The following is a 112,694-nucleotide window of genomic DNA, read 5'->3' as shown; positions in this document are numbered from 1 at the left end:
GAACGTCGAACCGTTGGCCAGATCGCCTTTACTCAATACGGCAATGCGCAAATGACCCGGCAGGGTCAGCGCGAGACTCAAACCGGCAGCACCGCTGCCTATGACCAGAACATCATGTTGGAATTGTTGGCTCATTACAGGATTCCGCTCAAAGCGACCCGGGTCGGGGGTGGCGTAAGACCGCTGGATCGGCGAGTCAAGACAGCCACACAGCCCACTAGTATATAGAGGGGTGGGGCGGCACAATAGCCGGGTCGATATGGCATTGTGAAACTACTGTGACGGAAAAAACCGGGTGCTTCGTCGGAAGTTTTTTCCCGCCGTTTGGGGAAAAGGCGACTGTATCGGCGCTGAAACAGACTTTTTCTGCACAGGGTTGCCCAATGTCGGGTGGCGACGGCTATAAATAATTGGAACTTTTGCCAAAGGCCCAAGATCAATAGTCGGTGCCAGAGATAAGGGACAGTGTCGGCTTCAGTGCGGAATCTGCGGTTGGATTCCTGCCGGCGAAACCGATGACAAGATTATTCGCGCAGCCGGTTTATCCCGAGCTGCGTTTTTCGTGCGTGCCAAATCAGAGCCCGCAGGAAACTTGCCTTGAGGGGGAGAACTTTTGCGAAAAGCCCGAGTCTATGTTTGCAAGTCTGGTCGTTTAGTTATGCAAGTCTCCTCCGGGCTTATCGAGGAGTGTTCATGCTAACCCAGGAAGAGGATCAGCAGCTGGTCGAGCGCGTTCAACGCGGCGACAAGCGAGCTTTCGATCTGTTGGTGCTGAAGTATCAGCACAAGATTCTCGGGTTGATCGTGCGTTTTGTGCACGACACCCATGAAGCCCAGGACGTGGCTCAGGAAGCCTTTATCAAGGCGTATCGAGCACTTGGAAACTTTCGCGGCGACAGTGCGTTTTATACGTGGCTGTACCGTATTGCCATTAACACGGCGAAGAATTACCTGGTTTCACGCGGCCGCCGGCCGCCGGATAGCGATGTAAGTTCCGAGGATGCAGAGTTCTACGATGGCGATCATGGCCTCAAGGATCTCGAGTCACCAGAACGTGCACTGCTGCGGGATGAGATCGAAGGCACCGTCCATCGAACCATTCAGCAACTGCCAGAGGATTTACGTACGGCTTTAACTTTACGTGAATTCGATGGTCTGAGTTACGAGGACATTGCGAGCGTCATGCAATGTCCGGTGGGTACCGTGCGCTCCCGGATTTTCCGCGCCCGGGAGGCCATCGATAAAGCCCTGCAGCCGTTGTTGCAGGAAAACTGAGACAGCGGCGACAGCCAAGAGAGGAACGCCATGAGTCGTGAAGCCCTGCAGGAATCGCTGTCCGCAGTGATGGATAACGAAGCGGACGAACTGGAATTGCGTCGAGTGCTCAATGCACTGGATGATGTTGATACCCGTGAGACCTGGGCTCGTTACCAGATCGCTCGGGCAGCCATGCACAAGGATCTGCTGCTTCCACGTCTGGATATCGCTGCGGCAGTGTCTGCTGCACTGGAAGACGAAACGGCCCCGGCCAAAGTATCGCGTAGCCCATGGCGCAACCTCGGCCGTCTGGCTGTTGCCGCCTCGGTGACTGTTGCCGTTCTGGCCGGTGTTCGCCTGTACAATCAGGACGAAATCGCTGGCGTAGAACTCGCTCAGCAATCCAATCAGCCAACCCTGGCCACTCCACAGGTCAAAGGTCCGGCTGTTCTGGCGGGTTATAGTGAGAGTTCGGAAGCCACTGGTCCTATGGCCAACGGCGTATTGCAAGGTCAGCCAGGCTGGCACGATCAGCGTCTGCCGGGTTATCTGCGCCAGCACGCTCAACAGGCTGCACTGAAAGGCACTGAAAGCGCGTTGCCATACGCACGTGCAGCAAGTCTGGAAAACCGTTAAGGAGGATCATGCGCGCCATACCTCTACTTTCGCTTCTGCTCAGTGGCTGGTTCATTGTTCCAGCCCACGCTGATGAGGCCCAGGACTGGTTGACCCGTCTGGGCCAGGCCGAGCAGCAGCAAAGCTTTTACGGCACATTCGTTTACGAGCGTAACGGTAGCTTTTCTACCCATAACATCTGGCATCGCGTCCAGAATGGCCAGGTCCGCGAGCGTTTACTCCAGCTCGACGGTTCGGCGCAGGAAGTCGTGCGCATTGATGGACACACTCAATGCGTCAGCGGCACCCTGATTGCCGGGCTGGGGGATTCTCCCAACTCAGCCGCTCGTCCTCTCGATCCGCAAAAGCTGAAAAACTGGTATGACCTTGCCGTCATCGGTAAGTCGCGTGTGGCTGGGCGGGACGCAGTGATCGTATCGCTGACGCCTCGCGATCAGCATCGTTACGGCTTTGAATTGCATCTGGACAAGAAAACCGGCTTGCCACTGAAATCGTTGCTGCTGAACGACAAAGGGCAGTTGCTCGAGCGCTTCCAGTTCACCAGTCTTGATACTGATGAAGTCCCTTCGGACAAAGACTTGCAGGCCGACGCTGACTGCAAGGCAATTACGCTGGACAGTGACAAGGCTTCGGCGGTCAAAGCTGCTCAAGTCTGGCACTCGGACTGGCTGCCGCCGGGTTTCGAACTGACCAGCAGTACTTCGCACAAAGATCCGGAAACCAAGACTCAGGTTAACAGTTTGCTATATGACGACGGTCTGGCACGTTTTTCGGTTTTTCTTGAGCCGTTGAATGGCGCGACTGTGACTGACACGCGGACTCAACTGGGGCCGACCGTTGCCGTTTCCCGTCGCCTGACCACGCCTGAAGGCGAAATGATGGTGACGGTCGTGGGCGAGATCCCGATTGGCACCGCCGAACGAATTGCTCTGTCGATGCGGAATACCGATGGCACTGCAACCAGTAAGCAATGAGCTGATTTCAGTCGTTAGCACTTCTTCGTCGAGAAGTAGATGAAATGTTTGCTGAGCATTTTCATTTGCAAATACCCCGAAAATTTTTTATAGGTCAGAGCCTCACGGCTCTGGCCTTGTTTGTTGTTGCCGGAACAAAAATGCCGGTCGGTGGTTTCCGGTGTTCCTTGCTCCATATCGCTTAACCCTGCTCGTCGTAACGGGAGCTGTATGTCGATACCAAGTTTGAAATCTTATCTCTCCATTTTCGCCACCGTGCTGTTGCTCGGTCAGGCTGTACCTGCTGCGCAAGCAGCCGATCTGCCTGACTTCACCCAATTGGTCGAACAGGCGTCGCCAGCCGTGGTGAACATCAGTACCACGCAGAAACTGCCGGATCGCAAAGTGAACCAGCAGATGCCTGATCTGGAAGGTCTGCCGCCGATGCTGCGCGAGTTCTTCGAGCGTGGCATGCCGCCTCAACAGCGTTCGCCGGGCGGTGGTGGTCGTCAGCGTGAAGCGCAGTCGCTGGGCTCGGGCTTCATCATCTCTCCGGATGGCTACATCCTGACCAACAACCATGTGATCGCTGATGCTGACGAGATCCTCGTGCGTCTGGCTGATCGCAGCGAAATGAAAGCCAAGCTGATCGGCACCGACCCGCGTTCCGACGTGGCGCTGCTGAAAATCGAAGGCAAGGATCTGCCGGTGTTGAAACTCGGTAAATCCCAGGATTTGAAAGCTGGCCAGTGGGTTGTCGCGATCGGCTCGCCGTTCGGCTTTGATCACACCGTGACCCAAGGTATCGTCAGCGCCGTTGGCCGCAGCCTGCCGAACGAAAACTATGTTCCGTTCATTCAGACTGACGTGCCGATCAACCCGGGCAACTCCGGTGGTCCGCTGTTCAATCTGAACGGTGAAGTGGTCGGGATCAACTCGCAGATCTACACCCGCTCCGGCGGCTTCATGGGGGTGTCGTTCGCGATCCCGATCGACGTGGCGATGGATGTGTCCAATCAGCTGAAGAGCGGCGGCAAGGTCAGCCGTGGCTGGCTGGGCGTGGTCATCCAGGAAGTGAACAAGGATCTGGCCGAGTCGTTCGGTCTGGAAAAACCGGCCGGCGCGCTGGTTGCACAGATTCAGGATGACGGTCCGGCGGCGAAGGGTGGCCTGCAAGTCGGCGACGTGATCCTGAGCATGAACGGCCAGCCGATCGTCATGTCTGCTGACCTGCCGCATCTGGTCGGTGCACTGAAAGCTGGCGCCAAGGCCAATCTGGAAGTGATTCGTGAAGGCAAGCGTAAGAACGTCGAACTGACAGTTGGCGCGATTCCGGACGAAGACAAAGAGCTGGATGCGCTGCCGAAGTCCGGCGTTGAAACCACCAGCAACCGTCTCGGTGTTGCCGTGGGTGAATTGACTGCCGAGCAGAAGAAAACCTACGACCTCAAAGGTGGTGTGGTGATCAAGGAAGTGCAGGACGGTCCTGCGGCCCTGATCGGTCTGCAGCCAGGTGACGTGATTACTCACCTGAACAACCAGGCCATCGGCTCCACCAAGGAGTTCGGCGAGATCGCCAAAGCTCTGCCGAAGAATCGTTCGGTGTCGATGCGCGTTCTGCGTCAAGGTCGCGCCAGCTTCATCACCTTCAAACTGGCTGAATAATCCAGCGGTAGGGTAAAAAAGAAACCGCCTCGAAAGAGGCGGTTTTTTTATGCGTGAAGCTTTTGTCCCAGCGGGTAACGATCAGCCCATCATGTCCTTGATCATGCGCTCCTGCTCCATCAACTCACGCTGACGGGCATCGATGCGTGAAGAAAGCGGGAAGTTGCTGCCAGCCTTGCGCTTGGCAAAATCCAACTGCTGGATCGCCTGACGGTAATCGCCGACCAGGGCGAAGTATTCTGCGCGCGCCTGATGCAGGCCAATGATGTTCCCCGACAAGCCACGGGTTTCTGCGACCTGATACCACACGTCCGGATCATCCGGGCGGGATTTGAGCAACGCTTCCAGCGCTTTCTCGGCATCAGATGCGCGATTCTGCTTGAGCAGCAAATCAACGCGAACCTGATTCAGCGGATAGTTGCCCGGATATTGCGTGAGCATCCGGTCAACCCGCGATTGCGCATCCGGCAAACGATTGTTGGTAATGTCCAGATCCACCTGCGCGAGGTTGTAGATGATTTCGTTCGGCGACGTCGCCAGCAATTGCTTGAGGTTCTCGCGAGCCTCATTCAACTGGCCACCCTTGATCTGCGCAATCGCCAGACCGTAGCGCGCCACATCGTTGTTCGGGTTTTCATCCAGCTGCGCGCGGAAGCGCTTGGCGCCCAGACCTGGGGTTTCTTCGTAGATCAACTGCACGCGCGCGCGGATCAACTGATAGCGTTTGGAGTCTTCAATACCGCCCGGTTTGGCCTGTTCGGCACGGTTGCGGGTGTCGGCGATACGCGATTCGGTGACCGGGTGAGTGAGCAGGAATTCCGGTGGCTTGGCGTCGAAACGATATTGACGCATCAGCCGTTCGAACATGGTCGGCATCGATCGCGGGTCGTACCCGGCCTTTTCCAGATTGAGGATGCCGATGCGGTCGGCTTCCTGTTCGTTCTGCCGGGAGAAGGTCCGTTGCGACTGGATCGCCGCCGCTTGAGTGCCGGCGATGGTCGCGATCCCGGCATCACCGCCGCCGGCCGCGGCAATGACGATTCCGGCCAGCAGCGCGGCCATCATCGGCACCTGCATCCGCTGCGAAGCCTCTACGCCACGAGCAAAGTGGCGCTGCGACAAGTGAGCCAATTCGTGCGCCAGTACCGAAGCGTATTCGCCCTCGGTCTGTGCATTGAGGAACAAGCCGCCGTTGACCCCGACCACGCCGCCCGGCGCTGCGAAGGCGTTGAGCTGCGGGCTGTTGATCAGAATGAATTCAAGGCGCCGGTCAGTGACCTGGCTGGTTTCCACCAGCTTGTACACGCTGGACTCGACGTAGTCCTTGAGCTGCGGATCATTGAGCTGTGAAACCTGGCTGCGCAACATGGCCAGCCAAGCGCGGCCGAGCTGGTATTCCTGTTGCGGCGAGACAATGGCAGAACTGGCGTCGCCGAGTGACGGCAGATCGTCGGCAAAGCCTGGTGAGGCGAGCAGGCAAGCGAGCGTCAGCAGGGTAGGGCGCAGAAAAGTCATGCACAAAGCCTTAGAAGACAAAGACCTTACTGTAGCCGGACACCGGAGCTGCGACCAGATATTCTAGGCTGCTCGACGACCCGAACCGGAGTGACGCAATGACTGACGCTGTAGCCCATGACGTGGAACTGGACGCCAGTGGCCTGAATTGTCCATTGCCGTTGCTCAAGGCAAAAATGGAACTCAACAAACTGCAAAGTGGCTCCGTCCTCAAGGTGATCGCCACGGATGCCGGCTCGCAGCGTGACTTTCGCACCTTTGCCAGATTGGCCGGTCATACGCTGCTGCGCGAAGAAGACGAAGCGGGCGTCTATCGTTACTGGTTGAAAAAAGCCTGAAATCGACAGCGTAAAAAACCTAAGGATTATTGATGTTCAAAGTGTTACGCGACTGGATTCAGCGCTATTTCTCCGATGAGGAAGCGGTGGTGCTGGCGGTGCTGCTGTTTCTCGCCTTTACCGCGGTGCTCACCCTCGGCGGTATGCTCGCGCCGGTATTGGCGGGGATGGTGCTGGCGTATCTGATGCAGGGCTTGGTGGTCACGCTGGAACGTCTGCGTGTGCCGGGTGGCGTGGCGGTGGGGCTGGTGTTCGCTCTGTTCATGGGCGTATTGATGCTGTTTATCGTCGTGGTGCTGCCGTTGCTTTGGCATCAATTGATCACATTGTTCAATGAGTTGCCGGGCATGCTCGCCAAGTGGCAATCGCTGCTGCTGTTGCTGCCGGAGCGTTATCCGCATCTGGTTTCCGATGAACAAGTCTTGCAAGCCATCGAAGCGGCGCGCGGCGAGATCGGCAAATTTGGCCAGTGGGCACTGACATTCTCGCTGTCGAGTCTGCCATTGCTGGTGAACATCATGATCTATCTGGTGCTGGTGCCGATTCTGGTGTTCTTCTTCCTGAAAGACCGGGCCATGATCGGTGAGTGGGTGCGTGGTTATCTGCCGCGTGAGCGCGCGCTGATCACCCGGGTTGCGCAGGAAATGAACCGGCAGATCGCCAATTACATTCGCGGCAAGGTCATCGAGATCGTGATTTGCGGTGGTGTGACCTACATCGCTTTCGTCGCGCTCGGACTCAATTATGCGGCACTGCTGGCGTTGCTGGTCGGTGTGTCGGTGGTGGTGCCGTACGTTGGTGCGGTGGTGGTGACCGTGCCGGTGTTGTTGATTGCGCTGTTCCAGTGGGGCTGGAGCGATCAGTTCATCTATCTGATGGCGGTGTACGGAATCATCCAGACACTGGATGGCAACGTGCTGGTGCCGTTGCTGTTCTCGGAGGCGGTCAATTTGCACCCGGTGGCAATTATCTGCGCGGTGCTGTTGTTTGGCGGGTTGTGGGGATTCTGGGGGGTGTTCTTTGCGATTCCGCTGGCGACGCTGTTCAAAGCTGTGCTGGATGCGTGGCCGCGCCAAGAGCCGGCGGTGGCGCCGTTGCTGTAGTAGTTGATCCAGATTGTTCGGTGCGGCTTAAGGCCTCATCGCTGGCAAGCCAGCTCCCACAGGGTTTTCGGTGCACACAAAACCTGTGGGAGCTGGCTTGCCAGCGATGGCGTCAGAGAAAGACGCCAGAGAAACATCAGGCCTTGTTCAAATTCTGCGCAGCAGCCAGAACAGCATCCACATGCCCCGGCACCTTCACACCGCGCCATTCCTGACGCAGCACACCGTCCTTATCAATCAGGAACGTGCTGCGATCAACGCCCAGGTATTCCTTGCCATAGAGCTTCTTCAACTTGATCACGTCGAACAATTGGCAGACGGCTTCGTCCTTGTCGCTGATCAGTTCGAACGGAAACTCCTGCTTGCACTTGAAGTTCTCGTGGGACTTCAGGCTGTCGCGGGAAATACCGAAAATCTCGGTATTGGCTGCCTTGAACTCGGCGTACTGGTCACGAAAGCCCTGGCCTTCGGTGGTGCACCCCGGGGTGCTGTCCTTCGGGTAAAAGTAGATCACCACTTGCTTGCCCTTCAGCGCTGACAGGCTGACGGTCTGCCCGCTGGTGGCAGGTGCTTCGAATTCGGCAACCGGTTGGTCGATGACAACGGCCATGAAAGCTTCCTTACATTGGGTTCTGTGGGCGCCAAGGCTCGATCAGTGCATCCAGGTTCATCGCATCGGAGAAGTCGAGGAACTGGTCGCGCAGCCAACTGATCTGGGTGCCGGCCGGCAGGGTCACGGTGAACGTGGCGTTGAGCATGGTGCCGCCGGTCTGTGGCGCCTGATAGGTGTCGCAGGTCAGGTTTTCCAGCTCGACATTGTGATCCATGAAGAACTGGCACAACTCATTGATGATGTCCGGGCGATATGCCGAACTGACGTAAGCCACGTATGGCAGGGCTTGCGGACGGTTTTCCAGCGGCGCGCTGCGCACCACATTGGCGGTAAAGGCGTGTTTCTTGGCCAGGCCCGGCAGGCTGCCTTCCAGGCGGGCGAGGGCGTCCCAGCTGCCGGAGATCTCGAGGATCAGCGCACTGCACTCGCCGTGGCGGGTCAGGCGCGAAGTAACCACGGCGCAGCGATTTTCATGGCTGGCGCGGCACAGGACGTTAGTCAGCTCCATGGGGTTGGCGCCGAGGGCACTGATGACAAGGAATTGTTCGCGAACTGTGGGGGTGGACATGCAGCATTCCTAAAGCGATGAGCGGTCGGTAGGTTACGGACGTTTGCCGCCGGGAGTGCCTGTTCTGGCTGTCCGTACAAAGAGACCCGGCAAGCGCTCGCGGCTCGCTCCACTATAGCGGGAGCGCGTCGATGCGACGCAGGAACGGGGTCTGGGAGGCCGTAAAGGGAGGCAGGAACCCGGCGTACAAGCTGATCAGTACCGATCAAAGTCTGAAGGGTAGCGAAAAGCGACGCCAAGGGGAATGGCGGCAGCGCAGTACTTCGCTTGTGCAAGCATCTTGGCGCCAGTACCATTACCGCTCTCTTTTTCCGGCAGGAGCGGTTTCATGATTGCGGGCAGTATGGTGGCACTGGTCACTCCCATGGATGCACAAGGGCGTCTTGACTGGGACAGCCTCAGCAAACTCGTGGACTTCCATCTCAAGAACGGCACCCATGCCATTGTCGCGGTCGGTACTACCGGCGAGTCGGCAACCCTTGATGTAGAAGAACACATCGCCGTCATCAAAGCCGTGGTCAAACAGGTTGCCGGGCGCATTCCGGTCATCGCCGGCACTGGCGCCAACTCGACCCGCGAAGCCGTCGAGCTGACCCGCAACGCCAAGGAAGCCGGCGCCGATGCCTGCCTGCTGGTGGTTCCGTATTACAACAAGCCGACTCAGGAAGGTCTGTACCAGCACTTCAAGCACATCGCTGAAGCGGTCGACATTCCGCAGATTCTCTATAACGTTCCTGGCCGCACCTCTTGCGATATGCAGGCCGAGACCGTGATTCGCCTGTCCACCGTGCCGAACATCATCGGTATCAAGGAAGCCACTGGCGATCTGAAACGCGCCAAAGCGATCATCGATGGTGTGAGCAAGGATTTCATCGTGCTGTCCGGCGATGATCCGACCGCCGTTGAACTGATCCTGCTGGGCGGCAAAGGCAACATCTCTGTAACGGCCAACGTCGCGCCACGCGAAATGGCTGATCTGTGCGAGGCCGCGCTCAAGGGCGACGCCGACACTGCACGGGCGATCAACGAAAAACTGATGCCGCTGCACAAAGACCTGTTCATCGAAGCCAACCCGATTCCGGTGAAATGGGCTTTGGTTGAAATGGGCCTGATGCACGAAGGCATCCGCCTGCCACTGACCTGGCTGAGCACACCTTGTCATGAAACGCTGCGCTCGGCCCTGCGCCAGTGCAGCGTCCTGGTTTAATTGAGGAAGTACAACGCATGAAGCGAATGGCCGGACTTTCCGCACTTGCCTTGATTATCTCCAGCACCAGTGGCTGCGGATGGGTCTGGGGCCCGGAAGGTTATTTCCGTGACCGTGGTAGCGATTACCTGGAAGCGCAACAGACCGCACCGATGCAACTGCCACCGGAGGTCAGCACCTCCAAGCGTCTGGATCCGCTGTTGCCGATCCCGCGCAACGTCGCTGATGACACCGCCAAGGGCGAATACATTGTTCCGCGTCCTCAGCCGCTGTCGGCCGTTGCCGATGCCAGCGATTATTCGCTGCAGAAGAGCGGTGATTCGCGTTGGGTCGTGGCCCAGCACCCACCGGCCGAAGTCTGGCCAGTGGCGGTGCAATTCTTCCAGGACAACGGTTTCCGTCTGGATGAACAGCGTCCGCAAACCGGCGAATTCACCACCACCTGGCAGCATTCCGACGAACTGTCCGCGTCCATGGCCAAGCGCCTGAGCGCGGCCGGCATTGCCAGCGACAGCGAAACCCGCGTGCGTGTGCGTATCGAGCCGGGCGTGCAGCGCAACACCAGTGAAATCTACGTGGTCAGCGCCGAGCGCCCTGCCGGCAGCACTGCCGATGTGGCCTTCACCAACCGTTCGGTCAACACTGGCCTGGACGCCGCGCTGGTTGACGACATGCTCGCAAGCATGAGCCGGATCTCTGAGAAGGGCGGTTCGGTGTCGATGCTGGCCTCGCGTGATTTCGATACGCCGAGCCGCGTCAGCCTCAGCGAAGACGGCAGTGGTAACCCGGTGTTGAACGTCGGTACCGATCTGGACCGTGCCTGGTCGAGCGTTGGCCGTGCACTGGAACAAGGCGAATGGCGCGTTGAAGACATCAACCGCAGCCTCGGCCTGTACTACATCAACCTGGCCGAAAAAGCCGAGAAGAAAGACGACAAGCCTGGTTTCTTCAGCAGCCTGTTCGGCAGTGCGCCGAGCAAGGAAGAAGTTGAAGCCCGTGCCGAGCGTTATCAGGTTCGCCTGAGCAAGGTTGGCGAGAACATTCAGGTGACCGTCGAGAAAAACATCAACACCGTCGCGCCGGCTGAAGTGGCACGCAAAGTGTTGAGCGTGATTCAGGACAACCTGGGCTGATCAATCATGCGTTTTGCCGTTCTCGGCAGCGGTAGCCAAGGGAACGGCACGCTGATCGCCAGTGCTGATACGTATGTGCTGGTGGATTGTGGTTTTTCCCTGCGGGAAACCGAAAAACGCCTGTTGCGCCTGGGTGTGAACCCGGCGCAACTGAGCGCGATACTCGTAACCCACGAACATGCCGACCACGTGCATGGCGTGGGTTTGCTGTCTCGGCGCTACAATCTACCGGTCTACCTCAGTCGCGGCACACTGCGCGGGATGCGCAAACCGATCGAACCCGCAGGCTTTCTGGCCGGTGGCGAGCAACTGCAGATCGGTGCTCTGAACATCGGGGTCATTGCCGTGGCCCATGATGCGCAGGAACCGACCCAGTATGTGTTCAGTGATCATGAACAGCGGCGCTTCGGCCTGCTGACCGACCTGGGTTCCTACTGCGAGCGGGTGCTGGACGGTTATCGGGACCTCGATGCGTTGATGATCGAGTCCAACCATTGTCGTGACATGCTGGCCCGTGGGCACTACCCGTACTTTCTCAAGCAGCGGGTGGGCGGCGAGCTGGGACATTTGAACAATCATCAGGCGGCATTCCTGGTGTCCGAGTTGGGCTGGCAGGGTTTGCAACACCTGGTTCTGGCCCATCTGAGCAGCAAGAACAACATGCCGCAGCTGGCCCGGCAATGTTTTGTCGACACCCTCGGGTGCGACCCGGACTGGCTGCAACTGGCCGATCAAGATTCAGGGCTCGACTGGCGCCACATCGCCTAGCCCACCTACTTAGCAAGCGGAGCCCATCATGGAAAAACGTGAAGAACTCTACCGCGGCAAAGCCAAATCGGTTTACAAGACCGACGACGCTGACCGCTTGATCCTGCTGTTTCGCAACGACACCTCGGCGTTCGACGGCAAGCGCATCGAGCAGCTCGACCGCAAAGGCATGGTCAACAACAAGTTCAACGCCTTCATCATGCAGAAACTCGAAGCGGCCGGCGTACCGACCCAATTCGACAAGCTGCTGGCCGACAACGAAGTGCTGGTCAAGAAGCTCGACATGATCCCGGTCGAGTGCGTCGTGCGTAACTACGCCGCCGGCAGCCTGGTCAAGCGTCTGGGCGTCGAAGAAGGCCTGAAGCTCAACCCTTACACCTTCGAACTGTTCCTCAAGGACGACGCCAAGGGCGACCCGTTCATCAACGAATCCCACGTCGTGGCGTTCGGTTGGGGCACCGCCGAGCAACTGGTTCGCATGAAAGAACTGTCGCTCAAGGTCAACGAAGTCCTGACCAAACTGTTCGACGACGCCGGCCTGCTGCTGGTCGACTTCAAGCTTGAATTTGGCGTGTTCAGCGACGGCTCCATCGTCCTCGGCGACGAGTTCAGCCCGGACGGCTGCCGTCTGTGGGACAAGGACACCAAGAAGAAGATGGACAAAGACCGCTTCCGTCAGGGCCTCGGTGACGTCATCGAAGCCTACGAAGAAGTCGCCAATCGTCTGGGCGTACCGCTTTAATCGACGCAAGCATCTGATAGCACGAAGAAATTTTCGAAAGAGGGTTTGCTTTCGGTAAAAGTGTTGTTATGATGCGCGCCGTTGGAGAGATGCCAGAGTGGCCGAATGGGACGGATTCGAAATCCGTTGTACCTTCACCGGTACCTAGGGTTCGAATCCCTATCTCTCCGCCATTATTGAACAAGACGAAGCCCCCGTAATCATTGATGATTACGGGGGCTTTTTCGTTTCCGTCGTTCTGATTAGGGCATTTTTAGGGCAAGGTGCATGCCTCTGAGGCTCTAAACAATCGCTCTGAGCCGTTCAATACCCGCACAGTCCTTTGGTGCCTCTTATCAGTAATTGCCACCTAGAGGCGCGCCACCTTCCCTTCAGGCACGACGGTGAGCATTCCAACAGATGATTGAGTATCCAATCTGAGCATTGTCAAAGACGTCCGTGCTGAATAGCAGGTGTTTACTGGACAGAATGATGGCGAATCAGTAGCTTTCAGTAATCTGGGTGCTATGGTCTTAAAGCCATTTCTTAATCGGGTCCTGGCATGCTCGAAGGTGTCGTCATAGCGGCACGCTTGCTAGCGGTCGACCGTTTCAATATTGATGGAGCTCCAAACTTGTCAGATCAGCTTAGGAGAGCAAATGTTACTGACACGGTTAAGATGAGCTTGCTTTGCGAAGTCCAAGGACTTTGCCCGCTCTGCAGGCGAGCGCTCATGGTTAAGAAAGGCTCAAAACGTGTGCGGGTTTTCGACATCGCACATATCTATCCGCTAAATGCGACCGAACATGAAAAACTTATACTGATTGCTGAAGAATTGCTTTCAGATGATATTGATTGTGAAGAGAACTTTATCGCACTGTGTAAAGAGTGTCATAAAATTTATGATACTAGGAAGACAGTGCAGGAATACAGGCAACTGGTTGAGATAAAAAAGACAATCAACAAAATCAAAGCGCTTTCGCAAACATGGGATAGGCAAACTCTTCACAAGGATATAGCGGTTGTAGCTAGGGATTTGGAAACCCTTAGTGAGTTGGATATTAAAAATACAACTCTGTCATTTGCTGCCTTAAAGCTTTCGCAGAAGAAAGATGAAACCTTAGGTATCATGAATGAAATGAAGATTGGGCAGTATATTCTGAGTTTTTTTGCTCCGATTAGAGAGTCCTTAAGAAAGCTAGAGTTAGAGGAAAAGGCCAAGTCTCTATTTATCTGTTCTCAGGTTAAGAGCTATTATACGCTGTTGTTAATGCAGGGTTTTGACCAAAGTCAAATATTTGAAGAGATGTGCGTATGGTTTATGACTAACACTGGGATCAAGGAGCGATCGAAATCTGAAGTGTTGGTTTCTTATTTTATTCAGAATTGTGAGATTTTTTCTGATGATACTGCCTAATAAAATAATATCATTAGAAGATAGTTGTCTCCCTAAGGCAGCTAAGTTGTTGGGGGTTTTAAGAGGTAGTGATACTGTTCAGGTAGTGTATCTGAATCATAAGGATATATTTTCCGATGTGTCGGAGTTTATAGATGCTCTCGACTTGCTCTTTGTTTTAAAAAAAATAAACGTAAATTTTACTACTGGGGTCATTCAGCGTGCTTAAATCTATTACATGCGAGAAATTGATCCAGTCGTCTATTTATTTCAAGTTTGGGCTGAATGCAGTCGTGGGCGCGGATGATGCGCATAACTCAATCGGTAAGTCATCGGTTTTGATGTTGATTGACTTTGCTTTTGGTGGGAGCGACTTTCCGACAAAGTGCGATGATGTAATTAAAAATGTAGGCCATTTAGAAGTGGTGATGGAATTTCAATTCGATAAAAACTATCTCTTTATTCGAAGTACCGAAACACCTGAGTCAGTTTATTGCGTTGATCAAGGGCGAATGCTCACGCTTCGAGAGTTTACTAGCTTTCTCAAAGATAACTATCTTACCAGTGCAAGCGAAATTTCGTTTCGTGATTGTGTTAGCGGTTTCTTTAGAATTTATCAAAGAAATAACTACAACCACAAGCGTCCCTTGGACCTAACCGTGCGGGAGAAATGGGAGGTTGTCAGAAAGCGTATTCTCAAAATGTTCAATATGTACTGGCTAATTTCTCAGCTGGAGCAGGAACGTGCCGGAGCTCAGAAAGCGCTAAAGGACATTAATGGTACATTTAACTCTGGTGCAGTAAAGAAAATCACAAAAGCGCAGGTATCTAAAAACGATTCAGTAATCAGTCAGCTTTTTTCTGAGGTTGAGAAGATTAAGCAGACATTGAAGAGAAATGTTACGGATATACGCTCTATAATCAATCAGCAAAGTCTTGAGTTGAAGCTTCAAAAAGATGCCTTGGTTGAATATAAGCTTGATCTCCAGACGCAGTTAAGCAGAGTGGAGTCAAACTTAGGTAATGCGAAGATTGTAAGTAGTAAGGATTTTCAATCGGTACTCACTTTTTTTCCTGAAGTCGATTCGAAGAAACTGTTAGAGGTAGAATCCTTTCATTCAGGTATTACAAATATTTTGAAGGATCAGCTGAAAGCAGAACAAATTGTTCTGATAGAGGCTTTAAGTGCTGCCCAAGCCGATATAGCCAAGGTTGATAGCTCGCTATTAAATCTCGTGGATTCCCGTGAGGATTCGGTTCATTTGTTAGAACGCTTAATAGATCTCGATCGTCAGCAAAATGCTCTGATTCAGCAGAATCGATACTGGATGATGAGCGCGGAGGCAAAAAATGAAATCAAGAGATTGAAGGCTGATATTGACTCGGCGCTGGAGAGTTCGATAGCGGTGATGGAACTCGAACTTAATGCAGGAATCGAAGAAGAAATAACAAAAATTTACAGCAACAAAGCTATTTCACCGGTGCTTACGCTAGGTGAGAAAGATTATAAATTCGATCATGGCGATGATCGGGGAACCGGGAAAGGTTTTGCAAACATGATCGCCCTTGATCTGACGTTCCTCCGGTTAACTGTTCTTCCGGTAATTATTCATGATAGTCTGTTATTCAAAAATATGGATACACCTGCAATAGAGCATTTGGTGGAGATCTACAGCACTTTTAGTAAGCAGGTTTTTATTTCGATTGATGAAGTTAGCAAGTATCATGCTGGTGTGCGGAAAATAATCACTGAAGCAATGTTTCTTAAGCTGGATAAAGATCGTATGGCATTCAATGTTAAATGGAAGAACGCGAAGTGACAGCCGTTCCTCATAATATTTATCTGTTGATTTCTTGAGCTTAATCTTGGCGAAAACCCAACATTTTTGAGACTAAACCTGCCATGCTTTTAGTGTCCTTCGGTATCCATCTGCCGTAGTGTTTTCTCACCATTGTTGTGTCGGCGTGCCCAAGCTGCCTGGCTACCCATTCGACTGGCACATAGCTCGACAGCATCTGGCTGGCAAACGTGTGGCGACACTGATTGGCACCTCTGTGGCGGACTTCGGCCTTTTTCAGGTGGGCGGTAAACCAGTTGCTCAATGTTTTACCACTCCAGAGTAAGCCGCTGGTGGAGCTGCGAAAAAGGAATGTCACTTTCATTTTTTTGGAAGTGATGTTGTCGCGTTGGATAACGGTGATCTCTTCGGCTTGTGCTTCCTTGGCGGCGGCGACAATCTCCCTCATGAGTTCGAGGGCAGGGTCTATCAACTCAACGACTCGTACCCTTGAGCGTTCCTTGGGGACTTTAAATTCTCCTACGACCAACGCCCGCCGGACGTGTACCAGGCCGGCTTGAAGGTCGACGTCTTCAGCAGCCAGTCCGATAAGCTCGGACAGAGACAGCCCGGTCCAGCAATTGAACTCGATCATTCGGGCATCAGCTCGCCGGCTAGGGTCCGCTTTACCAATCAACTCGATCTCGGTGCGGCTGAAGGGGTCAGCATGCTCGAGGTCGACGTCCGACCCGACGTTGCTTATCCGGTCGAGCGGATTCGCTTTCAGTATTCCGTCACCGAATGCGTCGGCCCAGACTCCGCGAACGACAGTGAAAATGTCGTTCACTGTCTTCGGGGCCAGGCCTTGCTTCAGCAACTGAGCTTGAAACAGCTCGATGTCGCTCTTGCTGATGTCGACGATTCGACGCTTACCGAATTTCTTCTCAACATGTACTGCTTTGCTCACGTAGTTGACGACGGTGCTTGACGCTTTGAGCGCGCGCTGGACTTCTAGCCAGCGATCAATACCTTCTTTCACTGTACGCTTCAGCGAAGGGCCGCCAGTGCCTGTGAACATTGCAGCCCTGGGTGATTTCGGAAAGTGTGCCGCGTAGTCGAAGCGGCCCTCTTTGATTTCGGTGAGGATGGTCCGACGCTTGTTATCCGCATACGCAATAGCGGCCTTGTTTACTTTCGAGATCCCTTCCAGTGGTTCCCGGCACCGTTGGCCATTGAAGATGAACCAGATACGCAACTGCTTGCCGTTCATCTCAACGCCGGTCGGCATCTTATCGATCATGGTTTCCCTTCCATCCAGCGCTCAATGGCTGCGCGGTTGTAGACGATTACATTGGCAGGGTCATACCGCCAGTGTTTGCCTTCAAGCCACAGACCTCGGGTGCGGTACTTGCGGACTGCTTCGGTGCTCAGGCCGAAAACCGGGTACAGCAAGTCTTGGCGGAACCAGGCGCCCGGTGTGATGTGAAAGTCGATTTTCTCTGCTGCACTCATTGTGATTTCTCCGCTGCTCGCCTGGCGATACCTTCAGCTTGGCGCTGCTTGCTGCATTGTTGATGGTTGCCATGTGCTCGCGAGGTGTCACACCTGTCGCATATGGTTTGTAAGTCCAGAGGTGGCATTTGCCCTCGGCGAATTCGAACCGTTCGGCGTAGCGCTGTCATGTGGTCACCGGAGCAAGAAGAGCTGCCATGGCAAGCGCTTGATCACGTAGCTCAATCGTGTCTCTTTCGAGTTTTTTGCCTGTGCGGAAGGCGGCGAACGTCTCGGCGGCAATTCGAAGCTTCTCGGCGATGTTGAGTAGCGTCTGGCGTTCGGTTTCGCCGAGTGACAGTTTTTCTTGAAGACGCTTGCTGAATCGCGCCAGTCGGGCGTGGTCGGCCTTAATAAAGTCGAGGGAAGCCTTCAATTCGCGAATGGTCTTTGCGCTTTCGGCGCGTTGGATCGCATCGCTTTCTTTCATGCCTGCGGACATACCGTCGTTATGCCCCATGAAATAACCGGCCCAGACAAGCAGTCCGGCCAAGACGATCAGGGCGATGAGTGCGCAGATTTGAATTGCAGTCATGTGCTGTGTACCTCAGTAGATCCCTCCGCAGGGATACTTGGTGAGAGGCCGGCGGAGGGGTGTTGGATGGGTGGGTTAGCCCAAGTTGAAATTGCCGATAGTCAATTGCGCACCGCCCCCGACTTCGTGCTGCACGACTTCCTTGAATTCTTGTGCCAAGTCTTCGCGAAGCTGTTCTTCTCCAATCCAGCGTAGGCGCAGCAGGGGTTTGTCCCCGCCAGTGAGAACGGCTACACGCAGGCGGATGATCTGGACTTTCAGCCCTTCATATGGCTCGACCGTGAACAGAAATTCAGCAGGCAATCCTTCTGAGGACTTGGCCTCAATCTGGTCCATCGCTGAACGAGAGGCGCTTAGGTCGCCGACGATGTGTTCGCTCTTGCGTGCTTGCTCGATGCTGATGGAGCGGATGGCGCTCGCGGCTTTACGCAAATCGATGGGACTGTCATCGGTCGCGAGGGCTTGGAGATTTGATGCCCAATCCTCGATCCAGTCGCTGAGTTCTTTCTGCGCGAACTGAATGCTCGCTGCACGCTCCAGCGACCGGAACGCAGCAGTTTTTCTCAAGTTCAGGGTGGCGGTGAAGTCGCCGTGCCCTGGTGACTTGGTGTCGCCCAGGTTGAAAATGACTGTGCACGACATTGCTTCGGCGTCCACAAAACCAGACGCTACAACCTCGGCACTTTGCGTCATTACGTAATTGCCGAAGTCCAGCAGCGAGTGAGTAGTGAGCGCGCCGCGGAATCGGCTACGAGCGGCTTGAAATTTCTCGATGCTGTGGATCTTCTGGTCAGACGGCAATACCAGCGCTGGGGTGAAAGTATCCAGCGGCTTGGCATAGGCCAGAACGGCGGTGTCCTGAATCAACTGAATTGCTTTGGCTTCCATTGAATCGACTTCCTTTGGTGAGGGGTTTGGAATCGAACGGTTTAGGACTTCGCGTGAATTGGCGCGTCATCGCGGTTGAATAGCTGACCGGCGCGGGGGGCTTCGGCGAACAAAGTCAGGCGCCCGCCCTCATTGACGTGCATCGGAGTATCGAGGGTGGTGTCCTCGGTACGACTGCCGCGTTTGGTCGGCACCTTGTAGGCGAGCTTGTGATTGACGGTGACTTGATGACTGTTGGCGATCTGCTTCAAGGTGAAGGTCAGCGTGACCGAGCCGACCTTGCCGTTATCAACAACTCCTGATGCCACTTCAGAAAGGGCGTGACCGATCTGATTGGCGAAGACGCCTGTGTTGAGTTCGCCGATGAATTCGGCCGTATCCGTAGGTTTCATGTGCTGTGCCTATTGATGTGCGATTTGTTTGCCTCTGGACGGCAGAGGCGACCGTTGAAATCAAGCCGCTTGCTTCGCCGCTTGGGCGTCGAGGAACTCGGCCAGGTCGTGCAGGTACACCACTCGTTGAGCGCGAGCCGACCCGTGCAGACGCTTCACGACCAGCGCGATACGACCTGCCTTGATCTCGGCCAGTAGGTAGCGGTCGGTGCGAATGTGTGCGAAGTACTGTTCCCGAACTGCCGCCAGGGTCGGGCATGGAGTAGCGAACTGACGTCGCAATTGTTCAAGTGTGTTGCTCACGCTGCGTTCTCCCCGAACCCCTCCGATGGGGGCAGCAGCTTGAGGCGAATCAGTTCGGCGAGGCCTTCTTTACTTTTGCCCATGGCAGCCGCGCAGATGTTGCCCTTGGCGTCAGCCACCACGGCGCCAAATGGGAACTCAGGCGAGTTGGTCGGCGTAACGTAGGCGACTTGCCCGTCAAGGATCACGTTGTTGACGCAGCGAAATACTTCGGCCAGCTCGGTGCTTAGTACGGGCATGCTTTCCAGTAATTGGATGGCTTCCGTCGAGGCGCCAACGAGTGTTGCGCGGCTGACTACTCCCGGGCAGTTCAAGTAGATAGGGATCAGCTTCAGGGCGCCGAGGGCTTGCGTGTAGGCATTGAGGTAGTTGGTTTTCATGCCGCGGCGTCCTTTTTGGTAATGATGATTCCTAGCTTCTTGGCCAGCCATTCGATCCCTTCTTCCTTCACCATCACCACGGAGTAATGACGGCACTTGTTGAGGGACGGAATCACGGTGCTGCGCGGATCCGAATACAGATAGCCACGATCACGGTGCTGGCTGGCTAGATCGCCACTGCTGTTGAGAATGCCCAGCTCGCGCAAACTGGTGCGGAAGGCGCGGGGCTTGAGTCCGAGCAATGCGGCGGATTCGTCCAGGGTGCGGTTTGTCATTACGCTGCCTCAGGCCGCCGCAGCACGGGTGTGCAGGGTGTCCACAATATGGTTTAGGTTGGTGAACAACTCTTCGAACGGCCCATCATTCGGTAGCCAGATATCTCCCGGCGCGCGCACGACACCGTTTTCACTGCTGTGCTGGTTGACGGTGAGAGCAACTATCCGCTCCATGTGAATCACCACGCCGCCACGTTTACGGATGAAGTCCGCTTCGTTTTCGAACCGCACGTCGCTGACGACAAAGCCGCGTGTTTCGTCGTGGGTGCGAGCGAGTAGGTCGAGATTCTGTTCCGCAAGCAGCAGCCAGAGTTCGGGATGCACGTTGTTGCGGCCCCACTCGGTGCCAAGTGATTGCATTAACTGGCGAGGGGATCGGCCGAGCCATGGCAGCGGCAGTTCCTTCTGGGCACCGTCGAAGTCGCAAGGGCTCAAGTTGAGGATGTGCATCAGACCGTCACGCAGTGGGTCAGCGAACGCGTAAGCCTGGAATCCATGGTGGCTTACCAGATGCTGCGCGGCGGTGTCTTTACCAGAGCGGGCGACGCCAGCGATGCCAATTAATAGAGGCTTCATGCTGCATCACCCCCGAACGGTCCGCATCCGTGAGTGATGACATTTACTTTTGCCGGTGCTAAGCGAGTGCCAGGCGCGACGATTACCAGTAGGCCGGTGCGTTTTTGAATCTCTTTTACGGCTTCTGGGTTAGTGCAAGCTGATGGGTGTAGGTACACCGGGCAACGAGCGTTGTTGTGCTGTGTTGTTTGCATGTCCGTACTCTTTGGTGAGAGATTTACGATGCAAACGATACAAATACGTATTGATTCAGTCAATACGTATTTGAATTGATTTTTTCACGATGCAAAAAAAGCCCACATCGCTGCGGGCCTTTTTTGGGTTATGTATTAGAAAATTTCAAGCTTCGAAAATACTACGCCACAAATGATTGCGTCGGCCCCTAACTCAATGATCGGCTCTGGCCATGCTGGATTCAGCGGTTTCAGAAACCGGCGGCTGCCCTCCATCACCAATTGCTTGAAAGTTGCTTCTTGGCTATCCATGAGCTTGGCAATTACAAGAGAACCATTCTCCGCATCTTTCGCGGGATCAACAAAGATGATGTCTCCGTCTCGAAAGGATCTACGTTCATGTTGATTGAACATGGATAGTCCACGTACTCGCAAGGCATAGCTTTGACTGCTATGGGATGCGGCGCATGGGAGCCATATCTCCGCATCATCAAGGGTCCTAACGTCTTCAATCTCACACCATGCGCCGGCCTGAACCCAAGAGATGAGAGGGACATAGCCTTTAATAGCTGGCCCAGGTTCAACGTTGGTCTCATTCGCAGATGGCGCGCCCTGATCAATCATCGGGTCTTTGTGTTCGCCTCCCTTCCAAAGCCAGTTGCTGCTGACCTTCAAGGCTTTGCTGATCTTTTCGATATTTTCATGGCGTGGGCTGGTTACCGCGTTCGTCACAATTCTATGAATCGTCGGTTGCGGAACGCCGGAGCGTCGGCCGAGTTCGCCTTCTGACAGCCCCAATTCCTGCATGCGTTGGGCGATGCGGTCTCCGATCACTTTTTCTCTGCCTTGATTCAAAAACGTATCGCCGAGTGTATTGAATCATTCAATACGTTTGTGTATTGTGGCGACCAATGCGAAAGCGCATCGGTGAACGATATGACTATCCAAGAAATGCTTGCGGAGCTGCTTCGGTCTGGTTTGTCCCAGAGAGTTATTGCAGATCGCGTAGGAACAACACAGCCGACTATCAATCGCGCCGCGAAAGGTGCAGATGTTCGGTACGTAACGGGTAAGGCAATCGAATGCCTATACACCCAAGAGAAAGAAGCGGCCGATCTTAAGTCGGCAGCTTAAAAGGTGCTGAGCTGGGGCCTCTCACCAAAGAATCCCCCAGCCCAGCTACGACGATACACAGCACATGCACATCGGTCGTGGTCGTAGGATAGGGTTTACCCTGGGCTATGGCTACACCGTAAATAGGGGATTTACGGTTATGAGTCGCACAGATCTTTTGCCGGACGCTGGTCCGGTCCTGCCTCTACGCCAAGCGATCTATCGCGCTGGTCGTGACTATAAGGGCGGAATTACCGCCCTTGCCTTTGAAATGGTGTTGGACAACGACACCCTCCAGAAAAAACTCAAGCTCGATGAAGAACGCCGGTGGCTGAATCCAGATGAGCTTGAGGAAGTGATCAGGCTAACCGCTGATCCACGCTTGCTGGACGCATTGATGCGTCCAGCAGGTGCGGTTTGGTACCGGCCCGTGGCCGTACCGGCAACCCGTGATGCCTTGAAAGCGGTTGGGAAGCTACTCGGGGAAACCGGTGAATTCGTGGCGAAGATGCACGACGGCGCGGCGGACAACGTCTGGGAGCTTCATGAAGTCGTGGATCTCGAAAAGCACGGAATGGATGTGATCCGCGAAGTCCTTGGAATCATGGCGGGCGCTCGTCAGGCGATGGAGGATCGCATCAATGGCTGATGATATCGACCGCGCAAACGAGCAGGCGCAATACCTGCTTGATGTTGCTATTCATCGCAGTCGCCGCGTGCCATCGAGCCGCGTTAGCGCGCAGTTCTGTGACGACTGCGACGAACCAATCCCGTTGCTTCGACAGCAGAAGGTTGAAGGTTGCGAGACCTGCGTCTCTTGTCAGGAGTTGCGGGAGGCCCGGCGATGAGTGAATCGGGCAAAGGAACAGCCATTGCTACATGGGCAAAGCGTTACATCAGTACTTTTGACTTGGCACTCGTATCGATTGATCCAGGTGAAAAGGCTCCGAAAGGCCTAGGGTGGAATAAGCCCGGAGGCTATATCACCGACGCCGACACGGCCGAGGCGTTCTGGCAACGAAACCCAAATCACAACCTTGGCGTCGTTCTGGGGCCGAGCCGCGTTTGTTCATTGGATGTTGATGACGTTCAATGGACGCGTCATGTTCTGTATGAACTGTTGGGCCTTGACCTTGATGCGATGTCAGTGGTGTTCCCGACTATCGTCGGGAATCCGCTGCGATTCCGGGTGGTGTTCAAGGTGCCGGAAGGCATCGAACTCACGCGTCATTCACTTTCATGGCCGAATGAAAAAGACCCGGACGGTTCGATTTTCAAAGGGTTTATGGACAAGGCCAAGGCTGCGAAAGAGCAGGGTGATCTTGCCGCAGAAGCTGCTGCACGAACCGAAGCCGAGCCGTTCAAACGCTTCACGGTCTTTGAACTACGTGCGGGATTGGTGCAAGACGTATTTCCACCATCAATTCATCCCGGTACCGGCAAACCTTACATCTGGAAAACCGCTCCAAGTGCTACTGACGGGCTGCCGACGCTGACCAACGAGCTGCTTACCATTTGGCAGAATTGGGAGTTTTTTAAGCGAGATGCTGAAGCTGCGTGTCCATGGGCGGTTGCGCCACCGGAGGCACCGGTCAAAGCCAAAAAGCGTCCTGCACTCGGTGGCGGCAAACGGCCCTCAGTAATTGATGAATTCAACCGTTGTCACGATGTTGCGGAGCTTCTTCGTGCCCATGGATACATCAAGCGAGGCAATAAGTGGCTGTACCCTCAAAGCAGCACCGGTCTGCCAGGGGTGACGATCAGTGAGGACAAGGTTTATTCGCACCACGGTGCTGACCCTCTCGCGAACGGGCATCAGAACGACGCCTTTGAAGTGTTCTGCATACTCGAGCACGGTGGCGACCAGTCGAAGGCTGTGAAGGATGCTGCGCGAATGTTGGGCATGCAACACGCCGCCCGTCCAGATCCGAATGATCTTCCCCCCACCCCATCCGGTGAATTGAGCGGGCCGATCTCCGACGAAACATGCCCGTCCAGCGAGGCCGCTCCTGCTCCTGACGGGGGGGCGGGGGAGGTCATAACGTTGGACCACATTCTGCGTCGTTTCGCGTTGGTCGAGGGCACCACGCACGTGTGGGATTGCGACCAATCGAAGGTAATGAAGAAGTCCGCCTTCGAAGCTCGTGTGGGCAAGCCACTGGCCAAAGCCTGGTTGGACGACACCGGAAAGAGGCTGATTTCTGACGATCATGTTCGGGAGATCGAGCAGGCGCGCCGTATGGCTGGGAAGAAAGGCGGCGCATTCGGGATGTCTCCAACCGATCGCTATGTTTACATCGATGGCACCAAAGACGTTTGGGATCGCGAAAAGAAGCGGCGCATAGCCGAGGGCGCGGTGAAGATGGCGCTGGGTGACACTTACCCTTTGTGGCTGAACAGCAGCGAGCGCCGCACCGTCGATGTTGAACACATCGTGTTTGATCCGACCATGACGAAGGATCCTGCGGTGTACATCAACACCTTTGACGGGTTGCCGCTTGAGCCAGTCAGGGATGATGCAGCGTGTGCCAACCTGCGTTGGCTGATCTCATTTCTTTGTAACCATGATGAAGCTGCAACCGATTGGCTAACTCGCTGGCTGGCGTATCCGCTGCAGCACTTGGGCGCCAAGATGGACACCGCTGTGTTGATGCATTCGATTATGGAAGGTTCGGGCAAGAGCCTGTTGTTCGCTGACGCGCTCGGCATGCTTTATGGCCAATACGCGGCGACTGTTGGTCAGACGCAGTTGGAAAGCAGCTTCAACGCGTGGCAAAGCCGCAAATTGTGGTCGGTCTTTGAAGAGGTCGTCAGTCGAGATCAACGTTACAACCAGGTGGGCAAGATCAAGCACTTGATCACTGGTAAAACGGTGCGGATGGAGTCGAAATTCATTAATGGCTGGGAAGAAGCCAACCATATGAATGCGGTGTTTCTCAGCAACGAGATTCTTCCCTGGCCAATCAGCGACAGTGATCGTCGAATGCTAGTCATGTGGCCTATGGAGACCCTGCCAGTCGCAAGGCAAAAGGCGATTGGTCGTGAACTGGAGCAGGGTGGGGTGACGGCGCTCTACGGTTGGTTGCTGTCGGTCGATCTAGGGGACTTCAACCAGCGCACGCGGCCGCCATCGACAGAGGCGCGTGAGCGTTTGGTCGCCTTGAGTCGGGCCGGCTGGCAAACATTCTTGCATCTGTGGAAGTACAGCGAGCTGGGGCATGGGCTTTGGGGACCGTGTCTATCGACCGACCTCTATTCGTTGTTTCTCGAATGGTGCCAGCGCAACAAAGAGCACGTGATGAGTCAAACCAAGTTCTCTCTATTTATCAGTTCCGAGGTGGATAAAACGCGGGCGATACCCTGGACTGACGGCAATAACCGTCGCTTCGGCGCGTTTTTCTTTCCCGTGGATCTGGATGCTTCCCCGCCCCCATCACTCAAGGCGGCAGAGCTGGGCAAGCAGGTGGAGAACTGGCGGGCGAAGGCCAAGCTGGCGGGCTGGCACGTGGACAGCTGGGATCACATCAAGGCGCTTGCAGCATGACTATTTTCAAAAGTGTGTTGGGTGTGTTGAGTGTGTGTCGGGTTGATTTTGAATACCCCACACAATTTGAGTGCCCTAATTACATGCCTTCGCGGGTGTTGTGTGGGGTGTGTTGGGTTTTGTGTCGCGCACGCGCATGCATGACGTTCTTTGCAACGAATTCAACGGAAGGAATTTTTTCTTATGCGAAGACTGATAAACCCAACAAACCCAACACACTCAACTCAAGTTTGATTGAAGCATTGAATTTAAAGGGATTTATGTGTGTTGGGTTTGTGTCGGGTTGGGGTATTTCTGTGTCGGGTTGGGTTTTACGGGGGCAGGGCAATGATTGAAGCGATGGAGTTGTTGCTGAAACATTGGGGCGAGCAATGCCGACACGGCGGTGAAACCGGAGGCATGGGTAGCCCGATGGCGACGATCATGGAGTGGGGCGGTTGCGCGCCCCGAGGAACACCCGGTTCTCGGATCCTTCTCGACGGTGGTGCAGGACCAGATGCAATTGCGCAGGAAGTTGGTGCCGCCCTTTCCGAGATAGCCCGGCAAGATGGTCGGGGTGAAAGGCTGCAACAGTTGGCGGTTATGCGTTATGGCTTTGACCCTGCACCAACATGGGCAGCGCAGATGCACGAACTTGGCTACGTCTCAAAGGCGAAGCAAACCTACTACGATCTGGTGCACCGTCTTCATGTCCGACTCTTTGAGGTGCTGGCCGAGCGCAAGGACGCACGTAAGTGGCTTACCGTTGGTCGGGGCGCTTTACCTCAAAGTCTCCTCAAAGTTGCGTCAAAGTTGCGTCAAGTTGGATAACCGAAAATGCCCTCTTTTCGGTTCCGTACTCAGGGGGTAAAAAGTCCCCACGATATGGATTCTGCGCCTTGGCGCTTCCCCGAGCACGTGCTGTGCACTTCGTCCTGGCGTATGCCGCGACATTGAAAACCCTGCCCTCCGGCGGGGTTTTCTTTTTTGTGTTCGGCATGCTCCTTCACTTGAGGCACAACATGACAAATGAGCAGCAAGCGCTGGCAGAAATGCCGATCTGGTTGGTGATCGTCCTGGCTCTGGTCGGCGGCGTATCCGGTGAGATGTGGCGAGCAGACAAGGATGGTGCCCGGGGCTGGGCGTTAATGCGTCGGCTTGCGCTTCGATCCGGTGCCTGCATTGTCTGCGGAGTCTCGGCAATGATGCTGATGATCGCGGCGGGCATGTCGCTCTGGACTGCGGGCGCCTTGGGTTGTCTCACGGCAATGGCCGGTGCAGATGTTGCCATCGGCTTGTACGAACGCTGGGCTGCCAAGCGGCTTGGCGTGTGCGATGTCCCGCCGAATGGTGGCGGGGCAGCCTGAAACCGCCGGGGACCCTGGGGTTATTCGGAGGGTACGGGGTCGGAAACCCGCGCAACTCGGTTTCTGCGAGCACTGAAAAGTTACTGAAATTTCAATCACTGAAATCTCATTGAAAAAGGACTGAAAAATCTACTATGACTGAGCCTCTCTACCTCTCGAAAAGCGCCTTCGCTGCTCGAATTGGAAAGGCGCCCAGCACCATCACCTGGCTGAAAGACAACGGGCGTTTGGTGATGGCGCCGGATGGGAAACGCGTCGATGTATATGCGACAGAATCCCTCATCAAAGAAACATCGGACCCCAGCAAGGCCGGCGTTGTCGCCCGTCACGAACGTGAGCGGCAGGTCAAAGACGGTTTCAGCACTGCGGTCCCCGAACCTTCGCCGCCGTTTTTGCAGGCTGCGCAGCCCTCGAGTCTTTCTGCTGCCGCCGCACTGCCTGACTTCCAAAAGGCGCGTGCTCGAAAGGAACACTTTGCATCCCTGAGCGTCGAGGCTGATTTTTACAAGGATCAAGGTGTACTGGTTGAGTCGGCTGTGGTCGACAGAGCTGCCTTCGATACAGGCCGGCTGCTGCGTGATTTGCTGATGACCATGCCGACTCAGATCGCTCCGGAATTGGCAGCGATGACCGATCCATGGATGGTGGAAAAACAATTGTTAGCTGCGCTACGTCGAACACTGGAAGACGCCGAACGGATGTCCTCCGCTGATTTGCAGCGTGCGCTTTCAAACGTGGGGAGTTAATCATGGCCAACTACGCCGATGGCACTGAGGTGTACCGCAGCGGCTACTTTCGCGGACTGCGGCCGGAGCCTGAGCTTTGGGTTGACGAATGGGCCGACCGTTACATGCGGATCCCCCAAAGCCAAGGCGGCGCTGAACCCGGTCCCTATCGGACGGCACGTACGCCTTATGCTCGTGAACCGATGCAATGTCTATCACCGGCGCATCCATGCAAGCGGGTGGTGACAATGGTCGCCTCGCAGTTGATGAAGACGCAGATTGCTTTGAATTGGATCGGCGGCTGTATTCATATGGCGCCGGCGAACATCCTGTTATTGGAACCTACGCAGCGTTTGGCACATGACATTGCCGCACGTTTTGATCAGGCCGCAGAGGTGGTTCCTGAACTACGCGAACGCATCGTCAAACCCCGATCAAGGGAGGGCACTAACACCTCCGGAGTCAAACAGTTTGAGGGTGGCCGGTTGTTCATTGCGACCGCCGGCTCTTCTTCAAACCTCGCAGAAAAGTCGGTGCGCTACGTCTACGGCGACGAGATCGATCGTTGGGAGATGGATCTGAACAGTGAGGGCGATCCGGTCAAGCTGGCGGAAGCTCGAGCTTCAACGTTCGGGCGCAATGCCAAGTTCTATTTTTCAAGTACGCCAACCCTGAAGGGGGCGTCGCGCATTGATGATCTTTTCCGCATCAGCGATCAGCGTCACTTTTATGTGCCGTGCCCGCACTGCCAACATATGCAGGTGCTCGACTGGTCTCATCTGAAGTGGGACGAGGCGTATGCCCAGGTTCAGTACCTTTGCAATGGGCCTGAATGCGGCGCGCTAATCGATGAACATGAAAAGGCCACGATGTTGGCAAAGGGTGAGTGGCGCGCTCATTCTCACGGTGACGGCGAAACCATCGGCTTTCAGCTCAATGCCCTTTATGCGCCCCTTGGATGGACTAGCTGGGTCCTGCTAGCTCGCGAGTTCGACTCAGCGATGAGCGAGCAGAAAAAAGGCAATCAGTCGCTCATGCAGGTGTTTTACAACACTAGGCTTGGGCTGCCCTGGGACAGCGCGCTTGAACAGACCAAAGCAGATGAACTTCAAGCCCGAGCGCTGCAAGAAACGTACGTGCTCGGCACCGTACCCACGGGCGCGCTGATGCTGACTGCCGCAGTGGACGTTCAAGGCAATCGTCTTGAGTTCATGGTAATGGGCTGGGGTGTCGGACTGGAGCGTTGGGTCATTGACCATCAAGTCATCATGGGTGACCCATCCGACGACAGAACATGGGAGGCGCTAGATACCAAGCTCAAGGCTCGCTACCGTCATCCTAGTGGCGTCGGATTGGGCATCCTCGCTACCGCCGTTGACTCGGGTGGACACCATACGCATGAGGTTTATCAGTTCTGCCGCATTCGCCGTTGGCGAAATGTCTTTGCAGTAAAAGGCGAGAGTCGTAAAGGTAAGCTGGTTATCGCTCAGCGTCCGTCCCGCGTTGATGTTAATTGGCGCGGGAACGTCGAAAAGAATGGTGCCGAACTCTGGATGATCGGCACCGATACTGCGAAGGACTGGATCTATAACCGCTACGCGTTGGAATCTGGACCCGGGGCCTTGCACTTCGCCAAGGATCTACCTGATGACTTCTTTGCCCAATGTGTGGCCGAGCGCAAGGTGGCTCGTTTCGTTAAAGGTCAGTGGCGCGTTGAATGGACGAAGGGGAAGGCCGATCGTAACGAAGCGCTCGACCTGATGGTGTACGCCTTGGCAATGGCCGAATACCTGGGCCTTGGGCGTTATCACGCTAGTGATTGGGATCGAGTACGGCAATCGCTCATGCAGCATCACTTGTTTGAAGACAAGTCGGTCCAAGCTGATCCGGAAGTACCTATTTCGTCAAATGAGACACCTGAGGCGTTGCCGGTCTCGAAAACATACTCCGCCCCGCCTGCTGACTCTGTTCAATCAGTTACTCCACGCCACCAGCCTATGGCTGTTCCTCCACGCCGCGTCAGTACAAGCGGCTACCTCAAGAGACGCTGATATGTCCTTTACGAAAAAGCACCTCGACGCGGTTGAGGCGGCCATTGCTCGCGGTGAGAAAACTGTGCGCTACACCGACCGTACCGTGGAATACCGCACGGTCGATGAACTGCTCAAGGCGCGCGAAGAAATACGCTTGTCGCTGGCAAGTGCAGCTGGGCCACGTTCGCGCGTGGTCCGGCTGTACCACGCAGGGAAGGGGGTCTGATGGCCCGACAGTTTCCAACGCTGACCCGTAACGGATTTGTCCTGCCGTCCAACATCAAGGCCAGTTACGAAGGTGCTGGAGAGGGACGCCGCTCTGCTGGCTGGGACGCGCCCGACAACGGGATCAACAGCATCAACACCCCGGCACTGCGCAACCTGCGGTCGCGTTCCCGGGCAGCGGTTCGCAACGACCCGTATGCCTTCAACGTCATCGACAAGCGTGTAAGCAACCTGATCGGCACCGGTATCACGCCTCGGCCGACGACTGACGACGATGTCTTGCGCAAACTGCTGCAGGAGCTGTGGGGAGATTGGGTCGATGAGTCAGATGCGGATGACCGTACCGACTTCTACGGCCAGCAGGCGCTGGTGGCACGCACGGTTGAAACCTCGGGCGAATGCTTTGTTCGGTTGCGTCCTCGCAGTCTAGATGAAGGTTTGGCGGTTCCGCTGCAGTTGCAGATCCTGGCACCGGAGTTCGTGCCGCACGACAAGTTCGAGTCCACCAAGAACGGTAACGTGATCCGCGCCGGTATTGAGTTCACCCCCGGCGGCAAGCGCGTAGCGTATTGGATGTACCTGTCGCATCCGCGTGATGCCTCCTCGCTGAATGCTGGTTACAACCAGCTGGTGCGCGTACCCGCCGCTCAAGTGCTGCACATCTTCGAGCCGGTCGAGCCTGGCCAGCTACGCGGTGTGCCACGATTGTCGCCGGTGCTCAAACGGCTGCGCAGTCTGGACAACTACGACGACGCGGTGCTGTTCCGTCAGGAAGTGGCCAACCTGTTTGCCGGTTTCATCAAGCGTCCGGCGCCGGACTCGGGACCACTTCCCAGAGATCCGGTGACCGGTCAGCCGCTCGATCTGGATCGCGATGGCTTCACCCCGATGGTCGCTCTCGAACCCGGCACCATGCAGGAACTGGGCGCAGGTGAGGAGGTTGAGTTCTCCAAACCACCAGACGCCGGCAACAACTACCCAGACTTCATGCGGCAACAACTGATGGCTGCTGCAGCGGGGTCGGGCACGCCTTACGAGATCCTCACCGGCGACATGCGCGGCATCAACGACCGAGCACTGCGGGTGGTGCTCAACGAGTTTCGGCGCCGCCTGGAACAACTGCAATTCAGCGTGTATGTGCATCAACTTTGCCGCCCGGTACGGGCCGCGTGGATGGACATGGCGGTGCTGTCGGGTGTTCTGGTGCTGGACGATTACGCGCAGAAGCGCCGCCAGTACCTGCGCACTCGCTGGGTGCCACAAGGCTGGGCCTACATCCAGCCGGTGCAGGACGTGCAGGCGCGGCGTATGGAAGTGCAGGCCGGGTTTTCGTCGCGCAGCGAGATGGTCTTGCGTACCGGCTACGACGCCGAAACGGTCGATCTGGAAAACGCTGCCGATCTGGCGCGCGCCACCGCATTGGGCCTCAACTACAACACCCTTGATGCCGTCGAAGACACCGACGACAAGGAGCAACCATGAGCAAAACTGCGAAACCGCGTATTTACAACCGCGCCGGCAAACGCGTCGAGGTAAAGGACAAGACCTGGTATGCCGTTAATGCCAGCGGCGAAGCGACCGATCGAGTGATCGAAGTTTTCGTCTATGGCGAGATCGGCGCGTGGGGCATCACTGCGAATCAGTTCGTGCAGGATCTGCGGGCCATGGATGATGGCGTTTCACCAGTGGTGGCCGCGTTCAACAGTATCGGCGGTGACCTGTTCGATGGTCTGGCCATGCACAACGCGCTGTCGCGGCTGGGCGAGCGCTGCACCGGTCGCATTGATGCACTCGCAGCGAGTGCGGCCAGCGTGGCTGTGTGCGGTGCACACCGCGTAGTCATCGCGGCGAACGCCATGTTGATGATTCATAACCCCTACACCTATGCAGGCGGGGACGCTGAGGACTTCCGCCGGGTCGCTGATGTATTGGATCAAACCTTGGAGGCGATCCTCGCGGCGTATAAGGCCAAGGCGCCGGACATCGATGACGCCGAGCTGCGGCGAATGGTTGATGCTGAAACCTGGCTGACTGCTAACGAAGCGGTGGCGCTTGGTCTTGCAGACGAAGTCGGCGACGGCATCAAGGTCAAAGCATGCCTCGGACAGGGAGCGGTGCTGCAACGATACCAGCACGCTCCGGCTGAGTTGGTGGCACAGCTCGACGAACCACCTGAACTGGATCCTGAACTGGAACCTGTGGAGCCGCCTCTGGTGCCTCCCGTAGTCGACTCTGCCAAGTTGGCATTGATGATCTCTCAGCGCTGCACGGCGGCGGGCATCAGCAACCTGATCGAGCCGCTGCTCAAGTCCACCCAGCTTGAAAGCGAGGAAATCGTTCTCGCCGGCCTGGCACGTGCCAAGGCGGTGAACGACCTCTGCGTGGCCGCACGTCTGCCGGAATTCAGCGCCGAATATGTCGCGGCCGGTCTGGATGCGGCGGCGGTTCGCGCGCGTCTGTTCGACAAGATTGTCACCAGTGGCAAAGGCTTTGAAATCGACAACAGTCTGCCGCTGGCGGACGACCCGGCACCCAAGGTGCTGGCCAAACAACCTGACCCCAACTCGATTTGGGCTGCTCGCCAAGCGGCCCAAACAGGAACCGCGCGCGGCGCGAAAGGAGCACGAGCATGACCATCAAACAGGAACCGATGCACGCAGGTGAATTCCTGCTGTCCGAAGGCGCTGGCACCATTTCGCGTGAAGCGATCAACGTCGCGGCCGGTCCAGCGTTGTGGCCGGGACAAATCCTCGGGCTGGTGACAGCCTCCGGTGAATTCGCACCCTACGAACCGACTGCTGAGGACGGCAGCGAAAACGCTGTCGCCATTCTTTACGGCCCGCTTGGCGAATCCGATGTGGTGCGTCGCGGTCGCGCCGTGGTGAGGTTGGCCGAGGTCAGCGAAGCACACCTGACCGGCTTGGATCTGGCCGCCGAGAAAGCACTCGCCACTCATTTCGTGATCGTTCGCTAAGTCGATTCTTTTTTATATGCATCCCGCCGCGCGCGGGATTTTTCGTTTCTGGAGAGTACCCATGGCCGATATCGCCATTTTTGACGACGAAGCGTTTACCGTTACTTCGCTCACCGCTGCACTTAATGATCAACCCTACCTGCCAGGGCGCATCAGCGCCTTGGGCCTGTTCCGCGAGGAAGGCATCACCACCCTGACCGTGCAGATCGAGAAGGACGGCGACACCTTGGCACTGGTGCCCGCTGGCGAGCGTGGTGGTTCTGGCCTGGTGGTCGCAGCCAGCAAGCGCAACCTTATCCCGTTCAACACTGTGCATCTGCCGGAACGCTTCACCATCAAAGCCGATGAGATTCAGGGCATCCGCGCCTTCGGTACTCGCACTGAGTTGCAGGCGGTGCAAGACGTGGTCAATGCCCGACTGGCCAAGGCTCGGCGCCAGTTGGACGCCACGCACGAGTTCCAGCGCATGGGCGCATTGAATGGGCAGATCCTCGACGCCGACGGCAAAACCGTACTGCTGGATCTCTATGATCGCTTCGGTGTGAAGCGTCAAAGGATGTCCATGGGACTGGCGGATCCAGAGACAGAGCTGAGGGTTCAATGCGGCGAGGCGCTGGATATGCAGGAGGATGCGTTGGGTAGCGTGACCAGTACTGGCTCGCGCGCCTTCTGCGGTAAAAACTTCTGGAACAAGTTCATCGTCCACCCTTCGGTAAAAGAAACCTATCTCAACAGTCAGCAAGCGGCCGCGCTGCGCGGTGATGCCCGGGAAAGCTTCGAGTTCGGCGGCATTATTTGGGAGCGCTACCGTGGCAAGGTGGCCGGCGTTTCCTTCGTGCATGACGATAAGGCACTTCTGATCCCTGAAGGTGTGCCGGATCTGTACATCTCGGTGTTCGCGCCGGCTGATTACATGGAAACGGTCAACACCCAGGGCATTCCGTACTACAGCATGATCGAACCGCTGCCCTTCAACAAAGGCATGGCCGGTGAAGCACAGTCCAACCCGTTGCACCTGTGCACGAGACCACGTGCGCAGGTCCTGCTGGAACTCTGACCGTGGGCTTTCGCGATCTGATCGCCGAGGTTGACGCGGTGGTGTTCGAAACGCTGGGCGACACTGCACGGATCGAGGGTCGCGAAGAGCCAGTGTTCGGCATGTTTGCCGCGCCTTGGCTGCAACCCAAGTTCGGCAAGCTCAACACCGGTTTGCGCGAGCCGCGTTTCGAGATTCGCGTCAGCGATTCGCACGGTCTGGAGCAGGGCATCCTGGTCAGCGTTGACTTGCCTGCCTTGGACGGCGGTGGTGACTACGACCTGATTCAGCTTGAACCCAGCGGTGACGGCCTGGTCGCACTGATTCTGAGGTTGCGCCCATGAGTGTCGGCAGCTATTTCAAACCCTCGGCCGGGGGCGGGATGATCTCCATCCAATCCTCGGCCGCAGACTTTCAGGCGTTCCAGGACTTTGCCAAGGTGGTGCCGAAAGCGGCCGCTGCGGCGCATCGACGTGCAATCAACAAGACGTTGGGCTGGTTGCGCACGCACATTGCCCGAGCCGTCAGCCGGTCAGAGCGCATTGCTGTTGCAGCGGTGCGTCAGCGGTTGCGCAGCTATCCGGTTTCCGGCGGTGCCGCGAGCGGCAAACTGTGGTTCGGGTTGAACGCCATCGAATCCAGCCGGATCGGCCGGGCGCGGCAGACCGGGAGCGGTGTGTCGGTGGCGGGGCGGCGTTACGAAGGTGCCTTTCTCAAGAAGGTCTACGGCAACAAGCCCGACATCTGGATTCGCACAGCCAGCAAGCATTTCAATGGAGACGACTACCCGGACAGCACGGTGTCCCCCGGTCGCGGGCCGAGTTCGGGTTGGGTCGCAGAAAACGGTAGTCGTTTCCCGCTGGCCAAGGCCAAGGTGTCGCTGGAGCAAGCCCGGCCGCATTTCGACAGCTGGGTCAAAAAGGCAGATGAGCGTCTGCTGGAGATTCTCAAGCAGGAACTCAACTTTGAGCTGCAGAAATACCTTAAGAGGATCGGCAATGTCTGAAGAACCGTTCAGCCTGGACCAGCTTTGTCGGGCGGTAGAACAGCATCTGCGTACCCACTTGCCTGGCGTACAGGCCGTCACAGCCTGGCCAGACATTAAGGATCGCGTGTCGCTGCCAGCGGTGTTTCTGGAGGTGGCCGAGATCGAGCCGGGTACCGATATCGGCACCGGCGAAACCTCGCTGGTCTGCAAGTTCGAGGCTCGGATCATTGTTGACCCGATCAAGGCGCACCATCATCAACAGGCCGTGCAATTGGCGACGCAGTTGGCGGTGTTGCTTCGTTCGCAGACGTGGGGGTTGGCAGTTGAACCCGCCGAGTTTGTGCAATCGCTGCAGGACTGGACCCAGCCGCACCTGGATGGATACACGGTGTGGCTGGTGGAGTGGACTCAGCAGGTTTATCTCGGCGTTGAGGAATGGCCGTGGCCGGACGAACCGCCGGGGTCGTTGGTGTTTGAAGTCGATCCGGGTGACGGGCAATTCAGGCCGGAGGATCTGCCGTGAGTTACGCAAGCGCCCAGCATGACCGCATGATCGCGGGTGCGGTAAAGGCTTGCTACGTGGTCGCGGTGGATCTGTCCGCTTCGCCGCCGGTATGTCGCGTCTCGGATGGCAGTGAATGGGTCAGCGCCTGGGTGCGGTGGCACAGCATCGCCGCCGGCAAGGCCAGGCACTGGCGGGCACCGTCTTTGGGCGAGCAGGGCAGTTTGATCAGTCCCAGCGGTGACGTGTCACAAGGCACGTTTGTCCCGGGCCTGTATGGCAATGCCGGACCGCCGCCAGATAATCGCGACCATGTCGAAGTCTGGCGTTTCGATGATGGCGGCTCGCTGATCTACGACTGGCAGGCCAAGAACTACAGCATCACGTTGCCGAGCGGCACAGTCACCATCAAGGTGGCCAGCACGGAAGCGGTCGTGACCGATAGCGCGGTGAACGTGACCACCGGCAACATCAATCTGAAAGCGGCGGTGATGATCGACGGCGCGTTACACGTTACCAAGGGCATCACCAGCGCCGGCGCAATCATTGATGCCACCGGCAACAGCAACCACCACACGCATTAATTTCAACTCACGATAGCCCGCCCAGTGCGGGCTTTTTCATGCCTGGAGAACCACATGGCCAAGATCGATACGACCTCAACCGATGCGCAAGCGTCCTCGGAACCGGCATTGTCATCCTCAACTTACTCATCGCCTGAGTCCTTGAAGTTCCACGACAAGCTCTACACGTCGCGACTGGTGATCGTGCCCGGTACCGACCGTTCCTATCCGGTGGAGAAGGCGACGGTCGTGGTGCCGGCCTCCGACATCGAGGCGGTCAAGTTCCTGAAAGCCAGCGAAGAATACGAGCCGTTCAAGGAGTGACATCGATGATCGGAATGGATCGCCAGACCGGCCTACCCATATCCGGCATCGAGCACCTGCGGCAATCCATTGCCGACATCTTGAGCACGCCGCTGGGCAGTCGCCGGCACCGCATGGAGTACGGCAGCAAGCTGCGGCGGTTTGTCGATTTGCCCGTTAACGAGGGCTGGAAAAGCGCCGTACAGGCTGAGGTCGCCCGCGCTTTGGGGCGCTGGGAGCCACGTTTGAAGCTCGGCCAGGTGCGTGTCCTTTCCGTCATTGGTGGGCAAATCAATCTGCAAATCGTCGGGAAATACCTGGGCGACGGCGTCACGTTGGAGGTGGCTGCATGAGTACCGTTGATTTGTCGTCGCTGCCGGCGCCGACCGTGCTGGAGCCTCTGGACTTCGAAGAGGTTTATCAGGATGGTTTAGGCGTCTTTCGCGGGTACATGGGTGGCAATTGGACGGCCGTGCTGGAAAGCGATCCAGTTGTCAAAGTGCTTGAGGTCGGGGCCTACAACAAGGTCGGCAACCGCGCTCGGGTCAATGACGCCGGCAAGGCGCTATTGCTGGCGCACGCCATTCGCGGCGACCTCGATCACTTGGGGGCCAACGTCAATCTGCAGCGTCTGGTCATTCAGGCCGAGGATCTGCTGGCGGTTCCGCCGGTGCCCAAGGTCATGGAAGACGACGACCCGTTTCGCGAACGCATCCAGTTGGCCTATGAGGGTTTGACCACAGCCGGCCCACGTAACAGCTACATCCTGCATGCGCGTAACGCTTCTGGGCTGGTGGCAGACGCCACGGCCGAAAGCCCGGCACCTTGCTACGTTACGGTAACGGTGCTGGGGTTTGATGGGGAAGGTGAAGCGCCGCCGGAGCTGCTGGCGACGGTGGACGCTGCGCTGAATGACGATGACGTGCGCCCGGTCGGTGATCGGGTGACCGTGCAGAGCGCGCAGGTGATCCGCTACGAGATTGACGCCATCTTGCACATGGCTGGCGCCGGCCCCGAAGCGGATGCCAGTTTGGCCGAGGCGAAAAGTCGATTGGCAGCCTGGATCAATCCACGCAAGCGGCTGGGCGTCGAGGTCGCGCGGTCGGCTGTTGACGCCCAGTTGCACGTTGCCGGCGTTGCCCGGGTTGAGTTGGTCGGTTGGCAGGACTTGGCCCCGACCAAGGCGCAAGCGGCGTTCTGTACGCGCTACAGCGTGAGGCTGGCGGGCTGATATGAAAAGTCTACTGCCGCTCAACAGCACGCAACTGGAACGGGCCATGGAGGCCGCGTTTTTCGAAAAGACGATTGTCCCACTGCGCGACCTCTACAACCCCGACACCTGCCCGGTGCATCTGCTGCCGCATCTGGCGTGGGCGTGGTCGGTCGATCGCTGGGACTACCGATGGTCTGAGGCGACCAAGCGCGCGGCCATCAAGGCGTCGTACTACATCCATAAACACAAGGGCACCATCGGCGCGCTGCGCCGCGTGGTCGAGCCGCTGGGCTACCTGATTGAGATCGTCGAGTGGTTCCAGACGGTGCCCGAGGGTGTGCCGGGCACCTTCGCTCTGAAGGTGGGCGTTCTCGATACCGGTATCACCGAGGAAATGTATCAGGAGCTTGAGCGCCTGATTGACGACGCCAAGCCTGTTACCCGGCAACTGACCGGGCTGGCGATCAGCCTGGAAACCCAAGGCAACTTAGATATCGCCGTATCCCTCTACGACGGCGACGAGATCGACGTTTACCCACCCGTCATGCGTGACATCGAGGTCACCGGCAGCTTTGGCGTGGTCGGCCGCGAACACACCATAGACACCCTGGACGTTTATTATGATTGATGCGAACTCGCAGTTTTTCGCGATCCTCACGAACGTGGGGATGGCCAAGCAGGCGAACGCCGACGCGCTTGGAATTCCCTGGAAACTTACCGAAATGGGCGTGGGGGATGCCAACCCAAGCGGGCTGGCAGATCCGCCCAATCCGGTGCCGTCGGCCATACAAACCAAGCTGCTCAATGAGTGGCGCCGAAAGCCGCTCAACCAACTGAAGATTGATCCGGTCAATCCGGCAGTGATCATCGCCGAGCAAATCATTCCCGCCGATGAGGGCGGTAAGTGGATCCGCGAAATCGGCCTCTACGATGCGGACGGCGATCTGGTGGCGGTGGCCAACTGCGCGCCAAGCTTCAAGCCGCTGCTGTCGCAAGGCTCTGGCCGCACGCAAGTCGTGCGCATGAACTTTGTGGTCAGCAATACCGGGAATATCACGCTCAAGATTGATCCGTCGGTGGTGCTGGCTACCCGCGAATATGTTGATTCGCGTCTTCTGGACGAGTTGAGCCGGCTCGACATGAAGCAATCTGTGCGCGCTGCAACGACGGCCAACATTGCTCTGCTCGGTTTGCAGGTAGTGGACGGTGTTTCGCTGAACGCCGGCGATCGGGTGTTGGTGAAGAATCAGACGGTAGCGAAGGATAACGGTCCATATGTAGTGGCGGCCGGTGCCTGGGCGCGGGCAAGTGATGCCGACAGCAATGCCAAGGTCACGCCGAATATGACGCTGGCGGTTGAGGTGGGGGCTACTCAGGCCGACACGATTTGGCAGTTGGTGACAGATGGCGCGATTGTTGTAGGCGTCACGGCCTTGATGTTCAAGGACATTACCGACGGTCTCGCCCGTTTGCTTTCTCCGATCTTTGTCGGAAGCCCCAAGGCGCCGACGCCGGCGCAATTTGACAGCAGCAAGTTGCTGGCTACGGCTGAGTTCGTGAAGCGCAGCGGGGTCGAGTTTTCGGGGTTCACCACAAACAGCGCGAACTTGGCGCTTGCGGCTGAGCATGTCGGCGGCCTTCACAGCTTTTCCGGTTCGGGGCAGCTCACCGCAACGTTGCCGCCTACGGCAGGTATCGCGCAGGGCGCTACTGTCGCGCTTGTCTGTGCGGGTGCTGGCGGCCTGAGAATCGTCGGGGCCGGGGCTGATGTGGTGTACACCTCTACCGGTGTTGCTGGCCCGTTGGTATTGGCCTTGGGCGACACCGCCGAATTCATTCGGCTGCAAGATCAATGGCGGTTGATCGGTGGCACTGTTGCGCTGCGCTATGCCGGCGTCATGGCGGGGGAGAGTTTCACAACCCGGCCTCAGTTCGATAGCTCCAAAGCACTTGCAACAACTGAGTTTGTGCAGCGGTCTTCGGGCAGTCTGGCCGGGTACGTTAATTACTCGGCAAACACTACGTTGACGGCTGAGGATGTTGGTAAGTACGTCTACGCAAGCGCGTCAGTCATGACCCTTACATTGCCTGATGCGGCTTTGCTGCCTGCTGGGAGCAGGCTCTACATACAGGCCGGTGCGAACACTGCCTGTACCGTAAAGTCCATAAACGGCAATGTGTCTGGGCCTAACGGCAATCCGAATGGTTCGCCTAATGTGGTGCTTGGCAGCGGTGTCGCAGCAGAGTTCATCGCATGGGGGGCGGGCTGGCTATCTGTTGGGGGCACCGGGCTGGCTTCGCTTGGCGGCAGCGGCTTTCAAAAGATGCCTAGCGGTCTGATTGTTCAATGGGGGTTTGGGACTGCTGGCATCTCGGGTACTACGGTCGTAAATACATACCCGATCGCTTTCACTAAAGCGGTTTATAGCGTTGTCTCGCAGCATGTTGGGGCTGAAGCCTCTGTAAATATTATCACTGACTATTCTCTTATGTACTCACTTACACAGTTTGGATTGCGCGGGACTTACTCAACTAACGTTTCCGTTTACTGGATAGCGATCGGGCAATAATGGCTTAGGGAGATGCTCGTGTTCTATTCAAAAGCTACCAAAGGGTTCTATGACGAATCTATTCATTCGTCTATGCCGGATGATGTTGTTGAAATCTCTGATGAGAAGCACGCCGAGCTGATGGGAGGGCAGGCAGCAGGCAAGGTTATTTCTTGTGGTGATGATGGCTATCCATTTCTGACTGAACCGCCGCCGGTCAGTGACGAGGTGCTGAAACTAAATGAGCGCGTTTGGCGGGACGCTCAGTTATCGGCTACGGATGGTGTTGTTTCGCGCCACCGTGACGAGCTGGAAGAAGCGCAAGTAACCACACTAACGCCTGCGCAATACAGCGAGCTACAGGTGTATCGCCGAACACTTCGCAACTGGCCGGAGGCGGGCGAATTCCCGCTGATTGATCATCGTCCGCTGCCTCCTTTGTGGCTGACCGGCCAGCTTCAATAAACGCCCCGCACTGACGGGGCGTTTTTCATTCCGTTACGCGTAACACCAACACCCTCACAGCCTCGCTTATGCGGGGCTTTTTCGTTTCTGGAGAATGAGCCTTATGAGTTTTTTTCACGGCGTCACGACCACGTCGGTCGACACCGGCGCGCGCACCATCTCGCTGCCGTCGTCGTCGATCATCGGCCTATGCGACACCTTCACCCCCGGCGTTCTCGGCGGCGGCACGGCCAAGGCCGGCGAATTGAAATTGATCACTACCGAGCGCGAAGCCATTGCCGCCTTCGGCGCTGACTCGGCGATCACCAAGGCGTGTAAGGCGATCTACGTCAAAGCCAAGGCGGTGATCGTCGCCATCGGCGTGCCCAAGCTGGAAGACGCGGCGCTGCAAACCTCGGCGATCATCGGCGGCGAACTGGTCTCGGGTCAGCGTACGGGCCTGCAGGCGCTGCTCGACGGTAAAAGCCTGTTCAACGCCCAGCCGCGGTTGTTGATCGCGCCGGGCCACACGGCCACTCAGGCGGTGGCCACGGCGCTTGATAGCTTGGCGCAGAAGCTGCGCGCCATCGGCATCATCGACGGCCCCGGTACGACCGATGAGGCCGCTATGGCCTACGCCGATAACTTCGGCAGTCGCAACCTGTTCATGGTCGACCCGGGCGTCAAGTATTGGGACACCGTCACCAGCAAGACCGTCGACGCGCCTGGCTCGGCTTGGGCGGCGGGGCTGTTCGCCTGGACGGATGCTGAGTACGGCTTTTGGGCCTCGCCATCGAACAAGGAATTGACCGGTATCACCGGAACCGGTCGCGCGGTCGAGTACCTGGACGGCGATGAAACTTGCCGGGCCAACCTGCTCAACAACGCCAATATCACCACGATCATTCGCGACGACGGTTATCGACTGTGGGGTAACCGCACGCTGTCGAGTGATCCGAAGTGGGCATTCGTAACCCGCGTTCGCACGTTGTTCATCCTTATGGACGCGGTGCAGGCCGGGCACAAATGGGCGGTCGACCGCTCGATCACCAAGACCTACGTGACCGATGTCACCAACGGTCTGGATGCGTTCATGCGCGACCTGAAAGCTCAGGGCGCAATCATCAACTTTGAAGTTTTCCCCGACACCGAATTGAACACGGCCAGCCAGATCGCCCAGGGCAAGGTGTATTGGCGCATCCGTTTCACCGACGTGCCGCCGGCAGAGAACCCGAATTTCCTTTTCGAAGTCACCGATCAGTGGATGACCGAAGTGCTTGAAGCAGCCTAAGGGGGCGTAACCAATGATTCCTCAGACTTTGTATAACACCAACCTGTTCGTCGACGGCGTGAACTTCTCCGGCGACGTGCCCAGCCTGACGCTGCCCAAACTGACCACCAAGACCGACGAATATCGTGGGGGCGGCATGGCCGGCCCCATCGAGATGGATCAGGGGCTGGAAAAAATGGAAGCCTCGTTTGTCACCAAGGGCGTACGTCGCGAGTCGCTGAAGTACTTCGGCCTGGCCGACGGCACAGCGTTCAACGCCACGTTCCGAGGTGCCTTCAAGGGCCAAAAGGGCGCGGTTACAGCGGTCGTTGCCACCCTGCGCGGCCGGCTCAAAGAGGTCGATCTGGGTGACTGGAAAGCCGGTGATGCGGCCGAGATTAAACACGCCGTTTCGGTCACGTACTACAAGCTCGAAATCGACGGGCGCCTGATGTACGAGATCGACATGGTCGCCGGCATTCAGGTGATCGACGGCAAAGACCAACTCCTCGAAGTGCGCAACGCGCTCGGCCTGTAAGGAATAGATTCAGATGACTCAAGCTATCGCTAAAAACCTTCCGGCCTGGCTGTCGCTCAGTGCGCTCGGCGCTGTTGTAACGCTGACCCGTCCAAGCAAGGCCAACAGTGTCGACGTCGAGACGTTGAACCTGCGTAACCCGACAGTGCGTGAAGTGCGTGCGGCTGATCGTGCTGCCAACGGCGATGGTGAACAGCGCGAACTGATGCTGTTCGCAGGTCTCGCCGAAGTCGGACTGAAGGATCTGGAAGGCCTCAAGCTGACGGATTATCGCCGCGTGCAAACGGCGTATTCGCACTTGGTACCGAAAACCGATTATTCGGACTCGATGCCGGCGTGGTTGTCGCTAAACACCGATCAGGTGCTGGTGACGCTGTCGTGTCCGAGTGAAATCAATGGCGTGACCGTCGACAAGCTGGCCTTGCGTTCGCCGACTGTGGGCGACGTGCGAGCGGCCAACCGTGAGGTGGGTGGCGACGATGAGCAGCGCGAGCTGGTGTTGTTTGCTGCGTTGTCCGGCGCTTCGGTGGCGGATCTGGAGGGGCTGAAGCTGGTGGATTTTAACCGCTTGCAGGCCGGCTATTTTCGCATGGACAACTACGACGGGCTTTAACCCCAGCGTGATCAAGTCGGCGGCGAAACGTCTGGCGGCGGAAACCGGATTTTCCGCCGCCGAGATCCAGTCGATGCCGTTCGCGGATATGGTGTGGTGGCTCACGGATTGAGCCGCCACCGGTAGTGCTGGGCACATGAGGGCCATGATATGGCAAACAAACTCGCCCTCGGGCTGGTGATCGGCGGCGCCGTCAGTTCCACGGTCGGCGCCGCGTTCAAGGACGTGACCGGGCGCATCAAGCGCCTTGAGGCTGAAGGCAACAAAGCGCGCGTGCTGCAGCGCACGATTGGCGACACCATCCGCCTGCGCGAAGAATGGAAAAAGGCTCACGACACCGGCGCAGCCGGCGCCTCCAAATTACTCAACCGTTTGAACTCGAACCTCGACAGCTTGAAAAAGCAGGGGGTCGAGGTCGGCCGGCTGGAAAAAGCCTATCGCTCGATGGGGCAGATGGCCAACAAAGCCGAGCTGAAAGCCAAAGGGCATCAGCAGATTGATTCTGGCGTAAAGGGTATGAAGGGCGCTGTCGGTGCGGCGGTTGTAGGTGTCGGTGCCATGGCGGTACCGGCCAAGGTCAGCGCTGATTTTGGCGCCATTGTGCGAGACATCGCGATCAAGGCCGGCATTGCCAACAAGCCCCAAGAGCAGGAGATGTCGCGCAAGATCATCGACACTTCACGCGATACCGGCATGGCGCGCAACGATGTGGCTGACGTGGTCAATCAGTTGGTCGGCGCCGGTATGGACTTGAGCAAGGCGCTGGATTACGCGCCTGTCGCGGCAAAGTTTGTCGTGGGGCAGGGATCCAGCGGCGTCGACACGGCGAAGATGATCAACGCCCTGGGGCAGAACGCCAAGATCACCGACCCCAAGCAGATGCAGCAGGCGCTGGAGGCGATCGCCTACCAAGGGCAGGCAGGCAGCTTTGAAGCGGCCGACATGGCCAAGTGGTTTCCCGAGCTGTTGGCCAACATGGCCAGCAACGGCATCACCGGCTTGGATGCGGTGACGCAACTGGGTGCCATGTTGCAGGTCCAGATGAAGCAGGCCGGCAGTTCGGACGAAGCGGCCAACAACCTGAAAAACTGGATGGGCAAAATCGGCTCGACCGACACGGTCAAGGCCTACGAAAAAGCCGGTATTGATTACAAGGGATCGATGCAGACCGGTTTGCAAAACGGTATGTCGACGCTTGAGACCAGCATGGCGCTGGCTCAGAAATACATTCAGGCGACCGATCCGAAGCGTGCGGCGGCCATGGCCGAAGCGACGTCAAAAATCAGCAAGGAAGCCAATCCCGATAAGGCCAAGGCCATGATGGCCTCGCTGGAAGAATCCCTGCGCACCGGCGACCTGTTCGCCGACATGCAGGTCAAGGCCGCACTGTCGGCTTACATGCAGAACAAGGCGCTGTACAGCCAGCTCAAAAACGATTCGCGTGACGCCACCGGGATCCTCGACAAGAACCTCGCCGAGCGGCGTGAGTCGTCATCTCAGAAATGGGCGGAAATGGCCCAGGCGATGGATGACGCCATGCGCAGCATCGGGGATGCGCTGCGCCCGGTGACGGACACCGTGGCCGAGTCGTTGACCAAGGTTACTAAAGGCATTACGTCGCTGACTGATAGCGCGCCCGGGGTGGTTGCCGGTATCGCTACGGTCGGAGCGGGGCTGATTGCCTTAAAAGGTATCTTCAGCACGATCAAGATCAGCAAGGGGCTGCTAAACCTTGCGCGTGGGTCGCGCGGTGGCAGGAATGGGAGCGAAGCCCCAAATAAAAAACCCGGAGAACTTGATCTCGTAGCGACTGGCCTGGATGTTGTTTCACGGGTGAAGGAAGCGGCAACAGGCGGTGGCCTTGGTACTGAAAGTGGTGCAGGTAACGACGGCGTCAAGAAGGTTTTCGTCGTCAATGCCGGCGCTATGGGAGACGGTGTGGATGCGTCGGGCGAATCGCGCCGCCGTGGACGTGGGTCAAGGCGCAGCGCTCGGCGCCGGTCATTGCCGAGTTCGAGAGGTCCTCGCCCGTCTGTGCCTCGTCCACCTGTTCCGGCTCCGCGTCCCCCTGTTTCGATCCCATCGCCATCAGTCCCTTCAGTTCCAAGTGGAGCATTGTCCAAGCTCGGCGTCGTCGCAGGAACCGTCGGTAAGGTCGGCAAGGCGGCCAAGGTCATTCCTGGCGGCACGCTGCTGGAGTCTGGCGCGATGGCTTTTGAAACCTTTCAAAACGCCAAGACCAAGGACGAAAAAGCCGAAGGTTACGGTTCGGCCGCTGGCAACCTGGCCGGCACCATGGCCGGTGCAGCAGCAGGCGCCGCCATCGGTTCGGTTGTGCCGATCATCGGCACCGCGATCGGCGGCATGATCGGTGCCTATCTTGGCAGTCAGGGCGGTGCGGCGCTGGGCGGGTCGTTGGGCAAGTCGCTGTTCGGCGGAGAGGATGAAAAGCCCGAGCAAACGGCAAAGGCGCCGGTGCCATCCACGCCGCTCATGATGGCGTCAGCGGCGCAGCAAGGCCAGGTGTTGGGGGATGTCGCGCGCTCGATGGCGGTGACGGCGCCGCTCAAGTCGGCGGCGCTGGCTATCCAGCCCAAGGAGCCGGCGAAGCCGGAGCCGGCCAAGGTGGATCAGCAGTTTCAGTATTCACTGAGCATGCCGGTGACCGTGCAGGGCGATGTCAAAGACCCGCAAACCTTGGCGCAGGATCTGATGCCGCACATGCAACGAATGATGGCGGACGCGGCGAGGAGTAACGCCGCCAAGCTGTACGACGAACCCCATGTATAAGGAGGTTTCATGGCTTACATGGAGCAAATGCAATCGAGCCTGAAGTATTTAATCGAGGCATCGGAAACCGGGCGGCGCAGTGCTGACGGCATGCTGACCCCGGTCAACGGCGCGATCCGCGAACTGACCGGCGCCGCGTCCGAGCTGGAGAACATCCCGTTTGTTGGTCCGGCCATCGGCGCCAAACTTCAGCGAGTGATGCGCGGCGTCGACGCGGCTCAGGCCAAGGTCGGTCAGGTGGTAGCGGTGTACGGCCGCGCCACCCGCGCGGCGGCTGAAGTGCAGGATCGGCTGGGTACGTTGAAGGAACAGGCGGGCAAGGCGGCCACGGCGATCAACAACGTCGCCGGCAAGGTCAGTCCGTCGCTCGCCAACATCGTGCCTACCAGTTCCTTTGCCGGTGAGGCGACGCCGGCGCCGGAGGCGGTAAAGCCGTTCCCGCACCTGATGATCATTCAGCCGCGCGATCCAAAAATTGAGCCGTACTACTTCAACCTGGACACGGCAGCCTTTGATGAGCTGAGCCGTTCGACCGAATTCCGCTGGGCTTCGCAGGAGCGGCTGACGCGCCGGCCGGCGAAGCAGGCCATCGGTATGGGCGATGAAAAGTTGACGCTCAAGGGCACAATCTATCCGGGCTTCAAAGGCGGTTTAAAGCAGCTCGACACCCTGCGTTCCATCGGGGCCAGGCTACAACCGCTGACCCTGACCACGGGGTACGGCGAGGTGATCGGGACGTGGTGCCTGAAAAACATCAACGAGGAACAGTCCGCACTGCTGCACGGCGGGATTGCTCGCAAACAGGGGTTCACTTTGGAGTTTGAGCGTTATGGCGACGACATGCAGGACGTCTGACGGCGACATGCTCGATGTCATTTGCAACAACGTTTACGGCCATCTGAATGGCAGCGTCGAGGCCGTGCTCGATGCCAATCAGGGGCTGGCTGATGAACCTCAGCCGTTCCGGTCGGGCGTGATTATCGTCCTGCCGGATCTGCCCAGCCCAACCAGTGAGGGCGTCAGCTTGTGGGATTGACCTAGACTGTCCGCGCCGCCGCACAGCCGCGCTAGGCATAACGACACGCTGTTTTTCTGACCTGCCTTGTGCGGGTTTTTTATTGGGAAAAATCCATGACTCCGATGTTTCGCATTGTCGCCGATGGCGCCGATGTTACGGCCAAGATCAATGATCGGCTGTTGTTGCTGCGTACCTCTGACAAGCCGGGCATGGAGTCCGACGAATTTGAGTTGCGTATCGACGACCGTGATGGGCAAGTGCAATTGCCACGGCGTGGCAGCTCAATCGAGATCTACCTGGGTTACGCCGAAACGTCCTTGGCGCGCATGGGCAGTTACACCGTGGACACGGTCGAGGTATCAGGCCCGCCCGATACCATCGTGATCAAGGGCAAGGCCAGCGACATGCGTGGCAGCGGCAAGACCATCCGTAGCGGAAGCTGGGAAGGCGTGCCGTTGTCGAAGATCGTGGCTGACGTGGCCGCGCGTAATGGCTGGACGCCGGTGTGTCCGGTGTCGACCAAGGTCGCCCGTGTCGACCAGCTCAACGAGTCTGATTTTAATTTCATCACCCGTCTGGCCAAGCAATACGACTGCACGGCCAAGGTCGCCGACGGCAAACTGTTGGTGATGCCGCGCCAAGGTGGCCAGACGGCCAGCGGTAAGGCGTTTGGCGCTGTAACCCTGAGCCGTCGCGACCTCAGCCGCTGGCAATTCAGTCTCGGCGATCGCAATTCGCACAAGGCGGTGGCCACCAAGCATCAGGACAAAAAGAACGGCAAGCTCGCGGTGGTTACCATCGACAACGATGACGCTCCGGACGGCCTGCCGGCAGTGCATACCGACCGCCATATCTACCCAGACAAGGGCGCTGCTGAAGCGGCGGCAAAGGCACGTCTGTCGGCGTTCAACCGCTCGACCGCCGATGTGCGGCTTGAAATGCCCGGCCGGACGGACATCTTTGCCGAGCGTCCCATCATCGCTCAGGGTTTCAAGGTTGGGCTTGATGGCGAATACCTGGCGGATTCGGTCGAGCAGGTGTTCACCCAGTCCGGTTGGTCCACTACGGTCGAATGCAATGCCGGCAAAGCCGGTAAATCCAAGGGCAAGAAAAAGAAAGGGCCGAAACCACCCCTCAAGGTGGTGAACATCGAGAAGCAGTAAACACCTCCCATTGCCGCTTGAGTGTGGTTTTTTTATTTCTGGAGTTTGTATGTCCATCACTGAACAGCAGCTGCAAAGCATCATGCCCAACGCCCGCCGCCAAGCGGGCGTTTTTGTATCCGCCCTCAACGCAGCCATGGTCCATCGGCAGATCAACACGCCGAAACGCCAAGCCGCGTTCCTGGCGCAAGTCGGTCACGAGTCGGGTCAGCTGCAGTACGTCCGGGAACTGGGCGGCGACCAATACCTGAGCAAATACGACACCGGCAGCCTGGCTGCGAAACTGGGCAACACGCCGGCAGCGGATGGTGATGGCCAGCGCTATCGCGGTCGCGGCCTGATCCAGGTCACCGGCCACGACAATTACCTGCGCTGCAGCTTGGCGCTGTTCGGTGACGAGCGATTGCTGCGCACCCCTGAACTGCTGGAGCTGCCGCAGTGGGCCGCCGAGTCGGCCGCATGGTTCTGGTCCGTGAATGGACTGAACGCGCTGGCCGATCAAAATGAATTCAACACGATCACCCGCAGGATCAACGGTGGCCTCAACGGCCTACAGGATCGGCTGGAGTTGTGGGGGCGGGCGAGGGCGGTGCTATGCGTTTCGGCGAACTGATCCCGGCGCCGTATCGGCTACTGGCAAAAGGCGTGCTGCTGGTCGTCTTGGTCGGTGGTTCTGCGTCCATTACCTGGCAAGTGCAGGATTGGCGCTACGGCAAACAGCTCGCTGAGCAGGCCCGACTCCACACCGAAACCTTTAACCAGTTGGCCGTGGCCACGGTTGCGCAGCAGCGTGCCGAACAGGACAAACGCCTCGCGCTCGAGCAGCGCCTGGCAACCAGTGAACAAACCCATTACCGAGCCTTGAGTGATGCCCAACGTGATCAAGGTCGCCTGCGCGACCGCCTTGCCACTGCTGATCTGCGCCTGTCAGTCCTACTCGATGCCTCCACCGGCGCCGGCAACGGATCGTTGTCAGCCACCACCGCCACCGGCGGCGTGGTTTATGGCCCCACAAGAGCCGAACTTGACCCAGCGCATGCTCAACGAATTATCGGCGTCACCGATGACGGCGACCGGGGGCTGATAGCCCTCGCGGCCTGTCAGGCATACGCCAAAGAAGTCTCGACACCGAAGTGAAAAGAGCGGCCGGGCCAGATGCGTCAACATCCGGACCGGCCGCCGTCCCTGCAGATGGTCCCTGCAAGTCCAGCCAAGGCTCTTGCTCCGTGCACAAAGCGCGGCGAGCCTAGCACCTGTTTATCCATACAGCAAAGGTCTTGCTTTTTATGTCTACACCCATCATTCCTTGGATGGGCGGCAAACGCCGCCTGGCCGACCGCCTCATTCCGCTTTTTCCGCCACACGAATGCTACGTTGAAGTCTTTGCCGGCGGTGCCGCGCTCTACTTCATGAAGCCCCAGCCATCGCCGGTTGAAGTCCTCAACGACATCAACGGCGACCTGGTCACGCTTTACCGCGTCGTGCAGAACCACCTCGAAGAGTTTGTGCGCCAATTCAAATGGGCGCTCAGCTCGCGGCAGGTGTTCGAATGGCAGAAAATGACCCGCCCCGAAACCCTCACCGACATCCAGCGCGCCGCCCGATTCTTCTACCTGCAGCACCACGCCTTCGCCGGCAAGGTCTCCGGTCAGACGTTCGGCACGGCGACCACCGCACCGGCCATCAACCTGCTACGCATCGAGGAAAACCTCTCGGCCGCGTGGCAGCGCCTGTCCGGCACCTATGTCGAGAATCTCCCCTGGCTTGAATGCGCCGAACGTTACGACCGCGCCCATACCTTCCATTACATGGACCCGCCTTACTGGCAGACCGCAGGTTACGGGGTGGACTTTCCGTTCGAGAACTACGAGCGGATGGCCGACTTCATGCGCCGTTGCAAAGGCAAGGTGATGGTCAGCATCAACGATCACCCGGACATCCGCCGTGTGTTCGAGGGCTTTCACTTCGAAACCTTAGATATTCGCTACACCACTACTAACCAGCGTCAAGGAAAAGCTGACGTTAGCGGCGAACTCGTGATCATGAACTGGGAGCCTGCAGCACTGGGCGGGCTATTTTCATAGGCCGCTTATCGGATGGGACCCAGCAGGCGATTGATCGGTGACGGGCTAAGCCTCAGGATACTGTATGAAAATACAGTGTCTGACCAATTGTCGTCCATCGACCTGCTGAAGAATTTTCATCAATTGACGACTTTTGGTTGTCTGGCTTAGAATTAGTCAATTGGATAGGGGCTTTTTTGTAATGAAAGCAGCAGAGATTAAAGAGGCAAGCGGCGAGCTTTCTGAACTTGAGAGTGATTTCGCCAGTTTGGCAAGGCTCGCTTCAAGCGAGTCGCACGAGGACGTGAGGCTTTTACTGGCTAAGTTGGTGAGAAAATATCGCCAGCAGCATCCAGAGCTCGCCTCTCGTTTGGATAAGAGTCTTAAAAGTACACAAACACGGTCGGCAGGTAGTTCGTTTCTCCGCCGAGAATCTCCTTCGAGCATCACTCAGGCAAATGACCTGCCGGTGGACAGCGATTCACGCTTGGCGTTGATACGCGTTTTTGATGATCGTGAAGGGCTGGGCGCACCACTATTGCCGAATGCTCTGTTGCGTTCGATTGAAGGCGTCATTCGTGAAAGGCAGATGAGTGATCGCCTGATCTCCAGGGGGATTAGTCCAACGCGATCCGCTGTTCTGGTTGGCCCTCCTGGCGTGGGTAAAACGCTTTCCGCTCGATGGATAGCGTACTGCCTTGGTAAGCCACTTTGGGTGCTTGATCTTACTGCGGTGATGAGTAGTTTGTTGGGTAAGAGCGGTAATAATCTTAGAACCGCACTTGATTATGCAAAGGAGCACTCTGCGGTGCTCCTTCTTGATGAAATAGATGCTATTGCTAAAAAGCGCAGTGACGAATCAGATATCGGTGAGCTGAAGCGGCTTGTAACGGTAATACTACAGGAAGTAGATCAATGGCCTGATACAGGGCTTTTATTGGCTGCAACCAACCACCCAGAGCTTGTAGATCCAGCTTTATGGCGTAGATTTGATGCTGTACTTCATTTCGGCGCGCCGGACGAAAAAGCAATAGAGGCAGCGCTGCCTAGATTTTTTGGGCCAGATCTAGATGCATTTCAGTCTTGGTTGTCTGTTCTTGCTAAAGTGCTTGTTGGAAGTTCGCTATCAGATGTAGAGCGTACAGTGAACGCGCTCCGTCGAGGCCATGTTTTGCAGACGGCTCCAATTGATGAGTTAATCAGCGATGTTATAGGGCAAGGACAAGCTGAGTTGAGCAAGCCTGATAGATTGCAGCTTGCAATTGAGCTTGCAAAAGCTGGGCACTCGCATACCAAAATTAGTCAAATTACAGGCGTGGCTAGGGACACAATCCGCAAGCACGCTGGACCATCCCCAAGACAAGGAAGAGGGCTTAAATAATGGCTGCACGTTATTTGATTGGACGGGGTGAGTTGTTGACTTATCCGATTGATGCTCCTAAGAAAGGAAAGCCAACAAAGGCTCATCCATACACTCTCGCCCAAGCCAAAGAAGCGTTGCTCCCACAGATAGATGAGGCGAACAAAGTATTTTCTAGTCTTTCCGCGAAAGCTTGTGTTGACGAAATTGTAGTTGCTAAATTGACGTTGCACCCTGCGTACTTAGCGAAATCGTTCTTTCCAAAACAGTTGCTTGATCAGGCGGGGCTTAGTTCCGTTGGATCAAGAACTTTGCGCATTCGTCCGCGTCGGATGACTCAAATTAAGGCTACCGAAGAGGCTGAAACAACAGAAATGTTCGTTGCTGGCTTTAGATCTTCACTTCGTAGCTTTACGTCTATGGCGAGAGCTCTGGTGGAGGGAACGCCAGCAGCAGCGCAGTTCGCTCAAATCGAAGCGTTTTCGGCTATGGATGCGAATGATCGAATAAAGGTGACTGATACAGTCGATAGCCATGTGTTTGAGGTGGGCCTGCATATCCCGGAAGATATGAATCCTGGGTATTTAAAGTCTATGTTCGCTGACTTTGCTATTGATTGTGGTTTTAAGGTGAGTAGTGAGTTCGAGTTTCAAGCCGGACGATTGATCTTTTTAGCCATAGAAGGTGGCATCGAACGCTTAGGTGAATTAGCAAAATTTACATTGATGCGTGTCGTGCGGGCTATGCCGAAGATACGCGGAGCTCGTCCGATTGCAAGGAGTCTTCCACTTGCGGTGGGGTTTCAATTGCCTGGCGGTGAGCCTTTATCTAGAGAGCCTAGGGTGGCTATGCTGGACGGTGGTCTGCCATCTGGAACGGTCATTGATAATTATGTTCGTCGCTACTTTTTATCTGATGAAAACGCTTACGATGTTCCGGAGTTTCTAGATCACGGACTAGGCGTTACCTCTGCATTTTTATTTGGCCCAATTGAGCCCAATGGGTTGGCTATGCGCCCCTATGCGCCAGTTGATCACCACCGAGTTTTGGACGCTAAGTCAGACGAAGAGGATCCATATGAACTGTATCGTACTCTTGGTCATGTAGAAACGGTATTGCTCTCACGTCAATATCAGTTTGTTAATTTGAGTCTAGGTCCTGATTTAGCTGTCGAGGACACTGATGTTCATGCTTGGACGGCAGTGCTTGACACGATTTTAAGTGATGGTGAAACACTGATGACGGTGGCTGTAGGCAATAACGGTGAGAGGGATGAAGAGGAGTCTTTAAATCGTATACAAGTACCGGCTGATAGTGTTAATGCATTGTCTGTAGGTGCGGCAGATCACTCTACATCCAATTGGAATCGGGCATCTTACAGCGCCAAGGGACCAGGTCGGAGCCCTGGTAGAAGAAAGCCAGATTTGATTGCATTTGGTGGTTCTCCTAAAGAATATTTTCATGTTGTTGCTTCGGGTGCTCGCCCCAACCTCTCTGCCACATTGGGCACTAGCTTTGCGGCTCCATTGGCGCTTAGATCAGCTGCTGGTATTCGTGCCATATTAGGGGCGGATGTCCACCCTCTTTCCATTAAGGCTCTTCTCATCCACGGGTGCGAAAATAACGATGGGCTCGGTGCTGATAGCGTTGGTTGGGGACGTGTTCCCAATGAGCTAAACGAGTTGATAACTTGTGGTGAGGGTGTTGCTCGAATTATTTATCAGGGAGAGTTGCGGCCAGGAAAATTTTTGCGCGCACCGATCCCGCTTCCATTGCAGGGTTTGCAGGGCAATGTCACATTGCGAGCTACTTTTTGCTATGCGAGCCCTGTCGACCCTCAAGATGCTGGTGCTTATACAAAAGCAGGTTTGGGAATTACGTTTAGACCTCATCGGGATAAGCGGAAAGGGGATTCAAAAAGCGCAACTCCTTACAGCTTTTTCCCTGCAGCAGTATTCAAAAATGAGGCGGAGCTTAGATCGGACTTAGGTAAGTGGGAAACTGTCTTGCACAACGAGAATAATTTTCGTGGTAGCAGTCTTCTAGAACCAGTATTCGACGTTCACTATAATGCTCGTGACGCAGGAGGAGCCGCGTTGAGTAGTGCCGAAAAAATTCGCTATGCACTTGTGGTGACTGTTTCAGCGTCTAAACATCCACAACTACATCAGGATATTCTTGACGCTCATGCATTGCTTGAGGCATTGGAACCTGTTGTGTCCCTCCCGATTCGTACTTAAAATCTGAATAACCCCTTCCCCTCAATTTGGATCAGGGAAGGGGGTTTTTGTTTTTACGGTATATTGGTTTTTTGATTGTGATTTCTAGAAATCACAATGCTTCGAATGTGTTAAAGCTAGCTCGCCATTCTCTCCAGCCGAGCATGACATATGTCTTAAGCGCAATTTGGTTTTCAAAAGGCATTAGACGAGAGTCGTCCAGCGTGCTCAGATATGCTTCCAAATCCCCTAGGGCGTCACAAAATGGACCTGGCGCGCGGGCCTTAAGCACATCGTTGAGTTTTTCGCGTAAGCCATTCCCAAATTCTACCGGTAACAATGCCAAAATGGTGCTCACCTGGTCTGCTGTGGGGACTGGTTCGCCGTACTCGCTGAAAGCCATTGGAAGTAACGGTTGAGTCATGATTATTCCTTTTTGAGTCCGATGCTAGTCTGCGTGAAAGCAGGTGTTGAGGGAGGTCGTCCAGTCTAGTGGGCTACTCGAGCAGATGGAAATCGTCACGTTTCCTGGGATCCGTGGCTCCACCTTGCAGACTGGCCTCATACTCTGCTGCACTCAGAAACGGGGCCCATTACTGGCAACGTTACCGGTCACATGTTGCGTATCGCGTCGTTCTCGTCTAGAACGAACTCTAATCCAATGCCAACTTCCTTTAACACCTTAGCCGCGCGATCAATAAAAAACTCGCCTTGCTCAGGCAGCTCATACAGACCGTTGATGCGAATGACAGGATGCTTCCCAAGAGCGTTGGGGATCTCAGTGTAGATCTCGCCACTTTCGATGAACGCAACGTAGGTATTGAGCTTGTCTTGAAGCAGCTGCAGGTGTTCGCCTTGCTCAGCTTTGCCGCCCCATTCAAGGTGGTCAGAGATATACAGCACCACATTGTCAGGTTCCCACGTCGGGATTGCCCAGATATCAATTACCTGTGGATTTGTAATGGACATGTCTGCTCCCTCAGGGTTTTGGTCGAACAATTTCGACTTTGGTTGGTGGGATTACGGTGCCCCCGGGAAAGCCGGGTTTCCCTTTACCGACAACGATTGCACCGCTTTCTTCGATCTCTGGATACGCAAGTTTTTGGTTGCGAGTCAGTGGTGCTGTTTCCGATGATTTGCATTCGATGCAGGAAATGTTGCCTTCAGCGTCGCGCCCTAGCATATCGAACCTGGTGCGTACTCCGCTCTTAGTCTTGGCTGTCACTTCTCGGCCCACTTCGGGTGTGTTTTCCCGTAGCTCGCGTTCCTTTTGGTCCTCGAAGGCCTTTCCCTTTTCCTTGTTCTTCTCCAACTGCGTACTGAGCACGATGTAGATTGGCTCAATGCCCGAGTCGGGGAACCAGATAATTGCATCTTGGAACTCAGGTGGATGGGCAGGGTTCGCCAGCACCGTGTCAGATTGTGCCGTCGGCGGATACACCCACGCGGTGGGCAATTGTGGGGCGCCTTCCAGGGCTGGAATACCCAGTACACCGTCACCACTTGCCGCTGGCGTCCAAGTGAGCCCAATCCCGTTGCCGATGTCAGCAACATATGTCTCACCGACTTTATCGCCCTTGATGACCGGGACGTTTTCCCAATCCGGCTTACCGCCCGTGTAGAAGCCATAAGCGTTAACGGAGCCATCCGGCAGCGTCTTCACGTTAACACGCACACGGGTGCGGCCAGTTTCAAGCGTTGCGTATTGATCGTTCTTGTAGAAGGCGCTGTCTGGGGAAATGCTGGTGTTCGGTATCAGCATCCCTACGAAGCCCGTTACGAGGCCCGCACCAACAACGCTTGATCCCTTCAGCAGACCCAGTGATAGCGATCCGCCGAGGCGTTGAGCAATTGCACTGCCAGTGGCAGACCCGCCCACCAGTTGTAGTGGAGTGCCTTGGACGGTAATCGCTGCCCCGGTGGCCAGCACTGCCCACAATCCGTAGTCGGCCAGTTTCTCAACGGGCACAAATCCGGCTGGGTTCTTGTGGTTGATTACACCGTCAGGAAGGTTACAGCTCTTGGCAAACACACAGCCTAAGCTGTCCGGTTTGCCTTCTGGTTTCGGTGCCAGGTCTTTGTATTCCGCCCAACGCTGGGCGTGAGTATCTACAGGCTCGCCGCCGCTATAGCGATAGCCTTTCGGCGGGTTGGGTACATAACCGCTCATGCAGCGTCCTTGTTCGTCCTTGGGGGGGGGGCCCGGCCTGAGGCGGGGGCAGAATGACGTTAACGGGAAGCACAAGCGCTGGCTGTAGGACAATTCCTGTTACCCGTGCTGATTTCCCTGTTCCATGTCATTGCAGAGAGGGGATGGTAACCGCACCAGCATGAGAGTTTGAATGGTGGCCATTTGCATGCTCTCTGCCTCGTAAGCAAGTTGGCTAACAGGTTGCGCTTTTTAGATAGGCAATCTCGAGCGGGCGGCTTGGTTTGCCTATGAACTTGAAGGGTAGCCAACGACATCGACTGGGTATGGGGCAAGCAATATGCAAAACCACGCCATTCAATGCCGAATTTGCATTTGTGTAAGCAGGCGGAAGCGGACGTAATAGCCAGAAAATACGGGCCTCGTGCGCATAAGTCGTCACATACTCCAGCACAATCGAGGTGTGAAATAAATATCGTGCTTGAACTTTTGTGTTTTTTGTGAGATAGCTAGTGCAGGCTGTGATGGACGCCTGCCGCTTGCACTGGCGAAGTCAAACACCATCTTGTTCTAGCTGGATCCCCTTCTACATTCGTAGCACCTACCCAGGCGCACGGTGAGCAAGCAATCGAAGTTTTACGCGCCGATTCGGAGTAGAGCTATGAATCAGTACAGCTATTTAAACCTCATCAAGCGCGAAGCAAAAGCCTACGGTAAATCCCACGGTATATCTCTAGCTCTGGCGCTCGAGCATATCGCGCGTGAGTCCGGCTTTGGTCATTATCATGAGATGGTCGCAGTCTCGAAAACGAATCCTAATGACCAGCGTCTGATGCTGCGGGCTGTCGGCCTCGCAAATTTCAATGAGATATTGTTTGAGGATCCCTTGTGGGGGGATTTAGATTCCTTGGTCGAAGACGCACTGAGCGGTCCTATGGCGGAAACAAACGCTACGGGATTTATAGTCGAAAATCTGGAGGTATCATCTGCGGATTACGATGAGTCAACTGGAGTGGCTACTCTTGAGGTTCAGTTCGAATATAACGGAGAGCAAGACCAGGAACGTGTTTGGCATGGCGCCGGGTTCCATTTGGAAGGTCAAATACAATTGATTTTCCGGGGGGAATGGAGCTTGGTGAATGATGATGCATTGCTGATAACCGCTTTCAAGACTGACCAAGACATGGATCACGAAGCTGGATTGGATGATCTGTACGAGCAGTTTCTAGCCTCACAAAACAACGATGACAAGCCAACTGATGATCCCTTTCAGGTTTAGGGCAGATTTAGGGCAAGACAGGGGCCGCTTTACGCCGCTAGAGGCTTTCAACTCTCTCAAGAATCCTCGGTTTTAGCGGTCTGGAGCGGCCTGGATGTATGAATGAAGGGGTTCGAATCCCTATCTCTCCGCCATTACATAGAAAAAGCCCCGTAGATGAAAATCTACGGGGCTTTTTCGTTTCTGCGAATCCAGTACTCGTGGCGATAGCGAAAGTGCTGAAGCGCGTCTTGCACGGTGAGGTCATCGGCAGAGAGGCAATTTAAGTAAACACAGCCTCTGCCGACATTAGAGATACGACGCTCCCAGAACTCGCCGACCCATTTAAAGCTGCGTTCGCAGAGTAGGGTGCTGTCATTATTGGCCCGTGATCAGCCGCCAGATCACACCTGTCGTCGTTTATCCTCTGTCCAGCCATGAGGCCAGCGCTTTCACTAAAGTGGATACTTGCTCACCTCGGCCGTGAAAGGCGCATCCAGCGAGTTCCAGCCTCGCTCCCTATTTGAATTGGTTTGAATATGATGATTCCACCATCAGCCCAAGGTGCTCACCGCGTTTCTCAACGTCAGTCCGTCAAGTCAGGCAGCAGCGCCGCTCCCCACGTCGACGACTGCGAAGTACTGGTTGCGCAGCCGCCGGTATTCGAAGATGGCGAGCCGCCAGTCGGCGTGGTCATCCATGCGTATTACCCCGAAGTGCTGCAAGATATCCTCCGCCGTTTGATTAAACTGCCTGAACGCCTGCATCTTTACGTAACCTGCGTAGCGGGTCGTGACGATGCGGTCTGTGCTCAGCTGACGGCCAGTACATTGAGTTTTTCGCTATACCGGGTGCCGAACCACGGCAGGGACGTTTTGCCGTTTCTGCGGGTGCTGCCGTTCTTGCGTGCCGATAATATCCGCACGCTGGTCAAGCTGCACACCAAGCGTTCGCTGCACTTGGGCGGGGAGAACGACTGGGGCGTTGAACTATTCGATGATCTGCTGGGCCCGGTACGATTCAGTCGAGCGCTGGAACACCTTGCCGACCCGGTGCACGTTCCAATGCTGGGTCCCCAGCGATACCTGCTGCCAGTCACCCGATTCCTCAGCGAAAGCAATCGCGCCTTGCTTGTCACCCTGGCTGAGCGTGGCGGCGTTGATCCGCAAGGCATCAACGAAGCGGATTATTTTGCCGGCACCATGTTCTTTGCGCGCACTGAAGTGTTCGCCCCACTGGAGCGGATGCAACTCACGGGCAACGATTTCGAAGAGGAAAGCGGCCAGCTCGACGGCACCCTCGCGCACACCCTGGAGCGATTTTTCGGCGTTCTGGCGAATGTTGGTCGCCAGCAGCGCAATATCGACCTTTATCAGCGCTGGCTGGCGAGTCGGCAACTGGCTGCCGTCGAGGTCGAAGGTTTACCCGCGCGACTGGCGAGCTGGCCGCGGCAACCTGACGTGTTGTTGGTGTTGACCGATACTGCGGGTGACATCGGACTGTTGCGTTCCAGCCTGGCAAGCATCGATCGCCAGCTTTATCAGGCGGCGGCCATCGTGGTGCTCTCCAACGCCGAACCTGTTGGTGTGACACCGGCGGCCAATCTGGTCTGGCTACCGCTGGCCGAATCCTGGCCGAGCCAGCTCAATGAGCTGTTGCAGGAGATCGAGGTTGACTGGTGGTACCTGTTACGCGGCGGAGACGAACTTGATCCTCACGCGCTGCTTTTGCTCGCCGAAGGCATCGCGCTGAATCCTGGTGTCAGCGCTTGCTACAGCGATGAAGACTCACTGACCGCTGAAGGCTGCCAGGGTCCGGTATTCAAGCCGGATTTGAATCTGGATATGTTGCGCAGTTATCCGTATGTCGGCCGCGCACTGTCCTTCAGTCGCGAGGCCGCGCTGTCTGCTGACGGTTTTGATCCCGCCTTCAGCGAACTGGCGCCCCACGATTTGCTTTTTCGGCTGATTGAAACTCACGGTCTGGGGACTGTCGGGCACCTCGCGGATGTGCTGGTGCATCAGACCATCAATTTCCCCCAGTGGCTCAGTGAGCCCCAAGTCATCGCGAACTCGGCAGCCATCGTCGGGGCGCACTTGCAGCGCCTGGGCGTGGCTCATGAGCTGCAGGCGGGACCGTTGCCGATGGCTAACCGTGTGGTCTACCGACATGCGGAGCAGCCGCTGGTCTCGATCCTTATTCCCACCAAGGACTGCCTGCCGATGCTGCTGCGCTGTATCGAAAGCATCATGGAGAAAACCAGCTATACGAATTACGAACTGATCATCATCGACAACAACAGCGAAACCGACGAAGCCCGGGACTGGTTCAACGGTATGGAGCTGTTGAACAATCCCAAAGTGCGTATCTTGCGTTATCCGCACCCGTTCAACTATCCGGCGATCAATAATTTTGCCGCCGGCCATGCCCGCGGCGATTACCTGGTGCTGCTCAACAATGACACGGCGATCATTGATGGCGACAGGCTTGGTGCGCTGCTCCATCACGCCCAGCGGCCAGAAGTGGGGATAGTGGGCGCCAAACTGTTGTTCCTCGACGGGACTGTTCAGCATGCAGGCGTGGTACTCGGGTTGCGTGGCGTTGCAGACCACCCGTTTATCGGCGATTCAATGCAGTCCAACGGCTACCTTCACCGCTTGCATCTTGATCAAAACTACAGCGCGGTCACCGCCGCCTGCCTGATGATCAGCACCGAGCTGTACCAGCAAGTGGGTGGAATGGACGAGGTCGGCCTGGCTGTTTCCTTTAACGATGTGGATCTGTGCCTGAAAGTCGGCCAGGCTGGACGGCTGATTGTCTGGACGCCCTATGCGCTGCTCGTTCACGAAGCCAGTGTGAGCCAGAACAACGTCGACACGACCAAGGAGCAAGCCAAGCGCAAACGGTTCAAGAGCGAACAGTCGGTGATGTATCAGCGTTGGCTTGCGCAAATCGCCAATGATCCGGCCTACAACCGCAACCTGACCCTGGAAGGCAGTGGCTTCTCCTCCAAATACCGCACCGATACGGACTGGCACCCGTTTGCCAGTCGTGAGTTGCCGCACGTGCTGTGTCACCCCCTCGACTCTTTCGGTAGCGGACACTACCGCGTGCGTCAGCCTTTCGCTGCCCTGAAAGCCGCGCAGCTGATTGGCGGAACGGTGAGCGACGAGGGACTGCAACCGACAGAACTGGAGCGCATTGCGCCGGACACGATTATTTTCCAGGGGCAGCACACAACGCCTCATCTGGAATACATGCAGGACACCAAGGCATTCTCCAGAGCGTTCAAGGTTTACGAGCTGGATGACTATATTCTCGACGTGCCCGCTGGCAACTTGAACCACGAATTGCTGCCCAAAGACATCACCAAACGCTTGAAGAAAGCCGTAGGGCTGTGCGATCGGTTGGTGGTGTCGACCGAACCGCTGGCCAATGCGCTGAAGGGGTTCAATGCCGACATCCGGGTGGTGGAAAACCGTCTGCCGAGCCATTGGTGGAGCGATCTCACCAGCCATCGCCAGCAAGGCCGCAAGCCTCGGGTTGGCTGGGCCGGCGGCTCAAGTCACAGCGCCGACCTGCAAGTCATTGCCGAAGTGGTTCGTGCGCTGGAAGGGGAGGTTGAATGGGTGTTCATGGGGATGTGCCCACCAGCACTGCGTCCCTATGTCCATGAGTTCCATAGAGGGGTGAGTATCGAAAAATACCCGCAAAGACTGGCCGGCCTGAACCTGGATCTGGCTTTGGCACCGCTGAAAGACAACTTTTTCAACGCCTGCAAAAGCAATTTGCGCTTGTTGGAATATGGCGCCTGTGGTTTCCCCGTGATCTGCTCGGATATCGTTTGTTATCAGGGTGATTTCCCGGTGACGAGGGTCAGGAACCGTTCGCAAGACTGGATTGCTGCTATTCGCGAACATCTTGCGGAACCTGATGCCAGCGCCAGGGCTGGAGAGGCCCTGCGCAGCGTTGTACTCGATCACTGGATGCTCAAGGACGAACATCTGTTGGCGTGGCGAAACACCTGGCTGGCGGACTAAACAAGAAGCCTGCATTGTGAGCGGGCCGCTTTCAGGTCTTTCCCACGGTCGCGCAAAGCGCCCAAGCTTGCTCGATACCGGCCCGAAAAAAAGCCTCACAGTCTTAATCTGTGGGGCTTTTCCATTTCCGCAGGGTCGTGCAGAGCGACTAGATCTCCTTGACCGGCGTCTCCCCCTGCACAGCCTTGATCAATCCGATCACATGCAAACAGTCCGCCTTGTTCACATAAGACTCGCCACTGGCGATGGTCTCGTGGTTACCCGCCCTCAGTCTCCAGCGCCACTGCCCTTTGCCGGTGCTCGGGGTGCCTCTGGATTGTCTGTAAATCTCGAAATACATTCAGTTCGCTCCATGCGATTCATTGTGCGACAGCCTGTGTGGCGCATGCTCGCAAGCCTAGCGCAGACGGTTTTTTTGGCTATCGGACATTTGTTTCCAATCGTTCGCGGATGTTTCCGAAGGGCGCGGGCTAGAGCGTGTGGTTAGGCCTCTGGATTGGCCAATATGACGCCGTCTGCGCCTTGCAACGCCGTCGACGCTCCTGCTTAATACGGGACGGCTCATGGCGTCGAATATCGTTCGGCGACCGACAAACACTATAAGAAGAGCACTCCTTTGACTGAGCACGGAACGCAACAGGCCGGGCAGGTGACGTTATCGCTGGTGGTCCCCGTTTTTAACGAGGAGGACAGCCTCGATACTTTTCTGCGGCGGATCAATGAAGTCTTTCAGGCACAGGTGTTGATCGATCTGGAGCTGGTGTTCGTCAACGACGGCAGCACAGACGCGACCCTCGAACGCCTGCTCGAACATCAGCGCCAGGATGTGCGCCTGCGTATCGTCGACCTGAGCCGCAACTTCGGCAAAGAAGCGGCGCTGTCCGCCGGTTTGCAGATCGCGACCGGACAGATCGTGGTCCCCATCGATGCTGACTTGCAGGACCCGCCGGAGGTCATTTTGCAGATGATCGAGCGCTGGCGAGAAGGATTTGAAGTGGTGCTCGGTCACCGCATCAGCCGTCGCAGCGACACTTGGGCCAAGCAGACTTCCGCTCACTGGTTCTATCGTCTGCACAACAAGATTGCCGAACAGCCTTTACCCGAGAACGTCGGCGATTTTCGCCTGATGGATCGCTGCGTGGTCGATGCCTTGCTGACCTTGCCCGAATCCCGGCGCTTCATGAAGGGCCTGTTCGCCTGGGTCGGCTTTCGCACCACCCACGTCGATTACGAACGCCCCGAGCGCGTGGCGGGGCAGAGCAAGTTCAATGGTTGGCGGTTGTGGAATTTCGCGCTGGAGGGCATCACCAGTTTCAGCACCGAGCCATTGCGGATCTGGACGTATGTCGGCGCGCTGGTGTCGCTGGTGTCTTTTGCCTTCGCCATGTTCATTGTCGTGCGCACGTTGATTCACGGTGTCGACATGCCCGGTTATGCCTCGTTGATGGTGGCCGTGACCTTTCTCGGTGGACTGCAATTGATCGGCATCGGCGTACTCGGCGAGTACCTGGGCCGCACCTATATCGAATCCAAACGCCGACCGGTTTTTCTGGTGCGTCGCGTCTACGACCCCAAGGACTGATTCATGGATCTCAAGGAAACCGACATCCTCGGCGACAGCATCAACGAGCATTGGTATTACTGTTCAAAAGCTGCGGCGACGAAGCGTTTGCTGGGGAATGCACCCATCAGCCGAATCCTCGATGTCGGCGCCGGGTCGGGTTTTTTCTCCCATCATTTGTTGACGCACACCGAGGCGCGCGAAGCATGGTGCGTGGATATCAGCTACCCCGCGGACTCCAGCACCACCACCGCCGGCAAACCGGTGCACTACCGTCGCGGGATCGAGACCATCGATGCCGATCTGGTGTTGCTGATGGACGTACTGGAGCATGTCGATGACGACCTCGGATTGCTCAAGATGTACGTCGATAAAGTGCCGTCGGGCAGTCGATTCCTGATGACTGTGCCGGCATTCCAGTTCCTGTGGAGCGGTCACGACGACTTTCTCGAACACAAGCGCCGCTACACCCTGGTGCAGTTCGAAACCCTGGCGCGTGACGCGGGTTTGACGGTGCAGCGCGGTGCTTATTATTTCGGCGCGGTGTTCCCGATTGCGGCGGCGTTGCGCTTGTTGCCGCAAGGCGCGCAAGCGCAACCGCCGCGCTCGCAGCTGAAACGCCATCACCCACTGGTCAATGGCGTCCTCAAGACCTTGTGCAGTCTCGAACTGCCGTTGCTGGGCATCAACCGCCTGGCCGGGTTGAGTGTGTTCGTGCTGGCGCGCAAACCGTGACCTCGGCGGAGAAAAATGCATTGATCCAGCGTGGTGTGCGCTTTGCCTTGACCGGGCTGTTCGTCACCGCGTTGCATGCGTTGGTGGCGGTGCTGGTCATCAATTTCATTGCTGCGCAGCCGCCGCTGGCCAACGGCGTGGCGTTTGCCGTAGCGACCGTGGTGTCCTACGTGATCAACACCACCTGGAGTTTTTCTGCCCGTTTGCACGGGCGAACGCTGCTGCGTTTCCTGCTGGTGTCCGTGGGCGGTTTTTTCCTGGCGATGTTCGTTGCCTGGGCCGCGCAGGTTGCCGGGCTGCACTATCTGCTGGGCATCGTTGCGGTGGCGTTGACGATTCCAGCGTTCACCTTTGTCTTGCACAATTTCTGGACGTATCGATGAAGGCTTCGCGAAACCATCCGGCGCTGGGCCTGTTGCCCTTACTGCTCGGTGTGCTGGCATTTTTCTGCGTGATCGGGCCGCAAGCGCTCGATCCGCAAAACATTGCCTGGCTGGAGCAGGGCGATCCGGCGACGCATTATCTGGGCTGGGAATATTTCCGGCACTCACCCTGGACCTTTCCGCTGGGCCTTAACCCGTCCTATGGTCTGGAATTGGGCAATTCGATTATTTTCTCCGACTCCAACCCGCTGCTGGCGCTGCTGTTCAAGCTGTTCAATGCGTGGTTACCGGCGACCTTCCAGTATTTCGGTCTGTGGCTGCTGGCGTGTTTCGTTCTGCAAGCCTGGTTCGGTTGGAAACTGTTGGGGTTGATGACGGGCAATCCGCTGATTCGCCTGCTGGGCACTGGATTGCTGGTAATTTCGCCGCCGATGTTCCTGCGCATGGGCGGGCACCTTTCCCTGTCCGGACATTTTCTGATTCTGGCAGCGCTGTACCTGGCGTTATTGCCGAACCTGTATCGACGTCGTCTGGCCTGGGGCTCGCTGCTGGCGGTGACGGCGATGGTGCATGCCTACCTGTTGGCGATGGTGGCGCTAATCTGGGTGGCGGATCTGCTCGGCAAGACCTTCAGCCAGCAATTGACGCGGCGTCAAGGTCTGCTCGAAGGCGTTTCGCTGTTTGCCGTGGTGAGTGTGTGCTGCTGGCAGGTCGGTTACTTCGCTATTGCCGATGGCGCGCAATCCGGCGGTTTCGGTTTGTACCGGATGAACCTGCTGTCACCACTGGATCCGGCCGGCTGGTCGTTGATTTTGCCGGATCTGCCAAAAGCCAGCGGCGATTACGAAGGCTTCAATTATCCAGGGCTGGGTGTGCTGTTGCTGGTACCGTTGGCGCTGATTGCCTTTCTGAGAAATCGCCAGCCGCTGAAGGATGAGCTTCGTCTTCGCCCTTGGTTAATGCTGGCGTTGATCGGTTTATCGTTGTTTGCGCTATCGAACCAGATCGGTGTCGGCGCACACACCTTCAGCTACCCGCTACCGAAAATCGCCATCAAACTGGCGAATATTTTTCGCGCTTCGGGGCGGATGTTCTGGCCGGTGTTGTACGCGCTCATCCTGATGGTGATGTTTCTGCTGGTGCGCGGTTACCGGCCACGCATCGTCGTCGCACTGCTGGCGCTGGCGTTGACGATACAGGTCGTCGATACGCGCAACGGCTGGATGGGTTTGCGCAACGGCAAGATGATAACGCCGTCCGCAGAATGGCCAACGCCGATGCGTGATCCATTCTGGGCGAGTGCGGCGGCGCATTACCCGAACATCCGCAGTCTGATGCCGCAGAATCAGTCCGAGCGCTGGCAAGTGATTGCCGATTTCGCCGCGACCCACGGCCTGAAAACCGACGCCGTTTATCTGGGGCGCATGAGTTCCACAGCGCTTGAGCAGGCCCGGCAAAAATCGCAGCGCATGCTTGAGTCAGGGCAATACGATGCCGACTCCTTGTACATTCTCGACGATTCCGTGCTGGCCGATGCCGCCAAAAGCGTCAACAGTGAAACGGATTTGCTGACCCGCGTGGATGGTCTGGTGGTACTGGCGCCGGGCTGGAAGCGTTGTTCGCAGTGCCTGAGCATGCCGGATGAAGGGCGGCGGATGTCACTACTGGCATTGATGCGTCCCGGTCAGACGCTGATCTTCAACTACTCCGCCCGGCAGTTGGCCAGCGGCTGGTCGCCCCCGGAAAACTGGGGAACATGGTCGGCGGGGCAGCAGGCGCAGATCGACTTGCGGGTGTCACCCGAGGCGCGCTCGATTGCGCTGGATGTCATGGCATTCGTTTTGCCGCAACACCCGGCGCAGCGAGTGATTGTCAGTTTGAATGGCGAGCAGGTGCTGACTACGCGCATGGTGGAGCATCAGGGTAATCATCTGGAGATCCCGATCAGTCCTGCGATCCGTCAGCATCTGGCAGACAATGATCGCCTGACGATCGAGCTGCAATTGCCCGACGCCATCAGCCCTGAACAATTGGGCATCAATGACGATTCACGGGTCATGGGGCTGGGCTTGAAGCGCTTGACGGTGAACTGACGCACCGTGGCGATGGACGCCGGGGCCCCGGCCTTTCTACACTGCCAGTATTCCGGGGGGCAGGGGGCAATGGATGAACCGCAATGAACTTCGCAAGGCCGACATCAACCTGATGGTGGTGTTCGAGACCTTGATGCTCGAGCGCAACGTGACCCGCGCGGCCGAGAAGCTGTTTCTCGGTCAGCCGACCATCAGTTCGGCGCTCAATCGCTTGCGCACGATGCTCAACGATCCGCTGTTTATCCGCGTCGGCCACCGCATGGAGCCGACCGCCCGCGCCGAAGATATTTTCCGCCATCTCAAGCCTGCGCTGGACTCGTTATCGGTGGCGCTGAGCCTGACCCGCGATTTCGATCCTGCCATCAGCACCATGACCTTTCGCATCGGCCTGTCCGATGATGTCGAGTTCGGCCTGCTGCCGCCGCTGTTGCGTGCGTTGCGCCAGGAAGCGCCGAACGTGGTGTTTGTGGTGCAACATGTCGATTACTGGCGCATCCCCGATCTGCTCGCGGCGGGCGACATTACGGTCGGCATCAGCCAGACCCGAGGCCTGCCGGCCAATGCCAAGCGCAAACTGCTGCGGCACATCCAGCCGAGCATCCTGCGCGCCGACGCCAGCGATACACCGCTGACGCTGGATGAATATTGCGCGCGTCCGCACGTGCTGGTTTCGCACACGGCCAATGTCAGTGGGTTTGCCGATGAGTGGCTCGCGGAACTCGGGCGCACCCGTCAGGTGGTGCTGTCGGTGCCGCAATACAGTGCGTTGCCAGCACTGCTGGCCGGCACTGATCTGATCGCCAGCCTGCCGGATTACACGGCGGCGGCCATGGCCACTTCGGGGCTGCTGTTCAAGGAGCCTTTTCCGTTCAAGACGCCGACGCTGGACCTGTCGATGGTCTGGCTCAGTCATGTGGACAGCGATCCGGCCGAGCGCTGGTTGCGTTCCAGGCTGGAGCAATTCATGAGCGAACGGCCATTGACCCCATCCTGAGCCATAACACACACTTTGTGGGAGCGAGCTTGCTCGCGAAAGCGGAGTATCAGGCACCTCAAGTGTCGCTGAACGATCGCATTCGCGAGCAAGCTCGCTCCCACATTGATATGTGAAAGTCCCCGAGAAGGTAGGACAGAGCTGTGCTATACGTACGACCTTTCTGCCAACTCACCGGGGATCTGCAATGCCACACCTGCACATGGAATACACCGCCAACCTGCCGCAGTTGAACGCCGACGTCGCGTTGATCCGCCTCAACAACACGCTGGTGGGCTCCGGTCAGTTTGCGGCGGAGTTCGATATCAAAAGTCGTGCGATTAAAGTCGAGACCTTCAAGGTCGGCACCGCCATGGCCGAGCGAGCCTTCGTTTATGTGAAGCTGGCGCTGCTCAGCGGGCGTTCGCCGCAGATCAAGAAGCAGTTGTCAGAAAGCTTGCTGGCGGTGTTGCAGGACCTATGCGAATGGCCGACCGGCGTCGAAGTGCAGTTGTGTGTAGAACTGGTCGACATGGATCGCGAGTCCTACAGCAAAACCGCGATTGGTGTGTAGGACTCAGGCCGCTTCGAGTTCGCTGCACACCTTGACCACCTGCTCGCGCAACCAGAGGTTGGCGCTGTCCTGATCAACGCTCTGGCTCCACTGCATGTCGAGGGTAAAGCCCGGCAATCCGTTCGGCGCCTCACAGTGATTGAACACCGCTTCGTTGGTCAGCAAGCGCTGGATGCGGCGGGGCAGGGTGAGGATGAAGTCGGTCCCGGTGATCATTTTCAATGCCGCGCTGTAGCTGTTCGAGCGCGCGACGATCTGGCGCTTCTGCGCTTGCCGTGCCAGCCAGCCATCGACCATGTTGGTGGTTGATGTCCACGGCGTCGGAAATACATGCCGGCGTTCGGTGAAGGCTTGCAGGCTCAGGCGCGGTTCCAGTGGCGTGGCACGTTTGTCGAAGACGCAGACCAGATCATCTTCCAGCAGCATCCGTGATTTCAGGTCGGTGTGATGGCGGTGGAAGTTGGGGCCGAAGCTGATCACCAGATCGAGGCTGCCGTCGCGCAGTTCATCCGCTGGGACGTCGGTCTCGAATTTGTGCATGTTGACCATCACCGGCAAATCATCGAAATCGAAACGCTTCAGCAAGCGCGGCAGAATCAGTTGCTCGAAGTATTCCGGGGCGCAGATGTTGAAGGTGACGGCTTGCTGGGTCGGGTCGAACGTTGGGGCGCCGGCGTGGCACAGGTTGATGCTTTCGAGGATCTTCTGCACATGGCCGTACATGGTGCAGGCCTTGTAGGTCGGACGCATGCCGGTGCGGGTGTTGATAAACAGTTCGTCTTCGAAACTGGTGCGCAGTTTTTTCAAACAGTAACTGACGGTGGACTGGCTGACGAACAGTGTTTCTGACACATCGGTGACGCTGCTCTGCTCATAAACGGCGATAAACACCATGAGATCCTGCATGTCGAGCTTTCGAAGCAAGTTACTGTTCAGCATCCGTACTGTCTCGCTGTGCTTCTTGCGCTGAATCCGCGCAAACGTGTGCGAACGATCGTAGCGGAACGATGGTGCCAGGAGAAACCCCTGTAGGACATTTCACGGTCAGTTGTGGGACAGAAAGTTTTAGTAACACGACGTCAACAATTAAACCGCACAAAGATGGCCAGAGGCCTCTAGCTCAATGCAGGAAAGTGTCGAGCGTAATGTCGAGGATTGAAGCGCCAGACCATCAACAACATCACGGTCATTACAGCCGTCAACGACCACCAGGCCCATTCGAAGCTGCCGAGTCGATCGCGAATCACGCCAGCCAATAGCGGCGAGAGGCCGGCGATCAAGTAGCCAATGCCCTGCACGAAGGCGGTCAGGCCGCCGGCGCGTTGCGGGTTGTCGAGGTGGTCGAGCGAGACGATCAGGCTCATCGGAAACAAACCGCCGATGCCCAACCCCAGCAGGCACGGCCACAGCAGGCTGAACTGTTGCGGGCTGAGGATCAGGCCGCAAAACCCGGCGATGATCAGCGTCAGTAATGCCATCAGAATCACCCTGCGATCCCGGCTGCGATTGGCGATAGCGGGAACCACCAGGCCGGAAATCACCTCCATGGCCGTCAGAAAACCTAACAGCAGCCCGGCGTTTTGTTCACTCCAGCCTTTTTCCACGTAGTACGGTGCGATCCAGGCCAGCACGCAGGTGTAGGACGCCGTCCCCAAACCAAAGAAGATGGCCAGTAACCAGGCGCGGGAATGGGTGAAGAATGAATCTTTGCTCGCTGCCGCCGGCGCCGTGGAGGTCAGCTGGCCGCGTTGCGACCACCAGAACAGAAACGCCAGTAATGCCAGGATCGCCCAGATGGCCAAACCGCTGCGCCAGCTTCCGGTTTGCACCATCACCAGTGGTGCAAACGAGGCCGCAATGGCTGCGCCGCCCATGATCGACGTAACATACAAGCCCATGCACAGCGCGACGTTGTCGGCGAAGCGCGATTTGATCAGCGCCGGCATCAACGCCTGAATCAGTGCAATGCCGATGCCGGCGAGCACGGCGCTGGCGATCAGTTCGGCTGCTGATTCGATAAACAGCCGCGACAGCGTCGCCAGGCCAATGATCAGCAACGACAGCAGTACCGTCCGTTGTTCACCCAGCCGCTGACTGATGCCGAGACCGAAGAACATCGCCAGCCCCATCGCCATCACCGGCAGCATGGTCAGCAGTGAAGCGACACTGAAGCTCAGCGGGATATCACCGCGAATGGCCGACAACAAGGGGCCGACTGCTGCCATCGACGGACGTAAATTGAGCGCGACCAGAATAATGGCAAGCATCAACCAGACTGCGGGACGAGCGGTGGCGCGGACGTTTTCCATCATCAGACCTTTGGACAGGGCAGATGATTAGGCGCGGAGCGGGCTAGTCCGGGCAAACCAGAAAATCCACAGCAGTATTTAAAAAGTCGATACCTCGCCACCCTCGGTGGGAGCGAGCCTGCTCGCGAAAGCAGATTGCCAGCGAAAATATTGGATGTGCCGGCTTCTTCGCGAGCAGGCTCGCTCCCACAATGGACAGCCGCGTTGTTTTTACTGAATAAAAGCTGAACCATTCTCAAATACTTCGCAAGTTTCAGCGTATGACCCAATGCCAACTAATCGTTGGCGTCTTTTTCACAAAAAATTGATGGTTGCCTGCTTAAAGTTTGCCATGCCTTAGTTAATGAAATTTTCACAATTGAAATTTCTTTCATGGAACGAGGCTCTTCTTTTCAGGAATCGCCCTTTCTATGTTGAAGTTAAAAGCCGTGCGCCCGGAATGGGTGACGTTGATTGCCAGCGCCTTTCTTTTAATCGGCTGCAATGTTGTGCTCTGGCAGCACCTGTTCGAGATCACCGCCGCCGATGGCAAGGGCATCGCCATGCGCTTGGCCTTCGGGGTGATGATCCTGGCGGCATTCAATATCGTGCTGACGCTTCTGGCTTTTCGGCCGTTGCTCAAACCGCTGTTGACGCTGATATTTCTGATCAGCGCCGGGGTGGCTTACTTCATGAGTCAATATGGCGTCATGATCGATGCCGGCATGTTTCGCAACTTGGCCGAAACCAATGCAACGGAAGTGCGTGATCTGCTCTCGCTGAAGTTGTTTGCTTATATTCTTTTGCTCGGTGTCTTGCCATCATTTTTGTTGTGGAAGTTGCCGATTGATTATCGTCGCTGGCACCGTGAGTTATTCAGTAAATTTATTGTCAGTGTCGCCTCGGCAGCGGTAATTGGCGGGGTGGCCCTGGCCAACTATCAGGGCTTGTCTTCACTGTTTCGCAATCATCACGAAATTCGCCTGATGTTAGTGCCGAGCAACTACATTGGTGCGTCGGCCGGTTACCTGCGTGAACAAGTGGTTTCGGCGCAGCAACCGTTCGTCAAGATCGGCGAAGACGCCGAGCGCAATCCGGATGTGAAGCTTCAGCCGCGTAAATCCCTGACCGTGTTAGTCGTGGGCGAAAGCGCCCGGGCGGAGAACTTCGGCATCCTCGGTTATGACCGCGACACCACGCCGAAACTGGACAGGGAAGCAGGATTGATCGCCTTTACCGACGTGCACTCGTGCGGCACTGAAACCGCCGTTTCAGTGCCGTGCATGTTCTCCAACATGGGCCGCAAGGATTACGACGCCAGCAAGGCGAAGAATGAAGAAGGTTTACTCGATGTGCTCAAGCGTGCCGGGATCGACGTGATCTGGCGTGACAACCAGTCTGGCTGCAAAGGCACCTGTGATCGAGTCACCCTGCAGGATGTCAGCAACCTGAAGGACCCGGCGCTGTGCGCCAACAGCGAGTGCCGCGACGAAATCCTCCTGCAAGGTTTGCAAAGTTTTATCGATCATCTCGATAAGGACACCGTTCTGGTTCTGCATCAAATGGGCAGCCATGGCCCGGAATACTTCAAGCGTTATCCGAAGGAATACGAGCACTTCACGCCTGTTTGTGAAAGTAACGCGCTGAACAATTGCAGCCGCGAAAGTATCGTCAACGGTTACGACAACACGCTGGTGTACACCGACCATGTGCTATCGAGCCTGATCGATGTATTGCGCAACAATCAGGACAAAGTCGATACCGCCATGTTGTATCTGTCGGACCACGGCGAGTCACTGGGTGAGTACAACCTGTTCCTGCACGGTACGCCTTACATGCTGGCGCCAGAGCAACAAAAGCATGTAGCGATGCTGGCGTGGTTCTCCGACAACTATCAGAAGGCCTATTCGGTCGATACTCACTGCCTGCAGTTGAGCCGCGACAAACCCCTGAGCCAGGACAACCTGTTCCACTCGATGCTTGGCCTGCTCGAGGTCAAGAGCAAGGTCTATCAGCCGGGTCTGGACATGTTTGCCGGTTGCCGTGGCGCGGTGATCGACGGCGTGCTCGCGAAGGAATGAGGCCAATCGGCTCCGTCGTTCTGACGCGACGGGTCTGTCTGTTTCCTCTGTCAGACTATTCTTGCTCTTTGGCAGGACATTTCGTTACAGCTCTTGCCCTTCGCAGGCGCGTAAATCGCCGGTGGCGATATATACTGCGCGCCATTCTTCAAGGGAGAGCCGTGTGGCCATCGATATTCACTGGATTCGCGACAACGAAAGCCTCGCGCAGTTTTGCGCCGAGTGGCAGCAGCTGCCGTTCGTTGCCCTCGACACCGAATTCATGCGGGTCGACACTTTCTATCCGATTGCCGGCCTGTTGCAGGTCGGCGACGGCAAACGCGCCTACCTGATCGATCCGCTGACCATCAACGCCTGGCAACCGCTGGCCGCATTGCTGGAAAACCCTGCGGTGCTCAAAGTCCTGCACGCCTGCAGCGAAGACCTCGAAGTGCTGTTGCGCCTGACCGGCAGCCTGCCGGCGCCGATGTTCGACACGCAACTGGCCGCCGCTTACCTGAACCTCGGTTTCTCGATGGGCTATTCGCGGCTGGTGCAGGAAGTGCTCGGTATTGAACTGCCGAAGGGCGAGACCCGTTCCGACTGGTTGCAGCGCCCGTTGTCCGAGACGCAAATCAGCTACGCCGCCGAAGATGCGGTGCATCTGGCGGAGGTTTTCGTACAACTGCGGCCGAAACTGTCTGACGACAAATTCGCTTGGGTGCTGGAGGACGGTGCCGAACTGGTTGCCAATCTGCGCCGCGAAACCGACCCTTACGAGGTCTATCGCGAAGCCAAACTGGCGTGGAAACTGTCCCGCGCGCAACTGGCCGTTCTGCGTGAGTTGTGCGCCTGGCGTGAAAAAGAGGCCCGCGCCCGTGATCTGCCGCGCAACCGTATCGTCCGCGAGCATTCGCTGTGGCCGCTGGCCCGCACGCAGCCGGACAATCTTGCGGCGCTGGGCAAGATCGAAGACATGCACCCGCGTACCGTGCGTCAGGACGGCCAGTTTCTGCTTGATCTGATCAAGCGCTCTGGCAGTGTGGGGCCTGATCAATGGCCGCCGGCCGTAGCGGAGCCATTGCCGATCGAAGCCGCTGCGTTGATCAAGCAACTGCGCGCATTGGGCCAGGCTGAGGCCGAGCGTCTGGGCATTGCCCCGGAACTGATGCTGCGCAAGAAAACCCTCGAAGCCCTGGTCAAAAGTGGCTACCCCGAGGGTCCTTACCAATTGCCTGAGTCGTTGCGTGGCTGGCGCCGCGAACTCATGGGCCAGAAGCTGCTCGACAGCCTGGCCACCGCCGGAGAACAGCCTTGAAACGTATTTGTTCCATCTACCAAAGCTCCAAGCGCAGCGGCATGTACCTTTATGTGCTCAAAAGTGATGCGCTGGAGCGTGTGCCGGAAGCGCTGATGCTGGCGTTCGGCAAGCCGAAGCATTCTTTCGACCTGGTGCTGTCGCCCGAGCGCAAACTGGCCAGCGAAGACATCGTTGTGGTCCTGGAAAACCTCGACAAGCAGGGCTACCACTTGCAGATGCCGCCGGCCGAGGACGAGTACATCGAGCACTTGCCGGAAGAGTTGCTGCGACGCAACGATCCGGTCTGATCTGCGAGGCTCTGTTCTGAGTCTCGGTTTACCCTGGAACTGTTTTTACCGCGATGGCCGTCCGAATCCGGCGGCCGTTTGCACGGTTTGCGAAAGGTTTGAAGATGCGCGTTCTGATTGCTGAACACGACCACGCGATATACGCCCGGCTGCTGCGTCAGGCAGCGCCCGAGCTTGAAGTACTGACCAGCGGCGACTCCGCCGAGCTGGCCCGTCAGGCCGCCGATTGCCCGGTGTGGCTGGGCCAGCCGGACCTGCTCGCGACCCTGCTGCGCCAAGGGCATCAGCCACAATGGCTGCAATCCACTTGGGCCGGCATCACGCCACTGCTCGCGGACGGTTTGCGCCGCGATTACCGTTTGACCCGTGCGGTGGGGATTTTCGGTCAGGTGATGGCCGAATACGTCCTGACTTACATCCTCGGCCACGAGCGCGAAGTGCTCGCGCGACTGGTCAGCCAGGTCGAACGCAAGTGGGACAACCGCAGCGGCCAGAGTCTGGTCGGGCGCAAGGTGTTGATCGTTGGCACCGGTGATATCGGCCAGAGCGTGGCGCAGTTCCTGCTGCCATTCGGCATTGAGCTGTACGGCATCGCCAGCAGCGCCCGCGAGCAGGCGCCGTTTGTCGAAGTCGGTTCGATGGCCGATCTGCCACGGCTGGTGGGCGAGGTGGATTACGTGGTCAACCTGCTGCCGAACACCGAGCACACCCACGATATCTACGACGCGGCGCTGTTCAAGCAATTCAAACCGACCGGGTTGTTTATCAACGCCGGACGCGGTGTCGCGGTGGTTGATGCGGATCTGGTGGAAGCGCTGAAGGAAGGTCATCTGGCGGGGGCGGTGATCGACGTTTGCCGTCAGGAGCCGTTGCCGCAACGGCATCCGTTCTGGACCGCGTGGGGTTTGCTGCTGACCGGGCACAGCTCGGCACCGACGTCACCGGCGTTGATGGTGCAGCTGTTTGTCGAAAACTTGAAGGCGTATCAGGCGAGCGAAGCGTTGCGCGGGGAAGTGGATTTCAATCGCGGGTATTGATCTCCTTGCTTCAGATCGTTCCCACGCTCCGCGTGGGAATGCAGCCGGGGACGCTCTGCGTCCCATTGGAACGCGGAGCGTCCCTTGAGTCATTCCCACGCGGAGCGTGGGAACGATCATTTGCGGTGTGGCTTAGAGGGTGAAGTCGCCTTCGGCCGCCAGTTCGTTCAGCGGACGGCGCGGGCTCGGCTCTTCGCGGGCTTGCAGGTATTCCGCCAGCGTTGCCTTGTCACCGAGTTTACCCACTGCCACGGCCGCGTGCAGCGCGTAACCTTCAGGAATATTCAACTCCTTGCGCGTCAGTTCCTGATCGAAACCGGCCATGCCGTGGGTGTGCCAGCCACTGATGCTCGCTTGCAGCGCCAGATGCCCCCACGCCGAACCGGTGTCGAAGGTGTGCCACAACGCCGGAGTTTCTTCCGTCGCTCCGGGTGCAGTGAAAGTGGTTTTCGAAATAACGATCACCAGCGCCGACGCATGCTGCGCCCAGCTACGGTTGAATTCATTGAGCAGACCCAGGTAACGCTCCCAGTTCGGTGTATCGCGACGTGCATAGAGGAAGCGCCAAGGTTGCGAGTTGTACGCCGAGGGCGCCCAGCGTGCGGCTTCGAAGAAGCTCAGCAGGGTTTCTTCCGGGATCGCTTCGCCGGTGAAGGCGCGTGGCGACCAGCGGTCGGTAAATTGCGGGTGAATGGCGTAATCGGCAACGCGAGGGTTGGCACTCATCGAGAGATTCCTTGCTACGTTTGAGTCAGGGATTTGAATGAAAACCCGGCGGGATCAGTTGCGCTGAACGATGGGGTTTTCCGAGCCTGAGGGTTCACCACAATGCAACGCGGTCGAGCGTTAATGGCTTGCGGGCAAGGCTCCTTGCGACTGGCAAAGCTACGCGCCGCCACAAAAACTGACAAGTCCCGCGCAACCGGCAGTCGCCAACGCTTGGCCCGCAAGGCCTTGAGCACTAGACTGGCGGCCTTTTCACCACCTGATGTTGATGCTTGAGCCATGGCCGCCGAAGTCGAACCGTTCTGGATACGCAAAACCCTCGATCAACTGGATCACCAGGAATGGGAATCGCTGTGCGACGGCTGTGGTCTGTGCTGCCTGCAGAAACTCGAGGATGAAGAAGACAACAGCGTTTATTACACGCGCATCGCCTGCAAATTGCTGGACCTGAAAACCTGCCAGTGCAGCGATTACCCGAATCGCATCAAGTTTGTCCCGGACTGCATCCAGCTCACCCCGGGCCAGGCCGAAGAGTTCAAATGGCTGCCGCCGACCTGCGGTTATCGGCTAGTCAGCGAGGGCAAGGATCTGCCGTTGTGGCACCACTTGGTGTGCGGCGACCGCGACGCCGTGCACCATGAACGGATCTCCCAATCCGGGCGCATGCTTGCCGAAGGCAGCGTGCCGGAGGATGACTGGGAAGATCACCTGATTTTCCGCGCAGGTTAAACACCTGCTGATTCAAGCTTTACCAAGGAGTGCGTATGGCTGTCGGATTGCCGCAAGCGTTGATGATTGCGCTGCTGGCGTTGAGCGCGCCGGTCTGGGCAGCGAAGAAAGTCGATCTGGATTATCACGTGCGCCTGTTGCCACAGAGCGATCAGGCCGAAGTACGTCTGACGTTGGCCAAGGGCGAAGCGGTGCGCAGTCTCGATTTCGATCTTGGCGACGGCAGCCATTACAGCGACTTCAAGGCTGACGGCCAGTGGCTGCTGAGCCCGGGCAAACAGGCGCGCGGGGTCTGGCGCCCCGCCAGCGAAAAGTCCAGCCTGACCTACCGCGTACGCATCAGCCACGGCCGCAAGAACGGCAGCTTCGACACGCGCATGACCCCAAATTGGGCGTTGATGCGTGGCGACGAACTGGTGCCGCCGGCCAAACTCGATCAACAGGACGGCACCGAACTGGTTGCGCGTCTGCATTTCGAATTGCCCGACGGCTGGAAGAGCATCGAGACCGCGTGGCCACGCATCGGCAAAAACAAATTCCGCATCGACAATCCCTCGCGCCTGTTCGACCGTCCGACCGGCTGGATGCTCGCCGGCCACCTCGGCAGCCGCCGCACACGTTTGGGCGAAACCGAAGTCACCGTGGCCTCGCCGCAAGGGCAGGGCATGCGCCGTATGGATGTGCTGACGTTGCTGACCTTCGTCTGGCCGCAGGTGCAGGCGGTTTATCCTCGACATCCGGTCAAACTATTGATTGTCGGCGCCAACGACCCGATGTGGCGCGGCAGCCTCGGTGCGCATGAGTCCATCTACCTGAACACACGGTTGCCGCTTGTCAGCGAAAGCGGCAGCAGCGCTTTGGTGCGTGAGCTGGCACAAGGGTTCGGTAGGATTAACGACGAGCAGCGCAGTGACTGGATCAGCGAAGGCTTTGCCGAGTATTACGCGATCGAACTGGTGCGCCGCGCCGGTGGCATGAGCGATGAGCGTTATCAAAGTTTGCAGGCGAAACTGGCCAGGGACAGCCAGAAAGTCACGACCTTGCGCGGCGAGCAGATCAGCCCGGCGCAGGTGGCGAAAGCAGTGGTGCTGTTGCAGGAACTGGACGGCGAGATTCGTTTGAAGACGCGCAACAAGCGTTCGCTGGATGATGTGTTGCGTGGGGCGATGCATTTGGGGACGGTGAGTACCAAGGAGTTTGTGCAACTGGCGGAGAGCGTTCTCGGTGAGTCCTCCAAAGTCCTTGATACCGCGTTGCTACAGTAAAGATCAAAGATCGCAGCCTTCGGCAGCTCCTACCTGTGGAATGCGTTTTCCCTGTAGGAGTTGCCGAAGGCTGCGATCTTTTGCTTTTAAGCTATCAAACCCCGGCTTTCGGCGATTTCACCGAATCATTGCCGGTCACGGTGGCGGTGCTGGTCGCCGCCTCGGCATTGGCCTTGAGCTTGCTCAGCTCTTCGCCGGCCCGCTCGATCTTCGCCCGCACATTGTTCATGTCCTGACGACTCTTCTCGATCAGGCTTTTCACCGAACTGTGCCCGGTAATCCCGCGCGCCATGGCCACGCCGCCAATCGCTACCTGAATCAAACCGAACACACCGCCACGGCGCAGGCCCTTGCCAACCATGATCACGCCGCCCGCGAGCGAGCCGATGCGTTCCCAGCCTTCGACGTTCTGCTCGGAACGACTCTGGAACGGGGTGGATTCGATACGTTCGACGCGTTTGAGTTCGGTCATGATCTTTCTCCAGGCAATGAGTAATCGATAAACAAGCTGACTGCCAGAGCGGTCAGCTCGTTCCATCGGATGTGCGACGCTTCAGCGGAATTTTGGCCCGGAGCGGGTGTTCAAGCCTTTGGCCATGCGGTCGTAGAGCACGACGTTGACCGTGGCGGCGAGGTTCATGCAGCCGGTGGTCGGGATGTACACGACGTCTTCGCACCAGTCGCGGATCTCTTTATCCAGCGAACCGTCTTCGGGGCCGAAGATGTACAGGGCACGATCCGGGTGAGTGTATTCCGGCAGCGGGCGGGCGCCCTCGACCAGTTCCACGGCGACGGGCACGCAGTTGAGCGGGAGGATCTTTTTCAGATCGTCGATGCCGATCAGCGGGATGTCGTAGTGCACGCGTTTGGTGTCAGTGACGAAGTCGGCGGCGCGTTCATAACGCTTGCCGGTGTAGAACACCGACGCCGCGCCATAGCAGCCTGCGGCGCGCATCACCGAACCGACGTTCTCCGGTGATTTGGGGTTATACAAACCAATGCAGCTGTACCGTTTGTCTGCCACGAGCGGGATGCCTTCGGGAAAAAGAGCGCGATTATACGGGGATTGGGCGGTTGTGGTCAGATCATGGGTTGGCGGTGCCCGAACGGCCGCCTTCGCGAGCAAGCTCGCTCCCACAGTGGTTTTGTGTATGACACCGATCCAGTGTGGGAGCGAGCTTGCTCGCGAAGGGGCCAGTCAGGCCAATGAAGAACTTTAATCTTCTTTTTTCATGAGACCGGCCAGGGCGGCAAACGGGTTATGCGTGGCCTTGGCAATCTTCGGCGTGCTCAGCGAGCCTTCGCTGAAGTACTGCTGATCGGTATACCGCGAATGTTCGTTGTCGTGGCAATACAGGCACAACAATTCCCAGTTCGAGCCGTCTTGCGGGTTGTTGTCGTGGTTGTGGTCGCGGTGGTGCACGGTCAGTTCGCTCAGGCGCTTGCCGGAAAACTCACGGGTGCAGCGGCCGCAGACGTGCGGGTACATCTTCAGGGCCTTGTCGCGGTAGCCCATTTCCTTGTCGCGCTGGTTGTCGGCGAGGATGCGATCCAGCTTCGACGTGTTGGTTGGGGTGGACGAACTCATGGGTTCACCTTTGTAAAAGACTAATGACGGTTATGCGCAGAGTTTAGCTCAGCCCTTGACCTTCTCGGCAATCCAGATTGTGTGGCGCGTGCCCTTGTTGCCGTGGGCGAAGACCTGGACCTCTTCGGCCTTGAAACCGGCCTTCTTCAATTTGTCGGAAAACAGCCGATCAGCGCTGGCCGACCACACGGCGAGCACGCCTTTCGGGCGCAAGGCTTTGGCGCAGGCATTCAGACCCGCGGCGGAGTACAGCCAACTGTTGGCCTTCTGCGTCAGGCCTTCGGGGCCGTTGTCGACGTCGAGCATGATCGCGTCGAAGCCGTTCGGTTCGCTTTGCAGCACCTTGGCCACGTCTTCCTGACGGATCACCGTGCGCGGATCGAGCAGCGGGCGGCCCGACTTCTCGCCGAGCGGGCCACGGTTCCACTCGACCACGCCGGGCACCAGTTCCGCGACCATCACTTCAGCGGTCTTGCCCAGATGCTTGAGCGCCGAGGCGAGGGTGAAACCCATGCCCAGACCGCCGATCAGTACCCGCGAATCCGGCCGGCCAGCGACCTTGCGGCAGGGAATCTCAGCCAGTGCATCTTCGGAGCCGTGCATACGCGTGTTCATCAATTGTCCGCCGTCGCCGCCCTGGATCTTGATGACGAAATCCTCGCCATACTCGAACAGGCACAGGGCACCGCCGCTTTCAGGGATCGGGGTGGTGTCGAGCAGAACGAAACGTTTCATGGAAATCTCTACAAGGGGGAAGGCAAGCAGGCCCGTTGGGAGTAGCCTGAGCGCAGACTAGAGGCCAAACGGAGCCCTTGATGAAGCGCACCATTCTAACGGTCATTGCCCTGGCCGTGCTCTCGATTACTGCAGTGCAGGCGCAACAGATAATTCCGGTCAGCCCGGCGCCGCAGCCCGGCTCGCCCGGGACAGCGACACCGACGCCGTATCCGCAGATCACGCCGATCAACATTCCCAAGTCCGGTGCCGGCAGTGGCAGTCCGCCGCTGGTGCCGATCGAAATGCCCAGCCCGCCGAGCAAGGATCAGCCGGTTCCGGGTATCGAACCGACCGGCACCAAGGCGAAAACCCCCGGCGGTTAAACCTGTTGCGCCGCCAGTTGGCCGTCGGCCATGCGCAGTCGTTTCGACAGGGAGACGGCTAGGGCGCGGATGATCTTCGCGGCGATCTTCGGCGCGTCGTTGAGCATTTTTTCCAGCGAATCCTTGCCGAGGTTCAATAGCTGGCAGTTAGTCGCGGCGATGCAGGTGGCCGAGCGGCGTTCACCGTCGAGCACGGCCATTTCACCAAACGCCCGACCGCTGCGCAGGGTGGCCATGATGATCACCTGACCATCGGGCCCGGTTTTCTGCACGGCGACCTGGCCGGTGTGGAGGATGCACATGAAACTGCCGGCATCGCCCTCGCGGAAAATCGCTTCGCCTTCAGCCACGGTGCTGATGCTGAAGTAGCCGGAAGCGGCCGCAAAATCGGCCAGCTGCAATTGATCGAACAGGCCGCAGTCCATCAGCCAGTCGCGGATTTCGTTGTTCAGGAAGGTCGGTTCTGACATGTCGTCACGGTCTTTTTGTTTTCACTGTTTCAGGCTTCACACGGTCCCCATGTAGGAGCTGCCGAAGGCTGCGATCTTTTGATCTTGCCTTTGAGAAAATCAAAATCAAAAGATCGCAGCCTTCGGCAGGTCCTACAGGGGATCTGTGGAGTATCGGCCTCTTGGGTCTGCAATTAAGACCCAAGTGACCGACGGAGTTCCTCAGGCCAGACCCAAAACCTTGAAAACAAATGCGTATTCGAGTGCTACGTCACGTAATCCCTGATAACGCCCGCTCATCCCGCCATGCCCCGCGCCCAGTTCGGTCTTGAGCAGCAGCACATTGTTGTCGGTCTTGGTCGCGCGCAATTTCGCCACCCACTTGGCCGCTTCCCAATATTGCACGCGGCTGTCGTTGTAGCCGGCGATCACCAGCGTCGCCGGATAATCCTGCGCGCTAACGTTTTCGTACGGCGCGTAAGCCTTGATCCGCTCGTAAACATCCGGCTCCTCTGGGTTACCCCACTCGTCGTACTCGGTGACGGTCAGCGGCAGTTCCGGGTCGAGCATGGTGTTGAGCACGTCGACGAACGGCACTTCGGCAATCGCCACGCCGAACAGATCCGGACGCTGGTTGAGCACCGCGCCAATCAGCAAACCACCCGCGCTGCCGCCACTGATCGCCAGTTTCTCAGCTGTGGTGATGCCGTTAAGGATCAGGAATTCGGCGCAGGCAATGAAGTCGCTGAAGGTGTTGTGCTTGTGTTCCTGCTTGCCGGCGCGATACCAGGCCTCGCCCAATTCACCGCCGCCGCGCACGTGAGCAATGGCGAAGGCCATGCCACGATCCAGAAGGCTCAGGCGGGCGTGAGAGAACCACGGATCAAGGCTCGAACCGTAAGCGCCGTAACCATACAGATACAGCGGCACCGCTTGGCCGACCATTTCGCGCTTCATCACCAGGCTGATCGGCACTTGCGTGCCGTCCGGCGCAGTCGCCCACAAACGCTGGCTGACGTAAGCGTCGGCGTCGAACGGGCCGAGTACCGGGGTTTCTTTCAACACCGCTTGTTCGCCGCTGGCAAGGATCAACTGGCGCACCTGTGCCGGGCGATTCAACGCCTCGTAGCGCAGACGAATGCGGTCGCTCTCGAACTCCAGGCTGTTTTGCACATACAGGCTGTAGGCCGCATCCGGCAGTTGCACGCGATAAGGCGCCAGGCCATGCGGGTGAACCTCGATGATCGGCAGGCCACCTTCGCGCAGGCTCAGGGTCATGGCCTCGGTGTTGAGGCTGACGCCATCGAGCATCACCGTATCGCTGTGGGGGATCAGGTTTTGCCAGTCGGCTTCGGTCGGCGCGATGCCGGTGTCCGGAGCCTGATACAGGGCGTAGTTGATGCCGTCACGATTGGTGCGGATAAACCATGTCCACACGCCATCGAGCAGGCCGTGATCGACGTCATATTCATGATCTTCGACCCGTGGCGCCAGGCAGGTGAAGGGCAGGTGCGGTTGATTGGCATCCAGCGCCCAGACTTCACTGGTGGTCTTGCTGCCCAGCGACAGCAGCAGTTGCTGCTCGGAGCTGGAACGGTAGCAATGCAGGAAGAAACGCCCGTCTGCCTCGTGGAAAACTTCTTCGGCAGCAGTGCCATCGAGGCGATAGCGGAACAACTTGTGTGGACGATGGGTGTCGTCGAGCACGCCGAAAAACAGGGTCAGGCTGTCATTGGCCCAGGTCATGCTGCCGTCGCAGTCTTCGAATTCCAGTTCGCTGACTTTGTCGTTGGCCAGTTCCTTGACGAACAGCGTGTAAATCTCATCGCCCGAGGCGTCGACGCTGTAGGCCAGACGCTGGTGATCCGGGCTGATGCTGAACGCACCGAGCGAGAAGAACCCGCCGTTGGCCAGCACATTCGGATCGAGCAGCAATTGTTCGCGGCTTTCGTCGAGGCTTAGGCTGTCGTCCGCCGGGCGTGGGCAGCGGTAGTGCCGGGCGTATTCGTCGCCCGCCGTGGTGCGCGTGTAATACAGGTACGGGCCCCATGGCGAGGGCAGGGACAGGTCGGTTTCAAGAATCCGGCCCTTGATCTCTTCGAACAGGGTTTCACGCAATTCGGCCTGATCGGCGGTTTGCGCTTCCTGCCAGGCGTTTTCGGCCTTGAGGTAATCGAGCACCGCGTCGGTGTCGCGCTCCTGCAGCCAGGCATACGGGTCGGCACCGGGCGCCTTGTGGGCAATCGGGGCACTGAGGACGTTGGCGGATTGGGGCATGAAAGGCTCTCGGACAATGTACGGAATAAGGGTTTTCGCGGATCTTGAAACCGCCGCAGCCCCCTGTGGGAGCGAGCTTGCTCGCGAAGGCGTCGTGTCAGATGACATTTGTTTCACTGACCCACCGCTTTCGCGAGCAAGCTCGCTCCCACAGGGTTTGCTGCCGGCCGTCTGGTATTGGGACAAGCCGCACGGGCGAAAAGTCGTTACTATAAGCGCCTCTTTGCCTGCCTTGCCATGGACACCATGACCGAGAACGACTATCTGATCGCCTGGGGCCTCTACGCCTTTGCCGCCGTGGGCTGCCTGTTGGTATGGATGCGCCTGACCACCTGGATGTGGCGCTGGTTGCGCGAGCCGCTGCGCGTGCTGATGGCAGTGTTGCTGTTCAGCCCGACCATCATTGATCCGGTGAAAGCCAAGGTTGCGCCGTCCATTGCCATCACCGCGCTGGACCTGGCCTTCAAGGTCGGCAACAACGCCTGGCGGGCGATCTCCGATCTGTTCATGTACAGCATGATCGCTTTCGGCATCTACCTGATTTTCGTGGCGATCCGCTTCCCGATCGAGCGTGCTTCCCGTGCGCGTCGTGAACAGGCCGAAGCCGCCAAAGCCGCCGCTCGCGCCGATGATCGCGATGACGATCAACCGTTTGGCGGCGCCGGCGATGACCGTTATGGTCGTCCACCTCTGCCGAATAATCCGCAGCGCATGCGGGTCGAGCCGCGCCTGTAACCCGAGAGTCCGCACATGTGTGAATTACTGGGCATGAGTGCCAACGTGCCGACCGATATCGTGTTCAGCTTCACCGGCCTGATGCAGCGCGGCGGGCGCACCGGCCCGCACCGTGACGGCTGGGGCATTGCCTTCTATGAGGGTCGTGGCTTGCGCCTGTTTCAGGACCCGGCGGCGAGTTGCGAGTCGGAAGTGGCCAACCTGGTGCAGCGTTATCCGATCAAGAGCGAAGTGGTCATCGGCCACATTCGCCAGGCCAACGTCGGCAAGGTCTGCCTGTCCAACACTCATCCGTTCGTCCGCGAGCTGTGGGGACGCAACTGGTGCTTTGCACACAACGGCCAGCTCGCCGATTTCACTCCGATCAAAAGTTTCTATCGCCCGGTCGGCGATACCGACAGCGAAGCGGCGTTCTGCGATTTGCTCAACCGCGTGCGTGCAGCTTTCCCGGAGCCGGTCGATATAGAAGCGCTGCTGCCGGATCTGGTTGCCGCCTGCGCTGAATACCGCAGCAAAGGCGTATTCAACTGCCTGCTCAGCGATGGCGACTGGCTGTTCTGCTATTGCTCGACCAAACTCGCACAGATCACCCGGCGCGCACCGTTCGGCCCGGCGCGGTTGAAGGATGTCGACGTGATCGTCGATTTTCAGGCAGAAACCACGCCCAACGACGTGGTCACGGTGATCGCCACCGAGCCTTTGACCGAAAACGAAACCTGGACCCGCTACGAACCGGGCCAATGGAGCCTGTGGCGACGCGGCGAATGCGTAAGCCAAGGCAAGACCGAATAAAGGATTGCACCCCATGTTGCTCAGTTATGTACGGCTGGTGTTGTTTGCGGCGGGCCTGTTGATCGGTGTCCAGGTGCCGGGTTTCATCAATGATTACGCGAAACGCGTCGAGGCGCACCTGATCGAAGCGCAGACCAGTCTGCGCGGTTTTCAGGGCACCGCCGAGCAGTTTTTCAAGGGTGATATGCAGGCGCTGGTCGCGCATTACCGCGCCAGTGAAGATCCGATCTTCCGCAGCGACGCCGACAGTCTGAACACCTTGCTCACGCGTCAGGTGGCGCTGGACAAGCAGTTCCAGGCGATGCAAGGCCCGTGGTACATCCGCTTCCTGCAAGTGGTGCTGGCCGCCGATCCGGACATTCGCAAGGAAACCTGGAACGGCTACAGCTACCAGATCCTGCTGACCCCGGAAGCAATGATCTGGGGCATGAGCGGCGCGTTGCTGCTGTCGTTCGGCATTGAATGCCTGTTCCGCTTGATCGATTGGGTTGTTCTCGGCGGTCGACGCCTGCGCCAGAGCCGGCCGATCGAAGACCGCGACGTGCGCGGCCTCTGATGATCGTTCCCACGCTCTGCGTGGGAACGCCTCAACGGACGCTCCGCGTTCGGCTTTTGGAAGGGACGCGGAGCGTCCCGGGCGGCATTCCCACGCGGAGCGTGGGAATGATCATGGTGTCAGGGCGATGTAGTCAGTACCCACCTTGATCGCATACCCCTCCAGCACCTGCTGACACAACGTCACAATCTCCTCGACCCACTCAACGCCCACCCGCCACGAGACCACCACCTGCAAGTTCGGTGGCCGTTGATCAATGGCCAACAACGTCAATTCCCCCCGCGCCAATTCCTCAGCCACCAGCACCGGTGGCAGCACACCAATGCCAAATCCATCGCGTAACAACCGTGTGATCGCCGACACCGAATTCACGCAATTCAAGCGCGGCGCCAAGATGCCATTAGCCTGCATCAACGCCAGAAGATCCTGATGCGGTCGGGAGTTTTTCGAGTAAGTGATGATCCGTTCCTGCGCCAGTTCAGCGAGGTCGGCGTAGTCGCGGTTGTAGATTGAATTGCTGGCGACGATCCAGCCCAGCGGATGGCTGGCCAGCTCCAGACTGCGTACGCTTTCATGGCGCACCAGGTCAGTTTGCAGAACGATGTCGAGGAAACCTTTTTGCAGCTGATCGCAGAGGTTCAGCGAAGTATCCGCCACTAGCTCGATTTCCACCCGTGGATACAGATCGGTCATCTGCGCCACCAATGGGCTGAGCCATGTGTGGATTACCGTGTCCATCACGCCGATGCGCACCCGGCCGACCTTGCTCGAGCGGGTCTCGATCGACTGCTTCAGTGCCGACATCGTGTCGAGCATCTGCTCGGCATACTCCAGCACTTTCAGACCTTCGGGCGTCAGGCTGACACCACGCGAATCGCGCAAAAACAGCTTCACCCCCAGCTCGCCTTCCAGCACCGCAATGCGGCTGGAAATCGAGGCCTGAGTGGTGAACAGCTTGTCGGCGGTCAGGCGAAAACTCTTCAGTCGGGCGACCCAGACAAAGGTCTCGAGAAACTTCAGGTTCATGGGCAAGGCTCGGGTGACAAATTTTTCTTATGGCTAAGGCGGGTTTTTATTCGTTGGACGCGGCAGGGCCGCGCGACGAAAAATCGACGCATCCGGTCCCCACGATAGGCGTCGTCGGGGCTACGAACAAGACCAATAAAAAACCTGCGGAGATAAGCCATGCGTGCTCCCGACACCCTTGAAGCATCCACGGCCACGGCGCGTCCCGGGCCGTTCGACTGGTATCGCAACATCAATCAGCAGGAGCGCCGCACGTTCTGGAGCTGCAAGATCGGCTACGGTCTGGACGGCATGGACACGCAGATGCTCAGCTTCGTCGTACCGACGCTGATTGCGATGTGGGGCATCACCACCGGCGAGGCAGGGCTGATTCACACCAGTACCTTGATCGCCTCGGCCATTGGCGGCTGGGTTGCCGGAATTCTCTCTGACCGCATCGGTCGTGTGCGCACCTTGCAACTGACGGTGCTGTGGTTCGCTTTCTTCACCTTCCTCTGCGGCTTCGCGCAAAACTACGAACAACTGCTGATCGCTCGCACCTTGATGGGCTTCGGTTTCGGCGGCGAATGGACGGCTGGCGCGGTACTGATCGGCGAAGTGATCCGCGCCAAGGACCGGGGTAAAGCGGTAGGCATGGTGCAATCCGGTTGGGCGCTGGGCTGGGGGCTGACAGCCATTCTGTATGCGCTGCTGTTCTCGGTGTTACCGCCGGAAGACGCCTGGCGTGCGCTGTTCATCCTTGGCATCGTGCCGGCGATTTTCGTGATTTTCGTCCGCCGACTGGTCAAGGATCCGGAGATCTATCGTGAGGCTAAAGCCCAACAAACGCCGGAGAATCAATCGAAGTTCTACGAGATCTTCGCGCCGGGCATGCTCTTCACCACGTTCCGCGCTTCGTTGCTGACCACCGGTGCGCTCGGCGGTTATTACGCCATCACTTCGTGGCTGCCGACCTTCCTCAAGAACGAACGCGGCTTGAGCGTACTCGGCACCGGAGGCTATCTGGCGATGGTGATTGTCGGCTCTTACGTCGGCTACGTGATCAGCGCTTATCTGACCGATCTGCTCGGCCGCAAAAAGAACTTCATCCTGTTCGCAGTCGGTTCGTTCACCATCGTTCTGCTCTACACGCAGTTGCCGGTGAGCAACGGCGTGATGTTGTGGCTGGGCTTCCCGCTGGGCTTCTTCGCCTCGGGAATTTTCAGCGGCATGGGCGCGTTTCTGACTGAGCTGTTCCCCACGCGAATTCGCGGTTCGGGGCAGGGCTTCTGCTACAACATCGGTCGGGCGCTGGCGGCTTTGTTTCCGCTGCTGATCGGTCTGCTTAGCCAGAAAGTACCTTTGAGCGTCGGCATTGGTGCATTTGCTGCGGTGTCTTACGGCGTGGTGATTATCGCGGCATTGAGCCTGCCGGAAACCCGTGGCAAGCAACTCGATGCGCAGTAACTGATAACCTGCGTAGCAAAGTCCTACAGATAAAAAGACAAGCACCTACAGGAGTGTTCACCGTGAGCCGCCTGCTATTGAATTGCGACATTGGCGAGAGCTTTGGCAGCTGGACCATGGGTCTGGATGCCGAGGTCATGCCCTTCATCGATTGCGCCAACGTGGCCTGCGGCTTCCACGCCGGCGACCCGAGCATCATGCGCAAGACCGTCAGCCTGGCTTTGAGCCACGGCGTGCAGATCGGCGCGCACCCGGCCTATCAGGATCTGGTCGGTTTCGGCCGCCGCTCCATGGCGTATTCGGCGCAAGAGCTGCAAGACATCCTGCATTACCAGATCGGCGCGCTCGACGGTATTTGCAAAGCCCAGAGCGGGCGCGTCAGTTACGTCAAACCTCACGGCGCGATGTACAACGACATGATGGCCAACCCCGCACAATTGCGTGCAGTGATTCAGGCGGTGGCCGCTTACGACCGCAGTCTGCCGTTGATGCTCATGGCTACTCGTGACAACTGCGCCGCGCAGCAGATCGGTGATGAGTACGGAGTGACCCTGTGGTTCGAAGCTTTCGCCGACCGCGCCTACGACAGCGCTGGCAAACTGCTTTCACGACAGCTGCCGGGCGCAGTGCATCACGACCCCGAAAAGATCATCAAGCAAGCGTTGACCATTGCCGCTGGCGACAACCTCACCGCGAGCGACGGCAGCGCCTTGCGCCTGCACGCCAACACCCTTTGCGTGCACGGCGACAACGCCAGTTCGGTGGCCGCCGTGCAACGCATTCGCGAAGCCTTGAATCAGCAGAGCGCCCCATGAACCCAAGGATTGAAGTGGTGGCACTGGATTGCCTGATGCTGCGTCTGTTCGATGAAATCGCCGAAGCCAATATGCCGTGGATGCTCGCCGCCAGTGAGCGCTTGCGTGCGGCATTCGGTGAGCAACTGATCGATCTGGTGCCGTCTTATACGACGTTGATGGTGCATTACGATTTGACCTCACTGAGTCCGAGTCAGGCGCGGGAATTGATCGCCGAAGCGTTAAGCGACCTGTCACCGAATGCGCGAACCGCTGGCCAATGTCATGTGCTTCCGGTCTGGTACGACTTGAGTGTCGGCCCTGAGTTGAGCTTGCTCGCCGAGCGCAGCGGTCTGGCTGTGGCCGAGGTGATCCGGCGGCACAGTGCGCGGGAATATCAGGTGTTCGCTCTGGGTTTTGCGCCGGGCTTCGCCTTTATGGGGCTGGTCGAAGAGATTCTGGCCGCGCCACGTCTGAGCACGCCACGCAAAAAAGTCGCTGCCGGCAGTGTCGGCATTGCCGAACGGCAGACGGCGGCCTACCCGGTGGTTTCTCCCGGCGGCTGGAACCTGATCGGCCGCACTCCGGCCAAACTGTTCGACCGCAATCGTGATGGCTACAGCCTGATGCAACCCGGCGACACAGTGCGATTCGAAGCGGTAAGTCGCGCTGAATTCGTCAATCTGGGCGGCGACGACACGCCACTGGAGGTGCAGGCATGAGCCGACTGACGATTGAAGCGAGTACACCGCTGTGCCTGTTGCAGGACGCAGGACGCTTCGGCGTGCGGCATCTGGGCGTCACCCAGGGCGGTGCGGCAGATTGGTGTTCGATGAGCTGGGCCAACTGGTTGCTGGGCAATCGACTGGATGTACCGGTGATCGAAATCACGCTTGGCGGGTTTGCCGTCATCGCTGAAGACGATTGCTTGCTGGCGCTGGCCGGCGCAGATCTTGGCGCACAGATTGACGGGCAGCCGCTGGCGCCGTGGCGCAGTTTCAGGTTGGGTAAAGGACAGAAGTTGCTGTTCACGCAACCGCTGCTCGGTGCCCGGGCTTATCTGGCGGCGCCCGGCGGCTTCGAGGCCCCCAAGGTCTTGGGCAGCAGCGCGACAGTGGTGCGCGAAGAGTTCGGCGGTCTGGATGGCCTGGGCTTGCCGCTGGCCAAGGGGGCGGCACTGAGTTATCGCGGTGAATCGCTGTGTGTTCGCGAAGTGCCTGTGGATTCACGGCCGGATTTGAAATCGAATGCGCCGCTGGATCTGGTGCTCGGCGCGCAGATCGGCCAGTTCAGCGGGCAGAGCCTGTTTGATGTGTTCAACAGTGCCTGGACACTGGACAGTCGCGCTGATCGCATGGGCATTCGTTTGCTCGGCAAGACGTTGCAGTATCAGGGGCAGCCGATGATTTCCGAGGGCATTCCGCTCGGAGCGGTGCAGGTGCCGCCGGACGGGCAGCCGATTGTGTTGCTCAATGATCGGCAGACGATTGGCGGGTATCCACGGTTGGGGGCGTTGACGCCGGTAGCGTTGGCGCGGCTGGCGCAGTGTCTGCCGGGAGCGCAGGTGCGGTTAAGGCCGGTGGTGCAGGACGTCGCGCACCGTGAGCAGATCAAATATCTGCAGCGCTTTTGATCGTTCCCACGCTCCGCGTGGGAATGCCGCCCGGGACGCTCCGCGTCCCTGTGACGCAGAGCGTCAATGGATGCGTTCCCACGCAGAGCGTTGGAATGATCTGGTCGTCATTTGGACAGAAACCGCATCCCTTCCTCAAGCCCGCGCAACGTCAACGGATACATCTGATCCTCGATCAGATCCCGCACGATATTGGTCGATGAGGTATAGCCCCAAGTGTCTTTCGGGTACGGGTTGATCCAGATGAGCTTCTTGTACTTCTCCATAAAGCGCTGCATCCACACGTAACCCGGCTCTTCGTTCCAGTGCTCGACACTGCCGCCGGCCTGAGTGATTTCATAAGGTGCCATGGCGGCGTCACCGATGAAGATCACTTTGTAGTCGGCACCGTACTTGTGCAGCAGATCCTGAGTCGAAGTGCGCTCGGAGGTGCGGCGCATGTTGTTCTTCCACACCGATTCATAAACGAAGTTGTGGAAGTAGAAGTACTCCAGATGCTTGAACTCGGTCTTGCAGGCCGAGAACAGCTCCTCGCAAATCTTCACGTGGGCATCCATCGAGCCGCCGATATCGAACAGCAGCAACAGCTTTACGGTGTTGCGCCGCTCAGGGCGCATCTGGATGTTCAGCAGACCGGCGTCCTTGGCGGTGTGGTCGATGGTGCCGTCGATGTCCAGCTCTTCTGCCGCGCCTTGGCGGGCGAATTTGCGCAGTCGGCGCAGGGCGACTTTGATATTGCGCGTGCCTAGTTCCACCGAGTCATCGAGGTTCTTGTACTCGCGCTGATCCCAGACTTTTACCGCTTTACCCTGACGCTTGCCGGCATCGCCGACTCGAATGCCTTCCGGGTTGAAGCCGCCGGAACCGAACGGGCTGGTGCCTCCGGTGCCGATCCACTTGTTGCCGCCGGCATGGCGTTCCTTCTGTTCTTCCAGACGCTTCTTGAACTCTTCAATCAGCTTGTCCAGGCCACCGAGGGACTGGATCTGCGCACGTTCCTCATCCGTCAGCGAGCGCTCGAACTCCTTGCGCAGCCAGTCTTCGGGAATCAGCGCCTGCAAGTGATCATCGAGTTTTTCCAGGCCATTGAAGTAGGCGCCGAACGCACGGTCGAACTTGTCGAAATGGCGTTCGTCCTTGACCAGAATCGCCCGCGACAAGTAGTAAAACTCGTCCATGTCGGCGAAGGTCACGCGCTGTTTCAGCGCGTTGATCAGGTCGAGCAACTCGCGCACCGACACCGGCACCTTGGCTGCACGCATTTCATTGAACAGGTTGAGCAACATGGCATCAGCCTCTTAGCGAGAACCGCGACGGCTCATGAACGCCAGGCGCTCAAGCAGTTGCACGTCCTGTTCGTTCTTCACCAGAGCACCGGCCAGCGGCGGAATGGCTTTGGTCGGATCGCGCTCGCGCAGCACCGCTTCGCCGATATTGTCAGCCATCAGCAGCTTCAGCCAGTCGACCAGTTCCGAGGTCGACGGTTTCTTCTTCAGGCCTGGCACCTTGCGCACGTCGAAGAACACGTCCAGCGCTTCACTGACCAGATCCTTCTTGATGTCCGGATAATGCACATCGACGATTTTTTGCAGGGTGGTGCGGTCGGGGAAGGCGATGTAGTGGAAGAAGCAACGGCGCAGGAAGGCGTCCGGCAGCTCTTTTTCGTTGTTCGAAGTAATGATGATGATCGGGCGCTTCTTGGCCTTGATGGTCTCGTCGATCTCGTAAACGTAGAACTCCATCTTGTCGAGTTCTTGCAGCAAGTCGTTGGGGAACTCGATGTCGGCCTTGTCGATCTCGTCGATCAGCAGAATGACCCGCTCTTCGGACTCGAAAGCCTCCCAGAGCTTGCCCTTCTTCAGGTAGTTGCGCACGTCGTGGACTTTTTCATTGCCCAGTTGCGAGTCGCGCAGGCGGCTGACCGCATCGTACTCGTACAGGCCCTGATGAGCCTTGGTAGTGGACTTGATGTGCCAGGTGATCAACTTGGCGCCGAACGATTCGGCCAGTTGCTCGGCGAGCATGGTCTTGCCGGTGCCCGGCTCGCCCTTGACCAGCAGCGGCCGCTCCAGGGTGATGGCGGCGTTGACCGCCAGCTTCAGGTCATCGGTGGCGACGTAGGCCTGGGTGCCTTCGAACTTCATCTGCTAATCCTCGAACGGTAACGCCGACCTGAAGGGCAGGGCGGGGGCGAAATAATCGGATGCCCGACTATAACGCGCAGCCCGGTCGACTGTGAACGCAGACGGCTTATTCAGTCTCTGAATGGGGCGTCACATGTTGACTCAGTCTCGGCCGATGGCCAGTATTCATGCCTCGTTGATTTGGCGATAGCCCTCAGGCATGTCCACTGAATCTGTGGCGAGGGAGGCGAAGCTGTCCCCATGTGCCCGGAGGCGCCGAATTGATGCTATCCATGAGAAGACCACGCTTGGCGGCAGTTACTGCACTCTCTGATAGCCGGCTTGCGCTGGACTTTGTTGATGGTCGATCGCTGACACTCGATTTGAGTCGAGATATCCATACGTATCAGCAGTTGCAGCCATTGCTTGATTCCCAAGTCTTTGCGACTGCCATCTTGGGCGATAAAGGTTGGACCGTTGAATGGCCGGACCCGGATATTCAGATTGGCGCCGATACTCTATATCTGGATGCTTTTCCAGAAATGAACCCTAACCCGCATCCGGCTTCGGCCGCTCATAGCGGGCATTGAATGCCTGGACGAAGCCATTGCGCAAAATCTGCAAAAACGCTTCGAATGCGCTGATATTTTGCTGATGAACGTTGCCGCTGAGTTCGACCTTGGTGGCGAACTGGTTTTTGGCCTGGTTCTTCAGCACGGTTTCCGTGCCGCCTACCAGTGCCTCCCAGACCGAGCGGAAGATGCTCTTGTTCTTGTTTTCCACGTCCTGCTGCCAGTTGAACACTTCGACGTCGCGCAGCAGCGGTTTGATGTAGCCGTTGACTTGCGCCTTTTTGGCCTGGGCTTCGATCACCACGTCACCGTGGCCGGCGTTGAAGTCGAACTTGCCGTAGGCCGAGGCGAAGTCGTTCATGCTTTTGAGTTCGATGTCTTTGGCGCGCAGGCGGAATTCAAAGTCTTCGAAATTGCTCAGCGGGTCGAACGTGGCGGTGGTTTCCAGTGGTGCATGCCCCAGCAGCAGGGCTTTGCCTTCAAAGCGGGCATCGCGTTTGCCCTGTTTGTCGACCACGTTGGTCAGGTTGTAGATGCTCGCGTCGACATTGGTCGCGTTCATGTTCACTGGCGGTTTTGAATTGAAGTTGCGGAAACTGATTTTGCCATCGCTGATCTGCACTTCGTCGAGGGTGATCGGCAGCAATTTGCCCAGTTGCTCACGCCAGTCGGTGCCTTGACCGGTTTGGGAGTTCTGTTTGTTGGCGCCGCCATCGACGAAGTTAACTTCAGGTTTGACGAATTTCACCTGCGCCACGACGGCATGGTCGTACCACAACGAGTGCCAGCTGACCGCCAGATCGATCAGCGGTGCGTTGACGAATGGTACCGGTACCTTGCCGTCGACCTTGACGATCTTCAGCCCATTGATCTTGTAGGCGCCGCGCCATAGGGCCAGATCGACATCAGTGATCTGGCCCCGATAGTCACCCATGTCCGCCAGTTTGCCGTTCAGGTAGTCGCGCACCATGTAGGGCAGGGCGATGTGCAGCGCGATCAACAGCACAACGACGACGGCGAAAATCCCTAGTGGCCAACTGTAGCGACGCTTCATGACGGCAATTCCCTGACGATGTAAGCGATTGACTGTTACGTCGCACAGACGTTCGACCCGACTGGACTGTGATGGGCAACAGGCTTACCTTGGAGCGCTGAATTCAATGCTGCATAAGGACCCAGCCATGAGCCGTATTTTCGCTGACAATGCCCATTCCATCGGTAATACGCCGCTGGTGCAGATCAACCGCATCGCGCCGCGTGGCGTGACCATTCTGGCCAAGATCGAAGGGCGCAACCCCGGTTACTCGGTCAAGTGCCGGATCGGCGCCAACATGATCTGGGACGCCGAAAGCAGCGGCAAACTCAAGCCTGGCATGACCATTGTCGAGCCGACATCGGGGAATACCGGCATCGGTCTGGCCTTTGTGGCTGCTGCTCGTGGGTACAAATTGATGCTGACCATGCCGGCCTCGATGAGCATCGAGCGTCGCAAGGTTCTCAAGGCCTTGGGCGCCGAGCTGGTGTTGACCGAGCCGGCCAAGGGCATGAAGGGGGCTATCGAGAAGGCTGCCGAGATCGTCGCCAGTGATGCCGACAAATATTTCATGCCGGCGCAGTTCGACAACCCGGCCAACCCGGCGATTCACGAAAAGACCACCGGTCCGGAAATCTGGAAGGACACCGACGGCGCCGTCGATGTACTGGTAGCGGGCGTCGGCACCGGCGGAACCATCACCGGCGTTTCGCGGTATATCAAGAATACCCAGGGCAAACCGATCCTGTCGGTGGCGGTGGAGCCGATGTCGTCGCCGGTGATCACTCAGGCGCTGGCCGGTGAAGAGATCAAACCGAGTCCGCACAAGATTCAGGGGATCGGTGCCGGGTTTGTACCGAAGAACCTGGATCTGTCGATAGTCGACCGGGTCGAGCAGGTCACTGACGAAGAGTCCAAAGCCATGGCCCTGCGCTTGATGCAGGAAGAGGGGATTTTGTGCGGCATCTCCTGCGGGGCGGCGATGGCGGTGGCGGTGCGTCTGGCGGAGACCCCGGAGATGCAGGGCAAGACCATCGTCGTGATTCTGCCGGACTCTGGTGAGCGTTATCTGTCGAGCATGCTGTTCAGTGATCTGTTCACTGAGCAGGAGACTCAACAGTAATCCAGTTGATTCAGGTCAGCCAGGGTTCAGGATCGTTATGCTAATAAATGCTTTGTTGCGCAATTCTTAACACTGAATCTTGTGTAAGGCGGGTTTTGCCCGGCGCCGGTAGTGTTTATCATGGCCGGCTGCCATGCCGGGTAAAGGGCATTGCGCAGCGTTGTCTTTATTCAAGGAGTCGTTGATGACCTTTTCGTTAGCCGCCAAGGTATTGGTGCTGCTGCTGTTTGTGGGCAGCATCCTCTATGTGCATTTGCGCGGCAAGGCGCGTTTGCCGGTTCTGCGCCAGTTCGTCAACCACTCGGCGCTGTTCGCCCCGTACAACGCTTTGATGTACCTGTTCTCTGGCGTCCCGTCCAAGCCGTATCTGGATCGCAGCAAATTCCCGGAACTGGATGTGCTGCGCGACAACTGGGAAACCATTCGCGACGAAGCCATGCATTTGTTCGATGAGGGCTATATTCGCGCGGCAGAAAAGAACAACGACGCCGGTTTCGGCTCGTTCTTCAAGAAGGGCTGGAAGCGTTTCTACCTCAAGTGGTATGACAAACCGCTGCCATCGGCCGAAACCCTGTGCCCGAAAACCGTGGCGCTGGTCAGCGCGATTCCCAACGTCAAGGGCGCTATGTTTGCGTTGTTGCCGGGTGGCAGCCACTTGAACCCGCACCGCGATCCGTTTGCCGGCTCGCTGCGCTATCACCTCGGCTTGTCGACGCCGAACTCCGACGATTGCCGGATCTTTGTCGACGGTCAGGTATACGCCTGGCGTGACGGTGAAGACGTGATGTTCGACGAGACCTACGTGCACTGGGTCAAGAACGAAACCGACCAAACCCGTGTAATTCTGTTCTGCGACGTCGAGCGCCCGCTGAGCAACCGCCTCATGACCCGCATCAACCGCTCCATCAGCGCTTGGCTCGGCAGTGCCACCGCACCGCAGAACCTTGACGACGAACGCGTCGGCGGGATTAACCAGGCCTACGCCTGGAGCAAGAACTTCAGCGACAAGTTCAGTGGCGTGGTCAAACAGTGGAAGCGCCGTCATCCGAAGGCCTACCGCGTGATGCGGCCGGTGCTGGCGGTGTTGGTGTTGACGTTGTTGGGGTATTGGCTGTTTGGTTGAGGCTGGATGTTGTAAAAAAACCGCTCCTTGTGAGCGGTTTTTTATTGCTTGCGAATCAGCGCCGTCCAGCGAGAACGTCGGGTTCGTCTTCGATGCCTGTAATAAGCAGCTGAAGAAAGCGCTGTTGATTGGCTGATAGCTCGGAGGAGATAAGCTTTTCGTCAGTTTTGATTGATCTTTTCTTAGTGGGGGATTTTTTCAAAGATTTACGCATGTTCCCGCCCTTGTTGATCATTACTTGAACAGTTTTCACGATACTTTACTCTCCACTGCGAGGACAAGGCGGCCTTCCAAATCAAATTTGAAGCCGAGTTTTGTATAAACAGGAATTGCTCCTGGTATCGGTTCCTGGACTTCAATGCACTTACTGCCGATTATTTGCGCAAACTCATCGATGGCCACCATCGACAAAAGCGCAATACGCTTTTTAAGCGGGTGAGGCACACCGGGTCGCCCCTCCAATCGTACGATTCGAATTCGCTGGCGGCTTTTGTTCGGATTGACGAAACATAGCCCGCACAGCTGTTCTTCAAACCAGATCGCGATATCCAGGGACAAGGGTTCTCGAGACTTCCATTCGGCAATCTCTCGCCAGCAAAAATGCGGATTATCCCAAAGCTCGAACGCACCTAGTGCTTTGGCATCGATAGGTTCAAAGCGTACTTTCAACAAGTCTTGTCCCGCTGGTAGCTGCAATAGAGCAGTGGCGATGCTTGCCTGCTTCCTGGCCAGCGACCGATACAACTGATAGCGCAGATAACTCCGTTCCCTTGGCATATGATTTCGAGCATTCCATGTCTCCCCATCGATAGGTGTAGCCGTTGCTCAACAGCCTATTCAGCTCTCATGCATCCGTCGCTACTGGCCCTTTGTCCAAATCATTGCAATCCATGTCCCACGCTGGTTATAGTCGGCGCACGTGAGTCGTATGCCTCACACTCCAACCCTTCAAAAAAGATCTGCGCCAATGCCTGCATCCCTCATCAACGCGGTAGTCGATTCAGCGGTCAACGCTGGCGTCGTGCCGTGCGCGGATCAGCAGCCCAAGCAGATCAGTCATTACCCCCCACCTGTCAGTAGCACGCCGGTGTGCGCAGTCGTATCACCGCCGGGCGTTGGCGTTTCGGGCTGATCGGCAGTTTTTGCTGACCCCTGCGCCCGCCAGAAAAACCTACTGAATTTCAGCTTCGGCTGAGTTGGCTTTTTGCCTGACTACAGGTGGTATTCATGTTTGTCCTGTCGAAAAAATCCGCGCTCGCGGCCGCGTCCACGAGCCTGTTCGTTCTGCTGTGGAGCAGCGGGGCGATCTTCTCCAAATGGGGTTTGGCCCACGCTTCGCCGTTTGCCTTTCTGCTGATTCGCTTTGTGATCGCCCTGTGCGGGCTAATGCTGTTGGCGCCGTTGCTCAAGCTGAAGTTGCCCAAGGGCGGGAGGCCGATGCTGTTTGCGATTGCCACCGGAGTGGTTTTGTTGGGGGCGTATCAGATTTTCTATCTGCTGGCGCTCAACACCAAAGTCACCCCGGGCGTGATGGCCACCATCATGGGCGTGCAGCCGATTCTTACTGTGGTCTTGATGGAGCGGCAACGCTCGGCGAGCCGGATGTTCGGTCTGGCGCTTGGGCTGGCGGGGCTGATCATGGTGGTTTACCAGGGCATCGGTCTGGCCGGGATGTCCTGGGCGGGAATGCTTTTCGGGTTGCTGGCGCTGGCGAGCATGACGCTGGGTTCGATCATGCAGAAGCGCATCACCGACAATCCGCTCGGCACGCTGCCTGTGCAGTATCTGGCGGGGCTGTTGTTGTGCGGGATTTTCGTGCCGTTTCAGCCATTCCACTTTGAACACAGCACAGGTTTTATCGTGCCGGTGTTGTGGATGGGGCTGGTGGTGTCGGTGCTGGCGACGCTGTTGCTGTATCGACTGATCGCGCGAGGCAATCTGGTGAACGTCACCAGCCTGTTTTACCTGGTGCCTGCGGTGACGGCAGTGATGGACTATCTGATTTTCGGCAATCGCCTGGCGGCATTGAGCGTGCTGGGGATGCTGTTGATCATTGTCGGTCTGGCGTTTGTGTTTCGTGAAAGGGGGTAACAGATCATCAGGTGGCGGCTTTTAGACCGCCGATCGCGAGCAGGCTCACTCCTACAGGGGAACGCATTCCAATTGTAGGAGTGAGCCTGCTCGCGATAGCCTTTTCGGCAACAGCACAAATTTATCGGGCCGGCACCTCAGCCGGTTTCACCACCGCCGGCTTCAACACCAACCACAACGCCGCCGCAATCAGCACGCCACCGTAGATATGCGCCATCGACAACGGCTCATCCAGCAACAACGCCCCCCACAGCACGCCGAACGGCGGAATCATGAAGGTCACGGTCATCGATTTCACCGGCCCGATCGAACTGAGCAGGCGGAAATAGATAATGTAGGCAAACGCCGTGCAGCCCAAACCCAGGCCCAACAGCGACAGCCAGACATTCCAGCCGCCCCAACTGACGGGCGGTGAAGTGATCACGCTGTACCCGAACAACGGCAACAGGAACAACGTCGCACCGAGCATGCTGCCCAGCGCCGACAATCGGCTGTCCAGTCCACCGGCCTGATCCAGCCAGCGCCGCGCGAGGAAACCGGCAAAACCATAACAGGTGGTCGCCAGCAGGCAGGCGAGGGCGCCCATCAACAGTTGCATGTCAAATGCCACGGGACCGGCGCGGGTCAGCACGCCAACACCGAACAGGCCGAGGAACACCCCGCCCAGTTTGGCCGCGGTGAGTTTTTCACTGAAGAACAGCCCGCCAATCAGCACGCCCATCAGCGGCGTGGTGGCATTGAAAATCGCCGAATAGCCGGCCGGCAATACCTGGGCTGCGACCGAATACAGCGTCGCCGGAATCCCCGAGTTGATCACGCCCAGCAGCATCACGGTCTTCAGTTTGCCTTTGAAGTCCCAGCGCACGCGCATCAGCCCGAGAATCACCAGCAGCCCTGCAGCCGCAATCGACACGCGAAAGAACCCGGTCGGGATCGTGCCAATCACCGGCGCAATAATGCGCATGAACAGAAAACTCGCGCCCCAGATGGCCGCCAGCGACAACATACGGAAAATATCGACAGGGCTCACGGCGGGTCTCCTTCCTTGATCGGGACGAGAGTGTTGCCGAGTGCCCTGACGATGGCAACCGCTATTCGGGCATTCAACTTATCGGTCAGATCACAAAGCGCGTCACCAGACCGTTGAGGTCGACGGCCAGACGCGACAGTTCCTGGCTCGCGGCCGAGGTCTGAGTGGCGCCGGCGGCGGTCTGCGTCGAGAGGTCACGGATCGTCACCAGATTCTGATCGACCTCGCGCGCCACCAAGGCCTGCTGCTCGGCCGCGCTGGCGATCACCAGGTTGCGTTGGTTGATCTGCGCGATTGACGCGGTGATTTTTTCCAGTGCCTGACCGGCACTGTTGGCGCGCCGCAACGTCTGACCCGCCTGCTCGGCACTGCTCTGCAAAGCGCCAACGGTTGCCCCGGTGCCTTGCTGGATGCTGCTGATCATCAGCTCGATTTCTTCGGTGGAATTCTGCGTGCGTTGTGCCAGCGAACGCACTTCGTCGGCGACCACGGCAAAACCGCGCCCGGCTTCACCGGCGCGCGCCGCTTCGATCGCCGCATTGAGCGCCAGCAGATTGGTCTGCCCGGCGATCCCGCGAATCACTTCCAGCACTTTGCTGATGTCCTGCGCCTGAGTGGCCAGGCCCTCGGCTTGTTCGGAAGCACCGAGTACCGCATCGACCAACTCCTGAATCGAGCTGATGGTTTCGCTGACCTGCACGTGACCGTGCTTGCTGTCCTCGTTGGATGCGGCAGACGCCTCGGCGCTGGACACGGCGTTGGCAGCGACTTCGTCCACCGCCGTGCTCATCTCGGTGACCGCGGTGGCAGCTTGTTCGATCTGGTCATTCTGCTGTTGCAGACCGCGGGTGCTTTGCTCCATCACCGAACTCATTTCCTCGGCAGCGGAAGCCAGTTGCTGCGCCGATTCGCTGATACCGCGGATGGTCGAGCGCAGATTGCCCTGCATCTCGGCCAAGGCGTCGAGTAGCTGCGCCGCTTCATCTTTACCGGTGCTGGCGATCTGGCCGCTGAGGTCACCGGCGGCAATGCGTCGTGCCACATCCAGTGCCTGATTGATCGGGGTGGTGATGCTGCGGGTCAGCAACCAGGCCAATAGCAAGGTGGCAATCAGGGCGACCACGATGATCGACGCGACGATCCACAATGCCTGCTGATACATCGCCGCAGCGGCTTTGGCGGCGGCGTCGGCACCTTGTTGATTGAGGCTGATCATCTGCTCCAGCGTCTTGTCGAGCACAGTGCCCTGCGGTGCCAGTTCGTTGCTCAAACGATTGGCAGCCTGCTCGTTCTGACCGGCTTCCATCTGGCTGACGATCTGATCGAGAATGCTGAGGTATTTGCCCGTGGCTACGTTCAGACCGTCGAGCATCGTCTGTTCCTGATCACTGGCGATCAAGGCTTTGTGATCGTTGAGGCGTTTGAGCAACTCCTCGCGTTGCGCCTTGAGGATGCCTTTGCTTCGGTCGCGCACCGCGGGCTGGGAGTTAGTGATCAGACGCAACGATTCGAGACGGATGCTGGCGATGTTCGCCGCCGCGTCATGAATGCTTTCGATACTCGGCATCCATGATTCTTCGATCACTGATGCACTTTCACGCAGGGTCTTCATTTGGCCCAGACCGAACAGGCCGACCACCACCAGCAGACTGGCCAAAACGGCAAAGCTCAAACTGGCGCGCAAACCTATGCGCAGATTCCGGATAGACATCAGTGTGCTCCTTGATCTTTGAAGGGGGGAGGTCGTCCTCGTCAGCGAGGATCTTGTTATGAGGCGGGTAATGGCGGCCTGTATATCAAAGTGCCACTATTTTGGTAAGACCAATCTGGAGTGGTCGCTGATAATCCGCGCAGTTGCAGCAAAGCCGCGGACTAGACGCGTGTATTCGGTATTGGATCCGAAACCCAGAGAATTCGCGGGCTGGCGCAGGGCGACAAGAAAAACCGCTCAGGCGATAACTGACCGAACGGTTGATTAAAAAAACTTTGCAAAAACACTGTTGGCGTACAACCCCGGCGCAGATTTGGCAGAAATTGCACTTCACCTGTGTGCGCATCCGTGGCTAAGCTCAGGCACAGATTTTCAAACGCAAGCCGAGGTCTTATCTATGCCGCAGCAATGGCCAGCCACCGACATCGCCCGCATGATCCTCGATGGCTTTGACGATTACCGCGAGCATTTCCGGCGGATCACCGACGGCGCCCGGGAACGCTTCGAGCAGGCGCGCTGGCAGGAGACGCAAACGGCGTCGGCAGCACGGATCAACCTCTACGAAGACAAGGTCGGCGAAACCATCGCCCGTCTGCGCGAATACTTCGACGACGAAACGCTGATGAATGTCAGCTGCTGGCCGCTGGTGAAAAGCGCCTACATCAGCGTCATCGACCTGCGCTTCGACGATGAATTGTCCGAGACCTGGTACAACTCGATTTTCTGCGGGCTGTTCAGCCATGACCTGATCAGCGACGGCTGCATGTTCATCCACACCACGCGCCCGAGCCTGCGCCGTGCCCGCGCCGCGCAAACCCGCACCTACAAACCGCAAGGGCAGTTGTCGGGGATGCTCGCGAGCATTTTTGCCGACTACCGTTTCAGCGAGGACTACGCCGATCTGCCCGGTGACCTGCGCCGCCTCGAAGCACAGCTGCGCGAGAACCTGCCGGACTGGGTGTGCAAGGACCCGGAACTCAGCGTCGAGCTATTTTCCTCGGTGCTGTACCGCAACAAGGGCGCGTACCTGGTCGGGCGCATCTACACCCGCGACGAGCAATGGCCGCTGGTGATCCCGCTGCTGCACCGCGAAGGGCGCGGGATCCAGATCGATGCGCTGATCACCGACGAAGCCGACGTGTCGATCATCTTCTCGTTCACCCGTTCGTATTTCATGGTCGACGTGCCGGTGCCGGCGGAATTCATCGGTTTCCTGCGGCGCATCCTGCCGGGCAAGCACATCGCCGAGCTTTACACCTCGATCGGTTTCTACAAGCACGGCAAATCCGAGTTCTACCGCGCGCTGATCAACCATCTGGCCAACACCGATGACCAGTTCATCATGGCCCCGGGCGTGCGCGGTATGGTCATGAGCGTGTTCACCCTGCCGGGTTTCAACACCGTGTTCAAAATCATCAAGGACCGTTTTTCGCCATCGAAGAACGTCGATCGCGCTACGGTGATCGAGAAGTACCGACTGGTGAAAAGCGTCGACCGGGTCGGGCGCATGGCCGATACCCAGGAGTTTGCCGATTTTCGTTTCCCGCTGAGCAAGTTTGATCCGGCGTGTCTGGAAGAACTGTTGGAAGTGGCGCCATCAACGGTGTCGGTGGAAGGCGAGACGGTATTGATCCGTCACTGCTGGACCGAACGGCGAATGACCCCGCTCAATCTGTATCTGGAAAACGCCAACGACGCGCAGGTGCGCGAGGCGCTGGAGGATTACGGCCTGGCGATCAAGCAACTGGCGGCGGCGAATATCTTTCCCGGTGACATGCTGCTGAAGAACTTCGGCGTCACCCGGCATGGGCGGGTGGTGTTTTATGACTATGACGAGATTTGTTTCCTGACCGAGGCCAACTTTCGTCACATTCCTGCGCCGCGTACACCGGAGGACGAGATGGCTTCGGAGCCGTGGTATTCGATTGGGCCGCTGGATGTGTTTCCCGAGGAGTTTCCGCCGTTTTTGTTTGCTGATTCCGGGCAGCGCAAGTTGTTCGATCAGTTGCACGGCGAGTTGTACAACGCTGATTACTGGAAGAGCCTGCAGGAGGCGATTCGGGCGGGGAAAGTGATTGATGTCTTTCCTTATCGGCGTAAAGGGTTGGATAACGAGTAAGGCCTGAAACCCTCACCCCAACCCTCTCCCAGAGGGAGAGGGAGCCGACCGAGTTGTCTTGCGCCAAACATTGACCTGAAAGATTTTGGCGATTATGGGTTCGGCAAAGCTCTTTCAGGTCGATGTACCTTTGAAGCATCCCCCAATTGGTCCCCTCTCCCTCAGGGAGAGGGCTAGGGTGAGGGCAGCAATCCCCCTGACACGCCACAAATCCCCCAAATCTGCGACAATCCGCCCCCTGCACATATAGACGACCGAATTGCCTACCCGATGACCGACGAATCGCCCTCCATCGACAAACTGCTGAAAAACCTCGATCACGCCATGCTCGCCGACCGTCACCGGCTGCGGCGGCAGTTGCTTGAGCTGCGCAAGAAACCCGATGAGGCCAAACTGGCCCAATGGGTGACGCGCATGCAGGCGTCCTGCGATCAGGTGCTGGCGCGCCGTGCCAGCCTGCCGGTGATTCGTTACGACGACAGTCTGCCGATCGCGGCCAAGCGCGACGAGATCAAAAAGGCGCTGGAAAAACACCAGGTGCTGATCATCGCCGGCGAAACCGGCTCGGGTAAAACCACCCAGTTGCCAAAAATCTGTCTGGAAATCGGTCGCGGTCAGCACGGTCTGATCGGCCACACCCAACCGCGTCGAATCGCTGCGCGCAGCGTCGCCAGCCGGGTCGCCGAAGAACTCGTCACACCGCTCGGGTCGCTGGTCGGCTATCAGGTTCGCTTCGAAGATCAGAGCGATTCCAACACCCTGATCAAACTGATGACCGACGGCATCCTGCTCGCGGAAACCCAGAATGATCGCTACCTCGAACGCTACGACACGATCATCGTCGACGAAGCCCACGAACGCAGCCTCAATATCGATTTCCTGCTCGGTTACCTGAAAACCCTGCTGCCGCGTCGCCCGGATCTGAAAGTCATCATCACCTCGGCGACCATCGATCTGGAGCGCTTCTCCAAGCATTTCGATGACGCGCCGATTGTTGAAGTGTCGGGCCGCACCTTCCCGGTGGACACCTGGTATCGCCCGCTGACGCTGGAGCAGGACGAAGAGGGCAACCGCGTCGAGGATGACCTGACGGTGGATCAGGCGATTCTCGCGACCCTCGATGAAATCGCCGCTTACGAACGCAGCGAACGCCGCAGTCCTGGCGACGTGCTGGTATTTCTGCCCGGCGAGCGCGAGATTCGTGACGCTGCCGACATGCTGCGCAAGGCCCAGATCAAACACACTGAAATTCTGCCGCTGTACGCGCGCCTGTCGCCGGCCGAACAGCAGCGGATTTTCCAGTCGCACCCGGGCCGTCGCGTGGTGCTGGCAACCAACGTCGCCGAGACCTCGCTGACCGTGCCGGGCATCCGTTATGTGATTGACAGCGGTACCGCGCGCATCAGCCGCTACAGCTACCGCGCCAAGGTGCAGCGCCTGCCGATCGAAGCGATTTCCCAAGCCAGCGCCAACCAGCGTAAAGGTCGTTGCGGCCGGGTCGAGCCGGGTATCTGCATTCGCTTGTACAGCGAAGAAGATTTTAATGGGCGCCCGGAGTTCACCGATCCGGAAATTCTGCGCACCAACCTCGCGGCGGTTATTTTGCAGATGCTGCATCTGCGTCTCGGCGAGATCACCGCGTTCCCGTTTATCGAGCCGCCGGATGGCAAGGCGATCAGCGACGGTTTCAACCTGCTGCAAGAGCTCTCGGCAGTGGATCGCAACAGTCAGTTGACCCCGCTCGGTCGTCAACTTGCGCGCCTGCCGGTCGACCCGCGCATGGGCCGTATGCTGCTCGAAGCGGCCAAACTCGGCAGCCTGCAAGAAGTGCTGATCGTCGCCAGTGCGATGTCGATTCAGGATCCGCGCGAGCGTCCGCCGGAGCGTCAGCAAGCCGCCGATCAGGCCCACGCGCAATGGAAAGATATTGATTCGGACTTCGCCGGATTGGTGAATCTGTGGCGTGGTTTTGAAGAACAGCGCCAGGCGCTGACGGCCAGTCCGTTACGCAACTGGTGCCGCAAGAACTTCCTCAACTATCTGCGCTTGCGCGAGTGGCGTGATTCCCATCGCCAGTTGAGCCTGATCTGCCGCGACATGCAGTTGAGCCTGAATAAAGAGCCGGCGGACTACCCGAAACTGCATAAAGCGGTGCTGGTCGGTTTGCTTAGCCAGATCGGTCAGAAAACCGAAGACGGTGATTACCTCGGCGCGCGTCAGCGACGCTTCTGGATTCACCCGTCGTCGGGCATCGGCAAGAAGCGTCCGCAATGGCTGATGACCGCCGAACTGGTGGAAACCACCAAGCTCTATGCGCGCATGGTCGCCAAGATCGACGCCGACTGGATCGAACCGCTGGCCGGGCACCTGATCAAGAAAAATCACTTCGAACCGCACTGGGAGAAGAAGCGCGGCCAAGTCGTGGCGTTCGAACAGATCACCTTGTTCGGGCTGATCGTGGTCGGCCGCCGCCCGGTGCATTACGGCCCAGTCGATCCGGTGGTCTCCCGAGAGCTGTTTATCCGCGAAGGCCTGGTGCGTGGCGAAATTCAATCGAAAGCCAAGTGCCTGACCGCGAACAAACAACTGCTGGAACAGCTCGACGAACTGGAAGCCAAGGCCCGTCGTCGCGATATTCTCGCCGACGAAGAAACCTTGTACGCGTTCTACGATGCGCGGCTGCCGGCGGAGATTCACCAGACCGCGACCTTCGACAGTTGGTACCGCATCAACAGCCAGAAGAACCCGCAATTGCTGATCATGCGCGAAGAGGACGTGCTGGCCCGCGAGGCCAGTGAAGTCACCGCGCGCGATTACCCGAACACCCTGCACATCGGCGATCTGGAGCTGGCGCTGACCTATCACTTTGAACCCAATCACCCGCGCGACGGGGTGACCCTGCGCGTGCCGGCGCCACTGCTGCCGATGCTGCCGCCGGAACGCCTGGAGTGGCTGGTGCCGGGGATGATCGAAGCCAAGTGCATCGCTCTCGTGCGCAACTTGCCGAAAGCGCTGCGCAAGAATTTTGTGCCGGTGCCGGACTTCATCAAGGCTGCCTTGCAGCGCATGACCTTTGCCGACGGTTCGTTGCCGCAGGCGCTGGGCCGCGAATTGCTGCGCATGACCGGGGCGCGGGTCAGCGATGAGGCGTGGGCAGAAGCTGAGCAAGGCGTTGAGGGGCATCTGCGGATGAACCTGGAAATCGTTGACGGCCAGGGTAAGTTTCTTGGCGAAGGCCGTGATCTGGCTGAGCTGACCGCACGGTTTGCCGAAGCCAGTCAGGCCGCGCTGGCAGTGCCGCAAAGTGCGAAAAGCCAGCAACCGGTGGAGGCGAAAGTCTTCGCGCCGGTGGCGGAAAAGACTCAACAGAAGATCGCCGGGCTATCGATGACGGTGTATCCGGCGCTGGTCGAAGAGGGCGGAACGGTCAAGGAAGGGCGCTTCTCCACCCCGGCTGAAGCCGAGTTCCAGCATCGTCGTGCCTTGCAGCGTTTGTTGATGCAACAACTGGCGGAGCCGGCCAAGTTTCTGCGCGGCAAGTTGCCGGGGCAGACCGAACTGGGCTTGCTTTATCGCGAGTTGGGCCGGGTCGATGCGCTGGTCGAAGACATTCTCCTGGCCAGCCTCGACAGCTGCATTCTTGATGGCGAAGACCCGTTGCCCCGCGACGGCGCTGGGTTGGCGGCGTTGGCCGAGCGCAAACGCGGCAACTGGACCGAGCACGCCGAGCGCGTGGCGCGCTTGACCCTGGAGATTCTCAAGCTGTGGCACGGTTTGCAGAAGCGCTTCAAGGGCAAGATTGATCTGGCCCAGGCCGTGGCCCTGAACGACATCAAGCAGCAGATCAACAATCTGGTTTACCCGGGGTTTGTCCGTGAGACGCCGATGCAATGGCTCAAAGAATTGCCGCGGTATCTGAAAGCGGTCGAGCAGCGTTTCGAAAAGCTTGGCGCACAGGTGCAGAAGGATCGTGTCTGGAGCGGTGAACTCGCTGGCCTCTGGGCGCAATACCAGGCCCGCGCGGCGAAACATGCGCAGGAAGGCAAACGCGATCCACAGCTTGAGCTGTACCGCTGGTGGCTGGAAGAATACCGGGTCTCGCTGTTCGCCCAGCAATTGGGTACCAAAGTCCCGATCTCCGACAAACGCCTGAACAAGCAGTGGACTCAGGTCGAGCCGTAACGTTGATCGTTCCCACGCTCTGCGTGGGAATGCCTCTGGGGACGCTCCGCGTCCAGTGACGCGGAGCGTCACGGGCTGCATTCCCACGCAGGAGCGTGGGAACGATCATCCGAGTTGATCTTGAGAAAGGCGCCAAAAGTCCACGTTTATGGCAAACTTCGCGACCATAAACGCCGGTTTCGCGACCCAGAGCCTTCGGCCAGGTCGCGCGACGGAATAAAGCGATGCCAGGTTTGCGTCCCCCGGATGGGAATAGACCCTTTGTGTGTTGGTACGACGGTTCCAGCACTTTCTGCCTGAACAGATTAGAGAAACGACCATGCATAACGTCGTCATCAGCGGCACCGGCCTGTACACCCCGGCCAACAGCATCTCCAACGAAGAGCTGGTGCAGTCTTTCAATACCTACGTCGCCCAGTTCAACGCCGACAACGCCGACGCGATCGCCAGCGGCGAAGTCCAGGCCCTGACCGAATCCAGCGCTGCGTTCATCGAAAAGGCTTCCGGCATCAAGAGCCGCTTTGTCATGGACAAGGACGGCATCCTCGATCCACAACGCATGGCTCCGCGCCTGCCGGAGCGTTCCAACGACGAATGGTCGGTGCTCTGCCAGATGGCCATCGGCGCTGCCGAACAGGCCCTGCAACGCGCCGGCAAAACCGCCGCTGACATCGACGGCGTGATCGTCGCCTGCTCCAACCTGCAGCGCGCCTACCCGGCCATCGCCATCGAAGTCCAGGAAGCCTTGGGCATTCAGGGCTTCGGTTTCGACATGAACGTGGCCTGCTCCTCGGCCACATTCGGCATCCAGGCTGCTGCCAACAGCGTGCAACTGGGCCAGGCCCGGGCAATCCTGATGGTCAACCCGGAAGTCTGCACCGGGCACCTGAACTTCCGTGACCGCGACAGCCACTTCATCTTCGGCGACGCCGCGACTGCGGTGATCATCGAGCGTGCTGACACCGCGACGTCCAAGCACCAGTTCGACGTGGTCAGCACCAAGCTGCTGACCAAATTCTCCAACAACATCCGCAACAACTTCGGTTTCCTCAACCGCGCGGCTGAAGAGGGCGTTGGTGCTCGCGACAAGCTGTTCGTGCAGGAAGGCCGCAAGGTGTTCAAGGATGTCTGCCCGATGGTTGCCGAGCTGATTGGCGAACATCTGCAAGAGAACCAGCTCAACGTCGGCGATGTTAAGCGTTTCTGGCTGCATCAGGCCAACCTGAGCATGAACCACCTGATCGTGCGCAAACTGCTCGGCCGCGAAGCCACCGAGGAAGAAGCACCGGTGATTCTCGACACCTACGCCAACACCAGCTCTGCAGGCTCGGTGATTGCTTTCCACAAATATCAGGACGATCTGGCTGCCGGTTCGCTGGCAGTGTTGAGTTCGTTCGGTGCAGGCTATTCGATCGGCAGCGTGATTCTGCGCAAGCGTTGAAAATTGGTTTAATTTCCTCTTAATCGCGCCGACCTTTCCTACATCCGAATCGGCTCAAACGCTGTAATTTTTCGGAAATGGCGGCAGGTGAAGACCTGTCGCCGTCATTTTCGGAATCGGGACAAGGGGATTGATGGATGGCGGCTGACGACACCCAACTGCTTGCGCGCCTGCTGGCAGGTGAACAACAGGCTTTCAAGGAACTGGTGACGACGTATCAGAGCGCCATGCGCGCCGTGGCGTATGCCATTGTCGGCCAGCGTCATGTCGAAGAAGTGGTGCAGGACGCTTGGCTATCGGTGGTGCGCCATATTGCCAGTTTCGAAGGTCGCTCCAGTCTCAAGACCTGGCTGTTGACCATCACCGCCAACTCGGCGAAAAGTCGCTATAAACAAAATCGTCGGGAAGTGTTGATGGATGATTTGCCATCGCCCCATGGCACGATCGACGACGACCGCTTTTCTCCCGGTGACGGCCATTGGCTGATCGCCCCCTTCGCCTGGCACCAGGACACGCCGGAAGCGCTGCTGACCGAGAGCGAATTGCGCGAATGTCTGGAGCACACCCTGTTGAATCTGTCGGAACTGCAAAGCAGTGTTTTGCTACTGCGTGAGCGTCAGGGGCTGGAGCTTGAAGAGATCTGTAATCTTCTGGAGATCTCGCTCTCCAATGTCCGTGTGCTGCTGCATCGTGCGCGGCTGAAAGTCTTCGCGACCGTGGAGCATTTTGAGGAGACCGGGGAATGCTGACCTGTAAGGAACAAGTGGCGCGCTCCAGCGACTATCTCGATGGCCAATTGAGCTTTCGCGAAAAACTGATGGTGCGTCATCACCTGATGTTCTGCCCGAACTGTCGACGTTTCATTCGTCAGATGCGTTTGATGCAGGCGACCTTGAAGGCGATGCCGGAGAAACCGGTAGAAGGCATCGATGACCTGGCCGAACGACTGGCCGAACAACGACGAAAAGATAATCCCCTGTAGGAGCTGCCGAAGGCTGCGATCTTTTGATCTTGTTTTCACGATCAAGATCAAAAGATCGCAGCCTTCGGCAGCTCCTACAGGGTTTTTTGCATCCTGCGGGAAATAGCCAGTGCGGGTGAAACGAACGGATGATGGGGATCGTCCCGCTCGTACTGGACTATAGGGTGAAGCGTTTTAGAACTTGGCTTCCGCATCCAGCTGCAAGGTGTTGGCGTCAGCGTCACGCTGGGTACGGCTGGCGAAGTCGGCTTTGGTCAGGAAGTACGTAGCGCCAATGGCGAAGTTCTTGTCGATGTCATAACCGACCTTGAACTTGTGGCCACGCGAACCGGTGGTGCCGTTGGCGAAGTCGGAGTCGGTGAAGGCGCCGACCACGGCGTTGCGCTGCACGTCACGATAGTTGTAATCGAGGTTCAGGCCGAAGACTTTCGACTTGGCACCCAACAGCCACGCGGTGTCCTGGTCGGTCACGGCATCGTTGTTCTTCACGTACTGACCGTAGAACGACAGTGGCATCGGCAGACCGCCGATGTCGACCTGGCTGAACCCTTCATACAGGCGGAATTCGTTGTTGGCCGAGTTGCCGTTGACCGCCAGCGCACACGGTGTGGAAGTGCCGGTGCAGCGGCTGTCTTCGTCGTTCTGGTAGGCGTAGACGCTGCCGCCCAGGGTCACTTTCAGGTTGTCGGTGATGTTGAAGCGGCTACCCAACTGGCCAGCGGTCAGACGCAGGTCGTGACGGAATTGCACGCCATCGCCGTCAACGTTGTCCTTGAGGTTGTAGTTACCCAGGCTGCCGAACAGTTCGGCGCTGCTGCCCAACGGGTATTTGTAAGTAACGGCCAGACCTTCCGGGTTGATGTCGCTATCCCAGATCACGTCGCCCATGCTGACCCACGGCTGGAGCATCTTGCCGCCGATGATGTGCAGGTTCTTGATCTGATCCGGGTGGTAGTCGATGTAACCCAGGTCGAGCCAGATCTGTTTCTTGTCGAAGTAGTTGTCCTGGTCCTGGTTGGTGGAGCGGGCATCGTCGCCGCCGCCGGTGGCGATACGGATGCCGGTGTCGACCTGCGGGTTGATCTCGGTGTAGGCACCCAGACGGGCACGAATACGCTGACGATCCTTGTCGCGGCCGCCGTTGTTCGGCTCGCCGTCGATCTTGATGGTTTCCTGACGGATACGCACATCGCCCTTGAATTGGGTCTTGGCCGCCCAGGCCAGTTTCTGGTCGAAGACGCTTTGTTCGTTGGTTTTCTTCGCAACAGCAGCGACTTGTTCGTTGGTCTCTTGCTGCGCCTGCTGCGCGATTTGCTGAGCCTTCTGATCCTTGGCCAGTTCAGTTTGCAGTTCTACGTACTGTGCCTGGGAAATGGAACCGTTAGCCTTGAGCATGTCGAGCAGTTTGGCGTCGACTGCAGCACTGGCCGGAACACTCATGGCCAGCAACAAGCCACCGCACAGGGCCGCCGCAGTTTTCGTGGAAGCAAGACGCATAGCAATCTCCGAAGATGAGAGGGGATGGCTGAACCATCCGGGGCACAACCGACGATTTGAACGTCGGAAAACAGTGTCCGGGTAGAACCCGGCGCTCTAAAAACAGGCGCCAGTATCGCGATGGTTTATGACAGAGCAGTGGCACAGTGATGGCAGGTTGATGACGATATTGGTTCGCCCTGAACTATTGATCTAGAGCGCTGTCGGCCGATTACGGGTGTGCAATGCCGCGCAATGGGCGATACTCGCCGGGCGCTGAAGTCCTGTTGTGGAGAGCTTGTTGATGCCGTTGCAACGCCTGCAAAACCTGTCGCAAATCGCTCCCGCAAGCTGGGATGCGCTGGTGCCTGAAAACCAGCCATTTCTGCGCCACGCCTTTCTCGGTGCGCTGGAAGACAGTGGTAGCGTTGGCCCCCACACCGGCTGGCAACCTGAGCATTTGCTGCACATCGAAGAGGGGCGTCTGATCGCCGCGTTACCCAGTTACCGCAAGTGGCATTCCTACGGAGAGTACGTGTTCGATCATGGCTGGGCCGACGCCTGTGCCCGCGCCGGCATCGATTACTACCCCAAGCTCTTGACGGCTGTGCCGTTCAGCCCGGTCAGCGGTCCGCGTTTGTTGGCGGCCAATGTCGAAGACGGTTTTGAACTGCTCAAGAGCCTGCCCGGCTATCTGGAAATCGAAGGGCTCTCCAGCGCACACATCAATTTCACCGACGCTTTCACCGACGCTGCGATGTCCGAACAGCCGGGCTGGCTGCAGCGCATCGGATGTCAGTATCACTGGCAGAATCGCGGTTACCGCGACTTCCAGGATTTCCTCGATGTACTCAGTTCGCGCAAGCGCAAGCAGATGCGCAAGGAGCGCGAGCAGGTGGCGGGGCAGGGCTTTGAATTTGAATGGCTGGAAGGGCGGGAGCTGGACGAGGCGCAGTGGGATTTTGTCTACGCCTGCTATGCCAACACTTATGCGGTCAGGCGCCAGACGCCGTATCTGACGCGGGAGTTTTTCAGTTTGCTGGCCGAGCGCATGCCCGAGGCGATTCGGGTGGTGCTGGCCAAACAGGGCTCACGACCGGTGGCGATGGCCTTCAGTCTGGTGGGGGGCGACAGTTTCTACGGGCGCTATTGGGGCTGTCTGGCGGAGTTTGATCGACTGCACTTCGAGACCTGTTTTTATCAGGGCATGGATTACGCGATTGCCCAGGGTTATCAGCGTTTCGATGCTGGCGCCCAAGGCGAGCACAAGTTGATTCGCGGATTCGAACCGGTGATTACCCACTCGTGGCACTACCTGCTGCATCTGGGGTTGAAAGCAGCGGTGAAGGATTTCCTGCAACAGGAACGCGTCGGCATCCTCGCGTATGCCGAAGAAGCGAAAACAGCCTTGCCCTACCGCCAGACATAAATCCCCTGTAGGAGCTGCCGAAGGCTGCGATCTTTTGATCTTGCTTTTTTGAACATCAAGATCAAAAGATCGCAGCCTTCGGCAGCTCCTACAAAGGGATCTCAGGCACGCCTCAGGTTTCTTCTTTGCCCAACCAGCGATAGATCCCGCCACCGACCACCGCGCCAATCAACGGCGCGACCCAGAACATCCACAACTGTGCAATCGCCCAGCCGCCAACCATCAGTGCCGGCCCGGTGCTGCGGGCCGGGTTCACCGAGGTGTTGGTGACCGGAATCGAGATCAGGTGGATCAGCGTCAGGCCCAGGCCGATGGCGATTGGTGCCAGCCCCGGTGGTGCGCGTTTATCGGTGGCGCCGAGGATGATGATCACAAACATCGCGGTCATCACGAGCTCAGTGACAAACCCTGCCGCCATCGAATACTTGCCCGGCGAGTGTTCGCCATAACCGTTGGATGCCAGGCCTGTAGCGATGTCGAAGCCCTCCTTGCCGCTGGCGATGTGGGCGATCAGCGCCGCCGCGAGAATCGCGCCGAGCACTTGGGCAATGATGTAAGCGGGTAACTCCTTGGCCGGAAACCGGCCGCCGACGAACAGCCCGACCGACACGGCCGGGTTGAGGTGACATCCACTGATGTGGCCAATGGCGAATGCCATGGTCAGCACCGTCAGACCAAACGCCAGGGCAACCCCCAGCACCCCGATTCCCAGCGGTGAAGATGCGGCGATCACCGCGCTGCCGCAACCACCCAATACCAACCAGAACGTACCCAACAACTCAGTGACTGAACGTTTGAACAGAGACATGAGAGGCGTCCTTGATAGCCCTGCTATCGAGACTGCATCGCGTTGTGCGTCCTTGCAGACTTACGACAGGCTCCGTTCCGGAACCTTGGCTGAGTACAGCAGGCTTTTTGCCGATTTCCAGCGCCCACAAAAAAACCGCCAGCGCCCGTGGTTGGCGGGCTGTGGCGGTGATCGTTCCCACGCTCTGCGTGGGAATGCTTCAAGGGACGCTCCGCGTCCAGTGACGCGGAGCGTCACGGGCTGCGTTCCCACGCAGAGCG

The 112,694-nt window shown here is 57.7% G+C and carries 117 protein-coding genes, 1 tRNA gene and 2 pseudogenes (1 of these 120 running past the window's edge); 83 read left to right on the top strand and 37 right to left on the bottom strand.

Annotated features, from left to right (window positions below; genetic code table 11):
* A protein-coding gene (gene nadB, locus FGA82_RS17455; RefSeq protein WP_141128005.1) for an L-aspartate oxidase crosses the window boundary here: on the bottom strand, positions 1-135 show its beginning. 1,482 nt of this gene lie to the left of the window's left edge; the window shows 135 of its 1,617 coding nt (coding positions 1-135); it begins with the start codon at positions 133-135; the stop codon falls past the left edge of the window.
* Positions 136-693: 558 nt separating this feature from the next.
* On the opposite strand from nadB, the gene rpoE reads away from it, so the two are divergent.
* From rpoE to FGA82_RS17435, 4 genes are all read left to right on the top strand, one after another.
* Complete coding sequence (rpoE, locus tag FGA82_RS17450) at positions 694-1,275, top strand: RNA polymerase sigma factor RpoE (RefSeq protein ID WP_003172477.1); 582 nt, start codon at positions 694-696, stop codon at positions 1,273-1,275.
* Positions 1,276-1,305: 30 nt separating this feature from the next.
* Positions 1,306-1,893: a sigma-E factor negative regulatory protein gene (locus FGA82_RS17445; RefSeq protein WP_034153146.1), complete on the top strand. Its 588-nt coding sequence runs from the start codon at positions 1,306-1,308 to the stop codon at positions 1,891-1,893.
* 8 nt (positions 1,894-1,901) lie between these two features.
* On the top strand, positions 1,902-2,867 hold the full coding sequence (locus FGA82_RS17440; protein WP_141128004.1) for a MucB/RseB C-terminal domain-containing protein: 966 nt from the start codon (positions 1,902-1,904) through the stop codon (positions 2,865-2,867).
* A 210-nt stretch (positions 2,868-3,077) separates the two neighbouring features.
* Positions 3,078-4,511, top strand: a complete 1,434-nt coding sequence (locus FGA82_RS17435) for a DegQ family serine endoprotease (protein ID WP_141128003.1) — start codon at positions 3,078-3,080, stop codon at positions 4,509-4,511.
* Between the two features lie 81 nt (positions 4,512-4,592).
* Here FGA82_RS17435 and FGA82_RS17430 read toward each other — a convergent pair whose 3' ends face one another.
* Positions 4,593-6,026 (bottom strand): M48 family metalloprotease, encoded by a 1,434-nt coding sequence (locus tag FGA82_RS17430; protein WP_141128002.1) that lies wholly within the window; start codon positions 6,024-6,026, stop codon positions 4,593-4,595.
* Between the two features lie 98 nt (positions 6,027-6,124).
* Between FGA82_RS17430 and FGA82_RS17425 the strand changes: the two genes are divergently transcribed.
* Together FGA82_RS17425 and FGA82_RS17420 are read left to right on the top strand one after the other, a co-directional pair.
* On the top strand, positions 6,125-6,364 hold the full coding sequence (locus FGA82_RS17425) for a sulfurtransferase TusA family protein (protein ID WP_141128001.1): 240 nt from the start codon (positions 6,125-6,127) through the stop codon (positions 6,362-6,364).
* 32 nt (positions 6,365-6,396) lie between these two features.
* Positions 6,397-7,467, top strand: coding sequence for an AI-2E family transporter (locus FGA82_RS17420; protein WP_034153151.1), 1,071 nt, complete (start codon positions 6,397-6,399; stop codon positions 7,465-7,467).
* 136 nt (positions 7,468-7,603) lie between these two features.
* Here the strand turns inward: FGA82_RS17420 and FGA82_RS17415 are convergent, their stop codons facing one another.
* On the bottom strand, positions 7,604-8,077 hold the full coding sequence (locus FGA82_RS17415; protein WP_141128000.1) for a peroxiredoxin: 474 nt from the start codon (positions 8,075-8,077) through the stop codon (positions 7,604-7,606).
* Between the two features lie 10 nt (positions 8,078-8,087).
* On the bottom strand, positions 8,088-8,648 hold the full coding sequence (locus FGA82_RS17410) for a glycine cleavage system protein R (RefSeq protein WP_038358363.1): 561 nt from the start codon (positions 8,646-8,648) through the stop codon (positions 8,088-8,090).
* Between the two features lie 328 nt (positions 8,649-8,976).
* On the opposite strand from FGA82_RS17410, the gene dapA reads away from it, so the two are divergent.
* The 8 genes from dapA to FGA82_RS17370 all read left to right on the top strand — a co-directional run bounded on the left by dapA (position 8,977) and on the right by FGA82_RS17370 (position 15,693).
* A complete protein-coding gene (gene dapA, locus FGA82_RS17400) occupies positions 8,977-9,855 on the top strand; it encodes a 4-hydroxy-tetrahydrodipicolinate synthase (RefSeq protein ID WP_093438308.1) in 879 nt (292 codons plus the stop codon).
* A gap of 17 nt (positions 9,856-9,872) precedes the next feature.
* On the top strand, positions 9,873-10,988 hold the full coding sequence (gene bamC / locus FGA82_RS17395) for an outer membrane protein assembly factor BamC (protein WP_038358367.1): 1,116 nt from the start codon (positions 9,873-9,875) through the stop codon (positions 10,986-10,988).
* A gap of 6 nt (positions 10,989-10,994) precedes the next feature.
* On the top strand, positions 10,995-11,756 hold the full coding sequence (locus tag FGA82_RS17390; RefSeq protein WP_129390454.1) for an MBL fold metallo-hydrolase: 762 nt from the start codon (positions 10,995-10,997) through the stop codon (positions 11,754-11,756).
* 28 nt (positions 11,757-11,784) lie between these two features.
* Positions 11,785-12,498: a phosphoribosylaminoimidazolesuccinocarboxamide synthase gene (gene purC / locus FGA82_RS17385; protein ID WP_007911389.1), complete on the top strand. Its 714-nt coding sequence runs from the start codon at positions 11,785-11,787 to the stop codon at positions 12,496-12,498.
* A gap of 83 nt (positions 12,499-12,581) precedes the next feature.
* Positions 12,582-12,671, top strand: a tRNA-Ser gene (locus FGA82_RS17380).
* A gap of 368 nt (positions 12,672-13,039) precedes the next feature.
* The gene (locus FGA82_RS17375) at positions 13,040-13,894 is read left to right on the top strand and encodes an ABC-three component system protein (protein ID WP_141127998.1); all 855 of its coding nucleotides are present in this window, start codon (positions 13,040-13,042) and stop codon (positions 13,892-13,894) included.
* Entirely contained in the window at positions 13,881-14,102 is a 222-nt protein-coding gene (locus FGA82_RS32940) for an ABC-three component system middle component 7 (protein WP_432767171.1), read from the top strand. The genes FGA82_RS17375 and FGA82_RS32940 overlap by 14 nt, the downstream gene beginning before the upstream one ends.
* Positions 14,095-15,693: a DUF2326 domain-containing protein gene (locus FGA82_RS17370; protein WP_141127997.1), complete on the top strand. Its 1,599-nt coding sequence runs from the start codon at positions 14,095-14,097 to the stop codon at positions 15,691-15,693. Before FGA82_RS32940 ends, FGA82_RS17370 begins: the two co-directional genes overlap by 8 nt.
* Before the next feature lie 40 nt (positions 15,694-15,733).
* On the opposite strand, the gene FGA82_RS17365 is transcribed toward FGA82_RS17370, so the two are convergent.
* From FGA82_RS17365 to FGA82_RS17315, 10 genes are all read right to left on the bottom strand, one after another.
* Positions 15,734-16,951, bottom strand: coding sequence for an Arm DNA-binding domain-containing protein (locus tag FGA82_RS17365; RefSeq protein WP_141127996.1), 1,218 nt, complete (start codon positions 16,949-16,951; stop codon positions 15,734-15,736).
* On the bottom strand, positions 16,948-17,163 hold the full coding sequence (gene xisR, locus FGA82_RS17360; RefSeq protein ID WP_073473060.1) for an excisionase family protein: 216 nt from the start codon (positions 17,161-17,163) through the stop codon (positions 16,948-16,950). The genes FGA82_RS17365 and xisR overlap by 4 nt, the downstream gene beginning before the upstream one ends.
* A 166-nt stretch (positions 17,164-17,329) precedes the next feature.
* A complete protein-coding gene (locus FGA82_RS17355) occupies positions 17,330-17,737 on the bottom strand; it encodes a hypothetical protein (protein ID WP_141127995.1) in 408 nt (135 codons plus the stop codon).
* A 75-nt stretch (positions 17,738-17,812) separates the two neighbouring features.
* Positions 17,813-18,625, bottom strand: coding sequence for a DUF2303 family protein (locus FGA82_RS17350; RefSeq protein ID WP_141127994.1), 813 nt, complete (start codon positions 18,623-18,625; stop codon positions 17,813-17,815).
* A 41-nt stretch (positions 18,626-18,666) separates the two neighbouring features.
* Positions 18,667-19,017 (bottom strand): hypothetical protein, encoded by a 351-nt coding sequence (locus FGA82_RS17345; protein ID WP_141127993.1) that lies wholly within the window; start codon positions 19,015-19,017, stop codon positions 18,667-18,669.
* A 60-nt stretch (positions 19,018-19,077) separates the two neighbouring features.
* Positions 19,078-19,320 carry a pyocin activator PrtN family protein gene (locus FGA82_RS17340; protein ID WP_073473050.1) on the bottom strand — a complete coding sequence of 81 codons (243 nt, stop codon included), beginning with the start codon at positions 19,318-19,320 and terminating at the stop codon, positions 19,078-19,080.
* Complete coding sequence (locus FGA82_RS17335; RefSeq protein WP_141127992.1) at positions 19,317-19,700, bottom strand: hypothetical protein; 384 nt, start codon at positions 19,698-19,700, stop codon at positions 19,317-19,319. Before FGA82_RS17335 ends, FGA82_RS17340 begins: the two co-directional genes overlap by 4 nt.
* Positions 19,697-19,975, bottom strand: coding sequence for a hypothetical protein (locus FGA82_RS17330; RefSeq protein WP_141127991.1), 279 nt, complete (start codon positions 19,973-19,975; stop codon positions 19,697-19,699). Before FGA82_RS17330 ends, FGA82_RS17335 begins: the two co-directional genes overlap by 4 nt.
* Before the next feature lie 9 nt (positions 19,976-19,984).
* The gene (locus FGA82_RS17325) at positions 19,985-20,551 is read right to left on the bottom strand and encodes a deoxynucleotide monophosphate kinase (protein WP_141127990.1); all 567 of its coding nucleotides are present in this window, start codon (positions 20,549-20,551) and stop codon (positions 19,985-19,987) included.
* A gap of 329 nt (positions 20,552-20,880) precedes the next feature.
* Positions 20,881-21,579, bottom strand: a complete 699-nt coding sequence (locus tag FGA82_RS17315) for a LexA family protein (RefSeq protein ID WP_241662888.1) — start codon at positions 21,577-21,579, stop codon at positions 20,881-20,883.
* 418 nt (positions 21,580-21,997) lie between these two features.
* Between FGA82_RS17315 and FGA82_RS17305 the strand changes: the two genes are divergently transcribed.
* The 36 genes and pseudogenes from FGA82_RS17305 (at position 21,998) to FGA82_RS17135 (ending at position 53,337) form a co-directional block, all read left to right on the top strand.
* The gene (locus FGA82_RS17305; RefSeq protein WP_034156300.1) at positions 21,998-22,486 is read left to right on the top strand and encodes a phage regulatory CII family protein; all 489 of its coding nucleotides are present in this window, start codon (positions 21,998-22,000) and stop codon (positions 22,484-22,486) included.
* Positions 22,479-22,685: a TraR/DksA C4-type zinc finger protein gene (locus FGA82_RS17300; RefSeq protein WP_101158491.1), complete on the top strand. Its 207-nt coding sequence runs from the start codon at positions 22,479-22,481 to the stop codon at positions 22,683-22,685. The genes FGA82_RS17305 and FGA82_RS17300 overlap by 8 nt, the downstream gene beginning before the upstream one ends.
* Positions 22,682-25,381 (top strand): DUF5906 domain-containing protein, encoded by a 2,700-nt coding sequence (locus FGA82_RS17295; RefSeq protein WP_141127988.1) that lies wholly within the window; start codon positions 22,682-22,684, stop codon positions 25,379-25,381. The genes FGA82_RS17300 and FGA82_RS17295 overlap by 4 nt, the downstream gene beginning before the upstream one ends.
* Positions 25,378-25,716: a hypothetical protein gene (locus FGA82_RS17290; protein ID WP_141127987.1), complete on the top strand. Its 339-nt coding sequence runs from the start codon at positions 25,378-25,380 to the stop codon at positions 25,714-25,716. Before FGA82_RS17295 ends, FGA82_RS17290 begins: the two co-directional genes overlap by 4 nt.
* Entirely contained in the window at positions 25,709-26,191 is a 483-nt protein-coding gene (locus tag FGA82_RS17285; RefSeq protein ID WP_141127986.1) for a hypothetical protein, read from the top strand. The genes FGA82_RS17290 and FGA82_RS17285 overlap by 8 nt, the downstream gene beginning before the upstream one ends.
* Before the next feature lie 191 nt (positions 26,192-26,382).
* Entirely contained in the window at positions 26,383-26,727 is a 345-nt protein-coding gene (locus FGA82_RS17280) for a phage holin family protein (RefSeq protein WP_073473576.1), read from the top strand.
* A gap of 134 nt (positions 26,728-26,861) precedes the next feature.
* Positions 26,862-27,473, top strand: coding sequence for a terminase small subunit (locus FGA82_RS17275; RefSeq protein ID WP_141127985.1), 612 nt, complete (start codon positions 26,862-26,864; stop codon positions 27,471-27,473).
* 2 nt (positions 27,474-27,475) lie between these two features.
* Complete coding sequence (locus FGA82_RS17270; protein WP_432767169.1) at positions 27,476-29,503, top strand: phage terminase large subunit family protein; 2,028 nt, start codon at positions 27,476-27,478, stop codon at positions 29,501-29,503.
* Between the two features lies 1 nt (position 29,504).
* Positions 29,505-29,711, top strand: coding sequence for a phage head-tail joining protein (locus tag FGA82_RS17265; protein WP_141127983.1), 207 nt, complete (start codon positions 29,505-29,507; stop codon positions 29,709-29,711).
* The gene (locus FGA82_RS17260) at positions 29,711-31,192 is read left to right on the top strand and encodes a phage portal protein (protein ID WP_141127982.1); all 1,482 of its coding nucleotides are present in this window, start codon (positions 29,711-29,713) and stop codon (positions 31,190-31,192) included. Before FGA82_RS17265 ends, FGA82_RS17260 begins: the two co-directional genes overlap by 1 nt.
* The gene (locus FGA82_RS17255; RefSeq protein ID WP_141127981.1) at positions 31,189-32,343 is read left to right on the top strand and encodes a head maturation protease, ClpP-related; all 1,155 of its coding nucleotides are present in this window, start codon (positions 31,189-31,191) and stop codon (positions 32,341-32,343) included. Before FGA82_RS17260 ends, FGA82_RS17255 begins: the two co-directional genes overlap by 4 nt.
* Entirely contained in the window at positions 32,340-32,684 is a 345-nt protein-coding gene (locus FGA82_RS17250; protein ID WP_141127980.1) for a head decoration protein, read from the top strand. Before FGA82_RS17255 ends, FGA82_RS17250 begins: the two co-directional genes overlap by 4 nt.
* A gap of 61 nt (positions 32,685-32,745) precedes the next feature.
* Positions 32,746-33,741 (top strand): major capsid protein, encoded by a 996-nt coding sequence (locus tag FGA82_RS17245; RefSeq protein WP_141127979.1) that lies wholly within the window; start codon positions 32,746-32,748, stop codon positions 33,739-33,741.
* Between the two features lie 2 nt (positions 33,742-33,743).
* On the top strand, positions 33,744-34,064 hold the full coding sequence (locus FGA82_RS17240) for a head-tail joining protein (RefSeq protein ID WP_141127978.1): 321 nt from the start codon (positions 33,744-33,746) through the stop codon (positions 34,062-34,064).
* Complete coding sequence (locus FGA82_RS17235) at positions 34,061-34,726, top strand: hypothetical protein (protein ID WP_034155915.1); 666 nt, start codon at positions 34,061-34,063, stop codon at positions 34,724-34,726. Before FGA82_RS17240 ends, FGA82_RS17235 begins: the two co-directional genes overlap by 4 nt.
* Positions 34,719-35,231, top strand: coding sequence for a hypothetical protein (locus FGA82_RS17230; RefSeq protein ID WP_141127977.1), 513 nt, complete (start codon positions 34,719-34,721; stop codon positions 35,229-35,231). Before FGA82_RS17235 ends, FGA82_RS17230 begins: the two co-directional genes overlap by 8 nt.
* Positions 35,228-35,794, top strand: coding sequence for a phage baseplate assembly protein V (locus FGA82_RS17225; protein WP_141127976.1), 567 nt, complete (start codon positions 35,228-35,230; stop codon positions 35,792-35,794). Before FGA82_RS17230 ends, FGA82_RS17225 begins: the two co-directional genes overlap by 4 nt.
* Before the next feature lie 54 nt (positions 35,795-35,848).
* On the top strand, positions 35,849-36,097 hold the full coding sequence (locus tag FGA82_RS17220) for a hypothetical protein (protein WP_171057301.1): 249 nt from the start codon (positions 35,849-35,851) through the stop codon (positions 36,095-36,097).
* A gap of 5 nt (positions 36,098-36,102) precedes the next feature.
* Positions 36,103-36,429, top strand: a complete 327-nt coding sequence (locus tag FGA82_RS17215; protein ID WP_141127975.1) for a GPW/gp25 family protein — start codon at positions 36,103-36,105, stop codon at positions 36,427-36,429.
* Complete coding sequence (locus FGA82_RS17210; protein ID WP_141127974.1) at positions 36,426-37,307, top strand: baseplate assembly protein; 882 nt, start codon at positions 36,426-36,428, stop codon at positions 37,305-37,307. The genes FGA82_RS17215 and FGA82_RS17210 overlap by 4 nt, the downstream gene beginning before the upstream one ends.
* A gap of 1 nt (position 37,308) precedes the next feature.
* Complete coding sequence (locus FGA82_RS17205; protein ID WP_141127973.1) at positions 37,309-37,917, top strand: phage tail protein I; 609 nt, start codon at positions 37,309-37,311, stop codon at positions 37,915-37,917.
* Positions 37,910-39,859: a phage tail protein gene (locus tag FGA82_RS17200; RefSeq protein WP_141127972.1), complete on the top strand. Its 1,950-nt coding sequence runs from the start codon at positions 37,910-37,912 to the stop codon at positions 39,857-39,859. Before FGA82_RS17205 ends, FGA82_RS17200 begins: the two co-directional genes overlap by 8 nt.
* Positions 39,860-39,871: 12 nt before the next feature.
* Complete coding sequence (locus tag FGA82_RS17195; protein ID WP_141127971.1) at positions 39,872-40,303, top strand: phage tail protein; 432 nt, start codon at positions 39,872-39,874, stop codon at positions 40,301-40,303.
* A 103-nt stretch (positions 40,304-40,406) separates the two neighbouring features.
* Entirely contained in the window at positions 40,407-41,573 is a 1,167-nt protein-coding gene (locus tag FGA82_RS17190) for a phage tail sheath subtilisin-like domain-containing protein (RefSeq protein ID WP_141127970.1), read from the top strand.
* 13 nt (positions 41,574-41,586) lie between these two features.
* The gene (locus FGA82_RS17185) at positions 41,587-42,090 is read left to right on the top strand and encodes a phage major tail tube protein (protein ID WP_141127969.1); all 504 of its coding nucleotides are present in this window, start codon (positions 41,587-41,589) and stop codon (positions 42,088-42,090) included.
* A 13-nt stretch (positions 42,091-42,103) separates the two neighbouring features.
* A pseudogene (locus tag FGA82_RS32465) lies at positions 42,104-42,394 on the top strand (phage tail assembly protein); the annotation flags it as partial.
* Between the two features lie 24 nt (positions 42,395-42,418).
* Positions 42,419-42,703 (top strand): phage tail assembly protein, encoded by a 285-nt coding sequence (locus FGA82_RS32460; protein ID WP_249384257.1) that lies wholly within the window; start codon positions 42,419-42,421, stop codon positions 42,701-42,703.
* Between the two features lie 150 nt (positions 42,704-42,853).
* On the top strand, positions 42,854-45,493 hold the full coding sequence (locus FGA82_RS17175; protein ID WP_141127967.1) for a phage tail tape measure protein: 2,640 nt from the start codon (positions 42,854-42,856) through the stop codon (positions 45,491-45,493).
* A 9-nt stretch (positions 45,494-45,502) separates the two neighbouring features.
* Complete coding sequence (locus tag FGA82_RS17170; protein WP_141127966.1) at positions 45,503-46,348, top strand: phage tail protein; 846 nt, start codon at positions 45,503-45,505, stop codon at positions 46,346-46,348.
* Positions 46,323-46,529, top strand: a complete 207-nt coding sequence (locus FGA82_RS17165) for a tail protein X (RefSeq protein ID WP_064596196.1) — start codon at positions 46,323-46,325, stop codon at positions 46,527-46,529. Before FGA82_RS17170 ends, FGA82_RS17165 begins: the two co-directional genes overlap by 26 nt.
* Positions 46,530-46,624: 95 nt before the next feature.
* On the top strand, positions 46,625-47,674 hold the full coding sequence (locus FGA82_RS17160; RefSeq protein WP_141127965.1) for a phage late control D family protein: 1,050 nt from the start codon (positions 46,625-46,627) through the stop codon (positions 47,672-47,674).
* A gap of 49 nt (positions 47,675-47,723) precedes the next feature.
* On the top strand, positions 47,724-48,287 hold the full coding sequence (locus FGA82_RS17155) for a glycoside hydrolase family 19 protein (RefSeq protein ID WP_141127964.1): 564 nt from the start codon (positions 47,724-47,726) through the stop codon (positions 48,285-48,287).
* Positions 48,269-48,811: a lysis protein gene (locus FGA82_RS17150; RefSeq protein WP_141127963.1), complete on the top strand. Its 543-nt coding sequence runs from the start codon at positions 48,269-48,271 to the stop codon at positions 48,809-48,811. The genes FGA82_RS17155 and FGA82_RS17150 overlap by 19 nt, the downstream gene beginning before the upstream one ends.
* A 149-nt stretch (positions 48,812-48,960) precedes the next feature.
* Positions 48,961-49,758 (top strand): DNA adenine methylase, encoded by a 798-nt coding sequence (locus tag FGA82_RS17145; protein WP_141127962.1) that lies wholly within the window; start codon positions 48,961-48,963, stop codon positions 49,756-49,758.
* A gap of 181 nt (positions 49,759-49,939) precedes the next feature.
* On the top strand, positions 49,940-51,118 hold the full coding sequence (locus FGA82_RS17140) for an AAA family ATPase (RefSeq protein ID WP_141127961.1): 1,179 nt from the start codon (positions 49,940-49,942) through the stop codon (positions 51,116-51,118).
* Entirely contained in the window at positions 51,118-53,337 is a 2,220-nt protein-coding gene (locus tag FGA82_RS17135) for a S8 family peptidase (RefSeq protein WP_141127960.1), read from the top strand. Before FGA82_RS17140 ends, FGA82_RS17135 begins: the two co-directional genes overlap by 1 nt.
* A gap of 91 nt (positions 53,338-53,428) precedes the next feature.
* Here the strand turns inward: FGA82_RS17135 and FGA82_RS17130 are convergent, their stop codons facing one another.
* From FGA82_RS17130 to FGA82_RS17120, 3 genes are all read right to left on the bottom strand, one after another.
* Complete coding sequence (locus tag FGA82_RS17130; protein ID WP_141127959.1) at positions 53,429-53,740, bottom strand: hypothetical protein; 312 nt, start codon at positions 53,738-53,740, stop codon at positions 53,429-53,431.
* A gap of 188 nt (positions 53,741-53,928) precedes the next feature.
* Entirely contained in the window at positions 53,929-54,285 is a 357-nt protein-coding gene (locus FGA82_RS17125) for a DUF6572 domain-containing protein (protein WP_141127958.1), read from the bottom strand.
* Between the two features lie 10 nt (positions 54,286-54,295).
* Entirely contained in the window at positions 54,296-55,486 is a 1,191-nt protein-coding gene (locus FGA82_RS17120) for an S-type pyocin domain-containing protein (RefSeq protein WP_141127957.1), read from the bottom strand.
* A gap of 640 nt (positions 55,487-56,126) precedes the next feature.
* Here FGA82_RS17120 and FGA82_RS17115 point away from each other — a divergent pair.
* Both FGA82_RS17115 and FGA82_RS17110 read left to right on the top strand, forming a co-directional pair.
* The gene (locus FGA82_RS17115) at positions 56,127-56,744 is read left to right on the top strand and encodes a hypothetical protein (protein WP_141127956.1); all 618 of its coding nucleotides are present in this window, start codon (positions 56,127-56,129) and stop codon (positions 56,742-56,744) included.
* Between the two features lie 521 nt (positions 56,745-57,265).
* A complete protein-coding gene (locus tag FGA82_RS17110) occupies positions 57,266-60,763 on the top strand; it encodes a rhamnan synthesis F family protein (RefSeq protein ID WP_141127955.1) in 3,498 nt (1,165 codons plus the stop codon).
* 148 nt (positions 60,764-60,911) lie between these two features.
* Here the strand turns inward: FGA82_RS17110 and FGA82_RS17105 are convergent, their stop codons facing one another.
* Positions 60,912-61,103, bottom strand: a complete 192-nt coding sequence (locus FGA82_RS17105; protein ID WP_016984684.1) for a YegP family protein — start codon at positions 61,101-61,103, stop codon at positions 60,912-60,914.
* A 276-nt stretch (positions 61,104-61,379) separates the two neighbouring features.
* On the opposite strand from FGA82_RS17105, the gene FGA82_RS17100 reads away from it, so the two are divergent.
* The 6 genes from FGA82_RS17100 (at position 61,380) to FGA82_RS17075 (ending at position 67,082) form a co-directional block, all read left to right on the top strand.
* The gene (locus FGA82_RS17100) at positions 61,380-62,345 is read left to right on the top strand and encodes a glycosyltransferase family 2 protein (protein WP_141127954.1); all 966 of its coding nucleotides are present in this window, start codon (positions 61,380-61,382) and stop codon (positions 62,343-62,345) included.
* Positions 62,346-62,348: 3 nt separating this feature from the next.
* On the top strand, positions 62,349-63,059 hold the full coding sequence (locus FGA82_RS17095) for a class I SAM-dependent methyltransferase (protein WP_141127953.1): 711 nt from the start codon (positions 62,349-62,351) through the stop codon (positions 63,057-63,059).
* Positions 63,056-63,442: a GtrA family protein gene (locus FGA82_RS17090; RefSeq protein ID WP_141127952.1), complete on the top strand. Its 387-nt coding sequence runs from the start codon at positions 63,056-63,058 to the stop codon at positions 63,440-63,442. The genes FGA82_RS17095 and FGA82_RS17090 overlap by 4 nt, the downstream gene beginning before the upstream one ends.
* Entirely contained in the window at positions 63,439-65,535 is a 2,097-nt protein-coding gene (locus FGA82_RS17085) for a DUF6311 domain-containing protein (protein WP_141127951.1), read from the top strand. Before FGA82_RS17090 ends, FGA82_RS17085 begins: the two co-directional genes overlap by 4 nt.
* A 73-nt stretch (positions 65,536-65,608) precedes the next feature.
* The gene (locus FGA82_RS17080; RefSeq protein WP_141127950.1) at positions 65,609-66,529 is read left to right on the top strand and encodes a LysR substrate-binding domain-containing protein; all 921 of its coding nucleotides are present in this window, start codon (positions 65,609-65,611) and stop codon (positions 66,527-66,529) included.
* 187 nt (positions 66,530-66,716) lie between these two features.
* Positions 66,717-67,082, top strand: coding sequence for a 5-carboxymethyl-2-hydroxymuconate Delta-isomerase (locus FGA82_RS17075; RefSeq protein ID WP_141127949.1), 366 nt, complete (start codon positions 66,717-66,719; stop codon positions 67,080-67,082).
* 3 nt (positions 67,083-67,085) lie between these two features.
* On the opposite strand, the gene FGA82_RS17070 is transcribed toward FGA82_RS17075, so the two are convergent.
* Together FGA82_RS17070 and FGA82_RS17065 are read right to left on the bottom strand one after the other, a co-directional pair.
* Positions 67,086-68,021, bottom strand: a complete 936-nt coding sequence (locus tag FGA82_RS17070; protein ID WP_141127948.1) for a LysR family transcriptional regulator — start codon at positions 68,019-68,021, stop codon at positions 67,086-67,088.
* A gap of 176 nt (positions 68,022-68,197) precedes the next feature.
* The gene (locus FGA82_RS17065) at positions 68,198-69,391 is read right to left on the bottom strand and encodes a cyanate transporter (protein ID WP_141127947.1); all 1,194 of its coding nucleotides are present in this window, start codon (positions 69,389-69,391) and stop codon (positions 68,198-68,200) included.
* Between the two features lie 410 nt (positions 69,392-69,801).
* On the opposite strand from FGA82_RS17065, the gene FGA82_RS17060 reads away from it, so the two are divergent.
* The 4 genes from FGA82_RS17060 to FGA82_RS17045 all read left to right on the top strand — a co-directional run bounded on the left by FGA82_RS17060 (position 69,802) and on the right by FGA82_RS17045 (position 74,075).
* Positions 69,802-71,451, top strand: coding sequence for a phosphoethanolamine transferase (locus tag FGA82_RS17060; protein ID WP_141127946.1), 1,650 nt, complete (start codon positions 69,802-69,804; stop codon positions 71,449-71,451).
* 163 nt (positions 71,452-71,614) lie between these two features.
* The gene (gene rnd / locus FGA82_RS17055; protein ID WP_093438244.1) at positions 71,615-72,748 is read left to right on the top strand and encodes a ribonuclease D; all 1,134 of its coding nucleotides are present in this window, start codon (positions 71,615-71,617) and stop codon (positions 72,746-72,748) included.
* The gene (locus FGA82_RS17050; protein ID WP_007911350.1) at positions 72,745-73,038 is read left to right on the top strand and encodes a YcgL domain-containing protein; all 294 of its coding nucleotides are present in this window, start codon (positions 72,745-72,747) and stop codon (positions 73,036-73,038) included. Before rnd ends, FGA82_RS17050 begins: the two co-directional genes overlap by 4 nt.
* 104 nt (positions 73,039-73,142) lie before the next feature.
* Complete coding sequence (locus FGA82_RS17045; protein WP_127926209.1) at positions 73,143-74,075, top strand: D-2-hydroxyacid dehydrogenase; 933 nt, start codon at positions 73,143-73,145, stop codon at positions 74,073-74,075.
* 132 nt (positions 74,076-74,207) lie between these two features.
* Here FGA82_RS17045 and FGA82_RS17040 read toward each other — a convergent pair whose 3' ends face one another.
* The gene (locus FGA82_RS17040; protein ID WP_116028869.1) at positions 74,208-74,801 is read right to left on the bottom strand and encodes a nitroreductase family protein; all 594 of its coding nucleotides are present in this window, start codon (positions 74,799-74,801) and stop codon (positions 74,208-74,210) included.
* A 279-nt stretch (positions 74,802-75,080) separates the two neighbouring features.
* Here FGA82_RS17040 and FGA82_RS17035 point away from each other — a divergent pair, with 279 nt between their 5' ends.
* Positions 75,081-75,530, top strand: coding sequence for a YcgN family cysteine cluster protein (locus FGA82_RS17035; protein ID WP_141127945.1), 450 nt, complete (start codon positions 75,081-75,083; stop codon positions 75,528-75,530).
* A gap of 35 nt (positions 75,531-75,565) precedes the next feature.
* Positions 75,566-76,795 (top strand): hypothetical protein, encoded by a 1,230-nt coding sequence (locus FGA82_RS17030; RefSeq protein WP_141127944.1) that lies wholly within the window; start codon positions 75,566-75,568, stop codon positions 76,793-76,795.
* 94 nt (positions 76,796-76,889) lie between these two features.
* Here the strand turns inward: FGA82_RS17030 and FGA82_RS17025 are convergent, their stop codons facing one another.
* The 4 genes from FGA82_RS17025 to FGA82_RS17010 form a co-directional block, all read right to left on the bottom strand.
* The gene (locus FGA82_RS17025) at positions 76,890-77,267 is read right to left on the bottom strand and encodes a YgaP family membrane protein (RefSeq protein WP_007911338.1); all 378 of its coding nucleotides are present in this window, start codon (positions 77,265-77,267) and stop codon (positions 76,890-76,892) included.
* Positions 77,268-77,348: 81 nt separating this feature from the next.
* Entirely contained in the window at positions 77,349-77,819 is a 471-nt protein-coding gene (locus FGA82_RS17020) for an RNA methyltransferase (protein WP_141127943.1), read from the bottom strand.
* Positions 77,820-78,011: 192 nt separating this feature from the next.
* Positions 78,012-78,383, bottom strand: coding sequence for a YajD family HNH nuclease (locus FGA82_RS17015; protein WP_007911336.1), 372 nt, complete (start codon positions 78,381-78,383; stop codon positions 78,012-78,014).
* A 48-nt stretch (positions 78,384-78,431) separates the two neighbouring features.
* Positions 78,432-79,118 carry a spermidine synthase gene (locus FGA82_RS17010; RefSeq protein WP_141127942.1) on the bottom strand — a complete coding sequence of 229 codons (687 nt, stop codon included), beginning with the start codon at positions 79,116-79,118 and terminating at the stop codon, positions 78,432-78,434.
* An 80-nt stretch (positions 79,119-79,198) separates the two neighbouring features.
* On the opposite strand from FGA82_RS17010, the gene FGA82_RS17005 reads away from it, so the two are divergent.
* A complete protein-coding gene (locus FGA82_RS17005) occupies positions 79,199-79,483 on the top strand; it encodes a hypothetical protein (RefSeq protein WP_141127941.1) in 285 nt (94 codons plus the stop codon).
* Here the strand turns inward: FGA82_RS17005 and FGA82_RS17000 are convergent.
* Positions 79,480-79,953, bottom strand: coding sequence for a cyclic nucleotide-binding domain-containing protein (locus tag FGA82_RS17000; RefSeq protein ID WP_141127940.1), 474 nt, complete (start codon positions 79,951-79,953; stop codon positions 79,480-79,482). The genes FGA82_RS17005 and FGA82_RS17000 overlap by 4 nt on opposite strands.
* Positions 79,954-80,154: 201 nt before the next feature.
* Positions 80,155-82,209 carry a S9 family peptidase gene (locus tag FGA82_RS16995; RefSeq protein WP_141127939.1) on the bottom strand — a complete coding sequence of 685 codons (2,055 nt, stop codon included), beginning with the start codon at positions 82,207-82,209 and terminating at the stop codon, positions 80,155-80,157.
* 237 nt (positions 82,210-82,446) lie between these two features.
* Between FGA82_RS16995 and FGA82_RS16990 the strand changes: the two genes are divergently transcribed.
* From FGA82_RS16990 to FGA82_RS16980, 3 genes are read left to right on the top strand one after another with little or no spacing between them, the layout of a single operon-like run.
* Positions 82,447-82,944: an MFS transporter gene (locus FGA82_RS16990; protein ID WP_141127938.1), complete on the top strand. Its 498-nt coding sequence runs from the start codon at positions 82,447-82,449 to the stop codon at positions 82,942-82,944.
* 15 nt (positions 82,945-82,959) lie between these two features.
* Entirely contained in the window at positions 82,960-83,736 is a 777-nt protein-coding gene (locus FGA82_RS16985; RefSeq protein ID WP_008085906.1) for a class II glutamine amidotransferase, read from the top strand.
* A 13-nt stretch (positions 83,737-83,749) separates the two neighbouring features.
* The gene (locus FGA82_RS16980) at positions 83,750-84,292 is read left to right on the top strand and encodes a DUF2937 family protein (protein WP_141127937.1); all 543 of its coding nucleotides are present in this window, start codon (positions 83,750-83,752) and stop codon (positions 84,290-84,292) included.
* Between the two features lie 111 nt (positions 84,293-84,403).
* On the opposite strand, the gene FGA82_RS16970 is transcribed toward FGA82_RS16980, so the two are convergent.
* On the bottom strand, positions 84,404-85,318 hold the full coding sequence (locus tag FGA82_RS16970; RefSeq protein ID WP_141127935.1) for a LysR family transcriptional regulator: 915 nt from the start codon (positions 85,316-85,318) through the stop codon (positions 84,404-84,406).
* Between the two features lie 159 nt (positions 85,319-85,477).
* Here FGA82_RS16970 and FGA82_RS16965 point away from each other — a divergent pair, with 159 nt between their 5' ends.
* The 4 genes from FGA82_RS16965 to FGA82_RS16950 all read left to right on the top strand — a co-directional run bounded on the left by FGA82_RS16965 (position 85,478) and on the right by FGA82_RS16950 (position 89,191).
* The gene (locus tag FGA82_RS16965) at positions 85,478-86,764 is read left to right on the top strand and encodes an MFS transporter (protein WP_007911315.1); all 1,287 of its coding nucleotides are present in this window, start codon (positions 85,478-85,480) and stop codon (positions 86,762-86,764) included.
* Positions 86,765-86,826: 62 nt separating this feature from the next.
* Positions 86,827-87,579, top strand: coding sequence for a 5-oxoprolinase subunit PxpA (locus tag FGA82_RS16960; RefSeq protein WP_141127934.1), 753 nt, complete (start codon positions 86,827-86,829; stop codon positions 87,577-87,579).
* The gene (pxpB, locus tag FGA82_RS16955) at positions 87,576-88,280 is read left to right on the top strand and encodes a 5-oxoprolinase subunit PxpB (protein WP_141127933.1); all 705 of its coding nucleotides are present in this window, start codon (positions 87,576-87,578) and stop codon (positions 88,278-88,280) included. Before FGA82_RS16960 ends, pxpB begins: the two co-directional genes overlap by 4 nt.
* Positions 88,277-89,191 carry a biotin-dependent carboxyltransferase family protein gene (locus FGA82_RS16950; protein WP_141127932.1) on the top strand — a complete coding sequence of 305 codons (915 nt, stop codon included), beginning with the start codon at positions 88,277-88,279 and terminating at the stop codon, positions 89,189-89,191. The genes pxpB and FGA82_RS16950 overlap by 4 nt, the downstream gene beginning before the upstream one ends.
* Positions 89,192-89,298: 107 nt before the next feature.
* Here FGA82_RS16950 and FGA82_RS16945 read toward each other — a convergent pair whose 3' ends face one another.
* Both FGA82_RS16945 and FGA82_RS16940 read right to left on the bottom strand, forming a co-directional pair.
* Positions 89,299-90,477: a vWA domain-containing protein gene (locus FGA82_RS16945; RefSeq protein WP_064388394.1), complete on the bottom strand. Its 1,179-nt coding sequence runs from the start codon at positions 90,475-90,477 to the stop codon at positions 89,299-89,301.
* 12 nt (positions 90,478-90,489) lie between these two features.
* The gene (locus FGA82_RS16940) at positions 90,490-91,335 is read right to left on the bottom strand and encodes an AAA family ATPase (RefSeq protein WP_025110627.1); all 846 of its coding nucleotides are present in this window, start codon (positions 91,333-91,335) and stop codon (positions 90,490-90,492) included.
* A gap of 263 nt (positions 91,336-91,598) precedes the next feature.
* On the opposite strand from FGA82_RS16940, the pseudogene FGA82_RS16935 reads away from it, so the two are divergent.
* Positions 91,599-91,856, top strand: a pseudogene (locus FGA82_RS16935) (DUF2442 domain-containing protein); the annotation flags it as partial.
* A 7-nt stretch (positions 91,857-91,863) separates the two neighbouring features.
* On the opposite strand, the gene FGA82_RS16930 reads toward FGA82_RS16935, so the two are convergent.
* Positions 91,864-92,940 carry a DUF748 domain-containing protein gene (locus FGA82_RS16930; protein WP_141127931.1) on the bottom strand — a complete coding sequence of 359 codons (1,077 nt, stop codon included), beginning with the start codon at positions 92,938-92,940 and terminating at the stop codon, positions 91,864-91,866.
* Positions 92,941-93,067: 127 nt separating this feature from the next.
* Here FGA82_RS16930 and cysK point away from each other — a divergent pair, with 127 nt between their 5' ends.
* Together cysK and FGA82_RS16920 are read left to right on the top strand one after the other, a co-directional pair.
* Positions 93,068-94,042: a cysteine synthase A gene (gene cysK / locus FGA82_RS16925; protein ID WP_141127930.1), complete on the top strand. Its 975-nt coding sequence runs from the start codon at positions 93,068-93,070 to the stop codon at positions 94,040-94,042.
* 184 nt (positions 94,043-94,226) lie between these two features.
* Positions 94,227-95,165, top strand: a complete 939-nt coding sequence (locus FGA82_RS16920; RefSeq protein ID WP_141127929.1) for an aspartyl/asparaginyl beta-hydroxylase domain-containing protein — start codon at positions 94,227-94,229, stop codon at positions 95,163-95,165.
* A gap of 55 nt (positions 95,166-95,220) precedes the next feature.
* Here the strand turns inward: FGA82_RS16920 and FGA82_RS16915 are convergent, their stop codons facing one another.
* Positions 95,221-95,418 carry a hypothetical protein gene (locus FGA82_RS16915; protein WP_141127928.1) on the bottom strand — a complete coding sequence of 66 codons (198 nt, stop codon included), beginning with the start codon at positions 95,416-95,418 and terminating at the stop codon, positions 95,221-95,223.
* Positions 95,415-95,837 carry a hypothetical protein gene (locus FGA82_RS16910; RefSeq protein ID WP_349305995.1) on the bottom strand — a complete coding sequence of 141 codons (423 nt, stop codon included), beginning with the start codon at positions 95,835-95,837 and terminating at the stop codon, positions 95,415-95,417. The genes FGA82_RS16915 and FGA82_RS16910 overlap by 4 nt, the downstream gene beginning before the upstream one ends.
* 295 nt (positions 95,838-96,132) lie before the next feature.
* Between FGA82_RS16910 and FGA82_RS32120 the strand changes: the two genes are divergently transcribed.
* Both FGA82_RS32120 and FGA82_RS16905 read left to right on the top strand, forming a co-directional pair.
* Positions 96,133-96,297, top strand: coding sequence for a hypothetical protein (locus tag FGA82_RS32120; RefSeq protein ID WP_171057299.1), 165 nt, complete (start codon positions 96,133-96,135; stop codon positions 96,295-96,297).
* 95 nt (positions 96,298-96,392) lie between these two features.
* Positions 96,393-97,256 (top strand): DMT family transporter, encoded by an 864-nt coding sequence (locus tag FGA82_RS16905; RefSeq protein WP_141127926.1) that lies wholly within the window; start codon positions 96,393-96,395, stop codon positions 97,254-97,256.
* Positions 97,257-97,377: 121 nt separating this feature from the next.
* On the opposite strand, the gene FGA82_RS16900 is transcribed toward FGA82_RS16905, so the two are convergent.
* Positions 97,378-98,286, bottom strand: a complete 909-nt coding sequence (locus tag FGA82_RS16900; protein ID WP_141127925.1) for a DMT family transporter — start codon at positions 98,284-98,286, stop codon at positions 97,378-97,380.
* Positions 98,287-98,371: 85 nt separating this feature from the next.
* Positions 98,372-99,997: a methyl-accepting chemotaxis protein gene (locus tag FGA82_RS16895; protein ID WP_141127924.1), complete on the bottom strand. Its 1,626-nt coding sequence runs from the start codon at positions 99,995-99,997 to the stop codon at positions 98,372-98,374.
* A 397-nt stretch (positions 99,998-100,394) separates the two neighbouring features.
* Between FGA82_RS16895 and aceK the strand changes: the two genes are divergently transcribed.
* From aceK to FGA82_RS16870, 5 genes are all read left to right on the top strand, one after another.
* Positions 100,395-102,116, top strand: a complete 1,722-nt coding sequence (gene aceK / locus FGA82_RS16890; protein WP_123594761.1) for a bifunctional isocitrate dehydrogenase kinase/phosphatase — start codon at positions 100,395-100,397, stop codon at positions 102,114-102,116.
* 270 nt (positions 102,117-102,386) lie between these two features.
* On the top strand, positions 102,387-106,298 hold the full coding sequence (hrpA, locus tag FGA82_RS16885; protein WP_141127923.1) for an ATP-dependent RNA helicase HrpA: 3,912 nt from the start codon (positions 102,387-102,389) through the stop codon (positions 106,296-106,298).
* Positions 106,299-106,617: 319 nt separating this feature from the next.
* On the top strand, positions 106,618-107,739 hold the full coding sequence (locus tag FGA82_RS16880; protein WP_141127922.1) for a beta-ketoacyl-ACP synthase III: 1,122 nt from the start codon (positions 106,618-106,620) through the stop codon (positions 107,737-107,739).
* A 137-nt stretch (positions 107,740-107,876) separates the two neighbouring features.
* Positions 107,877-108,488 (top strand): RNA polymerase sigma factor, encoded by a 612-nt coding sequence (locus FGA82_RS16875; RefSeq protein WP_141127921.1) that lies wholly within the window; start codon positions 107,877-107,879, stop codon positions 108,486-108,488.
* Positions 108,482-108,721, top strand: coding sequence for an anti-sigma factor family protein (locus FGA82_RS16870; RefSeq protein WP_141127920.1), 240 nt, complete (start codon positions 108,482-108,484; stop codon positions 108,719-108,721). The genes FGA82_RS16875 and FGA82_RS16870 overlap by 7 nt, the downstream gene beginning before the upstream one ends.
* Positions 108,722-108,895: 174 nt before the next feature.
* Here FGA82_RS16870 and FGA82_RS16865 read toward each other — a convergent pair whose 3' ends face one another.
* On the bottom strand, positions 108,896-110,218 hold the full coding sequence (locus FGA82_RS16865) for a putative porin (RefSeq protein ID WP_141127919.1): 1,323 nt from the start codon (positions 110,216-110,218) through the stop codon (positions 108,896-108,898).
* Between the two features lie 283 nt (positions 110,219-110,501).
* Between FGA82_RS16865 and FGA82_RS16860 the strand changes: the two genes are divergently transcribed.
* Entirely contained in the window at positions 110,502-111,626 is a 1,125-nt protein-coding gene (locus tag FGA82_RS16860; protein ID WP_141127918.1) for a GNAT family N-acetyltransferase, read from the top strand.
* Positions 111,627-111,738: 112 nt separating this feature from the next.
* Here the strand turns inward: FGA82_RS16860 and aqpZ are convergent, their stop codons facing one another.
* Positions 111,739-112,434 (bottom strand): aquaporin Z, encoded by a 696-nt coding sequence (gene aqpZ, locus FGA82_RS16855; protein ID WP_116028890.1) that lies wholly within the window; start codon positions 112,432-112,434, stop codon positions 111,739-111,741.
* Positions 112,435-112,694 lie beyond the last annotated feature (260 nt).

Origin of the sequence: Pseudomonas fluorescens, assembly GCF_005938625.1 — a bacterium.
Lineage (GTDB): Bacteria > Pseudomonadota > Gammaproteobacteria > Pseudomonadales > Pseudomonadaceae > Aquipseudomonas > Aquipseudomonas fluorescens_BD.
The sequence above is the reverse complement of the archived record's forward strand: the minus strand, read 5'-3'. Positions and strand labels throughout refer to the sequence as shown.

Coding starts and splice junctions, on each gene's coding strand:
- FGA82_RS16990 (WP_141127938.1), top strand. CDS start 82,447: ATGGACACCATGACCGAGAACGACTATCTGATCGCCTGGGGCCTCTAC.
- FGA82_RS17030 (WP_141127944.1), top strand. CDS start 75,566: ATGGCTGTCGGATTGCCGCAAGCGTTGATGATTGCGCTGCTGGCGTTG.
- FGA82_RS17015 (WP_007911336.1), bottom strand. CDS start 78,383: ATGAGTTCGTCCACCCCAACCAACACGTCGAAGCTGGATCGCATCCTC.
- FGA82_RS17285 (WP_141127986.1), top strand. CDS start 25,709: ATGATTGAAGCGATGGAGTTGTTGCTGAAACATTGGGGCGAGCAATGC.
- FGA82_RS16860 (WP_141127918.1), top strand. CDS start 110,502: ATGCCGTTGCAACGCCTGCAAAACCTGTCGCAAATCGCTCCCGCAAGC.
- FGA82_RS17325 (WP_141127990.1), bottom strand. CDS start 20,551: ATGAAGCCTCTATTAATTGGCATCGCTGGCGTCGCCCGCTCTGGTAAA.
- FGA82_RS17035 (WP_141127945.1), top strand. CDS start 75,081: ATGGCCGCCGAAGTCGAACCGTTCTGGATACGCAAAACCCTCGATCAA.
- FGA82_RS16905 (WP_141127926.1), top strand. CDS start 96,393: ATGTTTGTCCTGTCGAAAAAATCCGCGCTCGCGGCCGCGTCCACGAGC.
- FGA82_RS16920 (WP_141127929.1), top strand. CDS start 94,227: ATGACCTTTTCGTTAGCCGCCAAGGTATTGGTGCTGCTGCTGTTTGTG.
- FGA82_RS17195 (WP_141127971.1), top strand. CDS start 39,872: ATGCTCGTGTTCTATTCAAAAGCTACCAAAGGGTTCTATGACGAATCT.
- FGA82_RS17345 (WP_141127993.1), bottom strand. CDS start 19,017: ATGAAACCTACGGATACGGCCGAATTCATCGGCGAACTCAACACAGGC.
- FGA82_RS16985 (WP_008085906.1), top strand. CDS start 82,960: ATGTGTGAATTACTGGGCATGAGTGCCAACGTGCCGACCGATATCGTG.
- FGA82_RS17160 (WP_141127965.1), top strand. CDS start 46,625: ATGACTCCGATGTTTCGCATTGTCGCCGATGGCGCCGATGTTACGGCC.
- FGA82_RS16880 (WP_141127922.1), top strand. CDS start 106,618: ATGCATAACGTCGTCATCAGCGGCACCGGCCTGTACACCCCGGCCAAC.
- FGA82_RS17210 (WP_141127974.1), top strand. CDS start 36,426: ATGAGTACCGTTGATTTGTCGTCGCTGCCGGCGCCGACCGTGCTGGAG.
- FGA82_RS17205 (WP_141127973.1), top strand. CDS start 37,309: ATGAAAAGTCTACTGCCGCTCAACAGCACGCAACTGGAACGGGCCATG.
- FGA82_RS16945 (WP_064388394.1), bottom strand. CDS start 90,477: ATGTTGCTCAACCTGTTCAATGAAATGCGTGCAGCCAAGGTGCCGGTG.
- FGA82_RS17260 (WP_141127982.1), top strand. CDS start 29,711: ATGGCCCGACAGTTTCCAACGCTGACCCGTAACGGATTTGTCCTGCCG.
- FGA82_RS17170 (WP_141127966.1), top strand. CDS start 45,503: ATGGCTTACATGGAGCAAATGCAATCGAGCCTGAAGTATTTAATCGAG.
- FGA82_RS16965 (WP_007911315.1), top strand. CDS start 85,478: ATGCGTGCTCCCGACACCCTTGAAGCATCCACGGCCACGGCGCGTCCC.
- xisR (WP_073473060.1), bottom strand. CDS start 17,163: ATGAGTGCAGCAGAGAAAATCGACTTTCACATCACACCGGGCGCCTGG.
- FGA82_RS17045 (WP_127926209.1), top strand. CDS start 73,143: ATGCGCGTTCTGATTGCTGAACACGACCACGCGATATACGCCCGGCTG.
- FGA82_RS17290 (WP_141127987.1), top strand. CDS start 25,378: ATGACTATTTTCAAAAGTGTGTTGGGTGTGTTGAGTGTGTGTCGGGTT.
- FGA82_RS17145 (WP_141127962.1), top strand. CDS start 48,961: ATGTCTACACCCATCATTCCTTGGATGGGCGGCAAACGCCGCCTGGCC.
- FGA82_RS17420 (WP_034153151.1), top strand. CDS start 6,397: ATGTTCAAAGTGTTACGCGACTGGATTCAGCGCTATTTCTCCGATGAG.
- FGA82_RS16995 (WP_141127939.1), bottom strand. CDS start 82,209: ATGCCCCAATCCGCCAACGTCCTCAGTGCCCCGATTGCCCACAAGGCG.
- FGA82_RS16875 (WP_141127921.1), top strand. CDS start 107,877: ATGGCGGCTGACGACACCCAACTGCTTGCGCGCCTGCTGGCAGGTGAA.
- FGA82_RS17425 (WP_141128001.1), top strand. CDS start 6,125: ATGACTGACGCTGTAGCCCATGACGTGGAACTGGACGCCAGTGGCCTG.
- FGA82_RS17245 (WP_141127979.1), top strand. CDS start 32,746: ATGGCCGATATCGCCATTTTTGACGACGAAGCGTTTACCGTTACTTCG.
- FGA82_RS17155 (WP_141127964.1), top strand. CDS start 47,724: ATGTCCATCACTGAACAGCAGCTGCAAAGCATCATGCCCAACGCCCGC.
- FGA82_RS17120 (WP_141127957.1), bottom strand. CDS start 55,486: ATGAGCGGTTATGTACCCAACCCGCCGAAAGGCTATCGCTATAGCGGC.
- FGA82_RS17175 (WP_141127967.1), top strand. CDS start 42,854: ATGGCAAACAAACTCGCCCTCGGGCTGGTGATCGGCGGCGCCGTCAGT.
- FGA82_RS17065 (WP_141127947.1), bottom strand. CDS start 69,391: ATGGAAAACGTCCGCGCCACCGCTCGTCCCGCAGTCTGGTTGATGCTT.
- FGA82_RS17060 (WP_141127946.1), top strand. CDS start 69,802: ATGTTGAAGTTAAAAGCCGTGCGCCCGGAATGGGTGACGTTGATTGCC.
- FGA82_RS17140 (WP_141127961.1), top strand. CDS start 49,940: ATGAAAGCAGCAGAGATTAAAGAGGCAAGCGGCGAGCTTTCTGAACTT.
- FGA82_RS17355 (WP_141127995.1), bottom strand. CDS start 17,737: ATGACTGCAATTCAAATCTGCGCACTCATCGCCCTGATCGTCTTGGCC.
- FGA82_RS17165 (WP_064596196.1), top strand. CDS start 46,323: ATGGCGACGACATGCAGGACGTCTGACGGCGACATGCTCGATGTCATT.
- FGA82_RS17295 (WP_141127988.1), top strand. CDS start 22,682: ATGAGTGAATCGGGCAAAGGAACAGCCATTGCTACATGGGCAAAGCGT.
- FGA82_RS17000 (WP_141127940.1), bottom strand. CDS start 79,953: ATGTCAGAACCGACCTTCCTGAACAACGAAATCCGCGACTGGCTGATG.
- FGA82_RS17390 (WP_129390454.1), top strand. CDS start 10,995: ATGCGTTTTGCCGTTCTCGGCAGCGGTAGCCAAGGGAACGGCACGCTG.
- FGA82_RS17375 (WP_141127998.1), top strand. CDS start 13,040: ATGCTCGAAGGTGTCGTCATAGCGGCACGCTTGCTAGCGGTCGACCGT.
- FGA82_RS17335 (WP_141127992.1), bottom strand. CDS start 19,700: ATGAAAACCAACTACCTCAATGCCTACACGCAAGCCCTCGGCGCCCTG.
- FGA82_RS17435 (WP_141128003.1), top strand. CDS start 3,078: ATGTCGATACCAAGTTTGAAATCTTATCTCTCCATTTTCGCCACCGTG.
- FGA82_RS17265 (WP_141127983.1), top strand. CDS start 29,505: ATGTCCTTTACGAAAAAGCACCTCGACGCGGTTGAGGCGGCCATTGCT.
- FGA82_RS17270 (WP_432767169.1), top strand. CDS start 27,476: ATGGCCAACTACGCCGATGGCACTGAGGTGTACCGCAGCGGCTACTTT.
- FGA82_RS17250 (WP_141127980.1), top strand. CDS start 32,340: ATGACCATCAAACAGGAACCGATGCACGCAGGTGAATTCCTGCTGTCC.
- FGA82_RS17305 (WP_034156300.1), top strand. CDS start 21,998: ATGAGTCGCACAGATCTTTTGCCGGACGCTGGTCCGGTCCTGCCTCTA.
- FGA82_RS17255 (WP_141127981.1), top strand. CDS start 31,189: ATGAGCAAAACTGCGAAACCGCGTATTTACAACCGCGCCGGCAAACGC.
- FGA82_RS17220 (WP_171057301.1), top strand. CDS start 35,849: ATGGCCAAGATCGATACGACCTCAACCGATGCGCAAGCGTCCTCGGAA.
- FGA82_RS17185 (WP_141127969.1), top strand. CDS start 41,587: ATGATTCCTCAGACTTTGTATAACACCAACCTGTTCGTCGACGGCGTG.
- FGA82_RS16870 (WP_141127920.1), top strand. CDS start 108,482: ATGCTGACCTGTAAGGAACAAGTGGCGCGCTCCAGCGACTATCTCGAT.
- rpoE (WP_003172477.1), top strand. CDS start 694: ATGCTAACCCAGGAAGAGGATCAGCAGCTGGTCGAGCGCGTTCAACGC.
- FGA82_RS17190 (WP_141127970.1), top strand. CDS start 40,407: ATGAGTTTTTTTCACGGCGTCACGACCACGTCGGTCGACACCGGCGCG.
- FGA82_RS17070 (WP_141127948.1), bottom strand. CDS start 68,021: ATGCTGAACAGTAACTTGCTTCGAAAGCTCGACATGCAGGATCTCATG.
- FGA82_RS17330 (WP_141127991.1), bottom strand. CDS start 19,975: ATGACAAACCGCACCCTGGACGAATCCGCCGCATTGCTCGGACTCAAG.
- FGA82_RS16865 (WP_141127919.1), bottom strand. CDS start 110,218: ATGCGTCTTGCTTCCACGAAAACTGCGGCGGCCCTGTGCGGTGGCTTG.
- FGA82_RS32120 (WP_171057299.1), top strand. CDS start 96,133: ATGCCTGCATCCCTCATCAACGCGGTAGTCGATTCAGCGGTCAACGCT.
- aceK (WP_123594761.1), top strand. CDS start 100,395: ATGCCGCAGCAATGGCCAGCCACCGACATCGCCCGCATGATCCTCGAT.
- FGA82_RS17410 (WP_038358363.1), bottom strand. CDS start 8,648: ATGTCCACCCCCACAGTTCGCGAACAATTCCTTGTCATCAGTGCCCTC.
- FGA82_RS17085 (WP_141127951.1), top strand. CDS start 63,439: ATGAAGGCTTCGCGAAACCATCCGGCGCTGGGCCTGTTGCCCTTACTG.
- FGA82_RS17415 (WP_141128000.1), bottom strand. CDS start 8,077: ATGGCCGTTGTCATCGACCAACCGGTTGCCGAATTCGAAGCACCTGCC.
- FGA82_RS16970 (WP_141127935.1), bottom strand. CDS start 85,318: ATGAACCTGAAGTTTCTCGAGACCTTTGTCTGGGTCGCCCGACTGAAG.
- FGA82_RS17025 (WP_007911338.1), bottom strand. CDS start 77,267: ATGACCGAACTCAAACGCGTCGAACGTATCGAATCCACCCCGTTCCAG.
- FGA82_RS17115 (WP_141127956.1), top strand. CDS start 56,127: ATGAATCAGTACAGCTATTTAAACCTCATCAAGCGCGAAGCAAAAGCC.
- FGA82_RS17280 (WP_073473576.1), top strand. CDS start 26,383: ATGACAAATGAGCAGCAAGCGCTGGCAGAAATGCCGATCTGGTTGGTG.
- FGA82_RS17135 (WP_141127960.1), top strand. CDS start 51,118: ATGGCTGCACGTTATTTGATTGGACGGGGTGAGTTGTTGACTTATCCG.
- FGA82_RS17215 (WP_141127975.1), top strand. CDS start 36,103: ATGATCGGAATGGATCGCCAGACCGGCCTACCCATATCCGGCATCGAG.
- FGA82_RS17440 (WP_141128004.1), top strand. CDS start 1,902: ATGCGCGCCATACCTCTACTTTCGCTTCTGCTCAGTGGCTGGTTCATT.
- bamC (WP_038358367.1), top strand. CDS start 9,873: ATGAAGCGAATGGCCGGACTTTCCGCACTTGCCTTGATTATCTCCAGC.
- FGA82_RS32460 (WP_249384257.1), top strand. CDS start 42,419: ATGCCGGCGTGGTTGTCGCTAAACACCGATCAGGTGCTGGTGACGCTG.
- FGA82_RS17040 (WP_116028869.1), bottom strand. CDS start 74,801: ATGAGTGCCAACCCTCGCGTTGCCGATTACGCCATTCACCCGCAATTT.
- FGA82_RS17095 (WP_141127953.1), top strand. CDS start 62,349: ATGGATCTCAAGGAAACCGACATCCTCGGCGACAGCATCAACGAGCAT.
- FGA82_RS17230 (WP_141127977.1), top strand. CDS start 34,719: ATGTCTGAAGAACCGTTCAGCCTGGACCAGCTTTGTCGGGCGGTAGAA.
- dapA (WP_093438308.1), top strand. CDS start 8,977: ATGATTGCGGGCAGTATGGTGGCACTGGTCACTCCCATGGATGCACAA.
- FGA82_RS17105 (WP_016984684.1), bottom strand. CDS start 61,103: ATGTATTTCGAGATTTACAGACAATCCAGAGGCACCCCGAGCACCGGC.
- FGA82_RS17150 (WP_141127963.1), top strand. CDS start 48,269: ATGCGTTTCGGCGAACTGATCCCGGCGCCGTATCGGCTACTGGCAAAA.
- FGA82_RS17275 (WP_141127985.1), top strand. CDS start 26,862: ATGACTGAGCCTCTCTACCTCTCGAAAAGCGCCTTCGCTGCTCGAATT.
- FGA82_RS17235 (WP_034155915.1), top strand. CDS start 34,061: ATGAGTGTCGGCAGCTATTTCAAACCCTCGGCCGGGGGCGGGATGATC.
- FGA82_RS17365 (WP_141127996.1), bottom strand. CDS start 16,951: ATGATCGATAAGATGCCGACCGGCGTTGAGATGAACGGCAAGCAGTTG.
- FGA82_RS16940 (WP_025110627.1), bottom strand. CDS start 91,335: ATGAAGTTCGAAGGCACCCAGGCCTACGTCGCCACCGATGACCTGAAG.
- FGA82_RS16895 (WP_141127924.1), bottom strand. CDS start 99,997: ATGTCTATCCGGAATCTGCGCATAGGTTTGCGCGCCAGTTTGAGCTTT.
- pxpB (WP_141127933.1), top strand. CDS start 87,576: ATGAACCCAAGGATTGAAGTGGTGGCACTGGATTGCCTGATGCTGCGT.
- FGA82_RS16930 (WP_141127931.1), bottom strand. CDS start 92,940: ATGAAGCGTCGCTACAGTTGGCCACTAGGGATTTTCGCCGTCGTCGTT.
- FGA82_RS17445 (WP_034153146.1), top strand. CDS start 1,306: ATGAGTCGTGAAGCCCTGCAGGAATCGCTGTCCGCAGTGATGGATAAC.
- FGA82_RS17430 (WP_141128002.1), bottom strand. CDS start 6,026: ATGACTTTTCTGCGCCCTACCCTGCTGACGCTCGCTTGCCTGCTCGCC.
- FGA82_RS17005 (WP_141127941.1), top strand. CDS start 79,199: ATGAAGCGCACCATTCTAACGGTCATTGCCCTGGCCGTGCTCTCGATT.
- hrpA (WP_141127923.1), top strand. CDS start 102,387: ATGACCGACGAATCGCCCTCCATCGACAAACTGCTGAAAAACCTCGAT.
- FGA82_RS16950 (WP_141127932.1), top strand. CDS start 88,277: ATGAGCCGACTGACGATTGAAGCGAGTACACCGCTGTGCCTGTTGCAG.
- FGA82_RS17350 (WP_141127994.1), bottom strand. CDS start 18,625: ATGGAAGCCAAAGCAATTCAGTTGATTCAGGACACCGCCGTTCTGGCC.
- cysK (WP_141127930.1), top strand. CDS start 93,068: ATGAGCCGTATTTTCGCTGACAATGCCCATTCCATCGGTAATACGCCG.
- purC (WP_007911389.1), top strand. CDS start 11,785: ATGGAAAAACGTGAAGAACTCTACCGCGGCAAAGCCAAATCGGTTTAC.
- FGA82_RS17080 (WP_141127950.1), top strand. CDS start 65,609: ATGAACCGCAATGAACTTCGCAAGGCCGACATCAACCTGATGGTGGTG.
- FGA82_RS17200 (WP_141127972.1), top strand. CDS start 37,910: ATGATTGATGCGAACTCGCAGTTTTTCGCGATCCTCACGAACGTGGGG.
- FGA82_RS17130 (WP_141127959.1), bottom strand. CDS start 53,740: ATGACTCAACCGTTACTTCCAATGGCTTTCAGCGAGTACGGCGAACCA.
- FGA82_RS17300 (WP_101158491.1), top strand. CDS start 22,479: ATGGCTGATGATATCGACCGCGCAAACGAGCAGGCGCAATACCTGCTT.
- FGA82_RS32940 (WP_432767171.1), top strand. CDS start 13,881: ATGATACTGCCTAATAAAATAATATCATTAGAAGATAGTTGTCTCCCT.
- FGA82_RS17010 (WP_141127942.1), bottom strand. CDS start 79,118: ATGAAACGTTTCGTTCTGCTCGACACCACCCCGATCCCTGAAAGCGGC.
- FGA82_RS17125 (WP_141127958.1), bottom strand. CDS start 54,285: ATGTCCATTACAAATCCACAGGTAATTGATATCTGGGCAATCCCGACG.
- aqpZ (WP_116028890.1), bottom strand. CDS start 112,434: ATGTCTCTGTTCAAACGTTCAGTCACTGAGTTGTTGGGTACGTTCTGG.
- FGA82_RS17075 (WP_141127949.1), top strand. CDS start 66,717: ATGCCACACCTGCACATGGAATACACCGCCAACCTGCCGCAGTTGAAC.
- FGA82_RS16980 (WP_141127937.1), top strand. CDS start 83,750: ATGTTGCTCAGTTATGTACGGCTGGTGTTGTTTGCGGCGGGCCTGTTG.
- FGA82_RS17110 (WP_141127955.1), top strand. CDS start 57,266: ATGATTCCACCATCAGCCCAAGGTGCTCACCGCGTTTCTCAACGTCAG.